This is a genomic window from Thermovibrio ruber, assembly GCF_055380895.1.
This window is the reverse complement of sequence record NZ_AP042397.1, coordinates 915001-1028963: the sequence shown is the minus strand read 5'-3', so window position 1 is coordinate 1028963 and position 113963 is coordinate 915001. Positions and strand designations below refer to the sequence as shown.

Sequence of the window (113963 nt, the reverse complement as noted above, 5' to 3'; positions counted from 1 at the left end):
AGGGAATGAGGGTAAAGAGGCTCGTTCTCTGCTTCCTGAACGAGTATTTGGAGGAGTACCCGAAAGCTGAGGAGGTTTTCTTTCCAAAAAGAGATGAAGATTTCTGGAGATGGGTTAAAGGAGTTCTTAAAGAGATTGAGAAGTGTAAAGAGACTAATCACTGGCCTCCTGCTGAGAACCCCGATAGGAAAACCTGTCTGGTCTGCGATTTCAGGTTCTGTTGTCCAAAAGGTAGGGATATAATTCAGGCCACTTAAAGACTGGAGTGGCCGGATGAAGTTCTTCCTTCCCTACTGGGAAGACTGGGTTCATAAAGACTTTAATTCCGTTAGAGACACATACTCTGGAGGGTATGAAAACTCCCTCTTTGCCCACGAGATTTTCAAGCCGCCCCCCTACGATGGAATTCTCTTGAGCCTTGGAATGTTTGAGTTTAAGTTGAGACTCTTAAAGGTTAACGGAAGGCCGACGATAAGGGGAATCGGGAACGTTAAGGAATACTTGAGACTTAAAACTTTAAATCTTCCGGTTATGGGAGACTGCGGAGCCTTTACCTACGTAAACGAAAAAAGTCCTCTCCTTACTGTTGACGATGCCGTGAGACTCTACTTTTTTCTGGGTTTTGACTACGGAATCTCAGTTGATCACATCTGCTCCGACGTCATCCTCGTTGAAAATGGGAAGGAGGCACTCTTCTCCTACAGGGAGAAATCTGAAAGTAAAGGAAAGTTAAAACTTTTCCTCTCTGAAGAGGAACTTGAGGAGAGGAGGAGGCTAAGTTTAGAGAACGCAGAGGAGTTTTTAAAAAAAGCAAGAGGGTTTCACCCCGTTGGAGCAGCCCAAGGGTACTCCGTTGAGACCTACGTTGAAAGCGTTGGAGAGCTCCTTAATATGGGCTACGACTTTATTGCATTGGGAGGTTTGGTTCCGAGGAAGACTTCGTTTATAGCCGAGCTCCTGACGGCTTTAAGAGATAAAGGGTTAATAGGAAAAGCGAGGTTTCACCTTTTAGGAGTCTTGAGGAAGGAGCTCCTTCCGTTAATGAGGGAGCTCTCAGTTTACAGTTTTGACAGCGCCTCTTACCTGAGGAAGGCCTGGCTGAAGGCAAAGGGGAACTACCTTGGAGTTGACGGAAAGTGGTATTCGTCAATCAGGGTTCCAGACTGCAGGAACACGAGGCTTAAAAACAGGGCAAGAGAACTTCCTTCAAATGTTGAAGAGTTAGAAAAACGGATTTTAATAGGTTTGAGGGAATACGACAGAGGAGACTTAAAAGACTACGGGGAGCTCCTTGAAGATATTATCTCCTACGACAGCCTCTTTTTGAGGAACGAGTTTAATGAGGAGGTTTACAGGGAGCTCTACAGGGAGCTCTTAGAGAGCAAAATCTGGAAAAGGTGCAGCTGTCCCGTCTGTAAAGGTTTGGGAATAGACGTTGTTATCTTCAGAGGAGCGAACAGGAACAGGAGGAGAGGGTTCCATAATACCTACGTTTTCTACAGGGAGCTCTGCTCTCTAAACTCCAACTCCTAATATAGACTGTAGGAGCTTCCCAAACAGGAAGGATAGGCCAGCTGCAGAAAAACCTGCTCCAACCATCTCTGCGGCCTTTCTCTTTACGTTGATTCCAGAGAAAAGGGCTATAAATCCTCCAACAACTCCCAAAACCGTTCCGGCAAGGAGGAGGCTAACAGGGAGAGAAATTAAAGATGATGGTAGTAAGAAGTAGGGTAGAACAGGGAACGAGGCGCCAAAGAGGTATGCAGCTCCGGTAAAAAAGGCAGAGCGTATCTCACTTTCCTCTTCTCCTGACGTGATAACTTTTACTAAGTTTTTAGGCTCTTCCGTTTTAGAGAGCCTTTCTGCAACCGTCTCAGGAACTCTTTTCTCTACTAACTCTTCCTTTATTATCTCCATTGCCCTGTCTGGGGCTACCTCCGTCAGGATTTCAAGCTCTTCTTTGAGAGTTCTGTTAACCTCCTTCTGGGATTTAACTGAGACGAAAGCTCCTATTGCCATGGAGAGAGCTCCTGCCACTCCAACGACAAGACCTGAAACTCCTACTAAGAACGGCTTATCAGGGTAGATGGCAGAGAGGCCTGTCGTTGTTCCCAGTATCTCAACGAGGCCGTCGTTCATTCCAAGGACGAAGTCCCTTACGTTTGACAGCCCAAACTCCTTTGCTTCTTTTGAGAAGAAGGTTTCGTGTTCTATCTCGTCAAGAATGACCTTTTTGAGCAAGTTCCTCTCCTCTGGGTTCAGGTTTCCCTCTTTCAGGAAGGAGAAGTACTCCTTAACCGTTTTAGACTCCCCCATCTCAAGGAGGGAGACAAGGAGAGCAGGGTTTATAAAACAGGAGAGGAACGCAATCAGTTTCTTCTTCCCGTGGAGCTCCCTGACCTGTGGCGGGTTTACTCCGTGTCTTTTCAGGATATTTTCCCAGAACTGGCTGTGGAACTTCTCTATTTCGGCTATCTCTTTGAGTTTTTGGCGGAGCTCCCCTCTGCAGTTTTTTGATAGCTCACTGTAGAGAAGGTAGTCTTCCATCTCCCCAATGTAGAAAGAGACTACCTTTTCAACCTTCACTCCTTTCTCCTAACAACCTCTTCAACCTCTTTCTTGCCTGTCAGGTCGTCTTCTGGATTCTGAGAGAGCAAAACCAAAAACTCCTTGTTCCCCTTTGGTCCCCTCGGTTTAGAGAGGGTAAGTTTTTCAGGATAGAGGCCTATTGAGCGAGCAAAGTTTAGAACCTTATTTATAGCCTTCTTGTGGAGCTCTGGATCCCTTATTACGCCCTTTCCTCTGTCAACCTCCCTCTTTGTTAGTTCAAACTGGGGCTTTATAAGGGCTACTATCTTTGCTTCAGGCTTTAAAAGCTGCTTTACGACAGGTAGTATTTTCTCAAGTGATATAAACGAAACGTCAATAACTATCAGGTCAACCTTCTCAGGAACCTCTTTTGGGCTTAAATACCTTGCGTTAAAACCCTCTATTGAGATAACTCTCTCGTCGTTTCTCAGTTTCCAGTCAAGCTGTCCTTTTCCGACGTCTACTGCATAGACCTTTTTAGCTCCGTGCTGGAGGAGGCAGTCTGTGAACCCTCCAGTTGAGGCTCCAACGTCTAAGCAGGTAAATCCTTCAACGTTAAACCCGAACTCGTCTATTGCGGTCTTTAGTTTCAGCCCTCCCCGTGAAACGTAGGGGATGTCCTCTCCCTTAACCTCTATCTTTGAGTCTGGGGAGACGGGAGCTCCCGCCTTGTCAACAACTCTCCCGTCTACCAAGACCTTTCCCGCCATTATGAGAGCTTTTGCCCTATCCCTGCTCTTTACCATTCCTCTTTCGACTAAGAGCTTGTCAAGCCTCTCTTTCTTTGCCATTACCTGATTAACCTCATTATGTCGTTGTAGAAGACTACGGCCATAAGGAGACCTATCAGTGCAAGTCCGACCTGCTGGAACCTCTCCCTGAACTGAGGAGAGACTGGCCTTCTCCTGAGGAGCTCTATCAGGAACAGAACTATCAGTCCTCCGTCTAAAACCGGTAGGGGCAGGAGGTTAAAGTATCCCAGTTGGAGGCTTATGAATCCCATAAAGTAGATGAAGTTTGAGATTCCCGCCTCTGCAGCCTTCCCTGCAACTTCTGCTATTAAAATTGGGCCACCTAAACTCTTTAAAGAGGCTTGACCTGTAATCAGTTTATAGAGGAATGTAAAAAACAGAACAGTCTGGGCCTTAAACTCCTCAATACCTTTTTTTACGGCTTCCGGGAACGGATATTTGACGAAAACCAGATTAACTTTCGGAACGATTCCTATCGTATACCTTCCAACCTTTTCGTTGAACTGAGGTTTTACGGTTACCTTAAGCCTTTTTCCGTTTCTGAGGATTACAATCTCCACAGGCTTCCCGTTACTCTTACCTATCAGCTCAACTACCTGCTCCCAGCGGTTAATCTCCTTTCCGTTTATCTTGAGGATAACGTCTCCTGGTTTAAGCCCTGCCTTCTCTGCCGGTGAGTTTTTAATTACTTTTCCGATTGTCGGGTTTATTGCAGGAATTATGGGAAGTGTTCCTACTCCGTTCTTCTCGTCAACTCCGGTTTTAACCTTTACAGTTTCAAGCTTTCCTTTTCTTTCAACCTGAAGTGTGATTTCCTTACCTGGGTTTAGTGCCACTATCTCGTTGAGCTCTTTCCAGTTCTCTACTCTCTTTCCGTTTGCCTCAACGATAACGTCTCCGGGCTTAAGGGGAGAGTTTTCAGACAGGACGAATCCAACTTTTGCAGCCTCAACTTGGTAGGAGGGAACATACCTTCCGATTGAGTAAGAAGCCGCAAAGAAAATAACGGCTAAAAGTAGGTTCATGAGTGGGCCTGCAAGGGCTATTACTATTCTCTGCCACGGAGGCTTTGCGTAAAACTCGTCCGGAGACTTAACTGGCTTGTCCGGGTCTTCCCCTGCCATCTTAACGTATCCGCCAAGGGGAATAAGGCTTACGGCAAACTCGGTTCCGCAGCACTTAAACTTAAAGAGCTTTGGGCCGAATCCTATTGAGAAGGTTTCAACTCTGACGCCGAAAAGCCTTGCCGCCAAGAAGTGGCCAAACTCATGGACGAATATCAGGATTCCGAGGGCTATTACGAAATAAAAGAGCGTGTGCATTTAACCTCCGAACCGGTTTTCTGGAAATTTATTGCTTCAGTCAACAAGTTGAAAAGCCAACTGTTTTAGGGCTTCGTCTTCGGGCAGCTTTCCGGTCTTTATAGAGAACTCTGCCTCGTTTAGCGTTTTTAAGAGTTTAAGGGCCCTCTTTACTCCGATTTTCTTTCCGTAGAGCTGGAGTTTCCTTAAACTCTGAAGGGGAAGTCTAACATTCTGCCCCGTTGCCACCTTTATTAACTGTCTCAGCTGGGACTGGAGAAGTCCTATCAGCTGTAGGGGTTCTGTTCCTTCTGAGAGGAGGACTTCAACTTTACGGAGAAACTCTTTTCTCTTACCGTCTAAAAGGGTGTAGATGAGTTCAAAGGGGTCAACCTTTGGGGTGCTTGAGATGAGGAGCTCCACTGCCTCGTCAGTTAGCTCCTTCGGATAACAGAGCAGTTTGTCGGTTTCGTTCTTAAGCTCCCAGAGGTCTCCTGTGACTTTCTCAGCAATTAGGTTTATCACCTCAGGTTTAACGTCTCCTCTCTGTGAGAGTTTCTTCTTTATTAAGTTCAGCTTTGCCTTTACGGGGTATACTTCTGAAACGATAACAACGTCTGAGAGTTCTGTCACTTTTGAGAAGAGCTCCCCTTTTAGGGTTCTGTAGTCAAGCTCTTTAAATGCTGCAACAATAAAGGAATCAAGGCTTTTGATTTTCTTTAAGAATTTCTCTCTGTCGGACTTCTTTCTAAGGGCTTTTGGGAGCTCCTCTCCGTAGACGACTACCGGAACTGCCGACCGGCCGAAGAGGGAGCTCCCGCTAAACGAGTAGAACTCCTCTAAAGAATCTGGATAGAACTTCTCAACGCTCCGGAGATCTGCGACTTTCTTGATGAACTGGTCTGTTAGATAACTCTCCTCTCCGTGGATGAGGATTCTCTTCCAAGGGACTCCTTTTTTCAGCTCCTTTAGGGCTTCCTGAACCTTAAGAGTTTTCATTTTTGACCTTTACAAGTTTTATAGACTTTGGAATCGTTGGGCAGGCATGGATGCACCTTCCGCACCCTTTACAGTGCTCAGAGTGGAACTCAGGATAGTTAAAGTCAATCAAAGTGATGGCCTTGTCCATCTGTGGGCAGCTCCAGTAACAGCTCTGACAGAAAACGTCCTGGAATGCTACACACCTATCTTTGTCAAGCTTCGCAACATATCTGAACTTTTCAAGGTTTTCTTTAGAGAGAGCTCCACTCCTACAGGCCTCTATACAGGCGTAGCACTGCTCACAGTAGTTGTTCTCAAAGTTCATAAATGGAGTGTCTAAAACGATTGGGTTCATCTCCTTTACAGTATCCAAAACTCCTGTTGGGCAGCTCTTTACGCACTCCCCACATTTATTGCAGAAGGAGAGAAACGTCTCTTCGTCGGCGCTCCCCGGAGGTCTTATAAATGTCTTGTTTGGCTTCGTTACCTCGTATGTAAACTCTGCCGCTGCCTTTACGATTGACTCCCCAATTACCTTAAAAAACCTTCTCCTGCTCACGGTAGAACTCCCTTTTTAATCCTTCTGTAAATTAGGAACGCAGTTAAGAGAAGAGCTCCTCCAATCAGTGAGATTATATTGATGTTCTTGATTACAAATTCCTGAACCTCTTTCCCAAAGAGGTAGATTACAGCCGCCTCTGCAAAGAACCTGCTTCCCCTTCCTATGAGTGAGAAGATAAAGAGCTTCCTCAGTGAAGCAAATAGGACTCCTGAAGTGACTGTAAATAGTTTATAGGGAAGCGGAGTAAAACCTGCAAGGAGGATTATTAGGCTCTCGTAAGACTCGTAGAGCCTGTGGACTTTTGCCACTTTCTCCTTTCCGAAAAACCTCTCGGCTAAAGGTCTTCCTCCAAAGTATCCAACGTAGTAGCCCACAACTCCTCCTAAAGAGGAAAAGAGGGTAGCTACTGCTGCGTAGAGAAAGGACTCTTTTGGGTTTGCCATACAAAGGGTTAAAAGGAGGACGTCTGGAGGGATGGGGAAGAATATCGCCTCAATGAAGGCGTTAAGGGCCAGTGCATAAACTCCGTATTTAAGGGCTAAACCTTTCCAGAAGGCAACAGAGAGAGCTTTCATCTACCACTCGTATTTTTTTAGTTTCTCTAAAGTTTTGTAGTCTGTTAGGTCTAAGTGTATAGGGGTTACAGAAACGTAGCCGTTCTTTACAGCCCAGTAGTCGGTTCCTGGTTCTGCCTCCCAGTTTGGTTCCTCACCACCTATCCAGTAGTAGACCCTTCCCCACGGGTCCCTTCTCTCCTCAACCTTTTCGGAGTATGCCTTCTTTCCCTGCCTCGTTACCTTTACTCCTTTTATTTCGTCTTTTGGAAGGTTTGGAATGTTAACGTTTAGACAGCACCCTTTCGGTATTCCCTGCTCGTAGACCTTTAGGGTTATCCTCTTTGCCCAGTCTGCTGCGTCCTTCCAGTAAAAGTCTTTAAAGGTTACAAGTGAGAAGGCGATTGACGGGATTCCAAGAAGAGCTCCCTCCATGGCAACAGAAACCGTTCCAGAGTATGTTATGTCCTCCCCGAGGTTGGGTCCTCTGTTTATCCCGCCTATAACCATGTCCGGCTTCTGCTTCATTATTGCGTGGATTCCTATGTAGACGCAGCTTGTTGGAGTTCCGTCTACTGCAAACCAGTTCTCGTCAACCTGCTCACACCTTAACGGCCTGTGGAGGGTTAGAGCTCTCCCGACTGCACTCCTTTCCCTGTCTGGAGCAACAACAACTACGTCTGCAAACTCAGTTAAGGCTTCGTAGAGAGCTCTTAAACCTTCAGACCTTATCCCGTCGTCGTTTGAAAGTAGGATCTTTAACCTCTTATCCATTCTTCACTCCCAAGAAAACCCACCTGATTATACCTACAACCTCAACGGCGGCGTAAATGAGGGAGCTGACCATTATTCCGTACTGTTTTGTCAAATAGCCGTAAGTTGCGTAGAGTGCCGAGGCAAAAAGGGCAACGACAAAACCGACTTGGGGGTAGCCCAGCGCCGTAATCAGAAGGGCTAAGACTCCTATTACTGAGGCCGTTATTTCTAAAAACTTCTGAAATTTCGTTCTCTTCAAGTTTCCTCCTGTGTAGTTTGGTTTAAACTATTTTCCCGGGAGGGAGACGTTGCAAAAAGTCAACTTAATAGTTGAGATTCTTAAGGTTCTCTCTGAGAGGGGCGAGAAATTTATAACAACAACCGAGATTTTCAAAGAGCTGGTAGAAAGGAAAAGCAGAGGGCTGAGAGGAAGAGGTTCCAGATAACTCTCTCAGACCTTTTAGAGGGAGGATACGTTGAGAGGAGGTTCTTCAGAACTAAGGGGAAAAGGCCGGACGAGTGGAAGATAAACCTTAAAGCTTTTCCCTACTTTGTTTCATACTCAGAGGAAGAGCTCATTTTTAGCAAAGATCCTTTCATTCTGAAGATTCGCCTTCCTGCCGACTACTACAGAGAGTTGCAGCCGGAACACGGAATCCTCCTCTACCCGACGCAGTTTAACTACAGGCTTTTTTAGTTGCTTATCCTAACTACCGGTTTGTCAGCTGGATTATTCTGGAAGCGCTGAGGAGTATCTCTCCCATTTAACCCAAAATCTGTCTTAAAAGAGGGCATTTATCACCTCGGAAATGACGCTGTTTGAAATAAAGAGACCTTTCTTTTCCAACTTTAGCCTGTTTCCTTTTAATTTTAAGAGTCCCTCTTCAAACATTCCTTTAAGAATTTCAGAGCTTTTGAGAGCTCCGTTAAACCTCTCCTCAAGCCCTGTCTCCTTTAGATCTACTCCTTCTGTGAGCCTTAAGCCCATTATGAGCTTTAACTTCTTGAGTTCCTCTTCAGTAAACTTTTCTTCCTCCTGGATGGGGAGCTCCCCGCTGTTAACTCTCTCTACATACTCCTGTATATTACTTACGTTTTTCCAGTAACTGTTGACGTAGAAAGAGGCCGCAGAAGTCCCAAGCCCCAAGTAGTTTTCAAGTTTCCAGTAGTTTAAGTTGTGCTTGCTTTCAAAACCGGGAATGGAGAAGTTTGATATCTCATACTGTCTAAATCCCCTCTCCTCTAAAAACGAGACGGCTTCTGAGTAGATTTTATAAACTATTTCTTCTTCCGGTAGTTTAAACTTCCCTTCAGAAACTTCCTGAAACAGCTGTGTCTCCTCGTACACGGTTAGTGCGTAGAGTGAAACGTGTTTTACAGGAAACGAGAGGGTAATCTTCAGGTCTTCTAAGAAACTTTCAACCGTTTGACCAGGAACGCCGTATATGAGGTCAACAGATACATTTGAGAAAACGGAACAGACGTTCTCAAGGGATTTCAAGTTCTGTTTTAAACTCTGCCTTCTTCCCAGCGTTTTGAGAGTTTTAGGGGAGAAACTCTGGATGCCCAAGCTAATTCTGTTTACACCTATCTGGTAGAGCTCTATCAGTTTCTCTTTCTCTGCATCTTCCGGGTTAAACTCAACTGTTACTTCAGAGAACTGCCCAACTTTAGAAAGAACAGACTCAAAGAAAGAAGGTTCCATGAGAGAAGGAGTTCCTCCCCCAAAGTAAACCGTCGGAAACTGGGAGAACTCCGGATGAAGAAGGAAGAGCTCATTAAAAACGGCCTTCTTGTATGGAATAACAAACTCTAAAAAGTTCCCGGAGTAAAAGTCACAGTATTTGCACTTTTTCATACAAAAGGGAACGTGAACGTAAAGGGAGTTAAACGGTTTCCTTCTCAAGTTCCTCTATCTTTTCCTGAAGGAGTTCGTCTTTTAAGACTTTCTGAGCTTCTTTGAACCATGAGAGGGCTTTCTCTTTATCTCCCAAAGATTGATATATCTCTCCTAACTTAACTTTCAGCCTTGCTCTGTCTTCTTCCGTATAGTCTTTCCTCTTAAGCTCGTCAAACAGGAAGGTGATGGCCTCTTTTTCTCTATTCTGCTGTTTTAGTATCTCAGCCAAGAGAACAGCTGCTTTGGGTCTGTACTCTGTATTAATAGCTTCTCTCGCTTCTTCTTCGGCTTTCTCAAGGTTCCCTATTCCCATGAGAGCTTCAGCTGCAGAGATAAGTCTCTTTCCATCTCTCTGTTTTCTAAGGGAAAGGACTTCCTCTTTGAGCTTCTTAGGTGGTTCTTCTTTGTTTGCCATGAAATCACTAACAAGTTCGTTAATGTCAAGAACTTGGTCAAGGACTTCAAGTATCTGCTCCGGTTCGGGGAGCTCTTCCTCTTTAGGAGTTTTAACAGAAAGTGAGAGTTCCTCTTCCGGCTTAACTGCTTTCAGGTAGGCAACGAGTTTCTCGTAGAGGTTTTTGTCTATCAGTCGGATTTTGTTCAGATACTCCTGTCCCTCTTCAACTTCTCCCAATTCGTAGTTTATGAGGACAAGTAGCGTATATTTGAGCTTAGGTATGGGAATAGTTGAGGCTACCCTTTTTAGATAGTCTAACTTATCTACTTCTTTAAACTGGGAAACTACAAAGGTTATAAAGTTAAAGTCGTCTTTATGTTCCTCAAGAAGGGTAAGCAAGATGGACTGAACTTTTGGATCGTCCATGTAGGAAATTGTTTCTATTAACTGTTTATCAAGGGCTTCTGTTGACCTGATTCTCCTTGCCTTCAGAAAAGACCTAAGGGCTGCCGAGTAGTTTTTCAGGTTTATATACATGTTTCCTGCGAGGATGAAGTTGACAAGGGCGTTTTCTGTATCTCCCCTTTCAAGAAGAACGTCTCCATACCTTTCGTAGAAAACGGGATGGAAGGTATCCTTGAGGAAGTCTTCAATCATCCCTTTTATAGTTGACGTGTTTGCTCCCGTCTCCTCCATTTTCTGGAAGGCGTCTAAAAGGATGTTAAAGGCGTCGTAGTAGAGCTCCTTCCTCTTAAAGGCGTTTACCAGCATTTTTATAGCTTTTAGGTTTAAGGGGTCTATCCGAAGGGCTTTCTTCAGAACAGGTATTGCAACGTCGTAATACTCCTCTTCCAACTTCCTCTCCGCAAAGGAGAGGAGCGTTGATACGGCTTCGTCTTTCCTTCCCAATTTAACAAGGGCGTCAATGTAGGGGTTTAAAATGGATATCTGGTCTGGATTCTTCTCAAGGAGAGATTTTCCGAGTTTTGCTACTGTCATAAAGTCCTGATTTTTGACGGCTTCTGAGAAGAGTTCGGCATCGCTCTTTTTCCTGAAGAAGTCAAATAAGCCCAACGTTTCCCCCAAAGTTTGGGTGTCAAAGTATTATATTACAGTTAACTTTTATAGGATTGAAAAAATGAAAGTAAACCTGCACCTGAACCCGGAAAGGGCAAGGGAGGTCGGTCTTTTACTTTTAGAAGTTCTTGATAGAGAAGGCATTTTCGGCCACAAGGACCTTCCAGACGACGCTGTAAGGGAGGTGGCAAAAGACCTTGATAGGGAAACACTCCTATTGGTGGTTACCTATACAACGGCCCTTGACTACATGAGGAACGCTGAAGAGCTCTGGCGGAGCTCCATCAACACCCTCAAAGACGATGAAGTAAGCTGGGTTTTTAACCCCCATTCTGTTGTGAAGAGGACAAAGGGAGAACTCCTTAAGGCTTTAGGTAAACACGGCCTTGCAAAGAAGAAGAACCGGGATACCGAGATTTGGTATACCCTTTCCCAAACCCTCTCTAAGAAATACGGAGGGAAAATAACACCACTCTTTGAAGAGTATAGTTATGATGCTTTCTCAATGTTTGAGGACTTTTTGAAGAACAGGAAAGATGAGTTCCCTTCCCTTTCAGGGATGAAGATATTTCCTCACTGGATAAGGAGTTTAAAGGAAAAGGCCCCGATTCCTATTAAAAGGGTAGAGGAGCTCCCAATCCCTGTAGACGTTCACGTGGCGAGGGCTACCTTCACGACAGGCTGTATAACCGGAAAGTATTCTGCCAAGGGGATAACTGAAGCTGTGAAGAAGAAGGTTATTGAGGTCTGGAAGGAGGGTTTAAAGGGAACGGGCATAGCTCCTATAGAGATGTTTAGACCTCTGTGGCTACTCTCAAAACACGGTTGCCACTACAGGAAAAATGGGGAAAGGCCTAAACTGGACCAATGCCCAGTTTCCTCTTACTGCGTTGAAGGAAAAGTTATCGTCACTTCAAAAAAGGTGGAGATAGACACTTGAGACGAGGATTTACTCTTTTGGAGCTCCTTATAGTTCTTGCGGTTCTCTCTATCCTTCTTACCCTTCTCTTTCCCGTTATCGTTAAGTCAAACTTCTGCTCTGAGGAGAGTTTTAAGACGGAGGTCTCAACCCTTTTTTCCTCTTCCTTTGTTCCGGGGGAGTCTATTCAGTTTTGTGTAGACTTTAAAGAGAATAAAATCTCTGTAGGGAGTAAAAGTATCAGTGTTCCTTACAAAATTGATACTCTTGTTCTTCCGGGAAAACTTATCTCTTCAGAAATTACCAGTAAGTTCTGTTTTGACCTTAAAAACTTGACCTACGGAGCTCTCATTGGTGAAAAGGGAGAGCTCCATCCTTCAATCCTCTTTACCTTTCCCTCGGGGGAAGTTCTTTTCTATAATCTCTCAAAGGCCGAGGCGGAAACATTAAAGGATAAGGTGGGAAAGGGGAGGATTGTTGAATGGTTCAGTTATTACTCGTTCTGAATCTCCTTGCTGTTTCTCTGCTCTTTCTCGTGGTGGGAGCTCTTTTCTACTCGCTGAGGAAGGTTGCTCAGAAGGTAGAGGAGTTGGAAGCCGACCAGCTGAAGCTTTCAAATAACTTTAGTGAGCTTAAAACAAAGGTAGTGAATCTTGAAAGTAAGCTTGAGTTTCTTCAGAATCAGGTTAAGATTCTCTTTACAGGACTTAGGAGGAAAGAGTAATGAAAGACTTTATCTCAATGCTTGATGCAGATAGGCTTTTTATAGAAAACATTATTTCCCTTTCCTCTTTTCTAAAGGAAAAGACGAAAAAAGGAGAGCTCTACAGACCGTTGGACGGATTTACAGCAGCTCTCATATTTGAGAAGCCCTCTACGAGGACAAGGGTATCCTTTGAGGTTGGAGTCTACCAGCTTGGAGGCCACGGGGTTTACATGGATACGAGGAGCTCCCAGCTGGGAAGGGGAGAGCCGATAAAGGACACGGCGAGAGTTCTCTCCCGCTACGTTGACCTTATAGTAATAAGAACCTTTGGTCAGGAGAAGGTTGAGGAACTTGCAAGGTACTCAGACGTTCCTGTTATAAATGCCCTAACAGACGAGGAGCACCCATGTCAGGTTTTGGCAGACCTTTTTACAATCTGGGAGTATAAGAGAAAGCTTGAAGGACTTAAGGTTGCATACTTGGGAGACGGAAACAACATGTGTAACTCTTGGCTCATCGGCGCTGCCTATATGGGAATGAAGTTTTACGCTGCAACTCCGAAAGGCTATGAACCCTTGCCTAAATACGTTGAGGCTGCAAAGGAGATAGCGAAGGAAACGGGAGCCGAAATTGTATTAACTAACGATCCGGTAGAGACCGTAAAAGGTGCAGATGTCGTTTACACAGACGTTTGGGCTTCTATGGGACAGGAAGAGGAGGCGGAGGAGAGGAAAAAGATATTCTTACCCTATCAGGTTAACTCAGAGCTCGTAAAACACGCAAAACCAGATTTCCTCTTCATGCACTGTTTACCTGCCCATAGGGGAGAAGAGGTAACAGACGAGATTATTGAGGGAGAGCGTTCTGTTGTTTGGGATCAGGCTGAAAACAGACTTCACACCCAGAAGGCTCTTATTCTCAAGCTTGTGAGGAAAACAACTCCTTAAATTAGGTTAGGCTTTCCTACTTTACTCTTTTTACGAGAGAAGTTTTGTAAACAACCTAACATTTAAAATTTTTAATAAACGGGTGAGGGGGAAATTCCCCCTAACCCATCTCTTTGAGCTGTTTCAGGGTTCCTTCAAGTTTCTTGACTACTTCGGAGAGCTCTGTAAGCTCCTCTTTGTTCTTCTCAACGACCTCTTTTGGAGCTCTCTCAAGGAAGTTCCTGTTTGAGAGTTTCTTCTCTAACTTCTCAACCTCTTTCTGGAGCTTTGCAAGTTTCTTCTTTATCCTTTCTATCTCCTTCTTAACGTCTATAAGCTCCCCAACTTTCACGTAAACTTCAACTCCGGGTAGGAAGAATGAGATACTCTTAGGTGGAGGTTCACTTACCAGGTGGAGCTCCTTAACCCTTGCCATCTGCTTTATGGCGGGAGCTATCTTTCCAATTACTTCAAGGAGCTTGTCGTTCTCAGTTTTAACTCCAACCTCAACCTCTGTTGAAGGTGAAATGTTCAGTTCTGCCTTTACGTTTCTTATTCCCCTAATAATCTCCTTTACAGTTTCTACCAACTCCGCAACTTCTGGAAAGCTGCAGCACTTGGCACTTGGCCAGGGGGAGATAACTATTGACTCGGCGTCCTTGTTTGGAAGTTTTTGGTATATCTCTTCGGTTATAAAGGGCATTATCGGGTGGAGGAGCTTCATTGAATCCCTTAAAACCCTTAAAAGGGTATGGGCTGCTGCTTTCTTTTCTTTATTGCCGCCCCTGTAGAGCCTGTGCTTTGTGAACTCAACATACCAGTCAGCAAGCTCGTTCCAGATGAACTGGTAGATTGCCTTTGCCGCATCGTTAAACCTGTAGGCGGAGAGCTCCCTGTCAACGGTCTCTATAGTTTCAGAGAGTTTTGTAAGGATCCACTCATCTTCTGGAGCGTAGTCTACGGCTCCGTTTTCCTCTATTCCTTCAGTTGCAGTTAGAACGAACCTCGCAACGTTCCAGACCTTGTTTGCAAAGTGTCTGTAGCCTTCAATAATTCTTTCTGAAAGCCTTATATCCCTTCCTTGGGCTGCCAGGGCTGTCAGCGTAAACCTTAGGGTGTCTGCCCCATACTTCTCAACCATCTCAAGGGGGTCAATAACGTTCCCCTTTGTTTTGCTCATCTTCTGGCCTTTCTCGTCCCTTACAAGGGCGTGGACGTAAACGTCTGCAAAAGGCCTTTTTCCCGTAAAGTGGTAGCCCATCATCATCATTCTAGCTACCCAGAAGAAGATGATGTCAAAGCCTGTTACAAGGAGGTCTGTAGGGTAGAAGGCCTTAAGGTCGTCTGTCTCCTCAGGCCAGCCGAAAACTCCAAAAGGCCAGAGTGAGGAGCTGAACCAGGTGTCTAAAACGTCCTCGTCCTGTTTCAGATTCTTGCTGCCGCAGGCTTCACACTTTTCCGGTGTGTCTTCAGAAACGTTTACGTGGCCGCAGTCTAAACAGTACCAGGCGGGAATCCTGTGTCCCCACCAGATCTGCCTTGAAATGCACCAGTCTTTTATGTTGAACATCCAGTCAAAGAAGGTATTCTCCCACTGTTTGGGGATAAACTTGACCTCTCCATTTTTAACGGCTTCTATCGGTTTTTCGGCTAAAGGCTTTGTCTTAACGAACCACTGGTCTGAAAGGTAGGGCTCAACTACCGTTTTACACCTGTAGCAGTGGCCAACTGCATGTGTGTGTGGTTCTTCCTTTTCAAGGAGTTCTTCTTCCTTAAGGAGTGTAACTATTGCCTCCCTTGCCTCAAACCTGTCCATTCCTTTAAATGGAGGAACGGTTATTCTTCCCCAGTCGTCCATTACTTGAATGGCCTCAAGACCGTGTCTCTGACCGACTTCAAAGTCGTTAAAGTCGTGAGCTGGGGTTATCTTAACGGCTCCGGTTCCAAACTCAGGGTCAACGTATTCGTCGGCGATTATCGGAATTTCCCTTCCGACTATTGGAAGGCGCACCTTTTTTCCGATTAAGTGTTTATACCTTTCGTCTTTTGGATTGACGGCTACTGCAACATCTCCTAAGAGGGTTTCTGGTCTTGTCGTTGCAACAACGATGTAGCCCTCTTGGTCAACTAAGGGATACCTGATATACCAGAGCTTTCCCTGTTCCTCTTCGTGTTCAACTTCAAGGTCTGAAAGGGCCGTGTGACACCTAGGGCACCAGTTTATAAGCCTTTTACCTCTGTATATTAAACCTTCCTTGTAGAGGGAAACGAAGGCCCTCCTTACTGCCTTTGAAAAGCCTTCGTCCATTGTGAACCTTTCTCTATCCCAGTCGCAGGAAGTTCCAAGTTTCTTAAGCTGGTTGATTATTCTGTTTCCATATTGCTCTTTCCACTCCCATACTCTCTTTAAAAACTCCTCTCTTCCAACGTCGTGCCTCGTAAGTCCTTCTTTGGCAAGTTCCCTCTCAACTACCCACTGGGTTGCAATTCCTGCGTGGTCTGTTCCAGGAACCCAGCAGACCTCGTAACCCTTCATCCTCTTCCAGCGGCAGATAACGTCCTGAAGTGTTGAGTTAAGAGCGTGCCCAACGTGGAGAACTCCGGTAACGTTTGGAGGTGGTAGAACCACGCTGAACTTCTTTTTCTCTCCGGATAGGGCTTTCTTCTCGTCGGCGTGGAAGTACTTCTTCTCTAACCACTTCCTATACCACTTATCCTCAAAGAGCTGCGGATTGTAAGTAGGTTCCATTTCCATTATTTCCTCCAGCCTTAAGTTTTGAAAATTTTAGTTGAAAAGTATTTTGGTCGGGATAAATTTATATCCTGCCCTGCGCCCGTAGCTCAACTGGATAGAGCGTGGGACTACGGATCCCAAGGTTGCAGGTTCGACTCCTGCCGGGCGCGCCACTTCTAACCGCTTCTGGAGTTCTATGAGCGCAGACCTCCACTTCCTCAGGGAAGCCCTCGCAGAAGCCCAGAAAGCTTTCAGGTTTGGTGAAGTTCCAATTGGAGCTCTTATAGTCAAAGAGGGCAGAGTTATCTCAAGGGCTTTTAACAGGAAGGAGTTCCTCCAAGATCCGACTGCCCACGCGGAGCTCCTGGCCATACGGGAGGCTGCAAGGAAACTCAACTCCTGGAGGCTCAACGGCTGCACCCTCTACTCTACGGTGGAACCCTGCGTTATGTGTTGCGGTGCTATAATTCAGTCAAGGATAAGTAGGGTCGTTTACGCCGTTCCAGATCCGAAGTTCGGAGGGGTTGAGAGCCTCTACTCCATACTCTCAGACGAGAGGAACAACCACAGGCCGGCTGTGGAAAAGGTGGAACTCCCCGAGGCTGCAGAGTTATTAAAGACGTTCTTTAGAAAATTGAGAACTTAACATATTCGGAGAGGTGCCGGAGCCTGGCTTAACGGGCCCGACTCGAAATCGGGTGTGTGGGTAGCCCCCGCACCGCGGGTTCAAATCCCGCCCTCTCCGCCATTAACCTCAATTGAAGGAGTGTTTATGCAAGAGGAAAAGAGGAAAGTTTTAGAGGACGCCCTAAAGAGGATAAGGAAAGAGTTCGGCGAAGGCTCTGTAATGTTTTTAGGTGAAAAGCCTGTTGAGAAAGTTCCTGCAATTTCAACTGGTTCCATTGCCATAGACAGGATTACCGGAATAGGCGGTATTCCCCGTGGAAGAATAACCGAAATCTACGGCCCTGAATCTTCGGGAAAAACGACCCTTGCACTCCACGTTATCTCAAACGCCCAGAAAGAGGGTGGAGTTGCCGCCTTCATAGACGCAGAACACGCTTTAGACCCAACTTACGCTAAAAAGTTGGGAATAGATCTTGAGGAGCTCTTAGTCTCTCAGCCAGACAGCGGTGAACAGGCGTTAGAGATAGCTGAAACTTTAGTGAGAAGTGGAGCTGTAGACGTCGTCGTTGTTGATTCCGTGGCAGCACTGACTCCCGAAGCTGAGATTCAGGGAGACATGGGAGACTCCCACGTTGGGCTCCAGGCAAGGCTCATGTCTCAAGCCCTTAGGAAACTGACAGCTGCAGTCAGTAAGAGTAACTGCGCTCTCATATTCATTAACCAGGTGAGGGAAAAGATTGGAATGATGGGCTACGGAGGCCCTCAGGAGACAACGACAGGGGGGAGAGCCCTCAAGTTCTACTCCTCAATGAGAATAGAAATAAGGAACGTCGGTCAGATTAAGGGAAAGGGAGACGAGAGGATTGGCCACAAGGCCAAGGTGAAGATTGTTAAGAACAAGCTCGCGCCTCCTTTTAGAGAGGCCATTGTTGAAGTTTACTACGGGGAAGGAATTTCCCGTGAAGCCGACATTTTAAACCTCGGAGAGGAGCTTGGTATAGTTAAGAAGAGCGGTGCTTGGTATTCCTTCGGAGATTTAAGGCTGGGACAGGGTAAGGAGAACGCAAGGCAGTTCCTTAAGGAGAACCCGGAGGTTGTTGCAGAGCTTGAGAAAAAGGTTCTGGAGGCTTTAGGTGGGACTTCAGAGCAGGCTTAAACTGGAACTTAAAGACCTTCTCAAGAAGGCTTTTAATGTTGGTGCTTCAGACGTTCACCTAAGAATAAAAGCTCCTCCCATATTTAGAATTGCTGGAAAGCTCGTTAAAACTGACCTTCCACCTTTAGAGCACACGGACATTCTTGAGTATGTGAAACAGATTCTGCCCCTAGAAAAGAGAAAACAGATTCCGTATATAAAGGACATTGATCTTGCTTACTCTCTTCCCGGTGTGTGCCGTTTTAGGGTTAACATCTTCCGCCAGAGGGGAACCTTTGCGATAGTTATGAGGGCAATTCCCGTAAGGGTTCCTAAAATAGAGGAACTTAACCTTCCTCCTATACTGAAAAAGATAGCCCTCTACCAGAGGGGACTGGTTCTCGTTACCGGAACAACTGGTTCCGGTAAATCTACAACTTTGGCAGCAATGCTTGAAGAGTTAAACGAGAGGGATTCAAGAGTAGTTATAACAATAGAGGATCCGATTGAATACCTCCACAGAGATAAAAAGTGTCTCTTCTATCAGAGGGAGATAGGTGATGACGCAGAAAACTTCTTTACAGCCCTTAGAGCTGCTCTTCGTGAAGACCCAGACGTTATCTTAGTAGGAGAGATGAGGGACGTTGAAACCGTAAGGACAGCCCTTGACGCTGCCGAAACGGGTCACATGGTTTATTCAACCCTCCATACCCTTGATGCCAAAGAGACCATAAATAGGGTTATTTCTTTCTTCCCTCTACACGAGCAGCAAGCCATAAGGTTCCAGCTTGCTTCCGTCTTGAAGGCTACGGTATCTCAGCGGCTTTTACCTACTGCAGACGGTAAAGGTAGAGTTCCAGCTGTAGAGGTGATGATAGTTACAGAGGCCATTAAAGAGAGGATTATGAACCCAGAGCTTACTGATGAGATACCTGAGTTTATAGAAAGAGGAAAGGAGGTTTACGGCTCACAGACCTTTGACCAGTCACTTTACGATCTGTGGTGGAAGGGACTTATCACTAAAGAGGATGCTCTTAAATACGCAACCCGCCCCGACGACTTGCGGCTGAAGATGGAGGGATTTATCTCAAGTGGAGAGGAACAATTTTAAAGAAGCTTTTAGCTACTTACTGAGCCTTCTCTCAAAGAGAGACTACTCGTTAAGAGTACTTGAGAGAAAAGTAAAGGATAGATTTCCCGATATACGAGAAAGTGAGATTGAGCTCTTGAAGAGGGAGCTCCTTAAGTCAGGCTACGTAAACGAGTTGGAGTCTGCCCGCCGTTATTTTCTGAATAAACTTGAAAAGGGGTGGGGAAAGAGGAAAATTGCGTACCACTTGTGGAGTTTAGGGTTTTCTGAAGAAGTTATAAGAGAAGTTGAGCTAACGACGCCTTTTGATTACTCCTACATAGAGAGAGAGGTAGCCAAACTCTCGTCAAGGAAAACCAAAGACCAAATCAAGAGATTTCTCCTTCAGAGGGGCTTTTCTTTTTCAGAGGTTAACCGTATTCTGAAAAAGGTAAAATAGCCCAAACTTTTCCAGCTGGAGATACTATGAAGTGGAGCGGAAACGAGATAAGAGAAGCTTTTTTAAAGTTTTTTGAAGACAAAGGGCACGTTCGAGTGAAGAGCTCTCCTCTAATTCCCAAAAACGATCCGACGCTTCTCTTTACAAACGCTGGAATGGTTCAGTTTAAAGACTACTTCTTAGGGAAGGAGAAGCCGCCGTTTAAGAGGGCAACGTCCTGCCAGAAGTGTATGAGAGCTGGCGGTAAACACAACGACCTTGAGAACGTAGGGAAGACGGGAAGACACCACACGTTCTTTGAGATGCTGGGTAACTTCTCCTTCGGAGATTACTTCAAGAAAAAGGCGATTCAGTTTGCCTGGGAGCTCGTTACGGAAGTTTTCAAGCTTCCCGTTGAGAGGCTCTACGTATCCGTTTACGAAAAGGACGACGAAGCTTTTGAGATATGGAACAAGGTTATAGGCATTTCTGAAGAGAAGATCTACCGGCTCGGAGAGAAGGACAACTTCTGGGCAATGGGGGATACGGGTCCCTGCGGTCCGTGTAGTGAGATCTACTACGACCGGGGAGAGGAGTTTGCCTGCGGGGAAAACTGCGGAATAGGAACCTGCGACTGTGACAGATACTTAGAGATCTGGAACCTGGTCTTTATGCAGTATGAGAGGGACGAGCAGGGGAACCTTCACCCCCTTGCAAAGCCCTCAATAGACACGGGAATGGGTCTTGAGAGGATAGCTTCAGTTCTCCAAAACGTCCCTTCAAACTACGAAACAGACCTTCTCTTTCCCTTGGTTAAGTGGGCTTCAGAGGTTTCGGGAGTTCCTTACGGAAAGGTCGAAAAGAGCTCTACCTCAATGAGAGTAATTGCAGACCACTTAAGGGCTATGACTTTCCTCATTTCAGACGGAGTTCTCCCTTCAAACGAGGGAAGGGGTTACGTTTTAAGGAGAATTATAAGGAGGGCTTCAAGGCACGGAAGGCTCTTAGGGATAGACAGGCCTTTCCTCTTTGAAGGCACAGACGTTGTTGTTGAGATAATGAGGGATGCCTATCCGGAACTTGAGCTTAACAGAGATCTCGTTAAACGGGTTGTTAATAGGGAAGAGGAGCGTTTTGCTAGAACGGTTGAGAAGGGGCTTTTCATACTTCAGGAATTGATAGAGAAGCTGAAGGAAGAAGGGAAAGATACGATTCCTGGAGAGGAAGCCTTTAAGCTCTACGACACTTTTGGGTTTCCTTTAGACCTCATACTTGAAGTTGCAAACGATGAGAACGTGAAGGTTGACGTTAAGAGGTTTGAGGAGCTCCTTGAGGAGCAAAAAGAGAGGGCAAGGAAGAGCTGGAAAGGTGGCGTTCAGAAGGTTGTTTCCCCTGAACTTCAGGAGCTCTCTGAAAAGTTCCCGACGCTCTTTACAGGTTACGAGCACTTGGAGGAATACGCAAAGGTTGTCGGAATTTTGAAAGGGGAGAAGTTGGTTGACTCCTTGAAAGAGGTAGAGGAAGGAATTGTAGTTCTTGACAGAACTCCCTTTTACCCTGAAAAAGGCGGTCAGGTGGGAGATACGGGAATTTTAGAGGGAAACAGCTGCTACTGTAGAGTTCTTGACACTCAGAACATAACTGAGAACCTGATAGGGCATAAGGTTAGAGTTGTTAAGGGAGAGGTTAAAACTGGCGATTTCGTAAACGCCGTTGTTAACGAGAAGAGGAGAAGGGCAGTAACGAGAGCCCACACAGCTACTCACTTACTCCACAAAGCACTTCGGGAAGTCCTTGGAAACCACGTAAAGCAGGCCGGTTCCTTAGTTATGCCTGACAGACTCAGGTTTGACTTTACCCACTTTGAAGCTCCGACCGACGAGGAGCTCCGCTCCGTTGAGGAGCAGGTCTACAGGTGGATTTTAGACAACTACCCGGTAAAAATTGAGGAGATGCCGTTGGAAGAAGCCCTGAGCAGAGGAGCTATCGCCCTGTTCGGTGAGAAGTATGGAGATACTGTTAGGGTAGTTGACGTAGGGGGAGTGAGCGTAGAGCTCTGCGGAGGAACACACGTAAACAGGAGCGGCGACATAGGCTTTTTCAAGATAGTTTCTGAATCTTCAGTTTCCTCTGGGACTAGGCGTATTGAGGCCGTTGTCGGAGAAGAGGCTGCCAACTACGTAAGAAAGAAGGAAAGCTTGCTTAAAGATTTGAGGAAGGTTCTTCAATCTCCTGAAGAACAGATAGTTCAGAAGGTTGAAAGGCTAAAAGAGGAACTGAAAGAGAAAGAAAGAGAGCTTGAGCGCCTCAAAAAGAAGTTTGCAACTTCACATGTTGACGAGGTTGTGAAGGGAGCTCCCACTATAAACGGCGTTAAAGTGATAACTGTAAAACTTGAAGGTTTTACTGGAAAAGAGCTTGCACAAGTGGCAGATGTAATAAGGAACAAAGCCGGCTCTGCAGCAGTTATGCTTGTAGGCCTTAAAGATGGCAGAGCCTCCCTTCTTATAGCCCTTACAAAAGACCTTACAGATAGGCTAAAGGCGGGAGACCTAATTAGGGAGGTCGCTCCCATTTTAAGGGGTAAAGGCGGCGGCAGACCTGACCTTGCCCAAGGAGGGATAAGAGACATATCAAATCTTGATTCAGCCTACGCAAAGTTTAGGGATTTAGTGAAACGTTCTCTTGAAGGGTAGGGAACTCCCTGCCCTTTTACGCGCTGCACAATATAAGAAATTCCTAACATATTCCTGTTTTTATCAAACTTTGATAGAATGTCGTATAGCAGATTTGTAAACATTTTGTAAATTTCTGGAGGGTAAGCTATGGGAAGAAAGTGGAAGAGGAGTAGCTTCTCCCTGACAACGGGCTTCATAATGTCTGCACTTTTATCGTCTCAAGGACTTGCTCAACACCCGTCTGTCCAGCTCATTGACATCTACGGAAACGTTGAAAAAAAGGTGATTGATGATCCAAACCACTACAGAGAAGATTTTGACACTTCAACAACTCCAGACACAATTACTGTAAAGGATAAGGATGGTAACAGTGTAACTCTCTACAAAGGAACTCCGATAAGCTTTGAGAAGTCCTGTGGTCAGTGTCACGAGAATATCATTACGGATATTAGAGCTTCTCACCACGGAGCTGTCGGCCTTCACGATATGGGGTGGATGGACAATAGGGAGACCTACGGAGACGATACAGGGGCTAAAGATTTCGTTACTAACGTTGTCCTAAAAATGAGATACTTCCGTAGTAAGTCCCACTACGGAGGATGGTGACCACCTTCATACCGCCAGTTGGCGGCTAAAAAACCCCTCCAAGACCCGGCAGTTCCAGACGGAGCAGTTGACGGAATTAACCCTGCAGATCCTACTGCTTATAAGGGCTTCAACTTTGACATGGGAACTCCGACTCACAACATCACTTGTAACTCCTGTCACGCAGGAGGAGGTGCTGCCCAGTTCGGAAGAGAGAACAAACCGCTTGATGAAGTTCTGAAAGAGAGGCTTGGAGAAGACCTGTTCAACGAGCTTAAAACGAAAGATTGGTTTATTAGAGACGAAGCTATCCTTTCTCAAATAAACTCTGTAATTCCATTTGACGGAGACCTTTTCGGCTACTCAGACTACGAAGTAGGGGCAGGCTATACAGGAAAGCCCGGGCTTTTCAACTTTGCCCGCTCCGGAGTAAACGATACAGACTGTTTTATGTGTCATGCCAAGGCTGATGCCGATTCAAAGATAAAGACATCTATAAACGGTTACGTTCAAGAACCTTTAATGCCTGCCAACCCAAGGGTTATGGTCTTTAAAGGAGTTTCAGATGACGGAGAAACAATTGTTTTATCGTTGGGAGTTCCTCCAAAGGTTGGTGAAGAGGTAGAAGTTGGGAAAGATGAAAATGGAAATCCTGTCTACAAAACAGTTAAAGAGGTTGATTCAGCCTACTACAACTCCGTTCCACTTTCGGTTCTTAAAGCCCTCTACGGTCTTTCAGATGACCAGATTAACGCTATAAAGAACAACGATGGAGCTTGGTCAAAGTTCTTCATCTACCCTAACAATGCAAACGGTGCTACAAGGGAAGTTGCAAGGGTTGCCTACTTTGAACATCCCGCATCTACCAAAGATAAAGACGGCGGGGATGTTTACGTAAACGGTGGTGATGCAACCTTCCACGACGACACTGGAGAGGTTGTTTACAGAACTTTTGCAGGGTTCTTCTTCAAATACATCTCAACGGCCTCTTTGATGGGAGTTGATACAAACCATAACGGCGTTCCACTTGCATACGTCCGTTTTGTAAAAGAGGATGGCGTTTGGAAGCCTGAAGTTTACTACGATAAGGATGAATTTAACGATAAAGGAGAAGTTGACCTTCCAGTTCTTGAAAATAGAATAGGAGATAAAAATACACCGTCAGATCAGGTTCCTCCAGAGAGTTATAACTATTCTGTTCCTAAGGAACTTGGAGATGCAGACCATCCCTATCCAAACATGACGCAACCGGCTGAAGGAGATAGTGCCAACAGAGATTGGGGATACGTCTGTTCCTACTGTCACATGGCTATTCCATACAAAGATGGTAAGCTCCCCGATGGTAGCGAAACCTACGCTTGGGTTACAAGGAAGGGAACTTTAGGACTTGGAGCGGAAATTGTTAAGAGGGGAGACGTCTTTTCTTACGATATCCACAGAGGAAGTGATAGTGGTAAGAATCTTGAGCCAACAGAGCTTCAGCAAACCCTTCAAAATCAAGGTTTTGATGCTGCTTACAAGAAAATGGTAAATGCAAAGTCCGTTCTCTCAATAGACAACGATATTCCGATAGGTTACGACGCCCACTTTGATAGTCAGAAGGGAAATATGACCTGTCTCTCATGCCACGGTGAAGGGACGCTTTCACCTGATGAGAAGCAGTATCACCCTATTCACCATAACTTCCTGAAAGGAAACGACTGGGGCGGTCACTGGGATCAATCGTTGGACTACAATCCTTCACTTAAAACCTGTTTAGACTGCCACTTTGGAGGTTCAAGACAGCTTGCAACTGATGTTCACAAGAATTACTTCGGAACTGAAGGAAATGCTGCCGTTCATATGGATAAAGTTGCCTGTGAAGTTTGCCACATTCCGTTTAAGACCCACTGGACTTTTAGGACTTTCTACGATGTTGTCGGTTACTCTTACAACTTTGACAACAGGATTTTAGGGTACGACCTTGCAAATGGAACTGTCCAAAAGCTTCCAGAGCAGATGTTTACTCCAGGGTTTGGTCCCTTCATGCCGATTGCAGGGTATGGAGCTCCCCAACCCTTCTGTATAGTTAGAACTGATAACGGAAAAGATACTCTCGTTCCCATTTATCAGGCAGACTTTGATCCAAGGCAGGCTGCGCTGAGGCTTGAGAATAAAAACTTTGGAATATGGAACGTTCCAAATATTTCATTCCCTTGGGCTTGGGCACCTGTAATCATAAATAACGGATTTAGACCTGATACCCCTGGCGCTCAGAAGTTCATGTATAGAATTGCTGATCCGCTGACACTTGTAACATGGTATGACAAATCAACAGGTAAAGTTCTCTACACCCGTGAGATAGCTGCTGCACTTGACGGAGCAGTTAAATCCGACTACGCCGGTAAGAATGTCCCTGCATACTTCATACACGATGATGGAAAAGCTAAAAAGATTTGTGTTAAGACTATAAAGGGCGACTGGATCTGTGATGACAACGGAGACTACCTGCCTGAAATAGATACGAACGGCGAATACGAGGCAATGAGGAACGCACTCATTGACGTTCTTAAGAAGGAAGGTGTCAAAAATCCCGATCCTGTCTTCTACATCTGGACGGCTCCGTTTAGTATAGACCACGGAGTTCTTCCAAAAGAGTACGCCCTCGGTGCAGGAAAAACAGTTAACGGTGAAGAGTTAACCTGTAATGCTTGCCACGACGCAAAGACCGGAAGGCTTCCTGAAGCAAATATGGCTGATATAGAAGGTAGCAGTGCCCTTAAGTCTCTGATAAAGAGAGACAAGAACGGCCACATAAAATTCTTCGGTCTTGGAAGGGAAATAATAACTGTTCCTTCAGCTATTCCACCTGAAGCCTATAAGAACGCTGTAAAAGTCTTCTTTAACTCTCCTGAAGATGAGAACGGCAACCCGGTTTATGGAACTATGGAAATTAAAATTGCCGGTCAGGAAAAGGATATTAAGGTAATGTATACAACGGCCGGAGATATCTTAGTTAACGCTCTTACAAACGGAGTGGATGTTGACAGGCACCTTGTTCCGATTCCTGTTGAGAGCTCCGGCATTGACGGAATCGTTTTCGCCCTTCCAGAGAAAGAGTCTAAATGGAAGATGAGAGTTGAAGGAATTGAGGCTGAAGTTGAAACAGAAGCCCTTGAGAACGATGAGGTTCCAAGAAGGGCTATCGTTGTCAGGATGAGAAACGAGCTTCCGGAGCTTCTCGGATTTGAGCACCTTGCAGAAGAGATAATGTCTGCAGGAACTGTCAACCTTGCTCCAGTCTTTACTCCAATTATTCCCTCTGAATACATAACGAAGATGGAGTTCAATCTTGCAGAACTAAAGGTTGCAGACCCTGCTGATCTCTACATTAACTATGCAAAGATTCACAAAGTTAGGATTTCAAAGGGAAGCGATGTTCATTACGAGGTTGATAAGGAATACTTTAAACCTGAGTCAATCTCTGTAAAAGACGCCATTTTGAAGGGTTGGGCATCTTACGACCCTGCAGAGGGAGTTCTTACCGTCAACACTGCCGCTATGTCTGAGGAAGTTCCAGGTAAAGGTGAACTTGCCTTCTCAATTATGAGGAAGGTGGGAACGGAGGTTCTTGTTCCGTCTGAAATTAAGATTGTTAAGGAAACGTCAAATGAGGTAATAGTTGAGGTTACCCTTGCAGGGAAGAAAGAAGAGGCAACTGTTAAGTCAAACGATGCTGTAATTTCCGAAATTCTTGAATCACACCAGCTTCTAAAACGTGCTGCAGAGTATAACCTGAAAAAAGCAGTTTTAGGTGTAGAGCTCATAAGTGATAAAGATTCATTTACCGTTGAGTTTGACCTTGATGGGCTTGTAGATCCTAAGAAAGCCGTTGCCTTCGTAGAAGTTAACGGCAAGTCCGAGAGATGTAAACCGGAGGTTAAGGGTAATTTACTTGTTGTTAGCTATCCGTGCTCTAGAACGGGAGCAGATACGGGAGCTGAAACTCCAGTAACGATTGTTATAGGAGAAACTAAATCTACACCGACGGTTAACTCCGGAACAGTTTCTGGAGGCGGTGGAGGAGGTGGCTGTTCAGTAGCTCCTTCAACACCTGCCGGAAGCGGGCTGTTCAACCTTGGTGTTCTCCTCTCTGGTCTTTTAGGTCTCTTTGGATTCAGAAGGAAGAAGCACTAAATCTTTTCCCCTTTAGCTCCGATCCTGAATTCGCGGGTCGGGGCTTTTTCATATACTTTTAGAAAACTTTTGGAGGAACGTATGAAAAGAGTTCTTCTTTTAGCTTTTCTGTTTTTCCTTTCTGCCTGCGGTTCTAACACGTCTGTTTCAGAGGGTAACTCCGACTCAGCTTCTAAAACAGAAACTCTTCAACCTGAAAAGAAGAAGGTCTGCTCTCCTGATACTGTTCTTGCAGAAGGTAAAGGTTTGAAAGTGACTCTTTCAGACTATAAGTACGTTGAGGGGCTTTTGAGCCAGAAATCAAAGGCCTTTTTCTCTGCTCACCCTGAGGAGCTCCTCAAGAGGATGGTAAACAGAAGGCTCGTGGTTGAATACGTTCAGGATTCCGGCCTTGGGAAAAGATATGGGTTAGACAAAGAGATAGAGGATTTTAAGAAAGACTACCTTTCCCGCCTTTTCATTTCAAAGGAGGCAGAAAAGAGGGTTAAACCCGTTACCGATGAGGAAATAGTAAAGCGGTTTAAAGAGCTCTTTCCAAAAAAAGACCCTTCAAAGATGAGTAAGGGAGATAAGGAGTTTATAAGGAATGAGCTTAAAGTTAAGCACTACGATGAGGCCGTTAAGTCGGTATATAGTGAGGTTGAAAAGAAACTTAAGTTTACGAGGAAAGGAGACGTTTTAAGTGTTAGCTGTTGCGGTATAGAACTCTCCCGGAAACTTAATAAAGGCGAAAATGAAGAGTTTGTAAAGAACCGTTTGAAAGAGGAGTTCTTTAAAGAGTATTTCTACAGAAAAGCCCTTGAAGCCGGCCTTGACAGAGATCCCCAGTTTAACAGAATGCTGACTGAGTATTTTGCAAACAAGGTAATTGAGGTTTTCAGGAAAGAGCTTGAAAAGGGAATAACAGTTTCTTCCCAAGAGGTTAAAGACTTTTACCATAAGAACAAGGATAAGTTTTACATGCCCGATAGAGTTAAGGCCGTCGTAATTCTTGTTGACAGCAAGAAAAAGGCAAGGGAAGTTGAGAAACTCCTGAAAGAGGGTAAACCCTACCAAGAAGTTGCAAGGCGTTTCGGAAACTTTACCGTAAGGCCGAAGATCTACTTTAAAGACGCCAACGACCCTGTAGGAACTCTCCTGTTTGTAGAAGAAAAGCCCAAGAAAGGAGAGACTCTTGTTGCCCAGTTTGGGGATAAAACCTACGCAACCATCTACGTCCTTGACTACATCCCCGGAGGGGTTCTTCCCTTTAAGAAGGTTGAAAAGTATGCCAGTTTGGTTCTGAAAGAGAAAAAGCTAAAGGAGAGGGAAGAGAAGAAACTTAAAGAACTCTGGAAGGAGTATGGCGTTAAGCTTGAGAACTTAGACTGTATTAAAGGAAGCCCTTAAAGTTTAGCCAGAAAGGAGCTCCCTTTTCATCTCCTCCCAGCTTCCCTGAGGCTGGGGGAGTTTTTCCTTAAAGAAGTGTTCATACCTTCTTACAACTTTTTCCCAAGTTGGAAGGCTTGTTTGTGCTCCCTCTGCCTCAATTGTGAAAGAGGCTACAGTTGATGCTATCCTTCCTGCCGTTTCAACGTTGTAGCCTTTTAGTAGTGCAACTAAAAATCCTGCCCTGTGGGAGTCTCCTGCTCCCGTTGGGTCAACCAGCTTTGCCGGTTTAACTGCTGGAATTCTGTAAGTTCTGCACTTGTAGATGATTATTGAACCTTGAGCCCCTAAGGAGACGCAGATAAGTTTTGGCCCCTTTAGTTCCTTCAAACTTTTAAGCCTTAAGAACTCTTTGAGCCTTTTGGCCTCGTGGTTGTTCATAAAGAGCATGTGGACGAAAGGAAGAAGCCTTACGACCCTGTAAGGGTAGGAGAAGGTTTCCTGGCCCGGGTCAAAACTGACAACGCTCTTAACCTTTCCCCTTCTTAACAGGTAGTAGTAGAACTCAAAGTGTCCAGTTGAGAAGTGGCATATCTCATACTCTTTTGATAGTTCTTCAGCCTTTTCTATGTTCTGGAAGAGGAGCTCCCTTACGCCTTTTTTGTTTTCGTAGTAGAGAAGTATCTGGTCGTCGCTGTTTTCCTTACTGATTATAAAGCTTCTGGGCATTAAGAAGTTTGCAGGTATTACTCCTTCTAAAGAGACCTTTTCCTTTATCAGGTGTTTTCTGTAGTTCATCCTATCAAAGTCACTTCCGGAAACGGCAAACAGACCACTTTTCGCTCCTAACCTTGCCGCTGTAACTGCTACGTTTGCCCCTGCTCCTCCGTAGGTGTATCTGAATTTCTTTGCTTGAACCGTTTCGTTTACCGATGGAAACTTTTTTACAACCAAAACGTTGTCTATTACTACGCTTCCAAAGGCTAAAATATCTCTCATGATGCCTCCCTTCCCCTATTTTAACTTTTTGGAGGAGAGGCTAAAAGTGAATTAAGCTTCTCTGCTACCGAGTGGAGTTTCCTTCCCAAACCTACCTTTTCAACAAAAACCGCTCCAGCCCTCGTCTTCTTCCTCAGAGCATTTCCTACTTCTTCAGAAGTAAAGAGGTCTTCTAAAACCGTAAGTTTCCCCTTTCTTTTTAGTCTCTCTTTTGTTTTCGGGCTTAGGTCGACGGTCAGAATGAGCGTTCCCTCTTTTTCTGGTGGGAGCTCCTTTATGCTGTCCTGCCCGACAACAGTTACTCCCGTTTTGTGTGAGAGCGACAAAAGGTGAAGGAAGTATTCTTTAAGTGCCTCTACTGTTTGGCTGTAAACTTCCTCAGGATTTACTTTCCCCTTAAACTGTTTTTTAACAAGCTGTTTTATGCATTTAAACTTCGGGCAGACGTTAAAGCCCCGGCCGGGAGCTTTTCTTGCAACATCTAAAACCGGCCGACCTTCAAACGCTACGAACCTTAAAAACTTGTCTGTCTCGTCCTTTTTCCTACAGCCTGCGCAAGCCCTCACTCCTCTTCCATCTCCTCTTCAAGCTCTTCCAGCTTCTTAAAGTCACTCTCCTTAATAATGTCTATTCCTACGACCTGACCGGCCTGTGCGGCAAGCTTTGAGGCGAGCCTTGCGTTAACCCCGTGCTTTCCTATTGCCAGTGAGAGCTGGTCGTCCGGAACTACAACCTCAACCCTTAAGTCTCCGTTTTCGTCCTCGTAGCTCTCTGCGTGGATTACCTTTGCAGGTGAAAGTGCCTCTGCTACGAGTTTTGCAACGTCGTCGTGCCACCTGATTATCTCTATCTTCTCCCCGGAGAGCTCCCTTGATATGGGAAGTATTCTGCTTCCCTTAACGCCTATACAGGCTCCTACAGGGTCTACGTAGTCAACCTTAGAATCAACGGCTACTTTTGCCCTAACTCCCGGCTCCCTTGCAACTGCCTTTATCTCAACTAAGCCTTCTGCTACTTCGGGTATTTCAATTTCCATAAGCCTTTTAAGAAACTTGGGGTGAGTCCTTGAGAGGATTACGTAGGGCGGCGGGTAGTCCTCAATTCTGCTGGGTTTTTTCCTGTTATACCTTTTGTAGTCAAAGACAACGTCGTATATGTATGCCCTTACCCTGTCTCCGACTTTGTAGCGCTCTTTTTGGATCTGCTCCTCTTTCGGAAGGATTCCGACGACCCTTCCAAGGTCAACGACGATGTCTCCGTTCCTCCTTATCTCCTTGACCGTTCCTGAGATAACGTCTCCAACTTTATCCTTAAAGTAATCGTAGAGAGCTCTCCTCTCGGCTTCGGTTATCTTGTCGTGAATTACCTGTGCAGCAGCCTTTGCAGCTATCCTTCCGAGTTCTTCCGTCTTTATCTCAATTAAAACCTTGTCTCCCGGCTTAACTTCTTCTCCAAAGAGCTCCCTTGCCTCCTCTAAAGAGATCTCGTGGTCTGGGTCTTTAACTTCTTCAACAACGACCTTTTCCTGGTATATGCCAAAGTCCTTTCCGTCCTCGTCAATCTTTACTACGAGGTTTCCCCTGTAGCCGGCCTTTTTTGCGGCATTGATTATTCCAACCTTAACTGCCTCTATTACGTCTTCTTTTGAGATCCCCTTCTCCTTGCATAGGAGTTCTATTGTCTTTCCAAGGCTTTCCATTAATCTCCTCCATATTTACTTGTTGAACAGAGAGTCAATATCTACCCTTGCACTCTTTATGTTTTCGTAGGGTATTTCCACCTCTGCGTTCCTTGAAACGTCGTGAATTGTAACTCCGGTATCTGAGGTTGAAATTACCTCTCCTTTGAAGTTCCTCTGGTTGTCCATAGGTTGATGGGTTTTAATCTTTATAACTACCCCTTTTTGCCTCTCAAAGTCCTTTCTGTTCTTTAAAGGTCTGTCAAGACCGGGAGAGGAGACCTCAAGGTTGTAGGGGTGGTGGATTAGGTCTTCAACGTCTAAAAGAGTTCCTATCCTTTCGCTTATCCACTGGCAGTCGGAAATTGTTATGCCCCCTTCCGGCCTGTCTGCGTATATCCTCAAAACCCAGCCGACGGGTTCCCTTACGAATTCAACGTCAACTAACTCAAAGCCACCTTCCTCTAAAATAGGCTGTAAGAGTTCTTTAACTCTATCTACAATCTCTTTCTCTTTTTTATCCATCTCTAACCCCAAATGCGGTTAAATAAAAAGGAGCGGTTCCGAAGAACCGCTCTAACCAAGAAGTATGAGTGCGATGAACACAGACAGCTTCTAACCGCCGAGATTAAATTTAGTGCACAGTAAGGACAGTAGCAAATGGAGGGTTATTTATAGAACTTCATCGCCTTTTGGGCTTCCCTTTCAAGCTCCCGTCTTTTTATTGCCTCTCTTTTGTCATACTTCTTTTTGCCTTTAACTAGGGCTATATCAACTTTTACCTTTCCCCGGTCGTTGAAATACATCCTCAGTGGAACAATGGTTAACCCTTTCTCCTGAACCTTTCCCATAAGCCTTTTAATTTCCCTCTTGTGGAGAAGGAGCCTTCTCTTCCTCGTAGGCTCGTGGTTAAAGAGGTTTCCGTGGGTGTAGGGAGCTATGTAAGCGTTAAACAGGAACGCCTCGCCGTTCTCTATTCTAACGAACGAGTCTCTAAGGTTTGCCTTCCCTTCCCTTAAAGACTTCACCTCTGTTCCTTTCAGCTCAATCCCGGCTTCGTATTTCTCAAGTATCTCGTAGTCGTAATAGGCCTTTTTGTTCTTTATTTCTGGTGTGTTTCTTCCAGCCATCTCAGTATGACTCTCCTCTTTTCTCTGTCTATTCCGTCAACCGTGAATTTATACCTGTGCTTGTATTTAAGCTTTACCCCTTTAGGTAGAGTTTCGGCAGGAACAAAGCCGGCAACGTCGTGGGGGAGGTAAACCCAAATGCCTTTCTTGTCCTCCTTTACGACTTCTCCCTCTACCTCAGTTCCCGGTTTGTAAAGCTCCTCAATCCTCTCCCAAGGGTCTGGGTTTACATCTTTCAGTGAGAGAACTAACCTTTCTTTGTCTTTCTCTATTTTTTTGATTTTTACCTTTATTCTGTCTCCAATTTTTGCAACGTCAAAAGGAGTTTTTAATCCTGACCAAGAGATATCGCTCTTGTGAACAAGTCCGTCAACGCCGTCAACGTCAACGAAGATTCCGAAGTCAACTATATTTTTCACGGTTCCCTCAACAATGTCCCCCTCTTTTAGCCTTTTAAGGGTCTCTTTTCTCTTTTTTGCCCTCTCTTCCTCAAGGAGCTTCCTCCTTGATATGACGATACTCCTCCTCTTCCTGTCAATAGATAGGACTTTTGCCTCTATTTCTCTGTCAAGCCAGTCGTCTGGCTTTGTTACAGGCATTATGTCAACCTGAGACATCGGAAGGAATACGGTAATTCCCTCTTCAAGCTGGACTTTGTAGCCGCCCCTTACCCTCTGTCTTATTCTTCCCCTAACGATTCCTTTCTTCTCTATTTCGTCTGCCGTTTTTTCCCATTCTTTTATTGACCTTGCACAGTTTACAGACAGAAGGGCATATCCCTCTTCCGTTTCTGGCTCAACGATGCATACGTCTATTTTTTCCCCAACCTTTGGTTTGTAGCCCAACTCCTTAAGAGGAACCACCCCCTCAGACTTCCAGCCGAAGTCTACAAAAACGTCCCTGTCTGTTACCTTTACTACCGTTCCCGTAATAACTTCTTGGTTAAGCTTTTTAAAGCTTTCCTCCAACAGTTTCGCAAACTCCCCTTCCACTCTTATCTCCCCCTTGGCCGATCTCTTGAAGCCTTTGAAGTATCTCCTCTATGACCCACTGTGGTGTAGAGGCTCCGGCCGTTATGCCTACGCTCTTAACCCCTTCAAACCACCTTTCGTCAATTTCGTCTTTTGACTCTATGTGAAAGCTCTTTGGGTTGACACTTTTTGATATCTGGTAAAGTTTTGTCGTGTTAGAGCTGTTTTTACCTCCTACCACCAGCATAACATCAACTGTTCTTGCAAGCTCTTTTGCCTCTTTTTGCCTTATGGAAGTTGCGCTGCATATAGTATTGTATACTTTGAGCTCTTTTACTTTAAGTGACAGTATCGCTATTGCTTCCTTGAAAAAGTTGAGGTTTAACGTTGTCTGGCAAACAACACCAAGTTTTGCCATTTTGGGTAATTTCTCTAACTCCTCAAGAGTGTTAATAATCATCGGATTTTTTACGTGGCCAGCAATTCCTATAACTTCCGGATGTGCAGGATTTCCTAAAATCAGAACTGGGTAACCTTCCTCTTGGAGTTTTAATGCCTTCTCGTGAACGTCCTTTACGAAGGGACAGGTTGCATCTACTATGTTGGCTCCTTTCCTTTTAAGGAACTCTATAACCTGAGGGGCGACTCCGTGGGAGCGTATTACTACCGTGTCTCCCCTGCCGATGTCTTCCATGTCCTCTATGAAGGCCATTCCGAGGCCTTTAAGCCGTTCTATCTCTCTTTTGTTGTGGATAAGCTCTCCTAAGCAGAGAGCTCTTCCCTTTCCCTTCTCAACGGCATCAACGGCCATATTTACGGCTCTCTTAACTCCCCAGCAGAAACCTGCACTCTTGGCTACCTTAATTTCCATCTTTGAGCTCCTTTATCCTTTCCATTATCAGGTCTGCAGCCTTCTGGTAGTTTTCCTTCCTATCCTCTAAATCTAATCGGAAAGGCTTTCCAAATGCAATTTTTACCTTTGGAATCCCGTTAATCAGTCTCTCTTTTCCGATTAGGGCTTCGCTTCCCTCTATAAGGCAGGGAACTATTGGGGCTTTTGACTTTAAAGCAACCATTCCAGCTCCCCACTTTGGCCTTACGAACTTTCCGGTGGGAGCTCTCTGTCCCTCTGGAAATATACAGACCAGCTCTCCATTCTCTAAAACTTCTAAGGCTGTTTTAAGGGCTGTTAGGTCTGCCCTTCCCCTCTTTACGGGAAATGCGTTTCCCCAGTGCTTTATTAGACTTCCCAAAACGGGGGTTGTGAAGAGCTCCGACTTTGCCATAAAAAAAACAGGCCTTTTGTAAACGGCGTAGGCAACTAAAGGCGGATCTAAGTAGCTCCTGTGGTTTGCCATTAGAAGAACTTTTCCTGTATCCGGTACGTTTTCCCTTCCCTTTACTTCAAGTCTGCAGAGAGCTCCGATTAACCTTGCTACAGTTTTAAGCCAGATCCAGTACGCCTTTTTTCTCTTTACCCAAGGATAATTTCTTGTTAAAGATTTCATAAAACTATTTTATCAAATAGAAAAAAGCCCCAACGGGGCTTTGGGCGGGGAGGTGCCCGAAGAGAAAGGACAACTAAAACGTATATGCAAGCTGAATAGACGCTATACCTTTGTGGTCTGAACCGTTAAATGCGTCGTTGTCATTGCTCTTTACATAGGAGTACTCAGCTCTGACTACTGTATGGTCTGATAGTTTGTAGGTTGGAGTCACAGTAACAGAGTAGGTTGATTTATCGTTAAAACCATAAATTTCAGAATTGTCCTTATCTTTTACATATTCAACTCTTAGAGGAAGAGAAAATTTATCAAACTCAGGAATTACATAAAAAGCAATTCCATAACCTTTCTTGCTACTATCTTCATCAAGCCACTGGTAATCAGCATTAACTGCAAACTTAACGTTTCTGTACTTGTAACCTAAAGTAAAGTCCACAAGGTTTTTATAATTTCCGTAGTCAAAGTAAGTAAAAGTATAGTTAACATCTCCGATACTTCCTATGCTACCAACTGCAAAAGCATGGTTTTTGTTGTCTCCGTTTAGTTCATCACCTCTATCGTACTCTCCGTAAATTTGTATGTCATCCGTAACGCTATAAGTAACTCTAGCGCCCTTATAGATAAAGGGTTGTGAATTCCAGACAAGACCGTAAGTTATGTTTAGGTTTAGATAAGTAGCGGCAAGCTCATAACCTACGTTTGTAGGGAGAACTCCCGCATCAATTTCAAGACCCTTTACTGGAGTGGCAGAGACGTATCCCCAGAGAATTCCGTATTCGTCCCCAATTATTGCTGCATTGTTATTATTCACACTTCCAATTACAGTTGGTTCAACAATTGAACCAATAGCAATATCAAACCCACCGGAATCATCTCCACCTGACAGATCAATCACAGCATCTGTAAGCTTTATATCGTTCGTTGAGCTGCCATCATCTTCTGCCTTTGATTCGTTAAATCCAGTATTAGAGATACCTCCAGAGAGTTTGATGTCTGGAATATCAACCTTTACTTCTGCTGCACCTGCTTCAGCAGCAGCCATTAGTAGAGCAGTTGTTACAATAGTTAGTACGCGTCTAACCATGATTCACCTCCTTTTGGTTTTAAAGGGGGCAGAAAGCCCCCTCATTTTTATTTTGTTGTTTTAAAGGTTAAAGCCTTTTTCTCCATGTATTGCAGAATCAAGCCCTTCAACTTCATATTCTTCAGAGACTCTTGCCCCTCCTGTAAGTATTGAGGAAACAAAGTAAACAACAGCAGTCATAATTCCAGAGTAAATAATCGTCACTGCTACTGCTTTAAGCTGAATCCAGAGCTGAGGTAGGTTCCCTTCAAGAACTCCTGGAGTCCCTCCTATTGCTTTGACTGCGAAAATACCTGTAGCTATAGCTCCCCAGATACCGCAGAGGCCGTGGACACCGAAAGCATCAAGGGAATCGTCGTATCCAAGTTTTTTCTTAAGGACAAAGACCCCAAACCAACCTAAGATTCCCGCAACAAGACCGATAATAATTGCTCCCGTTACATCAACAAACCCTGCAGCAGGAGTAATAGCAACGAGTCCTGCAACAACACCAGAAGCGGCACCAAGGAGTGTAGGTTTCCTTAATATTATCCACTCTGTAACTATCCATGAAATTGCAGCTATTGATGCAGCTACGTTCGTAACTAAGAATGCAGATGCAGCAACTCCATCTGCAGCAAGTTCAGAGCCTGCGTTAAATCCAAACCATCCGAACCATAGCAGTGCTGCACCAAGAACTGTCAGGACAACAGAAGACGGAAAGAAAGCTATCTTCCCATAACCTTTTCTTTTTCCGAGTAGTAGTGCCATAACAAGACCTGCTATACCTGCGTTAATGTGGACAACCGTTCCACCAGCAAAGTCCAGAGCTCCATCATTTCCGAGGAATCCTCCTCCCCAAACCCAGTGAGCAACAGGTGCATAGACAACTGTTACCCAGAGAATTGTAAAAATAAGCCAGGTTGAGAACTTTAATCTTTCAATGATAGAACCACTTGCAAGGGCTACAGTAATTGCGGCAAACGTCCCTTGAAATGCGGCAAAGAGGAACTCCGGAATGGTTCCACTTAAAGTTTCAACACCAATTCCTTTCAAAAAGATCTTGTCAAGACCGCCAATAAAACCGCCAATATCTGGCCCAAAGGCAAGTGTATATCCCCACAGTACCCACGCAACAGATGCTACACAGTAGGCAAGAAAGCTCATTCCTATGGTGTTCAAAATGTTCTTACTTCTTGTCATCCCACCGTAAAAGAGTGCAAGACCAGCAGGAGTCATGAGCATAACAAGGGCGGTGGCAACTAACATCCAAGCCGTATCCCCGCTGTTAAGGGTTGGCTTCTCTCCTGCCAGTGCAGACAGGGGCGCTAACGTTGTTATTAGGGCTCCTAATAACCTTTTCATACTGAAAACCTCCTTTAAGTTTTTACAGAGCCTTCTCTCCCCTCTCTCCCGTTCTTATTCTTACGGCCTCCTCAACGGGAGAGACGAAAACCTTTCCGTCACCTATCTTTCCAGTCCTTGCAGTGTTAACAATTGTCTCAAGAACCTTCTCAACTAAAGAGTCCGGAATGACAACCTCAACCTTTACCTTTGGGATAAAGTCAACAACGTATTCCGCTCCTCGGTAGAGCTCCGTATGTCCTTTCTGCCTTCCGAAACCTTTAACCTCACAGATTGTCATTCCGGAGATTCCTATCTCCGCAAGGGCTTCTTTCACTTCATCAAGCTTAAACGGTTTGATAATTGCCTCTACCTTCTTCACGTTCTCCTCCTGAAAACTTTTATTGATAGATGAAGCAATAGTTGTGCCAAATTGAAAAAGCCCAAGTTTTGCTTTAATTTTCAACTGAAACCGCACCTGATTTGTTAATAAACTTTTGAATTTGCACAAATTTTGTGCAGGAGCGTGCCGTGGAGAAGGAGATATACCACCCGCCTGTTCTCTTAAGCGAGGCGATTGACTACCTCAACGCCAAAAAAGGGGGGACTTTCGTTGACGCAACCCTGGGAGGCGGCGGCCACACAGAGGCCATTTTAAAGGCAAACCCGAGGAACAGAGTAATTGCCATAGATAGAGACGAGGAGGCTATAGAGAGAGCTCTTAAGAGGCTTGAACCTTTTGAAGAGAGACTTGCCGTTTACCACGGAAACTTTTCACAGATAGATAAGGTTTTAGAGTCTGAAGGAGTTGAAGAAATTGACGGAGTTCTCTTTGACCTCGGAGTTTCACACTTTCACCTGAGGGGTGAGAGGGGGTTTACCGTCTGGCATGAGCAGCCTTTAGACATGAGAATGGATAGAAGCCAGAAGTTAACTGCGAGAGATGTTGTAAACAAGCTACCTGAGAGGAAATTGGCAGAGATAATTTTCAAGTATGGAGAGGAGAGGTTTGCGAGGAAGATTGCAAGGGAGATAGTGAAGAGGAGGAAAGTTAAGCCCATAGAGACGACCACTGAGCTTGTAAAGATTGTTGAGGATGTAATTCCAAAAAAGCTGTGGGCTGGAAGAAAGAAACACCCTGCAATAAAGACCTTTCAGGCGATAAGGATTTACGTTAACAGGGAGTTTGAGGAGATAGAGGGAGCTCTCCCGAAGGCCGCCTACCTTCTAAAACCTGGCGGCAGGCTCGTTGTAATAACTTTCCACTCTCTGGAGGATAGGCTCGTTAAAAACATCTTTAAAAACCTTGAGGAGGAAGGTTTCAAGATAGTAACAAAAAAGCCCATTGAGCCTTCAGAAGAAGAGGTTAAGGAGAACCCAGCCGCAAGAAGCGCAAAGATGAGGGTTTTAGAGAGGATTTAGAGCTCCTCTATTTTCGCTCCTTCTCTGTCAACGTCTAAAACGAGGTAGCGGGATTCTATGCCGAGGGCGTCAAAGACGTTGCACATCGCCTTTCCAATCTCGTCAAAGTTCTTATCTGCAAGAGCTCCGATACAGCTACCTGCCCCAGAGAGGTAAACGGCGTAAGCTCCCGCCTTGTAACCCTCTGACAGGATTTCCCAGAAGGAGGGAATTAGGTCGCAGCGGTAGGGCTGGTGTATTCTGTCCTTAACAGCCTCTTTCAGGAGGCCGTAGTCTCTTTTTTGGAGAGCTCCCAGAAGAAGGGCAACTCTCTGAATGTTGAATATAACGTCCTCTCTGCTGTATTTATCTGGAAGGACTGAACGGGACTCTTCCGTTGAGAGGAAGAGCTCCGGAACGACTATTACAACTTTTATGTCCTCCGGCCAGTCAAGCTTTACGTAGGTAAGGTCTCCGTTTGTTGCAGCAACTACGAATCCCCCGGTGTATGCAGGGAGAACGTTATCCGGGTGAGGCTCAAACTTAAAGGCTATGTCTATAACCTCTGGAAGAGAGAGCTCCTTTCCAGAAATTCTCTCGGCAGCGAGTATTCCCCCTACTATTGCGGTGGCGGAGCTCCCTAAGCCTCTTCCTAAGGGAATTCTGTTTACGAGCTTTACTTTTATAGGCTGGTTTAGCCCCAAATACTCCATGGAACTCCTGTAAGCCCTGAGAAAAAGGTTATTTTCGTCCTTTGGGAGCTCCTCTTTTCCCTCTCCATCTATCTCAACTTCGTACCTGTCTGAAGGTTCAACGTAGAACTTGTTGTAGAGGGTTAAGGCGAGGCCTAAGGCGTCAAATCCTGGCCCTAAGTTGCTGGTTGAGGCGGGAACGGAGACCTTAAACTTCATCTTCTACCTCTTTTTCTTTAGTCGGCTCAATTTTATCAGTTTCTCCTCTCATCCACTTAAGCCAGTTTTCAAGCCTTTTCTCAAAGCCTATCCCTTTCGGTCTGTAGTACTTCCTTTTTTCCTTCAAGTATTCCTGTTTTATGTAGTTCCTCTCGTAGTTGTGGGGATACCTGTAACCCCTGTTCCTCTTTCCGGCTTTCAGGTGTAAAGGAACTTTAGGCTGAAAGCCTTCCTCTACGTCTTTTTGGGCGTCTTTTAGAGCTCTATAAACGGCGTTTGACTTTAGAGACGTTGAGAGGTAGATAACTGCATGGGCAAGGTTTATCGCTGCTTCAGGCATTCCTACGTTTAAAACGGCGTTGAGGGCAGCGTTTGCTATTAGTAGAGCTTCTGGGTTGGCGTTCCCTACGTCTTCAGATGCAAATATGACTAAACGCCTTGCTATGAACTTGGGATCCTCTCCTGCCTCTAAAAGCCTAACAGCGTAGTGGAGGGCTGCGTCTGGGTCGCTTCCCCTCATAGACTTTATCAGAGCTGAGATAAGGTCAAACCGCTGGTTTTCGTCCATTAAAAGAACTGATTCTCCTACAGTTTCTTTTGCAAGTTCAATGGATGGTTCTTTTCCGTTTGAAAGTATGTAAAGTTCCTCTAAGTAGTTTAGAAATCTCCTTCCATCTCCGGCAGAAGCGGATATTAAAAGATTTAGAACTTCCTCAGGGACTTTAAAACCGGGAAGTCCGTTTTTCCGTTCTGTTACCGTTCTGTAGAGTTTTAGTAGGTCTTTCCTCTCTAAGGGTTTAAACCGGTAAATCTTTACCCTTGAACGGAGAGCCGGAGTGAGGCTAAAGTAGGGGTTCTCTGTAGTCGCCCCAATAAGGATTACGTTTCCCTCTTCTGTATCCGGTAAGAGTGCGTCCTGCTGGGCTTTGTTGAACCTGTGAATCTCGTCAATGAACAGTATTGTTTTCCTACCTAACTTTCTGTTTTCCCTTCCTTTTTCAAGGATTTTCCTAACGTCTGAAACGGTAGACGTAACGGCGTTGAGCTCGTAAAAGTCTGCCTTCAGTTTTTCCTTTATCAGGTGGGCAAGTGCAGTTTTACCGGTTCCCGGAGGACCTACAAAGATAGAGGAGAGAATTTTTCCTCTCTCAATTAACCTCCTTAAAGGTTTCCCCTCTCCGACTACCTGTTCTTGGCCGACAAATTCAGAAAAGTCTTTTGGTTTTAACCTTGCAGAGAGGGGGTTCTTTCCCTCAAAGAGCTCCAACTACTACCTCTCTTCTCCTGTCAGGGCAACCAGTAGGTTAAACAGCGACCAGAAGAGGTTGATTATGTCTAAAAAGAGGGCAATGGCAATTTCAACTGGATTCCCTTTTTCGTTTACGAGCCGTGATGTGTCGTAAAGAATGAAGCCTGAGAAGACGAGAACGCCCATTCCTGACACAACAACGTTGAGCATACTGTTGTGCCAGAAGAGCCCTACAAGAGCCATAACGACAATCAGAACAAGGCCTGTGAATAGGAAACCTCCAAGAAATCCAAAGTCTTTCTTCGTAATCAGAACAAAGAGGCTGAGAGCTCCCGTAACAACTCCTGTTATAAGGGCGGTCTCTTTAAAAATTTCAAGAAGGAAAGCAGACTGAAAAATTACCGCTACCGCAGGGGCATCAAAGAACCCTACTGTAAAGGTGAACAGGGTAAAAAAGAGATAACCTAAAACGTTCCTTTGAAAGAGTAGAGCTAAGAACATTGTTCCAACTGTTGCTACAAGTGAGAGGAGTAAGTATCCCCACTTTCCAAAGTGTGCAAATACGGGTAGAAACTGAAGGCCAACTCCGGTTCCCAAAACCATTGTTATAAAACCAAATGTTAAAAGGAGGTAAGTCTTCCCAAGGAGGGAAACTCTACTCTCCTCAGGATAAGTTATTACAGCAGTTCTTCTCTCCATCACTTCTCCTTTTCAATGAATAGGAAATGCCTCTTAAAATTAACCCCTTTCGGTTTAAGTTCAATTTCTCTTACCCTGTAGCCGGGTATCTCTCTGCCAAAAGGTTCTTTCCCCCTGTAGATGCAGAGGAGAGCTCCCCTCTCAAGAAGGTGCTCGGTTATCTCAACGGCAGTTTTCGGGTCTTCAACTGCCCTCATTAAGAGGAGATCAAACTCTCCATCAACTTCTTCAACTCTTGAGCAGATTACAGAGGCGTTAATTAGTTTTAACTGCCTCTTTACCTCCTCTAAAAAGACGCACCTTTTTTTCCGTGTTTCAACGAGGGTAAAGTTTGAATCCTTCATAACAACTGCCAGAGGAACTCCGGGAAAACCTGCCCCGGAACCGACGTCGCAGAAACTCTTTCCGTGGGGGGAAACTCCAACTTTCTTAAAGGCAATTAAACCTAAGAGGGAGTCAAAAAAGTGTTTCTCTTCAATCTCTCTGTCTGTTAGTAGAGACGTTAGGTTTATCCGCTTTCCCCACTTCTTGAGGAGCTCCCTGTAAACGGCTAACTTCTCAAGGGCTTCTTCTGTTATTTCAATTCCGTTGAGTCGGCAGAGCTCCTTGAGCCTCTCCATTAGGCCCTCTCCTTTGAGAGCTCTCCCCTCTTCCACTTCTCTATGTAAACGGCAAGGATCGGAATTGACGCTGGTCTTATTCCCTCAAGCCTTGCCGCCTGTCCCAAAGTTAACGGCTTCATCTCTTTTAGCTTCTGCCTCTCCTCAACGGATATTGGGACTAAGTCATAGTTAAAGTCTTTCGGTATCTTTATGTTTTCAAGCTTTCTAAACCGTTCAACCTCTTCAAGCTGCCTCTTTATGTATCCCTCGTATTTAACCTCTATCTCAACCTCTTCAAGTATCTCCTGAAGAAGTTTTCTATCGTCAACAGAAAGGTCAAGGGGAATCAGTGGTAGGATATTCTCTAACTTTACTTCTGGCCTTTTAAGGAGCTCGTAAACGCTCTTACTTTCCTTAATAGGTGTTGAGCCCTCCTTTTCAAGGACCGGGTTAACGGCTTCAGGTTTTAACTTCACCTCTTTGAGTTTTTCTGTGAAAACCTTTACGGTCTCATACTTTTTCTTAATCCTTTCATACTGTTCCCTTGTCAGGAGGCCGAACCTGTAGCCGTACTTTGCAAGCCTGTAGTCGGCGTTGTCGTACCTTAAAAGGAGCCTGTACTCAGCCCTTGAGGTAAAGAGCCTGTAAGGTTCTCTGACTCCTCTGTTTACGAGGTCGTCTATCATAACCCCTATGTAGGCCTCGTCCCTTCCCAAAACGAACCTTTCGTCTTTCCCAAGAGCATAGAGGGCTGCGTTTATACCCGCAACTATACCCTGTCCTGCAGCCTCTTCATAGCCTGTTGTTCCGTTTATTTGACCGGCATTGAAAAGTCCCTTTATCGTTTTCGTCTCAAGGGTTGGGTAGAGGTGCCTCGGGTCTATAAAGTCGTACTCTATTGCGTAGGCAGGTCTGATTATCTCTGCGTTCTCAAGGCCGGGTATTGACCTTATTATTGCAACCTGAACGTCGTAGGGGAGACTCGTAGATGTTCCGTTGGGGTAGAACTCAACGGTATCCCTTCCTTCAGGCTCTACGAATACGTGGTGCCTCTCCCTTTCCGGGAACTTTACTATTTTGTCCTCAATTGAGGGACAGTAGCGGACTCCGACTCCGCTTATGAGTTTACACTCTCCATACATCGGGGAGCGGTGGAGGTTTTCCCTTATTATCCGGTGGGTTTCGGGAGTTGTATAGGTGAGCCAGCAGGGTATCTGCTCAATCTCTTTAGGTTCCGTCCAGTAGGAGAAGAACGGTGGAGGTTCGTCTCCGTCCTGTCTCTCCATTTTAGAAAAGTCTATAGTTCTGCCGTCTATCCTCGTCGGAGTTCCTGTTTTGAGCCTTGCCACTCGGAAGCCGTGCCTTTCGTAGAAGGAGGAGAGCTTGTTTGCCGCCGGCTCCCACATCCTTCCACCTTCAAACTCCTGAAACCCTATGAAGATTCTTCCCCTTAAGAAAGTTCCTGCGGTAACTACAACGGCCTTTGCTCCGTATCTGGCTCCAAGGTGAGTTACAACCCCCTTAACTTTTCCGTCTTCAACGATTATGTCGTCAACTATCTGCTGGATAACCTCAAGGTTGTCGGTATTTTCAATGACCTGCCTCATCCTCTTCCTGTATGCCTCTTTATCGGCCTGTGCCCGGGGAGCTCTGACGGCAGGCCCTTTTTTCCTGTTGAGTATCCTGAACTGAATTCCTGTCTCGTCTATGTTCTTGGCCATTTCTCCACCTAAGGCGTCTATCTCACGGACTACCGTTCCCTTTGCTACGCCTCCGATGGCGGGGTTGCAGGACATCTCGGCTATCCTGTCAACGTTTACCGTAAAGAGTGCCGTTTTACACCCCATCCTTGCAGCGGCAAGGGCAGCTTCGCACCCTGCGTGTCCTGCACCGACAACTATTACATCGAAGACTTCGTCCCACATAGACTCTCCACTAATAGTAGAGTTTTACTTTCGTTCCCCTTGTAGCCTTTAAAAGTTTAGAGGCGTTTGACATGTAGGCGACTATCTGGACGTGGTTTTCTGGGTTAAGTGAGATGAAGAGTTCTCCCCTCTTTACCCCTTTAAAGCTCTCCTGAACCTTCTCTACCTTTACTCCGTTAATTTCTGCAGTCTTGGGTAACCCTTTTTCTCCCGTTGCGTTCAGTATAAGGTTTCCAAAGTAGTCAACGTCAAGGACTATTGCCTCGTAAACGTTTCCTCCCAACGGCTGAAGAGCAGGGAGCTTAAATCGTTTAAGCTGTTTCAAATCCATCTCCTCCCCAAGGTGCGACGCCGTTTGAAGGCGGGAGAGTTCTGCAGCTATTGGCGTAAGCTGGTCTCTACTCCTAAAGTTCCCTGCCCGTCTCTTATTTACGAAGTAGTGTTCCGCCGTAATTCTGTGGACGGCTTCCGGTGGCTCTTCCTCAAACATTAGACTTCCGATTCCGTTGTTTGGACAGACTAAAAAGTAATTTTCCGTTGTAACGATGATGGGCTCTGCAGAAGGGTCAGGGTCTACAAGGCAGAGGAAGATTGTTCCCGTAGGAAAATACCTGAAAGACCACTTGAGTTTGAGAGCTCCGTCAACAACGTCAAAGGGCTTGACAAAGTGGGTTACGTCTATGACTTTTGCCTCGGGGGCTACGTCGTAGATTATTCCGTGAACGGTTCCTACGTAGTGGTCTTTAAGGCCAAAGTCTGAGATTATCGCTATTGCGCTGTTCATCTTTTCTCCCTATCGGTTTTTTCTGTAAGCTCTCTCAATTTTAATTCAATCTTGCTCCTTAAAGCTTCTTCACTTTTGAAGGCTCTTGGTTCTATCGGTTCTCCTAAAACAACTCTGCACTTAGAAAGAGGAAGGGGAACTAAAAACCTGTCCCACGAGTTGAGCTGAAACTTCCAGTCTGCCGAGAAGGTTAAGGGGTAGACGGGAGCTCCCGTCTTCATAGCAAGTTTTGCAACTCCTGGCTTCACAACTTCCCTTGGTCCCCTTGGGCCGTCGGGAGTTATCGCTACCGTGTAGCCCTTTTCAATTAACTTAACCATCTCTTTAAAAGCTCTCTCTCCCCCCTTTCCCTTTCCTGCTGAGCCCCTTACGGTTTTAAACCCCATCCTCTCTACTATTTGGGCTATCAGCTCACCGTCCCTGTGTCTGCTTATGAGAATGGCCACTCTTTCTGCATACTCTTTTAAAACGAAGGGCAGAAGAAACATCCTCCCGTGCCAGAAGGCAACAATTGAAGGAAACTGAGGTTGTGAAAGGAATTTAACCTCCACCCTTAATGTTTTGACCCACAGAGAGCTTAGAGCGTAGATTATTTTAGGTTTACTTAACCTCAAACTTCACCTTCAACCTTACTTTTTTCTCCTTTACACCTTTGGGAAACGGGCCAAAGGACTTTACAGAATATATTGCTGAAATGGCCGAACGGTTGAAGGTAATGTCAGGAGAGAGTTTTTCTACCATTAGTTCATCAATAGTTCCGTCTTTTTTCAGAGTTATCACAACTACGGCTTTCCTCTTTTTGGGGGCATTAGAGTAGTAGGGGATTTTCCAGTTTTTCATTATCGTGTCCCTAACTTTTATTAGGTAGGGAACCAGTTTTGACATTGAAACAGATGGAAGTCCTTTCCCTTTTCTGTTGGGAAGGTCAACGGAGAGCTCTATACTTCCCTGGTCGTTTGCCGTTTTAAAGTCTCTCGTCAGTTTTGACGGAGACCGGCCGGCGTTCAGGTTTGTGCTTTTTTCCCCTATTCCCTTTTCCTTCGGTTTTTTTATTTGACTTCCGCCTCCGCCCCTTTTCGGAGTTGACCGGCTTCCGCCAGTGATGGAGTTTTCTGTTTTTGGAGCTCCACTCTTTAGCTTTCCCTTAACCGGTTTAATCCCTACTAAGTTTGATTCAACCTGTGTATCAAAGGATATGGGAACCACGTTTACCACTTCGTAAGTTTTCCCCGAAAGGACGCTGTTTACGGAAATGATAACCAAAACTGCAACGTGGGTGGAGAGTGAAATGAGAAGAGAGATGATGTCTAACTTTTTTGAGTTTCCCAACTCCTGAACCTTCTTTTTTTATGGAGCGGGCGACGGGACTTGAACCCGCGACCCTCAGCTTGGGAAGCTGATGCTCTACCACCTGAGCTACGCCCGCCCTTTCAGGATATAAATAATAGTCAACCTACACCGCTCCTTCAATACCTCTGTGGGTAGTTCTGATAAACGGTGAAACGAGCCTTCTTTTCCTGTAGTAGAGGAACTCCAAGCTGAAAGAGACGAGGAAAATGAGGAGAGTTGCTACAAAAGTTGTTTTACTGTGCTTAAACTGGAATATAACGATCTGAAAGGCGACAAAAGTTATAACTATAAGATTAAAGAAAATTAATCCTCTCTTTCCTCCTACCTTCTTCCATAGCTTTAAGTGTGAGAGTATTACTCCTATGTAGAGGGCTGTTGTAACGACGCTTATCATTGAAGCAACTGACGTAACGTTAAAGAAAAGGGTAAAAACGAGGCCGAGTCCACAGGTCAGGTAAAGTCCCAAGTGCTCTCCCATCCACCTCTTCTCAACTAAACTCCCGGGAGAGGGAATGTAACCGTCCTTCATTAAAGCATAGGAGGCATTTGCCCCGGTATAGATGGTTGCGTTGAGGGCAGAAGAGATGCTGACTAGGGCTCCTACAGATAGGAGCAGAAAACCCAGCTTGCCTAAAGCAGGTTCTGCCGCAAATGCAAGAGCGTTTTCTGCATACTTTGCAATTTCTGATGTAGGAAGAGCTCCAAGGGCAGCAACAGAAACTCCCACGTAAACCGCCATAACGACGGAAATACTAAGGTAAATAGCCCTTGGAACGTTTTTACAGGGGTTCTCTATGTTCTCGCTAATGTTGGTTATGAGGCCAAATCCCATGTAGGAGAGGAAAAATATAACTGAGGCGTTGAGAATCCCCTTAAAATACTCAGGAGAAGGTTCTGGCTTTAAATACTCTATGTGGATAACCGACAGTCCAGCTGCTATGAAGGTTAAAAGAATTAAGAGTTTAGTAAGAACTATCCAGAACTCAAGTCTTCCAACGACTTGAGAGCCTCCAAAAAAGCTAATTGCTCCAAAGAAGGCGATGACTAGAACTTCCACAACAGTGTGGAAAACTCTGTAGTCTAAGTGGATAAGTGGTAGAAAGTAACCTGCAAAGCTGATGGCAAAGAGGGCAATTGAGATAACGTAGGTGAACCACATGAGAATGGAGAGAGCTCCAACTAAAGGTGAGTGCCCGAATGCTCTCTGAATAAAGGCTACAGGGCCTGCATTAGATATAAACTTCTTTCCAAGGTGGGCGTAAGAGTAAGCTACCATAAGTGCATAAATTCCGCTTAATAAAAAAGCAAAGGGAAGCCCGTTTCCAGCAATCTTCACCCCGTATCCAAATATGGAGAAGATGCTTGCCCCAATCATCGTTCCTATTGCCATTGCAGAGGCTTGAAGGAGGTTGAGTTTTTTCTCTTTTTCCATTTTTCTATGCCTCAAGTTAAAATTCTCAAAACTCAATAACTGAGGTAACCTTGAAGGGGAAGTTTTTACTATTAGTTATTTTATCCTCTCTTTTCTTAACAGCCCCAATTAGGGCAGAAGAAGAGAAGCCGATTGAAGCTTGGATATCCTATAAACAGGTTGGTAACAAGGTAGTTGAAGTGGTAAAGGTAAAAACCAATACTGGAAAGGTTTATGAGTTCTACCCCGGTCTTTCTCCTCAGAGTATTCCTAAGCCGAAGGGCAGTTTATTTGGGAACGTTTCAAAAAAATTAACTTTAATATCACTGGGATTTCTTTTGGGATCTCTTTTAGGAATGGGAGTTCTCTGGTTTAGATACGAGAAAATAAGGAAAGGTTAGAAGAGAAAGGAAGGCCTATCTGGCCTTCCTAAGTAGGGTTTCTTTCCTCTTAATCTCGGCTTCTAAGGAACTCTTTGTTTCAACCTCTTCTTCGCTTAGAGAGGATAGCCTTTTCTTGAGCTCAGAAATTTCCCTCTCAACAGATTCAACGTTTACCTCACCCGGCTCGTAAATTTCCTGAGCCCCAATCCTAACTGCATCTGGTTCTATTTGGACAAAACCATTGTAAACGAGTTTCTTGATTTCGTTTCTGTTAACGTCTCTGCAGATTACAAAGCCAGCTCCTATGGAGTAAAACTCAGGCTGGTGTCCGGGGAGAACGCCGATATCCCCGTCGTCTGTTTCAACGTATACCTCTTTCGCCTCAGCCTCGTAGTGTTTACCGGTTGCCGAGGCCAGCTGAAACTTCATCTCTGTTGGCAGTCCTTTTTTGGCAGCCATCTATCTTCTCCCCTATTTGCTCTGGGCTTCCTTCATAAGCTTTTCGCCTTTCTCTATAGCCTCATCAATGGTTCCAACCATGTAGAAGGCCTGCTCAGGTAGGTGATCAAGCTCTCCGTTAACTATCATCTCAAATCCGCGGATTGTTTCTTCAACAGTTACATATCTACCGGGCATTCCTGTAAAGACCTCTGCAACGTGGAAGGGCTGAGTAAGGAAGAGCTGAATTCTCCTTGCCCTGTGGACAACAAGTTTGTCTTCCTCTGAGAGCTCTTCCATACCGAGAATAGCGATGATCTCAAGGAGTTCCTTATATCTCTGAAGGTATCTCTGAACCTCCCTTGCTACCCTGTAGTGCCTTTCACCTACGATATGTGGGTCAAGCATACGTGATGTAGACTCAAGTGGGTCAACGGCTGGGTAGATACCCTGCTCTGCCAGTGCCCTTGAGAGAACTGTCGTTGCGTCAAGGTGGGCAAAAAGAGTAAACGGAGCCGGGTCTGTAAAGTCGTCGGCCGGAACGTAGATAGCCTGAACAGACGTAATTGAACCTTTGTTTGTTGATGTAATACGCTCCTGGATAGCACCTACTTCAGTTGCAAGTGTTGGCTGGTAACCAACCTCAGAGGGAATCCTACCGAGGAGGGCTGAAACCTCAGAACCTGCCTGGATAAAACGGAACATGTTGTCAACGAAGAACATCATATCACGGCCTTCAACGTCACGGAAATATTCGGCCATAGTAACGCCCGTCATTGCAACGCGCCACCTGTTTCCAGGAGGTTCGTTCATCTGACCGTAAACTAAAACTGTATTCTCAAGAACTCCAGACTCCTGCATCTCAAGCCACAGGTCTGTTCCTTCCCTTGTTCTCTCTCCAACCCCTGCGAAGACGGAGAAACCTCCGTGTTTCATAGCAACGTTGTGTATGAGCTCCATAAGGAGAACCGTCTTACCAACTCCAGCACCACCGAAAAGGCCCGTCTTACCACCTTTCGCGTAAGGCTCAAGGAGGTCAATTACCTTAATTCCCGTCTCAAATATCTCTGCAACTGTCTTCTGCTCTGTAAGTGGTGGAGCAGGCCTGTGGATCGGCCAGTATTCTTCAGCCTCAACGGGCCCTTTGTTGTCAATAGGCTTTCCTACAACGTTGAAGATCCTTCCCCTTGTTGCGTGGCCAACGGGAACTTTCAGGTAGTCTCCGGTATCTATAACCTCCATTCCCCTCTTAAGCCCTTCGGTGGCTCCGAAGGCAACGCAGCGAACCCTGTTCTCTCCAAGGTGCTGGTGAACCTCAAGCATAAGGTCACCAGTTTCAATTTTTCCATCCCAGGTAATCTGCTTAACGTTTGGAACCCTTAAGGCGTGGTAGATCTCAGGAAGCTTTCCGTCTGGGAACTCAACGTCTATAACCGGACCAACAATTTGAACAATTTTTCCTTTATGCTCTGCCATACCTATCCTCCCTATTTCATTGCTTCAATAGCAGTTGTAATCTCAATTAGCTCTTTTGTAATAGCAGCCTGTCTTGCTTTGTTGAAGGAGATGGTGAGTTTTCTAATCATGTCTTCAGCGTTCTTCGTAGCGTTGTCCATAGCCGTCATACGGGCTGCGTGTTCACTTGTTTCGGACTCCTTAAGAGCCCTTAAAACAACTGCAGAAGTGTAAGACTTAATAGCTTCCTCTATAACCTTCTCGTCTGGGCCGACTGTATACTCGGCAACAGGAGTTTCCTCTTCAGATTCAACGGCAAGGGGCATTATCCTTTCAAAAACAACCTCTTGTTTGAGGGCGTTGTAGAACTTGTTGTAGACAACGTAAACTTCGTCAAAGTATTCAGACATGTATCCTAAGAAGAGGTCAGCAGAGATCTCTTTAGCAAGCGGAAGGCCTATTCTCCTGAAGATGTCTTTAAAAGTCTTCCTTACGTGGAGGTCGGAATACTTGGTAAAGAACTGGCTAGCTTTATTTCCAACGGTTGTAAGACTTACCTCAATTCCCTGTGACTGCTTCTCTTTGGCAAACCTGTTAACGCGCCTTATGATGTTTGCGTTAAATGCGCCGCAGAGTCCTTTGTCTGAAGAGATAACTACTAACTCTATTCTCTTAACAGGCCTTACCTTGAAGATTGGGTGTATTGTCGGGTTTCCTCTTCTGTAGAGTCCTGCTGCTATCTCTTTCATAACTTCGGCGTAAGGCCTTACGTTGAAGAGGTCTTCCTGAGCCTTACGGAGTTTTGCAGCGGAAACCGCCTTCATAGCGGCGGTTATCCGCTTTGTTCCTTTAAGGCTCTTTATCTTAGCTTTAATTTCCCTCATTCCAGGCATTTTCTACCTCGCTATTAGGCTGTAAACGTTGCCTTGAACTCCTTAATGGCCTCGTGGAGCTTCTTGGTGAGCTCATCGTCAAGCTGTTTCTTCTCAAGGATTTCCTTGAGTATCTCTGGATATTTTGCGTCCATAAAGGCGTAGAGCTCCCACTCAAACTTGTTAACGGCCTCAACGGGGATGTCGTCTAAGTATCCGTTGATCGCTGCGAAAAAGGCAACTATCTGCTTCTCAACGGGAATCGGCTTGTGAGGAGGCTGCTTGAGGAGCTCCATCATACGCCTACCCCTCTCAAGCTGAGCCCTCGTAGCAGGGTCAAGGTCTGATGCGAACTGGGCAAAGGCCTCAAGTTCACGGTAACGGGCAAGCTCAAGTCTGAGCTTTCCTGCAACCTGCTTCATAGCCTTTATCTGAGCAGCACCACCAACCCTTGAAACGGAAAGACCAACGTTGATAGCAGGTCTTTGACCCTTGTAGAAGAGGTCGGTTTCAAGGAATATCTGACCGTCCGTAATGGAGATAACGTTCGTTGGAATGTAAGCAGAAATGTCACCAGCCTTCGTTTCAACGATTGGAAGGGCTGTAAGTGAACCTGCTCCAAGCTCGTCGTTGAGCTTAGCAGCCCTTTCAAGGAGCCTTGAGTGGAGGTAGAAGACGTCTCCAGGGTAAGCTTCCCTTCCAGGTGGACGCCTTAAGAGAAGCGACATTTCACGGTAGGCAACAGCCTGTTTTGAGAGGTCGTCGTAGATTATAAGTGCAGCCCTTCCAGTATCCCTGAAGTACTCTGCAACTGTACAGGCTGCGTAAGGAGCGAGGTATTGGAGTGAAGCTGGGTCTGACGCGGTAGCGGAGATGACGATCGTGTACTCCATAGCTCCAAGCTCTTTGAGGAGCTGAATCGTCTGGGCTACTGTTGAACGCTTCTGTCCAACTGCACAGTAAACGCAGATAACCTCTTCTCTCTTCTGGTTGAGGATGGTATCTATGGCAATGGTAGTCTTACCTGTCTGCCTGTCTCCAATGATAAGCTCCCTCTGTCCCCTTCCGATTGGGATGAGGGCATCAATTGCCTTAATTCCCGTTTGGAGTGGTTCGTGAACCGGTTTTCTCGTTACGATACCTGGAGCAATACGCTCAACAGCCCTTCTCTCTACGTACTCAATATCACCTTTTCCGTCTATCGGGTTTCCAAGTGGGTCTAAAACCCTTCCAATGAGCCCCTCTCCAACGGGCATGTCAAGTATTCTTCCGGTTCTTTTAGCCTTACCGCCTTCAACGATTCCCTTTCCTTCACCAAGGAGAACGACACCTACGTTGTCCTCCTCAAGGTTGAAGGCAACTCCTTCAGTTCCATCTTCAAACTCTACAACTTCACCGTACTCAACGTTTTCAAGTCCGTAAACTCTTGCTACTCCGTCTCCTACTTTGATAACGATTCCTGTTTCATCAAGGTTTACAGAGGCTTCAAACTCCTCAATCTGTTTTCTTATCAGTTCTGAAATTTCCTCTGCTCTGATCTGCATCTCTGCACCTCGCTATCGGTTTTTTTATCTTAATCGGCTATAGTTTTCTTAAGGTTTTCAAGCTGCGTCTTTATTGAGGCATCAAGAACTTTGTCAGCAACCCTTACTATAAAGCCGCCGATTATGGAGGGATCAAGTTTTACCGTGATTTCAGCCTTCTTGCCGAAAAGCTCTTCAATCTTTGACTTTATCTTCTCTACGACCTCTTCATCAAGCTCTGTTGCGCTTGTGATCTCTGCCCTTACTAACCCTAACCTGTCGTAGGCGAACTTTTCAAACTCCTCTGCAAACTCCCTTATAAGTCCGAGCCTGTTCTTCTGGGCCATTAAGAGGAGGACTTTTTGGAGTTCTGGCGAAACCGCAACTTTCTCTAAAACTTTTTTGAGGAGCTCCTCTTTCTTCTCGTTTGAGATTATGGGGCTTTTGAAGAACTTGATGGTTTTCTCGTCAAAGAACGAAAGGAGGGTCTTTATCTCTTTGAGAACTTTCTCAAGCTTTTCGTCGGTAAGAATTTCTGATAGGGCTTTAGCGTATCTTCTTGCGATTCTGACTTCCAGTCTCAACTTGATCCCTCCTAAAGCTTTTCAAGGCTGGATTCGATAAGCTTTTTGTTGACTTCCGGTGTTATGGAACCTTTAAGCTTTGCTTCGGCTATCTCTACAGCTTTCTCTGCTGCAAACTTCTTGAGCTCTTCTTTTGCTTTGTAGAGCTCCTTCTCTATCTCTTCATCTGCCATTTTTACTATCCTTGCAGCAGTTTCCTTTGCCTCGGCTATTATCTGTTCTTTTTCCCTCTCAGCAACCTCTTTTGAGTAGGAGAGAATCCTTTCGGCTTCTGCCTTTACCTCTTCCGATTTCTTCTCGGCCTCTTTGAGGAGCTTGAGGGCTTCCTCCTTTTCCTTTTTAGCTCTTTCAAACTTGTCCACTACAGATTCAATACCGTCTGACAGAAAGCGAGAAACGGGTTTTTTAAGTAACCAGTAAAGAAGGGCGAACAGAATAATAACGTTGACTGTTTTCCAGAATAGAAGATGTCCTCCGTGTTCCATATTTCCCCCTTAAGCAACTTTTCCAAGTATTTTCTTGACTATCTCTTCAGCTAACTTCTCAGCTTCGGCTTCAAGCTTAGACTTCTCGGTTTCAAACATCTGCCATATCTCTTCTTTCGCCCTTTCAACCTTTACAGAGGCCTCTTCCTGAGCTTGAGATACTATCCTTTCCCTTTCCTCTCTAGCCTCTTTCACGGCAGCGTCAATAACTTTCTTTGCCTCTTCTTTTGCCTTTGCCAGAATCTCGTCAACTTCTTTTAGTAGCTGTTCAGCTTTTACCTTAAGGGCTTCTGCTTCACTGTATATACCGTTAAGCTCCCTCTCCCTTTCTTCCATAAGTTTAAGTAGGGGCTGAAAAAGGAACTTGTTGATGAGAACCATAAAGATGAGGAAGTTTACTGCCTGAACTAAAAGAGTCCAGTCTATAGCTACGATACTTCCTTCCATCACCTATCTCCTTCCCTCAGGATTTCCCCTCCTCCAAGGAGCAGGTCGTTGCTGTAGAAGGCACAGACCTGCCCCGGGGCAGGGGCGTCAACTTTCGCCGCTAATTTTACACGATATATACCGTTTTTTAAATACTCTACACTTCTAACAGGTGTAGGTTTTGCCCTGTAACGTACCTGAACTTGAACCGGGATTTTACACCACTCTTTCGGTTCAACGTGCCAGTTTGTTCTCCAGACGAGTATTTCGTCTCTTAAGACGCTTTCCTTTGGCCCTACTATGACTGTGTTTTCTTCCGGTTTTATCTCTACTACGTAAAGAGGGTGTTTGTAAGAAATTCCCAGTCCCCTTCTCTGCCCAACCGTATATCTGAAGTAGCCCCTGTGTTTCCCAACAACTGTTCCATCTTCCAACTTAAAAAGGCCGGTTTTCGGTTTTATAAACTTTTCAACGAAGGAAACGTAATCAGACTCTATGAAACAGATGTCCTGGCTTTCTCCTGAGTAGGGAAAGCCTAACTCTTTTGCCCGTTTTACTACTTCTTTCTTTGTAAACTCTCCCAACGGAAGGAGGAGGTGGTTGATAATTTCCCTCTCAACCAGCGCTAAAAAGTAGGACTGTTCCTTTCCTCTATCTATTCCTCTGTATATAAGTTTTCTTTTGAACTGCTCCGATTGGAGAGCCCTCGCGTAGTGGCCGGTGGCAATGAAGTCGGCGCGGAGCTCCTCTTTTAACTTATACAGGTATTTAAGCTTAATCTCTCTGTTGCAGAAGGTACACGGGTTGGGGGTTAAGCCCTTTTTGTAGTAAGAGATAAAGTAGTCTATAACCTTTTTTTTAAACTCTTGAGATAGGTCAATAAGTATCGGTTTAAGGTTAAGGAGCTCCCCACTCTTCTTTACTTTTTCCGTATTAGCATTTGGAAGGAGCTTGAAGTAAACTGGAATAACCTCAAACCCATTTTCTTTCAGCAGGTAGGCTGTAAAGAAACTATCTACTCCCCCGCTGAAACCTACAAGGACTCGTTTCAAAGTTCCTCTCCACCGATTTTTGGAATTCTATCAGACAAAAAAGAAGGGGCGCCCAAGGCGCCCCCTTAAGACTTATGGGGAGGAGGGAGGGGGATAGGGGGTGTCTGCTATTAATAATAGTTCTCATTTTCAGATTGTCAACCTTTCTGCTTCTTACAGAAGCTTTCATTTAATATAGGTTGTTTTCCATCCGTTGCACCCATTGAGCCGGAAAATATACTTAACACCAGAAAAACTTAAAGCTGGAGAGTTAAATGGTTGTCGTTAAGTTTAAGTATCCGGATACTGAGAAGACTGGGCTTGCCTCTGCCGAAACCGGAGGGTTCAGTTACGGCCAGGAGGTTGTTGTTAAAACAGATAGAGGGGAAGAGCTCGTAAAGGTTTTAAAGAGTTACGAGGTTGAGTCTGAAGTTTTAAAGAAGTTCGGAACGGAGCCTGAGGAGCTCTACACCTTCTTAAGGGTTGCTACGGAAGAGGACAGAAAACGGTTTTTAGACAACCTTCTCTTTTCACAGGAGGCCCTTGAAGTCTGTAAGAGAAAGGTTTTAAAGCACGGCCTTGAAATGAAGCTCGTTAAGGCCTACACAACCCTCAACAGGGAGAGGATCGTTTTCTATTTTACCGCCAAAAGTAGAGTTGACTTCAGACAGCTTGTTAGAGACCTGGCTTCCCACTTTAAGACGAGAATAGAGCTCCGCCAGATAGGTGTCCGTGACGAGGTGAAGATGTTAGGGGCGGTTGGGATGTGTGGAAACGTTTGCTGTTGTAAGTCTTTCCTTGAGTGTTTTCACTCGATATCCCTGAACATGGCAAAGATTCAAGGGCTCCCCCCTAACCCTGCGAAGCTTTCTGGAACGTGTGGAAGGCTTTTATGCTGCCTTAAGTATGAGGAAGCCAACTACTTTATAAGGGAGTTCCTTCCCGAAGTGGGCTCTTTTGTTGACACCCCTGAAGGAAGAGGGAAGGTAGTTGACGTCAACATTCCCCTTGAGACTCTGACGGTGGAGATAGAAGAGAAGGGAAGGGTCTCCTTCCCCATTCGTACTTTCGTTACGGAGGAGCAGTGGAACCAATACATAGATAAACTGAAAGAGAAGGTTGATGACAGGTTCAGGTGCTTTACCAAAGCGGGAGTGATCGGCGATGAGAGTAGTTAAGGAACTCCAAAGCCCGTTAAACAGGCTCTTTATATTTGAAACTGAAGACGGCTACAGGGTTGAGTCGGTGTTTTACAAGGGAGAGAGGCTCTGTGTTTCCTCTCAGGTAGGCTGCCCCGTAAGGTGTCTCTTCTGCGCTTCAGGTAAGAACGGCTTAAAGAGGAGTTTAACTGCAGAGGAGATTTTTAAACAGTATGAGCTTTTGAAAGGGGAGCTCCCAATAAAAGGCGTTGCAGTTGCCGGAATAGGCGAGCCCTCTGCTAACGCTGACGAGGTTGTTAAGGCAATTGAAATGTTTAAACGGGAAGGGTTAAAGGTAACCGTTAGCACTACCGGTTATCCCCTTGAAGGGTTTAGGAAACTGATAAGAGCCCCCCACGACGGTTTAACGGTTTCGGTCCACGCCGTATCTGAAGAGAAGAGAAAACGGATTTTCGGAGTTTCTGTTCCCCTTGAAGCGGTCTTTAGAGAGCTTGAGGAGTACTTTAAAGAGATTTCCTCTTCACGGAAAAAGAAGTTCCAGATAGGCTACCTAATGGTAAAAGGACTTAACAACTCTGAACAGGACTTGAGAGCCCTCGGAGAGCTTGCAAAGGAATACACGATGACGGTTATGCTTATGGCATACAATCCTGTTCCAGGAGTTAACCTGAAGGGTTTAACGGATGAGGAGTATGAAAAAGCGTTTCTTAAACTGAGGAAGATGGGAGTTAGGGTAACCTTAAGCAACAGGTTCAGGAGAGATCCTTTGGGGGGCTGTGGAACTCTGACTATAGCACGGGAGGTTTGAGATGAGGAGAGCTCTCTTAATCCTTATCCCGGCTCTAACTTTTGGCTGTATCCACAAACAGAGCTCTCTTACGGAAACGGAAAAGGAAAAAGCGGTAGAGATTGGAAACACGGCAGTTATGAAGCTCATGAAAGAGCTCAAAACCAACCTCGGAATGGCCTTAAAGGAGGGAGGATTCCCTAAGGCCATTGATTTCTGCGGGGATAAAGCTCAGAAGTTTACTCAAAAAGTAAACAAAGAGCTTGTTGTAGTGAAGGTAAAAAGGGTATCAGACCGCTATAGAAATCCTGCCGATAGGCCAGACTCACTTGACCTTAAGGTTATCAACTATTTCAAGGAAAAGCTAAAGGAGAACAAGCTTCCTCCCTACTACCTGACAGTTGCTAAAGAAAAGGGAGAAAAATTGGTTATCTACTACAAGCCGATAAGGGTTGCTCCTTTCTGTCTCAACTGCCACGGGGACCCAAGGAGTATGAACCCAGAAGTTTTAAGGGTTCTGAAAGAGAAGTATCCAAACGACAGAGCTCTCGGCTACAAGCCCGGAGACTTGAGGGGGGTCTTTAAGGTTATAATCCCTGAAAGAGAGCTGAAGGAGGGTTAGATGTTCGTTAAGGAAGGGGAGCTCCCCGGAATCGGAAAGAAGTATTCAATGAAGACAGAGAGTGGAGACACGATAGTTGTCGTAATCCACTATACGGGAAAGAGGGAGATTTACTACTTTGAGGACGATTCTGAGGAGCCTACGGCTGTAATTGAGCTTACAGACGAGGAGGCAAGGACTTTAGGGACGATACTGGTCGGAGCTCTCTTCCAGCCGACCTCAGACGAGGAAAAAATAGGCTTCCTTATGAAGCACTTAGCCTTTGAGTGGGTTAAAGTTCCAGAAAACTCTTTCTTAGTCGGTAAAACCATCAAAGAGTTAGACATCAGGAAAAACTTTGGAGTCATCATCGTTGCAGTGGTAAGGGACGAAAACGTTGTAGTCTCTCCATCCCCGCTGTTCAGAATAGAGGCAGGGGATATCCTCGTAGTTGTAGGGACGCTTGAGAACGTTAAGAAGTTTGTTAAAGCAGTGGAGGGAGAGTCTAAATAATGGAGCACTTTTCCTTTTTCCTCTCAGTATTTTTGGGAACCCTTCTCTTCTCCTACCTCGTTGCCCACGTTTTAAGGTTTCCCGTAATTCCCATCTACATCCTCTCAGGAGTTATCCTCTCCCTCTTCCTCCACTCAGATGACGCCTACATCTTTGAAGTCCTTGGGGTTGTTCTTCTTCTCTTCTACATAGGCCTTGAGTTTTCCCTTGCCGAGATGGAGAAAAACCTAAAGAACATACTCTCTGTAGGGTTAGTTGACCTGGTACTGAACCTGTTCTCTGCCTTCTTTTTACTAAAGTTCTTAGGATTTGACGGAATAACTGCCTTCACTCTGGCGGTTGCTCTCTACCCGAGTTCTTCTGCCATTGTCTCCAAGCTCCTTATAGACCTTAAGAAGCTTGCAAACCCTGAGGTTGAGCCAGTTCTTGCAATTTTGGTGTTTGAGGACATAGCTGCGGCAACTCTTTTAGCCGTTTTGGTAGGCCTTTCGGGGGGAAGTCCAGACCCTGTGGGAGTTCTGAAGGTTGTCGTGAAAATTTCCCTTTTTATCTTCTTAGCAGTTCTCTTCGTTAAGAACTTTAACAGAGTAATAGACCTTGCATTTCACAGAGTAGGAACCTCAACCGAGTTTACAGTCCTTTTAGTTGGAACTGTTCTGTTCCTACTGGTTGAGGTCTCTATGGGGTTTGGCCTCTCTGAGGCAATTGGGGCTTTTGCGGCGGGAACGCTGTTTGCTGAGAGTTCCCATAAGGAGCAGGTAGAGTCTGCAGTTATTCCCTACAGGGACTTGTTCGGAGCTCTCTTCTTCCTAACCTTCGGACTCTCAACAGATTTATCCTCCTTTTCTATTTCTCTCCTTTTCCCTCTAACTGCCGTTCTTCTCTTTACCTTTCTTACTAAAATTCTTACAGGCGTTGTTGCTGCAAAGCTCTACGGACTTTCTCTGAAGAGGGGGCTTTCCGCCGGCTTTATGCTCCTTCCAAGGGGTGAGTTCTCAATACTGGTTGCGGCAACGAACCCTGCAACAGTTCCATTAACAGCTCTCTACGTTCTTTCCTCTTCTATTTTGGGTTCTTTAGCAGTTAAAGAGTCTGGAAGGATACTGAACCTGTTCTTCAAGAAGAAAGGAAAGAAGAAGAGCCGACTTACCCGCTCCCAGCTGCTGGGGGATTAAAAAAGCTCAAGCAGAAAAAAGGTTTTGCAGTTATTGGATAAATTTTCAGAAGATTTTAAACTTAACCTAACGCTTGAACAAACGGCTATTTTGAACACTCCACTGGTTCTGGCAAAGGGAAAATTAGGTATATTTACTTTAAGGTTTTACGGAGGAAAAGGTTTTTCTATTTAAGAAACCTGCGAAGGAGAAGGGGTAGAGTTAATAAATTCTGCTGAGAAGCTGATGAAAACCTTTAACGTTCAGGACTGAAAATGCTGTTTATCACCTTTGAAGGAATTGAAGGCTGCGGGAAGACCACTCAGGCAAAGCTTCTCTGTGAGGCGCTGATAGACAGAGGGTTCTCCGTTGTATTTACGAGGGAACCCGGAGGAACTCCGGCTGCTGAGGAGCTCCGCACCTTCCTTTTAAAACCTCGGGATGAGAAGTTCCCACCCTTTGCAGAGCTCTCCATCTACGAGGCTGCAAGGGCTTTTCATGTTGAGAACCTGATAAGGCCTTCGCTCCGAGAAGGGGCTGTCGTTATCTGCGACAGGTTTGCAGACTCAACGGTTGCCTATCAGGGTTACGGTAGAGGAATAGACATTTCCCTCATTGAGAGGCTAAACGTTGAGGCTACGGGAGGTTTAAAGCCAGACCTTACAGTTCTAATTGACCTTCCCGTTGAAGTTGCCTTTGATAGGATTTCAGACAGGCTTAAGGATAGGATGGAGTCTGAAAGTTTTGATTTCCACAGGAAAGTTCGTGAAGGTTTTCTGGAGCTCTCCAAAAAAGAGCCGGAGAGGTTTTTGGTTCTTGACGGAACGGGAAGCGTTGAGGAGCTCCGCGAGAAAATTCTCTCTGAAGTTCTGAGGAGGATAAGTGCTCTTTAACGGTATTGTCGGTCACTCAAGGCAGATTAACCTGCTGAGGCGCTTGGTTGAATCGGGAACATTTCCTCAGAGCTCTCTATTTGTAGGCCCAGAAGGGGTGGGGAAGAAAACGGTTGCACGGGAGCTCTTTACACATCTGTGTAAGGGGGAGTTCAACTTAAGAGAAGTTGGAACTGAAAAGCCCGTTACAGTTGAAGAGGTTAGAGAGACGTCATCCTGGCTTTTTACAAAACCTACGTCTGGCACAGGAAAGGCGGTTATCATAGACAGGGCAGACGAGATGAGAGGAGAGGCCGCAAACGCCCTCCTTAAGACCTTAGAAGAGCCGCCGGCCTATGCTTACATCTGTTTGATAGGTAAAAGTGAGGAGTCTGTTCTGCCAACGATACGCTCCCGGTGTAGGGTTTTCCGGTTTGGCCCTCTAACGGACTCAAGCGTTGCCTACATACTTGAAAAGATGGGCTTTAAGGCCGACAAAAAGGTTATTAAACTTGCCCACGGGAGCGTAGGGAAAGCTCTCAGGCTACTTGAAACTTCTGTTGTTGACTTTGTAAATGAGTTTAGGTCTCTCGTTAAAGGAAGTGACAGGCTGAAGAGAGTTGTTCCTTTTTCAGAGAAGTTTGGAAACTTAAGTCGGGAAGAGGCTCTACTCTTTTTTGACTCTTTAGAGGTTCTCGTTTTTGAAACGGGAGGAGCTTATAGGTGGGAGGAGCTCATAAACAGAGCCCGCTACTACCTAAAGTTCTACGGAAAGCCACAGTCTGTTATGGAGTGGTTTCTGACCTCTGCCTTTGGTCTTTAACGTAAGGGTAGATTTTTGTCAGAAAACTGATTGAAAACGTCCTGTTAGAACAGCCGGTTTCCTTAAAGAGCTGGTTCAAGTAATACTTTATCGTCTGTTCTGCCAATCCCATCGCTTTTCCTATCTCTTTGTTAGTTTTTCCCTTCATCAGCAGGTCAAAAACTTTCTTATCTTTTTCCGTTAACTGCGATATGTGAGGCGTCTCCGCTCTCCTTGAGTTAGGTCAGAGAATCTCTTTCTGATATCCCACCACAGACCCGGGGAAGAGCTCTTCAACAAATTCAACGCTCTTTTCAAGGGTTGCGTCAACTACCTTACTGCTCGTTCCGACGGTTACAACGGCTATCCTGCTCCTCTGCCACTTGTCCTGCTCTCCGACTTCACTTACGGAGACGTTAAACTTTCCCTTAAGCCTCTCAACGACCCTCTTAACAACTGATCTCTTCTCCTTTAGTGAATGGGCGTGTGGAATCTGGAGCTCAATTTCCAAATACCCGATAACAGAGGCCATTTAACCCTCCTTAAGGAGCTCGTTCCACTCTTTCCTTATGGAATCCCTGATTTCCATATAGTCTTTTCCTTCATTGTAGGCCTTCTCTATGGCCGGTCTGAAGACTTTCTCGTAAAACTCCTTTCCCATTCTGTTAACAATTTTTTCGTCAAACTCCTCTGGAGTTGCAAGTTTCCTCCACCACTTTTCCTCCGTTTTTCCCTCTAAGTAGGCTCTCGTAGCTCCCCTGTATTTGAGACGGTGGCCGTAGAATTTCCTTGCTGCAACTACTTTGGCCACTGCAAGGCCGTAAGCTTTCGCTTCATCTTCAGGGAAACCGAACTCTTTAACCGCCTTTATCCTGTTCCACTCGGCAAAAACGTCAAATCGCTTTATTGGGGCTTGCGGCTTTAGGACCTCTACCTTTGGTGCTTTCTCTCTAATTTTCTCAGCCATCTCTCCCTCCTAAATTTTCCTATACTTAAAACTAAAGATTGGAGGAAACTGTGGAAGTAAGGCATAAACTCTGGAGGTGCACCGTTTGTGGTTACATATACAGCGTTGACGAAGGCGACCCGGACAGTAACATTCCTCCCGGAACACCGTTTGAGGCTCTTCCGGACGACTGGGTCTGCCCAATCTGTGGAGCTTCAAAGGACAAGTTTGAGCCTGTAGATGAATGAGAGCTTTAGTTGTTCGGTTTTCATCTTTAGGTGACGTAATCCTTACAACCTCTGTTCTCCCTGCCCTTAAGAAAGCGGGGTTTGAGGTTCACTTTTTAACATTTAAACCCTTCGGCGAAGTTTTAAGGGGTCAGCCCTTCGTTGACAAGGTAATTGAAGTAGAGAGGAGCTCCCTCAAAAGTCTCTCCGGAATAAAGAGGTTGGCAGAGGAGCTCTCCGACTACGACGTCGGCTTTGACCTCCACGACGTCTTGAGAACGAAGGTCCTGAGAAGAATTCTCCCTTTTAAGTTCTACACCTACCCTAAGAGAGCTCTCCTAAGGCGTTTAATGGTTATTTTCAAGCCATTCAAAGCAAAGTGGTTATACGTTCCGGAACTTTACGCTGAAGCTCTAAAGGAGGCGGGAGTTGAGGTCAGAAACCCGAGGCCTTACCTTGAGTTAAGGAAGGAAACGCTTGAAAGAGTTTCACCTTTGGTTCCTAAAAACGCCGTGGTCGTTGCTCCCGGTGCCAGGTGGGAGAAAAAACGCTATCCGTTAAATAAGTTCTCAGAGGTTGTGAAAATCCTGAGGAAAAGAGGTTTTAAACCGGTAGTTGTTGGAGGGAAAGAAGAAGAAGAGCTGGGGAAGGTTTTAGAAGGGGAAGGAGCTCTCTCCCTCTGCGGAAAACTCTCTATAACCGATGGTATTGGGGTAATTTCCCTCTCTTTAGGGGTTATCTCAAACGACTCGGCAGTTGTCCACATGGCAAGGGCTGTTAGAAGGCCGGTAGTCTCAATATTTGGTCCAACCCATCCTGCCTTCGGGTTTGCCCCTTACCCAGACGAAGGAGTAGCACTAACGAAAAACCTTCCCTGTTCTCCCTGTTCACTTCACGGGAAAACAAGGTGTAAAGAACAGAAGTGCTTTGAAATTGAGCCAGATTTAGTTGTTGATTCCCTTCTCTCTCTGATAGAATCCCGCTGATATGAAACTAAGAAAGCTTTTAGCTGAATTTGTCTTAATATTTGCCGTCAGCTGGCTGATTGAGTTTGCCTACATGGGTATAAAGGGGGTATTTGAGGGAACAACCCTTTCACTCCTTGAGATTTCCCTCTCATTTGACAACGCCGTTATGAACGCCGTAATCCTCTCCGGCCTGTCGCAGGTCTGGAGGAGGCGTTTCCTCACCTGGGGAATGGTCATTGCAGTTTTTGGAATGAGGTTTCTCTTTCCAGTTCTAATAGTCGTTCTCACCTCCGGGCTTTCGGTTGAAAAGGTTCTGGAGCTTGCATTTAAAGAGCCGGAAGTCTACGCCCACTACCTTGAATCTGCAGAGCCTTTAATCCTGGCCTTCGGCGGTTCTTTCCTCCTGATGGTTTTCGTCAACTGGCTCTTTGACGCAGGAAGGGAGCTCCACTGGATAAAACTATTTGAGAACTTTGCCTCAAAAATTGCAAAGCTTGGAGAGGTGAAGCTGATAATTGCCCTCTCAGTTATCTTTTTGGTTGGCTACTTCAAGAAAGAGCCGAACATTCTCCTATCTATGATTTTAGGAGTACTTTCCTTTGAGGTCGTTCACTTCGTTAAGAGCTCCATAGAGTATTTCAAGGAAAGGCAAGGTATAGAGAGTGGAATAGGTACATTTATCTACTTAGAGCTCTTAGACGCTTCCTGCTCTTTAGACGGAACTGTTGGAGCTTTTGCAATCAGCCAGAACTTGATAATCATTACCGTAGGTCTTTCAGTGGGAGCTTTTATCCTCCGCTCCCTAACGCTGTATTTTGTTGAGTCTGGAAAGCTCAGTGAGCTTCCCTACTTGGAGCACGGCGCTCACTGGGGAATTGGAGCTCTGGGTATAATGATGCTCCTGGAGCTCTTCTTCCAAATTCCTGAACTCGTTATAAGCGCTTTAGCCTTGGTTTTTATCCTCTCTTCCCTATACTCTTCTTTAAAAAGAACGAAACCTCTTCTCATTAAGTGAGCTTCTCAATTAGGGAGAGAGCTCCGTTTATTCCGTCAACGGCAGAGCTCGTTATACCTCCTGCGTAGCCCGCTCCTTCTCCAACCGGGTAGAGGTTTTCGGCAGAAACAGAAGTAAAGTCTTGGTTCCTTAAAATCCTTACTGGAGACGACGTCCTCGTCTCAACTCCCACTAGGGTTGCGTTTGACGGAACGAAGAAAGAGACCTTCTCATACCAGTAGAGGAAAGCCTCCTTTATTGGAACGGCTATTTCAGGTGGCAGGAGCCTGTCTAAACGGGCGCTCCTTATCTCCGGTATGTAACCTCCTTCTATAAGATCTGATGAGGTTTCTCCGTTTATGAAGTCCCAAACAGTTTGGGCAGGCATAGAGTAGTTGCTTCCTCCGACAACGAAGGCTGCCCTCTCCAAGGCCCTCTGAAACTCAATTGCCTTAAACGGGTCGTTCTCAAAGTCTTCAGGGAAGAGCTGAACAACTACTGCACTGTTGGCGTATCCGCTGTCCCTTGCGTGGTTGCTCATTCCGTTGGTTACAGCTGTGTGCTTTTCAGAGGAAGCGCAGATTACGTAACCTCCCGGGCACATACAGAAGGTGTATACGTTTCTCTCTTTCCCCTTGTATGTAAACAGATACTCCGCCGGAGGCAGTTTCGGGTTTTTAAACCACTTTCTTCCGTATTGAATCCTGTTTATTGTCTTCTGTCTGTGGATAACCCTTAATCCAACGGCAAAGGGCTTTCCGGAGAGCTCTATACCAGCTCTCTTCAACATCTCAAAAGTATCCCTTGCACTGTTTCCGGGAGAGAGGAAGTAGAAGTCAAACTCCTCTGAGTAGTTTCTTTTCTCCTTAAGGTCTTTAAAAGTGGCGGAAACTATTCTGTTTCCGTCTTTCCGGAGCTCCGTTAAAAGGGTTGAAAACCTAAACTCAACTCCCATTTTCTTAAGTATTTCTCTAAAGTTTCCAATAACTTCCCTTAGCCTGTCAGTTCCAACGTGGGGCTTGCTCTTGTAGAGGATTTCAGACGGAGCTCCACACTCAACCAGAGTTTTAAAAACAAAGTATTTCTTCTTGTCCTTAACCCTCGTAGTGAGCTTTCCGTCTGAAAAGGTTCCTGCTCCTCCCTCTCCAAACTGAACGTTTGAGTTCTCGTTGAGTTTCCTCTCCTTCCAGAAAAGAGAAACGTCCTTTACCCTCTCTTCAATGGGCTTTCCTCTCTCTACAATGGTAACCTCAAGCCCTGCTTGTGAGAGAACGTAGGCCGAGAAAAGTCCCCCAGGACCCGTTCCAACCACTAAAACCCGCTTTTTACTCTTTACCCTTGGAATATGAACTTCCGGAACGGGCCTGTGTTCCCTTGCAGTTCCCCTTTCTATTAGTTCTTTGGCCTTTTCGTCGGGGAGCTCTGCCAAAATCCTGTAGACGAATATTGGCTTTTTCCTTGCGTCTATTGATTCCCTTAGAATTTCGTAGTTCTCAATCCCTAACCTCTTAACCTCTTCCTCTAAAGAGCTCTCTAAAGGAACCTTCACGTCTATCTCAACTCTCATCGGGGAGCTCCATCCTCATTTTCTTTAAGAACTTGTAAAACTCCTCTGGAAATTGTGGTTTTCCCTTCTCGTGGTCAAGCTTTTCGTTCTCTGAAAGTTCTTCAATTTCTATGTAAACCACTTCGGGAAATCCCTTTACTCCTATCCGTTTTTCTACTCTGTCTTTCCTGTAAATCAGAGAGTCCCTCTTTAAGACACCTCCCTTTTCAAGGATGTCTCCTACAAACTTCTCTGCGTTATCAATGTCCCTCTGCTTGACCCTTCCCGAAAGGTAAAAAATGAGAGATACTTTTACGGGATTTTCAATAGGGAAATTTGAAATACCGTAGGAGAGCTTCTGAACGTGGAGCTGCCAAAGGGCTTCCTTCTGAGACTTAAGGACCTCCGGGTTGTTAATTATAAAAGGTTTCATTTCTCCGTTAACCCGCCTGTGGGATATTTTTTTGTAGTTGGCCTTGCTGGGAATTTTCCCGATAAAAAAGAACTTATACTTTGGCACTTTAAGCTCCTATTAAACTTTTTACTGGTATAGGGTTGAGATGGACTACAGAGAGCCGCTAAAGAAGTTTATAACAATTTTAACCGTTCTTCTTCTGTTAGTTCTCTTTTCAACCGTTGGTATTCACCTTATAGAAGGTTGGTCTTGGTTAGACTCTTTGTGGCATACAATAATAACTATCTCAACAGTAGGTTATGAAGAAGTTCACCCACTCTCTACTGCAGGGAAAATCTTTACAATGGTTGTTATCGTTTTTACTTTTGCCATTTTTGCTTACGGGGCTTCAACAGTTGCTGCTATGATTTTTGAGGGGGAGCTCCAGAAAATCTTAACGGTAAAGAGGATGGAAAAGATGATTTCAAAGCTCAAAAACCACACAATAGTGTGCGGTCTGGGAAGGACGGGTCAGGCGGCGATAAAGGAGCTCTACAAGGAGAAAATTCCCTTTGTCGTTATTGAAAAAGACGAATCAAAAATAGAGGAGGCAAAGGAACACTATCCCAACCTTATCTACATCCACGGAGATGCCACCCAAGACGAGACCCTATTAAAGGCCGGTGTTAAGTCTGCCTCAAACCTCATAGTTGCAACCGCTGACGATGCCGATAACTTGTTTATTACCCTCTCTGCAAAGAACCTAAACCCAAAAATCAGAATAGTTACAAGGGCAAACAGCGAAGAGAACGTAATAAAGCTTAAAAGGGCAGGTGCAACTGAGGTAATCCTTCCAAATGTTATAGGTGGTCTCAGAATGGCCTCTTTGGCTATAAGACCAAGCGTTGTAAGTTTCTTAGACATCGTTACACACCACGGAGAGATTGACTTAAGGCTTGAAGAGGTAAAGGTTCCGAAAGGTTCTCCCTTTCATGGAAAGCTCTTAAAAGATCTTGACATTCCGAAAAAGACAGGAGTCATAGTTATCGGAATAAGGCGTGAAGACGGTTCGTTTATACTTAACCCTACGTCAACAACGATGGTTTTAGAGGGAGATTCTTTAATTATTATTGGAACCAAAGAACAGGCTGAGAAGCTTAAAAAGCTGGTTTCAGGAGAGGATGATAATTAAGTGGTGCGGGAGGCGGGATTTGAACCCGCACGCCCGTAAGGGCACCGCCCCCTCAAGACGGCGCGTCTGCCGATTCCGCCACTCCCGCTTAAGTGACGTTGAGAAATATAGGCAACCGTTAAACGGGTGTCAAGGTTTAAAGCCTCTCTTCTAAAATAAAAAAGGGGGCCGCAGCCCCCTTAATTGTTTTTAGATTAGCCGACCTTAGAACTTGAGATCAGCCTGAACCCAGATGTGGTCTTCAGCGTCGTCTTTGCCACCGAGGTATGTTTTACCGAAGTCGCTATCTGGGTCAAAGTGATCCCAACCAACGCTTAAGCAGAGGTTCTTGCTGTACTTATACTTAGCTTCAAGGTCTGTTTCCCAACCGATATCATCAGAAGTTGATCCACTGTATCCTGCAGGTTTAACACCTTGTCCAACTGCATAATCTTCTGCTGTTTTGAAGTAATGAACATCAAGTCCAAGAGCTACTTTATCGAGCGGCTTGGTGTGAAGCTTGAAGTAAAGGTCTTCAACGCCAGGAGAACGTTGTGTAATTTCGTTTACAAGTCCTGTTCCGTTAAAGAGGTATACGTTGTTTAACCAGAGAACGTCAGAGTGGCCTAACCACTTGTGGGCTGTTGGGAGAACGGACCAGAACGCATCGTAATCGCCTTTGTCATCTTTATCTCCAGAGTAGTAGTCATATCCTACAAATACACTTGGAGCCCAAGAAACTTGGTCAAAGTCAGCACCTGCACCTACACTGAAGAAGTAACCGCTAAAGTCGTGGTTCTTCTTACCATCTGGAGATTGAGCAGGATTGATGAAGTCAGCATTTCCGCTTTGGAAAGCACCTTCTAAGTTAAGCTTAATTTTTGCAAAGTCAGTATCAAATGTAGGAGTTACACGTCCGTAAATTGTATTAATGTTGAGGTCAATTCCATCTGTAACACCAAGAAGTTTAGCGAAGTTGGTTGTTGGGTTAACATAGATATCTGTTAACTCGTAAGTTCCGCCAATCCCAAATGGCTTGAAGTTACCCTGCCATGTAGCTACGTAGAGATCAATATCATAATCTTTGTCTCCTTGGCTGAGCCATGGACCTGCACCTGTTGCTTCATCGAGAAGTTTACCGTAGAAGAATCCAGCAAGTCCGTAGTCCCCGGCTACGTAACCTACTAAAATACCGTCAAGAGATCTTCCAGCTTGAGACCAGTCAACAGTACCTACGAGCCTCTCGTTACCGAGGTTAACTTCTTGACGACCAATTTTAACGATTACGTTGTTGATTCCAAATGGGTTTGCAAGAAGCATGTAGGCTTCATGCATATTAAATACTTCGTTTCTACCTGTATCAAGTTCAAGGCCTTGTCCGTTTTCACCCCAAACACCTACGGCTTGAGGAACAAATACTGCTGTTACGCCGTCAGAGAGCTCAGCCTTGATTTTAAGCCTTGCTCTGTAAGTTCCACCTACTTCCCTTCCTGTTCCGCTTCCAGCTTCGTTGGCATACCACTCAAGCCTTTCTCTTAACTGACCGCCGATAGTCACTTTTGTGCTGCCCATGTCCATGTCGGCAGCTTTAACTGTAGCAGCAGGAGCAATTAACGCTGCTGCAAGACCCATTAAGGTCACTGCTTTCAGTGCTTTCCTCATCTGGGACCTCCCCATTAAAGTTTTTCTAAATTGGTTGTTTCAAACATCTTCAGCTCAAAATTTATCATTACCCATTGTAGCATGTCAAGGTTTCTCTTTGGGACATAAGCCCTTTTTGTTGCAAACTTGCAAACGACGTTAAATCCTACTCATTCTTAAATTTTAATTTTATCACACGTTTGGGGTTACTCTTCCCTTGCAATCCTTATTTTATAAGTCTATATTTCTCACCACACACAGGTTGCCCACGTGGCTCAGGAGGTTAGAGCGCACCCTTGGTAAGGGTGAGGTCGGCGGTTCAACTCCGCCCGTGGGCACCATCTATTATCGTTTCTCCACTTGAATTTTTCCCCTCCTATGTTAAATTTCCTGCCTGAAGTTTTCTGACTTTACCCTTAAATAATGTTTTATTGGAGGAATAACCATGGCGAAGCAAAAGTTTGAAAGGACGAAGCCCCACAAGAACGTGGGAACAATTGGTCACGTAGACCACGGAAAAACAACCCTTACAGCAGCAATTACCCACTGCCTTTCACTCCAAGGAAAGGCACAAGAAGTATCCTACGACCAAATTGACAAAGCCCCAGAAGAGAGGGAAAGGGGAATCACAATCGCAACAGCCCACGTAGAGTACGAATCAGACAAGTACCACTACGCCCACGTAGACTGTCCCGGTCACGCAGACTACATCAAAAACATGATTACCGGTGCAGCCCAGATGGACGGAGCAATCCTCGTAGTATCAGCAGCAGACGGTCCAATGCCCCAAACGAGAGAACACGTTCTCCTTGCAAGACAGGTAAACGTTCCATACATCGTAGTATTCCTCAACAAAGTAGACATGGTAGACGACGAAGAACTACTTGAGCTTGTTGAGCTTGAAGTAAGGGAACTTCTCTCAGAGTACGGCTACCCGGGAGACGAAGTACCAGTAATCAGAGGTTCAGCGTTAAAAGCCCTTGAGTGCACATCAGCAGACTGCCCAGACTGTCAGCCTATCTATGAACTGGTAAACGCCCTTGATGAATACATACCTGAGCCTGTAAGAGAAGTAGACAAGCCATTCCTCATGCCAATAGAGGACGTCTTCTCAATCTCTGGACGTGGAACAGTCGTAACGGGAAGAGTAGAGAGGGGTAAGCTTACAGTAGGAGAAGAAGTAGAGATAGTTGGTTTAAAGGAAGAGCCTATAAAGACAGTAGCGACAGGAATAGAGATGTTCAGGAAAGTGCTTGACGAGGCACTTCCTGGAGACAACATTGGAGTACTGCTCCGTGGAGTAGGTAAAGACGAAGTAGAGAGGGGAATGGTAGTAGCAAAGCCTGGTTCCATCAAACCTCACAAGAAGTTCAAGGCAGAAGTTTACATTCTCTCAAAGGAAGAAGGAGGAAGGCACACGCCGTTCTTCAACGGATATCAGCCCCAGTTCTACTTCAGGACGACAGACGTAACGGGAAAGGTTAAGCTGCCTGAAGGCGTAGAGATGGTAATGCCTGGGGATAACGTAACGTTTGAGGTAGAGCTACTTAAGCCTGTAGCTATAGAAGAAGGGTTAAGGTTTGCGATCCGTGAAGGTGGAAGGACGGTAGGAGCTGGCGTAGTTACGGAAATTCTTGACTAATTTTAGGGGGCTTCCCCCCTTTAAATTCTGCTGTTAAGGAGTTGAGAAATGGCAAAGAAGGGACCCCGTGAGATAATACAGCTTGCCTGTACAGAGTGTAAGCGTAGGAACTACTCAACTACAAAGAACAAGAGAAATACCCCAGACAGGATTGAGCTTAAGAAGTACTGCCCTTGGTGTAACAAACATACCTTGCACAGGGAAGTGAAGTAGGATATATTTCCTGCTGCAGGTAGGCCAGTAGCCCAATTGGTAGGGCTCCGGACTCCAAATCCGGCGGTTGGGGGTTCGAGTCCCTCCTGGCCTGCCATTTATAATTTTTCCGTTTTTATTAAAATCCCTCCTGCAAACTTAAAATAAAAAGAGGTTTTTATGTCTCCTGTTCAGTTTTTAAAAGAAGTTAAAGAGGAATTGGGTAGAGTAACTTGGCCTACGAGGGAAGAGGTTATTGAAGCTACTGTGGGAATTATCGTTTTCTGCGCTTTTATTGCCGTCTACTTCTGGGTGCTGGATACGATTTTTGCCAAGGGACTTGAGCTGATAATTGTAAAGTAAGGAGAGCTGAAATGGCTGATAAGAAGTGGTATTCCCTTCACGTCCAGTCCGGTTTTGAACACAGGGTTAAGGCTAATATTTTAAAGGCCTTAAGGGAATCAGGAAAGGAAGAAAAGGTTGAGGAGATTTTTATACCTGCCGTTGAAAAAGTTGTTTTTAAGGCTATGGGTAAGGAGAAGGGAGAGCTCCCCCTCCGCGGTGAAGAACCTCGTATCTTTGAAGTTGAAGGAGAAGAAGGTAAGAAGGTCGTTTTTAGAGTTGAAGACGGAAAAGTTTCTGTTGAATCCTGTGAGTGTGAGAAGAAAAAGTGCACCCCGGAACAGATAGAAAAGGTAGGACAGAGGATAAGGTGTCTGGAGAACAGGGTTGAGGCTAAGATAGAGCTCAGAGACAGACTCTACCCTGGATACATCTTCATAAAGGCCGACCTTGATAAAGACCTTCAGAGTCAAATCAGGAGAGTTCCGAGGGTTTTAGGTTTCGTAAGTGCAGGGGGAAGGCCTGTAGAGGTAAGTGAGTCTGAAATCGTTGCAATGAAAGAGAGACTCAAAAGAGGTATTCCCAAGATTAGGAAACTTAAGTTTGATATTGGGGATAAGGTCAAAATTAACGAGGGACCGTTTATCGGGTTTGAAGGAACTATTTCAGAGATTGACCCTGAGCATGAAAAGCTTATAGTTTTGGTGAACATTTTTGACAGGCAAACTCCCGTTGAACTGGAGTTTGACCAGGTAGAGAAAATAAGCTAAGAGGCGGAGGATACAATGGCTAAGAAAGTAGTAGCTGAGGTTAAGCTTCAGCTGCCGGCTGGAGAGGCAACACCTGCACCACCTGTAGGTCCGGCGTTGGGTCAGCACGGCGTAAACATTATGGAGTTTGTAAAGGCTTTCAACGCTGCAACTGCAGATAAGAAAGGCCTTATCATTCCGGTAGTTATCACAATTTACGCTGACCGGTCTTTTGACTTCGTTCTTAAAACTCCACCGGCTTCTGTTCTTATTAAGAAGGCTGCCGGAATTGAGAAGGGGGCTCACCAGCCTAAGAAAGAGTGGGTTGGTCAGATTACAAAGGAGCAGCTCAGACAGATTGCAGAGCAGAAGATGCAGGACTTAAACTGCTACGACATTGAAGCTGCGATGAGGATCATTGCAGGAACGGCTGAGAACATGGGAGTTAAGATCGTAGACTAATTTAGTTTTTGAACTACCACCTTTAAAGGTGGGAGGCATAAAAGCCGAAGGAGGTAAAGATGCCAAAGCACGGAAAGAAGTACATGAATGCCCTTGCCCTTGTTGAGAAGGGCAAACAGTATCCCCTCAAAGAGGCCATCTCTTTGGTTAAGAAGATGGCGGATGTAACAAAGAGGAACTTTGACCAAACCGTTGAGATGGCCGTTCGCCTCGGAGTTGACCCTAAGTATCAAGACCAAATGGTTAGAGGAAGCGTCGTTCTTCCCCACGGTCTTGGTAAGGAGAGGGTAGTTGCGGTTATCGCTCAAGGTGAGAAACTCAACGAGGCAAAGGAAGCAGGAGCCGACTACGTTGGAGGAGACGATCTTATCCAGAAGATCCAGCAGGGATGGTTGGACTTTGACGTTCTCATCGCCACCCCTGACATGATGGGTAAGGTTGGAAGATTAGGTAGGATCTTAGGCCCAAGGGGACTTATGCCTAACCCTAAAACAGGAACGGTTACTTTTGACGTTGCAAAGGCCGTTAAAGAGGCTAAAAGTGGAAAGGTTGACTTTAAGGTTGAGAAAGCCGGTATCGTTCACGCTCCCATAGGAAAGGTTTCCTTTGACGAAGAAAAGCTCTACGAGAACGCCGTAGCTCTTATAAAGGCAATCCTTGCAGCTAAGCCTTCCGGAGCTAAAGGACAGTATGTAAGAAGTGTTGCTGTTGCTGCTACGATGGATCCCGGCGTTAAAGTTGACGTGTTTGACGCAGTTAACGCGGCTCAATCTGCAGAGTAGATGTTGACAAGAGAGAATTTCTGAATAGAATTACCGCTGCCAACAGGCAACCGGTTGAAGAGGGTAGGTGCATAGCTTAAATGCCTGAAAAGGCAGCCTACTGAGACCGGCGAGGAGCTGTTTACCCCGCCAAACTATGCCCTCCCTCTTCACAATGCCAAACCTATCAGGAGGTAACTCCGTTGAAAACGAGAAAACTGAAAGAACAGATAGCAAAGGAGTTAAAGGAGAAGTTTGAAAAGGCTCCTTTAGTTATCCTTACAAACTTTGAAGGAATGACAGTTGCAGAGTCGAATGCCCTGAGAAGGAAGCTCAGGGAGGCAGGAGCAGAGTACAAAGTAGTTAAGAACACCCTTATGCGCTACGCCTATCCAGGAACTCCCATTGAGCAGATCAAAGAAGCTTTCGTAGGCCCAACGGGAATAGTTTTTGCCTACGAGGATATAGTAGCTGCTGCCAAGGTTCTTAAGGAATTTATTGAAGAGAAAGATTCTAAGCTAAAGTTCAAGGCTGCCGTTGTAGAGGGTAAGGTTGCCGACTTTAACATGATTAAGCAACTGGCAGAGCTCCCGAGCAGGGAGGAGCTCCTCGGACAGCTTGCCTTTACCCTCAAGTACCCCGTTAATGCCGTCGCTTGGTCTCTTGAGAACCTATTTATAAAACTCGTTACAGTTCTTGAGAACGTTAAGGCTGAAAAAGAAGGCGCAGCTTAAAAACTAAAACTGGAATACTTAAAAGGAGGAGCAAAATGGCTGAAATCACAAAAGAGCAGATCATTGAGGCTATCAAGAACATGACAGTTCTTGAGCTTGTAGACCTCATCAACGCTATCAAGGAAGAGTTCGGTGTTTCTGACATGCCTGTTGTAGCTGCTGCAGGACCTGTTGCTGCCGGCGGTGCTGCTGGAGCTGCTGAAGAGGAGAAGACTGAATTTGACGTTATCCTCAAGTCCCCAGGTGCTAAGAAAATCAACGTTATCAAGGTTGTTAGGGAAATCACGGGACTTGGTCTTAAGGAAGCTAAGGAGTTAGTTGACAACGCTCCTAAACCTGTAAAAGAGGGAATTTCTAAGGAAGAGGCTGAAGAGATCAAGAAGAAGCTTGAGGAAGCTGGGGCTGAAGTAGAAATCAAGTAACCAGTTGAATCTCATTTTAGTTGAGACTATAATTTATCGGCTGGGAGACTGCCTACAGGGGTAGTCTCCCTTCTGTCATTTAAACCCAAAAACTCTTTGAGGTAGAGGAGACTATGGGAAAAGTTCAGAAAGTAACCCCCTCTGTAAAGAAAGAAAAAATAACAAGTCTTCCAAGGAAAAGTTTTTCAAAAAGGGAGGAAAAATACCCAGTTCCGGATTTACTTCAGTTTCCTTTTGAATCCTACGAAAGGTTCCTTCAGCTAAATAAGGCTCCTCATGAAAGGGAAAACGTAGGTCTTGAATCTGCATTTAGACAAGCTTTTCCCATTGTTGATGAGGCTACAGGCGTAGAGATTCACTATAAAGGATACGAAATAGGAGACTGGTACTGTAAATGTGGAAAGTTCCAGGGGCTTGGCGGTAAAGGAGTAGTATGTCCAAAGTGTGGAATGGAAGTTGTTTTCCGTCCAAAGTACACTCCTGACGAGTGTAAGGAGAGGGGAATAGACTACAGCGCTCCATTAAGGGTTCTCTTTGAGCTCCACGTGTGGCAGAAGGATCCTAAAACGGGCGAGAAGATTGCCCCGATTATCAAAGAGAACAAGATGTACTTTGGTGAAATTCCCCTTATGACCGATAGGGCAACCTTTATCATAAATGGAACTGAAAAAGTTGTCGTAAGTCAGCTACACCGTTCACCGGGTCTTTTCTTTAAGAACGAAGTTTCTAAAACGACTCAGGTTGCCCGTATTATTGACATTGCAAGCATAATCCCTGCAATGGGTTCTTGGCTTGAGTTTGAAATTCCCTACAACGATATCCTTTATGCAAAGATAGATAGAAAAAGAAGATTTATTGGAACTTACCTCTTAAGGGCATTTGGACTTAGAACTGACGAAGAGATAATTAACGTCTTCTACGGAGACGTTATTGAAACGTTAAAGGTTGAAAATGGGGAAATAATTGATGTTGAAACTGGAGAGGTTAAGAGTGGAGATGAGCTAAACGACTACTACTTAGTTACGGACGTTGTTGACCCTGAAACGGGAGAGGTTGTTCAGGAGGCTTACGAGGAGCTCTCCACCAGCTCAAGGAAGCTTCCGGAGGGAGCAGGGTTTAAGGCTATTAACAGGAAGAAGACCCCTTACGGTGCCGTAATTGTTAACACCCTGAGGAAAGAGAAGAGGGACAGGGTAAGGGAAAAGATAGAAGACCCTCTTATCGCTGCATACGTTGAGATATTCAGGAAAGTTCGCCCAGGTGATACTGCGACCGTTGAAGGAGCAAGGAAGCTCTTTGAATCCATGTTCTTTAGCACCAAAAACTACGACCTTTCAAGGGTTGGTAGGGCAAAAGTTAACGAGAAAATATACCCAAAAGAGAAGCTTGAAAAACTCACAAAAGACGACCTTAAGAACATTGAATGGCTTCCGCCTTTAAGGGTAAGGGAAGACATATCCAATGAAGAGGGAGACATTGTAGTTCCAAAGGGAACTCTCATCACTCCTGAAGTTGCTCTAAAGCTTGCAGCTGCTAAGGTTGAGGAAATTCCCGTTGAGCCGGACTACGACGACGCCGGAAGACTCCTACACAAGGCAGATGTTGTTGGAGCAGTTAAGGCTCTTATGGAGGTTCACGCGGAGCTCCGTCCCTACGACGACATAGACCACCTCGGAAACAGAAGGGTTAGGGGCGTAGGAGAGCTTGCCGAAATAGCCTTTAAGTCCGGTCTATTCAAGCTTGAGAAGGCAGTTAAGGAGAAGTTAGCAGTTGCAGATATAGATTCTGTAATGCCTCAAGATCTCATTAACCCGAGAACTGCCCTTAACCCACTGAGGGAGTTCTTCACTCTTACCTCACTCTGCCAGTTTATGGATCAAACCAACCCACTTGCAGAGACAACCCACAAGAGAAGACTCTCAGCTTTAGGTCCCGGTGGACTTACGAGGGAGAGGGCTGGGTTTGAAGTTCGTGACGTTCACCCGTCCCACTACGGCCGTATCTGCCCAATTGAAACCCCTGAAGGACAGAACATCGGTCTTATAAACTCACTAACTACTTACGGAAGGATAAACTGGCTTGGTTTCCTTGAAACTCCTTACAGAATGGTAGTTAACGGAAGGGTTACAGACGAGATCGTTTACATGACTGCAGAGGAAGAGGAGAACTACGTAATTGCCCAGGCGAACGCTCCGGTAGACGAGAACGGCTACATCACAGCCGACACCGTAATGGCACGCCACAAGGCGGAGTTTAAACTCGTTAAGAGAGAAGAAGTCCAGTTTATGGACGTTTCACCTAAACAGGTCTTCTCAGTATCCGCTTCACTTATTCCTTTCCTTGAGCACGACGACGCCAACAGGGCCCTCATGGGTTCAAACATGCAACGTCAGGCCGTTCCACTCATTAAGACAGAGGCTCCTTTAGTTGGAACGGGAATGGAGAAGGAGGTTGCCCTTTACAGCCGTTCTGCAGTTGTTGCAAAACGTTCTGGAGTTGTTGAGAGTGTAACTGCCGACAAGATAATCATTAAGGTTGACCCGGAAGAGCTTGAAGAGGGCGGACTTTCTGTAGATACGGGATTTGACGTTTACAACCTGAAGAAGTTTCAGAAGTCAAACCAGAAGACCTGCATTAACCAGAGGCCGATAGTTAAGAAAGGGCAGAGAGTTAAGAGAGGACAGATAATTGCAGATGGTCCTTCAATGGAAAACGGAGAGCTTGCACTTGGTAAGAACGTTCTTGTTGCTTTTATGCCCTGGAGAGGTTACAACTTTGAGGACGCTATCTTAGTTAGCGAAAGGCTCCTCAAAGACGACGTTTACACTTCAATTCACATTCAAGAGTTTGAGTGTGAAGCGGTTGAGACGAAGCTCGGTAGAGAGGAGATAACGAGGGACATTCCCAACGTTTCAGAAGCCGCCCTTAGGAACCTTGACGAGTCCGGAATCGTAAGGATTGGAACCTACGTTAAGCCCGGGGACATCCTCGTCGGAAAGGTTACTCCTAAGGGAGAGCAGGTTCTAACCCCTGAAGAGAAACTTCTCCAGGCGATATTCGGAGAAAAAGCAAAGGGAGTTAAGGATACATCTTTAAGGGTTCCCCACGGAGTTGAGGGAGTTGTAATTGACGTTAAGATCCTCTCAAGGAAGGGTGAGGCCAAAGACCCGAGGACTCAGCTCATTGAGGCTGAGGAGAAGGCAAAACTGGAGAGAGAGAAGCAGGAGGAGATAAACCTTATTAAGAAAGACAGGGACAGGAAGGCTGCCGAGCTTATCCTCGGCAAGAAGGTAAGGGAAGACGTTTACGACGCTTCCGGAAACCTCATCATCTCTGCAGGCGAGGAGATTACAGAGGATAAAGTTGACGCTCTCGTCTTCTTTGCCCTCAGGAAGCCTTCAATAATTGACGATGAAGAAGTCGCTCAGGAGCTTAAGAGGATAAGGCTTCAAGCAGTTGACAAGATTACTCTTGTTGAGAACATCTACGAAGAAAAGAAAGCCGCCATTGAGATGGGCCACGACCTTCCTGCCGGTGTAAACAAAAAAGTGAAGGTTTACATAGCTACCAAGCGTAAGCTCACAATCGGTGATAAGATGTCCGGTCGCCACGGTAACAAGGGTGTTATCTCTCAGATAAGGCCTGTTGAAGACATGCCATTCTTGGAGGACGGAACGCCTATTGATATTGTCCTCAACCCACTTGGTGTTCCATCCCGTATGAACGTCGGTCAGATCTTAGAGGTTCACCTTGGGCTTGCTGCGAAAGCCCTCGGTAAGAAGATTGAGGAGCTCCTAAAGGTTGGCCTTGAGAAGGTGAGAGAGGAGCTTAAGGCCATCTACAAAGACGAAAGGATGAACAAGCTCATAGACTCCCTCTCAGACGATGAGCTTAGGGAAGTTGCCAAGAAAATAGCTAAAGAGGGAGTTAGGTTTGAGTCTCCGATATTCAACGGAGCTAAAGAGGAAGAGATTAAGGAGCTCCTCCGCCGCGCCGGCCTTCCGGAAACCGGCCAGCTTACAGTTTACGACGGCTTAACTGGTGAGCCTTTTGACCAGGACGTTACAGTCGGTTACATGTACATGCTCAAGCTCATCCACCTTGCAGACGACAAGATCCACGCCCGTTCAACAGGTCCTTACTCCCTCATCACTCAGCAGCCTCTTGGCGGTAAAGCCCAGTTTGGTGGCCAGAGGTTCGGTGAGATGGAAGTATGGGCACTTGAGGCCTACGGTGCTGCATACACGCTCCAAGAGATGCTCACAGTTAAGTCCGACGACGTTGAAGGTCGTTCAAGGGTTTACGAGGCCATCGTTAAAGGTAAATACTCCTTTGAACCAAGCCTTCCAGAATCCTTCAACGTTCTGGTTCGTGAGCTTAAGGCACTTGCACTTGACGTTAAGTTCATAAAAGAGCTTGAGGAAGAAGAGGGAGAAACTCAAGCTTAACTAAACGGGGCTTTTTGCCCCTTTTCTTTAAACCCTTTAGGAGGAGTCTGTAGTGAGCAAGAAAGAGATTATCTTCTCTGAAGAGCCTAAAACCTTTGACTTTGATGCCGTTGAGATTGGACTTGCGTCTCCGGAGCAGATTAGAGCGTGGTCTTACGGAGAGGTTAAGCTTCCGGAGACTCTTAACTATAGAACTCTTAAACCGGAAAGGGACGGTCTTTTCTGTGCAAGGATATTTGGTCCTATCAGGGACTGGGAGTGCCTCTGTGGGAAGTATAGGGGTTCAAAGTATGCAGGTGTTGTCTGTGATAGGTGTGGAGTTGAAGTTACCCTATCTAAAGAGAGAAGGAGACGCTTTGGACACATAGAGCTTGCAGCTCCCTGTACCCACATCTGGTACGTGAAGTCTGTTCCAAGTAAGATTGGAGCTCTCTTGGGGCTCTCCGTCCGTGAGGTTGAGAGGGTCGTTTACTTTGAGAGCTACATCGTTTTAGACCCGGGAGAGCTGAGCGAAATTGAAAAGGAAGAAGAAAAAGGGAAACCTGTTCTTAAACAGTTCCAGCTTTTAACTGAAGAGGAATACAGAGAGTTAGTTGAGGAGTATGGAGAAGACGCTTTTAGAGTAGGTATCGGTGCCGAAGGTATTAGGGAGGCCTTGAAGCTCATAGACCTTGAGGAGCTTGCAGAGGATTTAAGAGAAGAGATCAGGATGTATTCCGGAGAGATCTCCTCAATCAATGCCGATCTTCAGAAGAAACTACCTAACGTATTCAAAGCGGCTGTAGATACCCTCTCTTACTATACAGGCCTTTCAGAAGATACGATTATCGGTATCGTTAAGAACGTTTTGGTTGTGGTTACTGATCCTGGGGACTCCGGGCTTGAAAAGGGTCAGATAATTGAATACTCACAGTACAAAGAGCTTAAAGATAAGGTTAACCTTGAAGTTGAGAAGGGCGGAAAAGCCCTTGAGTGGTATGTTGAGTTCTTAGTTGAGCAGGGCAAGATTCAGAGTAAAGAGCTTGTTAAAGAGGAGATAAGAAGGGCTACAAGGAAGGATACGACAGAGGCTAAGCTTAAGAAGTTAGTTAGAAGGCTCAAGATAGTTGAGGGATTCCTCAACTCAAACAACAGACCTGAGTGGATGGTTCTTGAAGTTCTTCCTGTTCTTCCGCCGGAACTCCGTCCGCTGGTTCCACTTGAGGGTGGAAGGTTTGCAACTTCAGACCTCAACGACCTCTACAGGAGAGTAATAAACAGGAACAACAGGCTGAAAAGACTCATAGAGTTGGATGCCCCGGACATTATCATCAGAAACGAGATGAGAATGCTCCAGGAGGCCGTTGATACTCTGATAGACAACGGCCGCCGCGGAAGGCCTGTTAAGTCTTCTAAAGGTCATCCCCTTAAGTCCCTCTCTGACGTTTTAAGGGGTAAGCAGGGTAGGTTTAGGCAGAACCTTCTTGGAAAGAGGGTTGACTACTCCGGCCGTGCCGTTATCGTTGTCGGTCCTGAACTCAAGATGCACCAGTGTGGACTGCCCAAAATAATGGCACTTGAGCTCTTTAAGCCGTTTATTTACAGGAGGCTTGAGGAGAAGGGCTACGCCAACACGATGAAGCAGGCCAAGAAGATGGTTGAAAGGCAGGAGCCAGAGGTCTGGGAATGCCTTGAAGAGGTAATTAAGGAACACCCTGTCCTCTTAAACAGAGCTCCAACACTCCACAGGGTTTCCATTCAGGCCTTTGAACCGGTTTTGGTTGAAGGTAAGGCGATACAGCTCCACCCTCTCGTCTGTCCTGCATTCAACGCAGACTTTGACGGTGACCAGATGGCAGTTCACGTTCCACTCTCATTAGAGGCTCAGCTTGAGGCTTATACACTTATGCTCTCAACCCAGAACATCCTTTCACCTGCCCACGGAAAGCCCCTTGCAGTTCCATCCCAGGATATGGTTTTAGGTCTCTTCTACATGACGCTTGAGAAGGAAGGGGCTAAGGGAGAAGGAAAGGTCTTCTCATCTATAGATGAGGTTCTAAAGGCCCTTGACCTTAGAGAGGTTGACCTCCATGCCCGTATTAAAGTGAAGCTTCCTCCAAACAAGACAGAAAGCGGAAGAGAAGAGATAGTAGAGACGACGGTAGGAAGGGTTAAGTTCAATACTCTCCTTCCTGAGAACTACCCGTTCGTCAACAAAGTAATGACGAAGAAAGCAGTTGCAGCTTTAATCTCAGACGTTCATAAGAGGCTTGGAAACGAAGTTACCGTAGACATGTTAGACAGGCTAAAAGAGGCTGGTTTCGTTCAGGCTACACTCGGCGGTCTTTCTATTGGAATTGACGACCTCCACATACCTCCTACGAAAAAAGAACTCATAGAGAAGGCCAAGAGAGAAGTTGCCGAGATAGAGGAAGGTTACAGAAAGGGTCTTCTTTCAAAGGATGAACGCTACAACAAGATCGTAGACATCTGGACGAGGGTTACAGAGCAGCTCACAAGGGACATGATGGAATACATGGAGAACCACGACCTCAACGCTCGAGGAAGGATTCCAAATAACGGTAAGTTCAACCCGGTATTCATGATGCTCCAGTCTGGAGCCCGTGGTAACGTTACACAGATCCGTCAGCTTGCCGGTATGAGGGGTCTTATGGCTAAGCCTTCCGGTGAAATTATTGAGACCCCGATTATCTCTAACTTCCGTGAAGGGCTTACAGTTCTTGAGTACTTCATTTCCACCCACGGTGCAAGGAAAGGTCTTGCAGATACGGCTCTTAAAACTGCAGATGCAGGTTACCTTACTCGTAGGCTTGCAGACGTTGCTCAAGACCTCATCATTATGATGGAGGACTGCGGCTGCGAGGACGGAATAGAGGTTTCTGCTCTCATAGAGGCCGGAGAGGTGGTAATTCCACTCTCTAAGAGGATTGCCGGTAGAGTTGCAGCTGAGGACGTTATAGACCCTGTAACTGGAGAGGTTTTAGTAAGGAAGAGTGAAGAAATTTCCGACGAGATTGCTCAGAGGATTGAAGATCTGGGAATAGAGAAGGTTAAGATCCGTTCCGTCTTAACCTGTAAAGCTCCCTTTGGCGTCTGTGCTAAGTGCTACGGTAGGGACCTTGCAAGGCAGAGATCTGTTCAGCTTGGAGAGGCCATCGGTATCATTGCCGCCCAGTCCATTGGAGAGCCGGGAACACAGCTTACGATGAGAACGTTCCACATCGGTGGTATTGCTATGCGGGGTGCCGAGGCCTCTGAGTATAGGGCTAAGCACGATGGAGTTGTAAGGATATTTGACGTCAACACGATTACGGACGATGAGGGAAGGGTTATCGTAATCAACAGGGCAGGAAAGATTGCCGTAGTTGACGAGGAGAGCGGAAAACACCTTGAGCGCTATGATATTCCGTACGCTGCTGTTCTTAGGGTTAAAGATGGAGACAAGGTTCAGAAAGGGCAGATCCTTGCAGAGTGGGATCCCCACGCTATTCCGATTCTTGCCCTCAGAGGCGGAACTGTAAAGTATAAAGACATTATTCCAGGTGTAACGGTTTCTGAAACTGAGCCGGTTATACTTGAGTATAGGACGCTTCCGTACGAGCCTACGATAGAGCTCCTTGACAACGAAGGGAACGTTGTTGACTTTTACCCGCTTCCCGTTGGTGCTCGTATAATGGTTGAAGAGGGGCAAAAAGTTAAGGTTGGAGACCAGCTTGCAAGGCTTCCCAGGAGAATTGGAGGAACAAAGGATATTACAGGTGGTCTGCCGAGAGTTGCCGAGCTCTTTGAGGCGAGGAGGCCAAAGGATACGGCAATACTTGCAGAGATAAGCGGAAAGGTTTACGTGGAGACCGAGAAGAACAAGATACTCATTACCATCGTTGACCCGGAAACTGGTGTTAAGAGGGAGTATGAAGTTCCAAAAGGTAAATACATCTACGTAAGAACCGGTGACTTTGTTAGGGCTGGAGAGCCTCTTACAGATGGACAGCTTAACCCACACGACATTCTCAATATCTTAGGTGAGAGGGCGGTTGCAAGGTTCCTCCTTGACGAGATCCAGTCTGTTTACCGTGCACAGGGCGTTGACATCAATGACAAGCATTTTGAGGTAATCATCAGGAAAATGCTCTCTAAGGTTAGGATTGAAGACTCCGGAGACTCCAACTATCTTGTTGAGGAGATTGTTGACAGGCACGAGTTTGAGAGAGTAAGGGAACAGCTCTTTAAGGAAGGTAAGAAACCACCTAAGGCTAAGCCTGTTCTTACAGGTATCACAAAGGCTGCCCTCTCAACAGACTCTTTCATCTCTGCAGCCTCCTTCCAGGAGACCACAAGGGTTCTCTCTGAGGCTGCAATCGCAGGTAAGAGAGACTACTTGAGGGGACTTAAGGAGAACGTGATCATCGGTAGGTTAATTCCTGCTGGAACGGGAAGGAAAGAGTACAGGAAGGTAACCTGGGACTACTGTGAAAAGACAGGAGAAGCTCAAGAGTAGTAAACTTAAATACTAACAACCTTAAGCCCCGCCCCGAGCGGGGCTTTTTTTTTGATACTATTAGCCGAGAATAGGGAAGGAGGTAGAAAATGAAGGTTGAGCGTTCAAGAGCTCTCTTTGAGGAGGCAAAGAAGTACATACCGGGAGGAGTAAACAGTCCCGTTAGGGCTTTCAAGTCCGTCGGAGACGTTCCCAGGTTTATAGCAAAAGCAAAAGGTTCCCACATTTGGGATGTTGATGGAAATGAGTATATAGACTACGTCTGCTCTTGGGGGCCTATGATTTTAGGTCACGCCCACCCGTCTGTCGTTGAGGGTATAAAGGAACAGGCAGAGAAGGGAACCAGTTACGGAGCTCCCACCGAGTTAGAGGTAGAGTTAGCAAAAATGATCTTTGAGCTTGTTCCTTCCGTTGAGAAGGTGAGGATGGTCAACTCTGGAACAGAGGCTACGATGTCTGCAATAAGGCTTGCAAGGGGGTATACGGGAAGGAACAAGGTCATAAAGTTTGAAGGAGGTTACCACGGCCACGTTGATGCCCTTTTGGTTAAGGCTGGCTCCGGACTTACAACCTTTGGGGTTCCCACAAGCCCCGGAATTCCCGAAGACTTTGCAAAACATACGATTACCGTTCCCTTCAACAACATTGATGCCCTTAAAAAAGTGGTTGACGAAGTTGGAGACGACGTTGCCGCCGTTATTATGGAACCGGTTATGGCAAACGCCGGACTGATAATTCCTGAGCCTGGCTTCCTTGAGAAGGTCAGGGAGCTCACGGCAGAGAGAGGAATAGTTCTGATATTTGACGAAGTTATAACAGGCTTCAGACTCTCCTTAGGTGGAGCTCAGGAGTACTTTGGAGTTACTCCAGACCTTTCCTGCTTTGGGAAGATAATTGGAGGAGGCCTTCCGGTTGGGGCATTTGGAGGGAAGGCAGAGATAATGGACTACCTTGCCCCTGAAGGACCCGTTTACCAAGCAGGAACCCTATCCGGGAACCCCCTTGCAATGGTTGCAGGGATTAGGACGTTGAGGGAGCTCCAAAAGCCTGGCGTCTACGAAGAGCTAAGGAAGAAGACAGAGAAGCTCTCAGAAGGCCTTAAAGAGGCTGCAAAGTCTGCCGGAATTTACGAGAAACTCTGCTTCAAGCAAATAGAGAGTATCTCCATCGTCTACTTTACTCCCGTTGATGTTAAGAACTACAAGGACGCCCTTACCTCAAACACAGAAGCCTACGCAAAGTTCTTCAGGAAGATGTTAGAGCAGGGAGTCTATTTGGCTCCGTCCCAGTTTGAGGTTGCCTTTATGTCAACCGCCCACACAGACGAGGACATTAAGAAAACAGTAAGAGCCGCAGAGGTTGCTTTTAGAGAAGTAAAGGAAATTCTTTGACGATGAATTGGAACAGAGCCTTTTACGAGTTCGGTAAACAGCTGTTAGGTTTAGGAGTTGCAGGTTGCTTTTATTCAGCCTTTTGTTCACGAGGAGCTGAATGTTTCCAAAGCAGGAATGACCTTTTTAGCTGTAGCGCTTTTTTAGCCTTTATGTCATGTAGGGAGAGAAGTGGGAAAGCTTAAAGACTATATAGAGAGAACGTCTTACATGATGGTGGGGGTGCAGTTCGCCCTCGCCATCTTTATCGGTTTAGCCATAGGCTACTGGCTTGATAAGAAGTTCCATACCTTCCCATGGTTGACAATCTTTTGGTTCTTCATAGGTTTGGCTGCCGGTTTTAAAAACGTTTACAGGGAGCTGAAGAAGATATCCCGATGAGAGAGTTTGAAAGTTTTGTTAGGACGTTTGTTTTGGTGGAACTCCTCTGTTTTGTCACAGGTCTTCTTGCATCTTTACTCCTGAAAGGACTCTCCCTTTTTACCTTCTCTTTCTTCATCGGCTATCTCACTATGGCTTTTGATTACTACTTACTTGTAAAGTTCTCCAAACGCCTTCCTCAGCAAGTCCTTGCAGGTTACCTTCCAAAGCCCGGATTCTTCTGGCGATACCTCTCTATTCTTCTTATCCTTGTTGGTTTAAGTCTGTTTACTCGTTTAGACTTCTTTGCTATAATTTCGGCGGTCACGCTGAGCCAATTAGGGCTGTTTATCTCCGTTGTAGTTCACCGTAAGGAGTGGAGGAAATGGAAGGAAGCGTAATCAAGATTGTGGGAATTCCCGACCACGTTACAATGACTTGGCTTGAGATGGCCGTTGTCCTTACTTTTGCCTACATTCTTGGGAAGAACCTGAATAGGTTCCCCGATAGAGTGCAGTATATCTTTGAAGCCCTTACTTCCTTCATCGTCTATACCCTTGAAGATGCGATGGGAAGCTACGGAAGGAAATTCTTTCCCCTTATTGCAGGGCTTGCCGTATTCATCCTCGTCGGCAACCTGATGGGTCTTATCCCCGGACTTGCTCAGCCGACGGCAAACCTTAACACTACCCTTGCCCTTGCAATCATCTCATTCCTCGTCTACAACTACGAAGGTATTAAGAAACACGGTTTCATTAACTACATTAAACACTTTGCAGGGCCGATTCCCTGGATGGCTCCTTTAATGTTCCCCATTGAGGTTGTTTCTCACCTTTCAAGGATTCTCTCTCTCTCCTTCCGTCTGTTCGGTAACATGTTCGGCGACGAGATGGTAGTTGTAGTTCTCCTTATGCTCATACCTTTCTTAGTTCCTGTAGCAGGTGAGTTTATCGTCTTTGCAAACAGCTTTCTTCAGACCTTTATCTTCTGTATATTAACGGTTGTTTACATTGCTACGGCAATTGAGGAGCACGAGGAAGAACACGTAGGTTATTAATAGAAACAGGAAGGGAGGTATCTGATGAAAAAGAGTTATCTCAAGAGCATCCTCTTTACGCTCTTCCTCATGGTTGTAGGAGCTCTCCCGGCTCTTGCAGGTGAGGGAGGAGCTGAGTCTGGTAAGGCTCTTATCCTCGGCCTTTCAGCAATCGGAGCAGGCCTTGCCATCGGACCTGCTGCCGGTGGTGCCGGTGCCGGACAGGGTCAGGCCGTAAGAGGTGCTTGTGAAGGAATGGCAAGGAACCCACAGATGGCCGGTAAGCTCACTACAACAATGTTTATCGGTCTTGCTATTATTGAAGCACTTGCCATTTACGGTCTTGTCATTGCTCTAATTCTCCTCTACGCTAACCCACTTGCTGGCTAATTCCTTGGTTGGGAAGTGAGGCTGCCCCCGCACCTGCGGGGGCTTTTTATTTTAGTGGTCTCTGTGCCAGAAAACCCTTGCCAACTTTTCTCCTTCGTTATACTTGACCTTAAAATCTCCCTTGTAAGCCTTGTTAACTGCCTCTCCGATGTGGCGGGCAAGGTGTTCGCTTGTTGTTGCTATCTCCGTTTTCCCGTCCTCTTTTTCCTCTATCCAGAGGATTCTCTGAAGAGGCCTTTGTGACATAACCTCGTCTACTACGTTCTTTATCCTGTTAAGGATTTCTTCCCTGTGCTCTTCAAAGAACTTTCCGCTTAGATAGACAAACCCTCCAGGGTACCTGTCCCTCTTCCTCCTACAGGCAGGGCAAAGTGACCTGTTTGCGTTTTCTGGGATAGGTTCAGGAAGCTGCTCAGGCCACTGCCAACGGCCGTCTTTAAATACGGCTCTACACTCTTCACAGACTGTCGGTTCCAGATACTTTCTCTTTTCGTAGTAGGGGTTATCGCTCTCCCACGTGTACTCTTTCCTGCCGGCCGGAACGTACCTGTTTCCCATTCTACCCTCCTCACGTTTTTTTGTTTCCTAATCCTAAATTAGTCCCGATCAGTAGATAATTTCCAGAGGTAGGGAACGGGAGAGGAGTTTTATACAGCCTTCCCTTCTGGACTTTATGAGATCTGGAGGCTCTGAGAGGTGCAGGTCTCTAAGGGGAACAGACGTTGGGAGTTTGAACTTTTCAGTCAAGTTTTCTTCTGTTTTAAAGAATGGCGAAGCTACGGTTGAACGGGATTTTCTTCCTACTGCTACTCCCTCTTTTACTCCGAAGCCGGCCATGTGGAGAGCTCTCCGCACCGCCGTTGACGTTGAGTAGGTGGCAAGGATTCCCGTCTCTTTGGTCATTTTTCTTATCTCTTTGAAGAACTCGTAAGTCCAGAGCTCCGGGTTCACTTTTGGAGAGAAAGGGTCTTGGAAAACTGCATCTGCAAAGTTTTCATACTTACAGGAGAACTTTTTCAGGAAATCCCGCCCCTCAGTTATGTAGACCTTCAGCTGAATTTGTGGCGTTTCTGTTGAGAGGACTAAAACGTCTTTTTCGCAGTTTCTGTTTTTGAGAGCTCCTCTTAAAACCCACTTCCACCTGTTAAACTCTTTCCAGTCAAGTTTGAGAGACTTCTCAATTACCGAGATATCAAACTCAAATGAGACAATCTTCAGGTGGGCTTTCGGGTTTTCAGAGAGGGCTTCGTTTATGAACGCAACTGTGTTATATCCTAGTCCGAAGCAGATGTCTAAAAGGTTAACCTTTCCTTCTTTAGCCTTTTCTCTTATTCGGCAGGGTTTACAAAACTTCTCAACGGCCTCGGTAAAGGCTCCGGCAGTTACAGAATGGTATGGCTCTTTGAACCTTTCGGAAAAGAGCGTCAGAGAGCCGTCTTCGGTCTTTACCTCTTTAACCATTAGAGCTTTTCTTTTACGTCCTTTACCTTCTCTTCTATGTGGAGTTCCTTGTCAACCCTCTCGTCTATCTTGATTGAGGTGACTACCCGGGGAGCTCCCATCTCAAACGGAACTCTGTGCATCCTCTTTTAAACTACCCTCAACAATCGTTCCCATCGCCGTTAGCTGGTATTTAACCCCATCTCTTCTAAAACTTTTACGCACTCGGCAACGAACTCGCTTACACCCGGCTTTCCCGTTCCCATCGGGATAACGACTATCTCCATTACGGCCACTACTCGCCTCCGAAGAGCTCCCTAATTAACCTCTCCCACTGTTCTTGACATTCGTCCCCTTCACACTCGTCCAGCGGAATTACAGAGGCCTTCTCTATGACCTCTTTCTTAACGTAGATGGGAGCGTTGACCCTTACTGCAAGGTTGATTGCGTCACTTGGCCTTGAGTCTACCCTTAGGACTTCTCCGTCGGCTCTTCTAACCTCAATGACGGCAAAGTAGATTCCCTTGTCAAAGTCGTTGATTACCACCCTCTCAACTTCTCCGCCGAAAATTGAAAGGAGCTCCCTTATAAGGTCGTAGGGAAAAGGTCTCGGTGGAACTGCTCCCAGGAGCTCTGTCTCAAGGAGTTCTGCTTCCCAGTTCCCGACCCAGATGGGAACTGCAAACCTCTCTTGCTCGTTTCCTAAGATGATTATCGGCATTCCGGTATACCTGTCCTGGGCAATGCCGATTACAGAGACTTCAACCATGGCTCTCTCCTCTACCCAAAGTTGTAGCTTTATCTAAAATGAGCTCTAAAGACTAAATCCGCCGGGAACGACTTAAAAACCTCCTTAACCTCCAACCTTAACCTCTTCTAAAGCCGGTTTACCCTTTAAGAAGAATGGGGAGCTCCCAGTTATCTCAACCTTTACTATCTTCCCTATTAACTCCTCTTCCCCTTCAACGGCAACAGGTTTGTTGTCTTTAGTTCTTCCGTAGAGCTCCGTTCCTTTAGGGCTGAAACCCTCTATGAGAACTTCTTCAATTTTCCCTACTCTTTCCCTGTTTTTTTCCTCTGCTTGGCGTTTAATAAGGTTTTGGAGTTCCGTGAGGCGCCTGTTTTTTTCCTCCTTGGGAACGTCGTCTTCAAAAGTGGCAGCTTTTGTAAACGGCCTCGGGGAGTATTCAAAGACAAACCCTTGGTCAAAGACGCACTCTTCAACAAGGGAGAGGGTATCCTCAAAGTCCTTCTCCGTCTCTCCGGGAAAGCCGACTATAAAGTCTCCGGAAAGGGCGACCTCTGGAACCAACTCTTTCAGCATCTTGACTTTTTCAATGTACTCCTCTCTGGTGTAGCCCCTGTTCATTCTCTCTAAGATTCTGTTTGAGCCACTCTGAGGCGGAAGGTGAACGTAGGGGCAGACCTTGTCTATGTCCCTGATTGCCCTTGCTATTTTCTCGTTGAAACCTGCCGGATGGGAAGTTGTAAACCTTACCCTCTCTATTCCCGGAACTTCCGAAACCTTATAGAGAAGGTCTGCAAGGTCTGTTCTGCAGTAGGAGTAGAAGTCGACGTTCTGCCCTAAGAGGTGGACTTCCTTTACGCCCCTCTCTGAGAGCCTCTTTACTTCCTCTAAAACCAGCTCCGGCTTAACGCTCCTTTCCCTGCCCCTCGTAAAGGGAACGATACAGTAGGTGCAGAACCTGTTACAGCCCCTCTGAACTGTAACGTAGGCAACGAATGGGTTTTCAGGGGAGCTCTCTATCAGTGGGATTCTCTCTTCCTCGGGAATTTTTGAGTTCAGTATCTCAACTACTCTTCCTTCTCTTTTTACTCTCTCAAGGAGCTGGGGAAGTTTGACGAAGTTAAACGTTCCGAAAACGAGGTCAACGTGGCCGAACCTTAAGATTTGGTCTTTCTCTTTCTGTGGAACGCAGCCTGCAACTGCAACGACGGTTTCAGGTCTCTTCTTCTTGACTCTCTTCAGGTTTCCTATAAAAGAGTAGGCCTTGTTATCCGGCTTTGCCCTAACGGAGCAGGTGTTGACTATGATTATGTCGGCCTCCTCGGGAGATTCAGCTTTTTTGTAGCCCATATCCTCAAGAAGGCCGGCCATCTTCTCAGAGTCGTTAACGTTCATCTGGCAGCCAAAGGTCTTTATGAAGTACCTCTTTTCCATACTTCTCCTTTTAGCAGGTTTAAGGAGAAATATAGTTTTAATCACAGGGGTTAGGTATCGTTACTCCCTTTGGATAGACCAGGATTTCTACCCTTCTGTTGAGAGCTCTCCCCTCAGGGGTGTTGTTTGGAGCTATCGGGTGTTTGGGACCGCAGCCGAACGTGAGGATTCTCGTTGGGTCAACTCCGTTTAAGACGAGCTCGTTCTTAACGGCCTCTGCTCTCTTCTCTGATAGTTTTACGTTGTAGTCAAAATTTCCGGTACTGTCTGTGTAGCCAACTACGAGTATTACAGTGTTTGGGTTCTGGTTGAGGGTTTGGGCGACTCTTTTCAGCATATCCTTAGCTTCAGGTTTTAAATGGTAGCTGTTAAAGTCAAACAGAACAGAATCTTTCATTATCAGTTTAACCTTTTCGGGCTCTTTCACTACAGCTACAGGTTTCTCATTAGAGATTGGTGGCTCTTGGGGTTTTACTTCGGGGTTTGTGTTGTCTATCGGCTGAACGCCAACGTCTTTTGCTAAGGAGCTTGCCTGTTGGTCTAATATGTAGCCTATGGTTCCGCCTATGAGAGCTCCCGCCGCTGCACCTATAAGAATTCTTTTACCCTTGTGGTGTTTAGGGCCAGTTACAGCTCCTGCAACTCCTCCGACGACAGCTCCTATTGCAGCTCCCGTTGCCGTTTTGTTAGGAGTAGTTTGAGCGCCCTGCTGGGTAGTTGCGCATCCTCCTAAGACGAGACTTCCCGTAAGCGTCAATGCTAAAATTTTTCTCATCGTATCCCCCTAAAAACTTTATTACTTTCAATTTAAACCTTACACAGGAGGGAATCTAATGTTTAACGTTAAACAAGTTGCAAAACGTGCAAAAGAGGTGAGCTACAGCCTTATTGATATCTCAACAGAGGTAAAAAACAGAACCCTCTTAAAGGCTGCCCAGCTTATAGAGGAGAAGAGAGAGCTGATTCAGGAAGAAAATAGGAAAGACTTGATTGCCGGAGAGGAAAAAGGGCTATCTAAGGCGATGCTTGATAGACTCCTTCTAAACGAAAAGAGAATTGCTGGAATGGTTCAGGTTCTAAAGGACGTTGCAAACCTCAACGACCCTGTTGGAGAAGTTGTAAAGATGTGGACGAGGCCTAACGGCCTGAAGATTGGGAAGATGAGGGTTCCCCTTGGAGTTGTTGCTATTATCTACGAGTCCCGTCCCAACGTTACGGTTGAGGCCGGTTCACTCTGTATAAAGAGCTCCAACTCAGTTATCCTGAAGGGAGGGTCAGAGGCAATAAACTCAAACAGAGTTTTGGTGAACATACTGAAAGAGGCTGCTGCTTCAGAGGGTTTCCCGGCGGAAGCCATCCAGTTTATAGACACTACAGATAGGTCTGCAGTTAAAGAGCTCCTTCAGCTTGACGAGTATGTAGACGTTGTTATTCCGAGGGGCGGAGAGGGGCTCATAAGGTTCGTTGCAGAAAACGCCAGAATGCCTGTAATTAAGCACTACAAGGGAGTTTGCCACGTTTTCGTTGACGAGTTTGCAGACCTTGAAAAGGCTTGGAACATCTGTTTCAATGCGAAAGTTCAAAGACCCGGAGTTTGCAACGCAATGGAGACGATGTTAGTTCACAGTAAAATTGCCGACGCATTCCTTCCGACAATGATAGAGCTCTTTAAGAAGGCAAAAGTAGAACTCAGAGGAGACGAGAGAACCAGAAGCTACGATCCAGACTACGTAAAGCCTGCAGCGGAAGAGGACTGGTATGCAGAGTATTTAGACCTCATTTTAGCTGTAAAGGTTGTTGACTCTTTAGACGAGGCCATAGACCATATAAATACCTACGGTTCCCACCATAGCGACGCAATTGTTACTGAAAACTACACGAACGCAATGAAGTTCCTGAATAGGGTTGACTCAGCAGCCGTATACGTCAATGCCTCAACCAGGTTCACAGACGGAAATGTCTTTGGCTTAGGTGCAGAGATGGGAATCTCAACCGACAAGGTTCACGTAAGAGGGCCAATGGGACTTGAGGACTTAACAATTCCAAAATACATAATCTTCGGAAACGGTCAGATAAGGGAGTAAGTTGATAAATAAACCTGAGATAGGAACTGTTTTTTTCTGGTTCTTCTTCGTTGTTACTATTGCTTGGACTGTGTTTTTTGTTTTCTTGAAAATTAGGGAGCTCCTCAGGAGAAAAAGGAGTTAAATGTGTTTATCCCCAACCAAAAAGACGGGGCCGAAATCTGTAAGAACTACTTTTACCTGCACCTCGTAGATTTCTGAGAGGAGATCCTCGCTCAGTATCTCCTCTTTCCTGCCTATAAAGTATTTACCGTTGTATCCTATCAGGATAACTTTGTCTACATACTTCCAGACGAAGTTGAGGTCGTGAGTTACCATACAAATACCGAAGCCTTTTTCCTTGTGGAGTCTATCTAAGAGTTCCAAGATTTTACGGGAGCTCCTTAAATCTACTCCCGTTGTCGGCTCGTCTAAAAAGATGTAGTGGGGGTCACTGATGAGAGCTCTCGCTATGAGAACTTTCCTCTGCTGTCCCCCTGAGAGTTTGCTGAAAGGCCTGTCGGCAACGTCTTTGAGGTGGAGCTCCTCCATCCATCGGAGGGCTTTTTCTATTTTCTCCCTTCCTATTTTCTCAAACCTCTTAAGCCTTGGAAATAGGCCTGAAAGAACAACATCTAAGGCCGTTGCAGGAAACGAGTGGGAGTAGTTCTCCATCTGTGGAACGTAGCTCAAAAAACGCCTTTCATCACAGCTGTAGGTGCAGTCTTTCCCGTGTATGAATACTTTTCCTGAAAGTGGTGGAACTATTCCTAATATCGTTTTTATCAATGTGCTCTTCCCGGCTCCGTTTGGACCAACAATAACCCAAAACTCCCCTTCTGACATGTGAACAGAAAGGGAAGATATGAGAGGTTTCCTATAGCCTAAACTTAGCTCTTTTAAAGTAATTCCTTCCATTTAGTTGCTTTTCTTATCTTGTATGAACTTGTCTATAGGCATAAACCCTACGTGGATCTTTCCTTTATTCTCTCCAGGTGGTGCGTAAATGAGTGTAGGAGTTGCCCTTACTCCGTTCTTTACGAGCTTCATTTCTACGTCTTTAAGGGTTTTTATGATCTTCTCCTGATCTGGAGAAATTTCTTTCTGGTTCTTGAGCTTACTTTTGAGTTCCTCTTCATACTTCATAAAGTCACCGTTTCCCATACCGTAGAGCTCCTTAAGAGCTCCTACCGTTCCCTTCTCTCTTGCAATCTTTGTATAGTAGACGAGCCCTTTAAGGGAGTCCTCTCCGTGAACGGCCAAAGGTATCATGTGAATTTCAATGTTATTCTTTTTAGCTATCTCCTCAACTTGGTTAAAGTGACTATAACAGAACGGACAGAAAACGTCCCAAACGATGTAGATCTTTTTCTCGCCTTTTCCTACAATATAAGGAATGTTGGCCTCTGTTAACTCTTTGTCTATCTGTTTTAGGAAAGAGATGTCAACTTTTAAGGGCTTTTCTGCGTTTTTGGGCTTAAGGGGCTTTAGAATAACTTTATCTCCTTTAACGGAATACTTAAATATCTGGAGAGCGATGTAGTTATCTTCCGTGTTGACGAAGATATACCTTTTTAACTCCCTGTGGTTGTTGTTGTCTATAAGGTCAACTTCAAACGTTTTAAATCCCGGAACTTGCACTTCAGAGGTAGGTTTTATGCTTTTAACTTCTACTCCGCGAACAGATAAAGGTTTAAGGAGAGTTCTTATCACCTTTTCCGATTCTTCTGTTTTGTTTTTTTGAGTTGACTGTTTCTGAACTTCAACTTTTTCAAGTTTTGCCTGAGAACACCCTGAAGCCAGCAGCGCTATCAGGAGTGCGGATAGGAGCAATTTCACTGTTGCCTCCCTTTCTTTAATTCAGTTTTTATTTTAGTCTCAAAAAAAAGAAAAGGGGGCGCAGCCCCCCGATTTGTAAGCTTTAATTTAGGTTTAGAGTTCTCCCCTCTTCTGTCTAATCTTGGCTTGAGCTGCGGCGAGCCTTGCTATCGGAACCCTGAAAGGAGAAGGGCTTACGTATTTAACTCCAACTTTTTGGAAGAAGTTGATAGACCTAGGGTCTCCTCCGTGCTCTCCGCAGATTCCTGTCTTCATGTTGGGTCTTACGGAATTACCTTTTTCAATGGCAAGCTTTATGAGCCTTCCGACTCCGTTCTCGTCTATGTGCATAAACGGATCACCTTTTAGGATTCCCTCGTCAATGTACTTTCCGATAAACTTTCCGGCGTCGTCCCTTGAAAGGCCGAAGGTCATCTGTGTAAGGTCGTTTGTTCCGAAGGAGAAGTACTGGGCGTAGCGGGCAAGCTGGTCGGCTATGAGAGCTGCTCTTGGAACTTCAACCATAGTTCCAACTTGGTATTCGACCTCTGTTCCTTGCTCTAAGAAGACCTTAGCTGCAACGTCGTCTATAAGCTCTTTCAGTTTCATAAGCTCCCTGTCGTCTGCAATCAATGGGAGCATTATCTCAGGGAGAACGTTAATTCCGTTCTTCTTACAGATGCAGGCAGCCTCAAGGATTGCCCTAACCTGCATTCTGTATATCTCGGGGTAGGCAATTCCGAGCCTTGAACCCCTTAAACCTAACATCGGGTTTACTTCGTGGAGCTCCTCAGCCCTCTTCTTCAGTTCCTCAACCGGAAGTCCCATCTCCTTGGCAGTCCTCTCAAACTCCTCTTCTGTTCTCGGCAGGAACTCGTGGAGAGGCGGGTCAAGGAGCCTTTTGTTAACGGGAAGGCCGTTCATAACCTCAAAAATGGCGATGAAGTCTTCCCTCTGCATCGGGAGGAGTTTTGAGAGAGCTCTCTCCCTCTCCTCTTCAGTCTTTGCGAGAATCATTTCCCTAACTACAGGAATTCTGTCTTCCTTGAAGAACATGTGTTCAGTTCTACACAGACCTATACCTTCGGCTCCAAACTCCCTTCCCTGTTTTGCGTCCTCTGGGGTGTCGGCGTTGACTCTTACCTGAAGGTCTCTGATCTCGTCTGCCCACTTCATAAGCTCTTCAAACTCTCCGGAGATCTGGGCAGGGATTGTTTTAAGCTCTCCGTGGAAAACTTCTCCCGTTGATCCGTCTATCGTTATAACGTCTCCCTTTTTAACGACGACGTCTCCGACTCTGAACTCTTCTTTGTCATAGTCAACGTGGATAGACTCTGCTCCAACGATACAGGTTTTACCCATTCCCCTTGCAACGACTGCAGCGTGGGAGGTCATTCCACCCCTTGCGGTAAGAATCCCTTCTGCTGCGTGCATTCCGTGGATGTCCTCAGGAGACGTCTCGTGGCGAACTAAAATGACCTTTTCTCCCTTCTCGGCCATCTCAACGGCCTCGTCGGCATTAAAGACAACCTTACCGCTAACTGCTCCCGGAGCTGCTGGAAGACCTTTTGCTATAAGCCTTCCCTCTGCTATTGCTTTTTTCCTATCTTCCTCGTCAAGCATCGGGTGGAGGAGCTGGTTTATGAGCGTAGGGTCAACCCTTAAAATGGCTTCTTCTTTTGTAATCAACCCTTCCTTAACCATGTCGACGGCAATTTTTACTGCAGCCCTTGCAGTTCTCTTTCCAGCCCTTGTCTGGAGCATCCAAAGTCTTCCGTTCTCTATTGTAAACTCAATGTCCTGCATATCCCTGTAGTGCTTCTCAAGGATGTCCCTTACTTCAAGGAGCTGCTTATAGACCTCTGGAAACTCTTCCTCTAACGAGATCTGGTTTTCACTTGTCTTCTGAGCTTTTGTTAGTGGTTGGGGAGTTCTAATTCCTGCAACTACGTCCTCGCCTTGGGCGTTCTTCAGGTACTCTCCGTAGAAGATGTTTTCTCCCGTTGACGGGTTTCTCGTGAAGGCAACTCCCGTTCCGGATGTATCTCCCATGTTTCCAAAGACCATTGCAACGATGTTTACGGCCGTTCCGTAGTCTTCAGGTATCTTGTTGATTTCACGGTACTTAATAGCCCTGGGGTTGTTCCAGGAGTCAAAGACGGCCTTAATTGCCATCTTGAGCTGTTCGTATGGGTCTTGGGGAAATTCTCTTCCGGTTTCCTTCTTAACGAGCTCTTTGTATCGTTTAACTATGTCTTTCAGGTCTTCAGCTGTTAGATCAACGTCCTGCTTCGCTCCTACTTCTTTTTTCTTCTCTTCAAGGATTTTTTCAAACTTATCGTGGGGAATTCCCATTACGACGTTTCCGAACATCTGGATAAAGCGGCGGTAGGAGTCCCAAGCGAACCTTTCGTTTCCAGTAGATTCTGCAAGCCCCTGAACGGTTTCGTCGTTAAGGCCGAGGTTTAGAATTGTGTCCATCATTCCCGGCATTGAAACTGGAGCTCCAGACCTAACGGAAACGAGGAGAGGATTTTTCCTGTCTCCAAACTTCTTACCCATCTCCTTTTCAACTTTCTGGAGCCCTTCAAGAACCTGTTCCCACATCCCCTCTGGGAACTTCTGTCCCTCCTCAAAATACTCTCTGCACACTTCTGTTGTTATTGTGATTCCCGGTGGAACGGGAAGTCCTAAGTTGGTCATCTCGGCAAGGTTTGCCCCTTTACCACCTAAAAGCATTTTCATTTCGGCACTTCCTTCGGCCTTTCCACCGCCGAAGTAGTAGACCATTTTTTTAGGCATTTCCGCGCCCCCTTAAAATACGAGTTTTGAAAAGTCTACAAGTTTAAGAAGTTGGTCTGCTATAGCTTTAAGGAGACTAAGTCTCCTGTTTCTCACCTTCTCGTCCTTATCCATAACCATAACGTTGTCAAAAAAGCTGTCTACTGCCGGTTTTAACTCCTTAACTTTGAGGAGTGCCCCCTTGTAGTTTTTCTCTTTAAGGAGCTCCTCAATCTCTTCCTTTACCCTCTGGAACGTTTCCCAGAGTTTCTTTTCATATTCCCCTTCAGGTTCAAAGGAGGAGGGAACAAAACCTTCTGGGATTATGTTAACAACTCTCCTCATTGTGGAGAGAACAGCCTCAAACTCGGGGTTCTGTCTCAGCTTCTCTATGGCCCTTACCCTTAGAAGGGAGTCGTAAGGGTCGTCTGAAACCGAAAGGACAGCGTCTACTGAATCGGGAGAGAATCCCTTCTCTCTCAGGTGGTTCTTGAGCCTTTCCTTAACGAACTCAACAGTTTCAGAAACGGTATTTGGAGAGAGTTTGACTCCCTGCTCCCTGTAGAGTGATGAAGCTTTCTCTACGATGGGAGTAAGGTTAACAGAAATTCTTCTTTCAATAAGGGTATAAATCAGTCCTAAAGCGTTTCTTCTGAGGGCAAACGGGTCTGCAGAACCAGTTGGCTTTAGTCCAACTCCTATGAAACCTGTAAGGTTGTCAACTTTTTCTGAAAGAGAGAGGGAAATTCCCGTTTCAGTTTCAGCAATTCTGTCTCCTGAAAACCTCGGCAGGTAATGTTCCTCTATCGCAACTGCTACCTCTTCGTCTTCTCCGTCTAAGATGGCGTAGTATTTACCCATCGTTCCTTGGAGCTCCGGAAACTCGTTAACCATTTCGGTTAGAAGGTCTGCCTTACACAGGTGTGCAGCCCTTTTAGCCTTTTCCTCTTTCTTAAATCCGAGAGTTTTGGAAACAAAGGGAGCTAAAACTTCCAACCTTTTTGTTTTTTCAAGCATTGTTCCTAATTTATCGTGGAAGACGATTCCGGAAAGGTCTTTAACCCTATCTTCTAAAGGTTTTTTTCTATCTTCCTTAAAGAAGAAGTGGGCATCTGAGAGCCTTGCCCTCAAAACCTTCTCATAGCCGAGCCTAACGGTGAGGTCGTCAACCGGTTTTATGTTTGAAACGCCGATGAAGTAGTTTTTCGGTTTCCCGTCTTTATCAACAACTGAGAAGAACTTCTGGTGGTCTTTCATAACGACGACGGGGACTTCTTTGGGGAGCTCCAAAAACTCCTCTTCAAAAGAGCCCAAAATCGGGTATGGAAACTCAACTAAGTTTGTTACCTCTTCAAGGAGCTCTTCGTCCTCAATGAGCTCCCCTCCTACTTTCTCTGCTAAGTCCTTTGCTCTATCAAGAATTATTGCCTTCCTCTTCTCTATGTCTGCAACTACAAACCTCTCCTCAAGCTGGGAGATAAATTCTGAAGGCTCCTCAACGACGAAAGGCTCAGGTGAGAGAAACCTGTGGCCAAAAGAAATATTGGAGCTCCTTATTCCGTCTATCTCAAACTCAATTTGTTCTTTCCCGTAAACGGCAGTTATCCACCTGATAGGTCTTGCAAACCTTACCTTTTTAACTCCCCACCTCATACTCTTCTTAAACGGAATTGAGGTGATAAGTTCGGGGAGTATCTCTTTTAGAACGTCTGCAGCTTTCCTTCCCTTAACGGTTCTTCTTACGGCGACGTACTTTCCCTTCCTTCTTGGAGGGTTTTCAACGACCGTTAACTGAGATACATCAACCCCCTTTGACCTTGCAAAGCCAACGGCTGCCTTAGTGGGTTTCCCATTTTCGTCGAAGGCAGCCCTTTCAGAGGGGCCGACTATTAACTCTTCTCTGTCCGGCTGAACCTCCGGAACATCGTAAACGATGACGATGAGCCTTCTCGGAGTTCCGAAGGTTTCAAGTGACGTGAAAGAGAGGTAATTCTCGTTAAGTTTTTCAGAGATTTTGTCTTTCAGGTAGGAAAGTGCCGGCTCTACAAAGGAGGCCGGGAGCTCCTCGCATCCTATTTCAAGGAGAAGGTTTTGTGCCTTCACTTTTACCCTCTTTTAGCTCTAAGTACTTTTTTGCGCACATTCCTGCAAGTCTTCTAACCCTTCCAATAAACGAAGCCCTTTCAGCAACGGAGATGGCGCCCCTTGCGTCTAAAAGGTTAAAAACGTGGGAACACTTGAGGCAGTAGTCGTAAGCTGGAAGGGCTAAATCTTCCTTGACGAGCCTTTGAGACTCTTTTTCAAACATGTTAAACAGTTTAAAGAGCATTTCAGTATCGGCCTTCTCAAAGTTGTAGATAGACCACTGATACTCGTTCTCCCTATAGAGGTCGCCATACTTAACGCCCTTTGTCCACTCTATGTCGTAAACGCTGTCAACCCCTTGTATATACATAGCGATACGCTCAAGGCCGTAAGTAATCTCAACGGAAACCGGTTCTAAAGTGATTCCCCCAGCCTGCTGGAAGTATGTAAACTGGGTTATCTCCATTCCATCTAACCATACTTCCCAGCCAAGTCCCCATGCTCCAAGGGTCGGAGATTCCCAGTCGTCTTCAACGAACCTAACGTCGTGCTCCCTCAGGTTAAATCCGAGGGCTTCAAGGCTGCCTAAGTAGAGTTCCTGAGAGTTTTCAGGGGAGGGTTTTAGAATAACCTGAAACTGGAAGTAGTGCTGGAGCCTGTTGGGATTTTCACCGTAGCGGCCGTCTGCAGGCCTGCGGCAGGGTTGAACGTAGGCAACTCTCCAGGGATCTTTGTCTAAGACCTTTAGAAAAGTAAACGGGTGCATCGTTCCGGCACCCTGCTCAACGTCGTAAGGGGAAGCTATTATGCATCCCTGTTTTGCCCAGTAGTCTTGAAGGGTAAATATGAGCTCTTGAAAAGTCAACGCTCTCCCCACACGCAGTATTTGTCGCCGTAATTTTATTTAGTTGTTAATACGTCGTCAAATTCAGGAAACTCTCCAATCCAAAACCTCTTTAAAACGGGAAATGACCGATTTCATCGTCAACGGAAAGGTCAAGAGGAATGAAACCCCTTAAGATTTAGTTTCTGACTGAGTGTTATTATATTCTCAGTTTAAAACGAATTGGGAGAGACAATGAACTCAGCAGTGGTCATATTCTCAGGAGGACTTGACTCAACAACAGCCCTCTATTGGGCAAAGAAGCAGTTTGACGAGGTTTACGCCATTACCTTTTACTACGGCCAGAGGCACTCTATAGAAGTGGAGATGGCAAAGATAACTGCTAAGAACGCAGGCGTAAAAGAGCATGTTCTCTTTGAAGTTGATCTCTCTAAGTTTGGAGCTTCTGCACTGACGGATAAAAACTTGGAAGTTCCTGAAACCCACTCTGTTGAGGAGGTGAAGGAGAGGGGAATTCCCATAACCTACGTTCCCTTTAGAAACGGCGTTTTTATCTCAATAGCTGCAGCTTTTGCTGAAAGCAGGGGAACTACCAATTTGGTTGGAGGATGGAACGCTGTTGACTACAGCGGCTATCCAGACTGCCGTCCTGAGTTCCTGTCAGCTATGGAAGAGGCCCTAAACAGGGGAACTAAGTTTGGAGCAGAGGGAAAGAGGTGGAAGATACACGCACCGCTGATAAACCTAACCAAGGGAGAGATTATCAAACTCGGTCTTTCTTTAGGAGCTGATTACTCCTACTCAATCTCCTGCTACAGGGGAGAGGAAGTTCCCTGTATGAGGTGTGACAGCTGTATCTTGAGGGCTAAAGGGTGGGCAGAAGTTGGAGAGGAGGACCACTTAATAAGGAGACTGAAAGAGGAGGGAAAGATTCTTGAGTAAGAAGTTCAAGCTGACTCAAACCGTAAGGGCTTCCGGCTGAGGGGCAAAGCTGAGCCCGGTCGGGCTTTCGGAGGTTTTGAGTAAGGTTTCTTTTTCAAAAGACGCAAACGTTTTAGTTGGAATAGAGACTGCAGAAGATGCGGGAGTTTACAAGTTAACCGATGAGATAGCTTTGATTCAGACGGCGGACTTTATCACTCCCGTTGTTGACGATCCCTTTGTTTACGGTCAGGTTGCCGTTGCTAACGCCCTCTCAGACATCTACGCAATGGGAGGAAAGCCAGTAACGGCCATCAACTTGGTTATGTTTGACACCTGTAAAGTTCCCATGGACTACTTAACTGAAATTCTTAAAGGGGGAGCAGAGAAGCTCAAAGAGGCCGGAGTTTCGCTGGTAGGAGGTCACACGGTTGACGACCTTGAGACCAAGTTCGGCCTCTCAGTTACGGGGTTAATTCACCCTGAAAAGGTTGTTCGGAACTCTACGGCAAAGCCGGGAGACGTTCTTGTCTACACAAAACCGTTGGGAATAGGGGTTTTGACTACTGCAATAAAGGCCGATATGGCAAAGGAAGAAGAGATAGAAGCAGTTTCGGAAGTTATGGTTCACCTTAACAAGGATTCCTCTGAGGCTATGGTTAAAGTCGGAGTAAGTGCCTGTACAGATGTTACGGGATTTGGATTTTTGGGGCACCTCTACGAGATGGTGAAGTTCAGCGGAGTGGCGGCTGAAGTTGATTCTAAAGCGTTTGAACTCTTACCTGGAGCAAAAGAGTATGCGTCTATGGGACTTCTTCCTGCTGCCACTTACGACAACGTTGACTATGTAGGAAAGGCCGTCACTTTCTCTGAAAGCGTTGACGAAGACCTGAAGATGCTCCTCTTTGACCCTCAGACTTCAGGGGGGCTTTTAATTTCTGTTCCGGAAGAGAAGTTGGAGGAACTCCTTGAAGAACTCCAAGAAAGGGGAGAGATGTGGGTTCAGGTTGTTGGTAAGATAAAAGAGGGAAGCGGAATAAAGGTTTTCTGAGGAGACGGAGTTGAAGAAAAAAGTTGCAGTTATAAGCCTTGGCTGTCCTAAAAACTTAGTTGATACAGAGCTTATGGTAGGTTTACTGAAGGCTACGGGAGACGTTGAGTTTACAAACAGTTTAGAGGACGCAGACGTAATTTTGGTAAACACCTGCGGTTTTATCCAGCCGGCAAAAGAGGAGTCTATTGACGAAATACTGAACGCTATAGAGGAGAAGAAGAGCTCCCCCGAGAAAAAGGTCGTAGTTGCCGGCTGCCTCTACCAGAGGTATAAGGAGGAGTTAAGGAGGGAGCTCCCGGAAGTTGACGCCTTCATCGGAGTAAATGAGCTACTTGACAGCGTTGAGAGGATACTCAACAGGAAGGTAGCAGTTCATAAGCCCTACCTTTTGAGAGAGATTCTTACGCCGAAACACATTGCCTACCTTAAAATTGCAGAAGGGTGTTCAAACGGCTGCACCTACTGTGCGATTCCGATAATAAGGGGAGCTCTAAAGAGTAGGCCGATTAAAGAGGTAGTTGAAGAGGCAAAGAGATTAGCAGACCTCGGAGTAAGGGAGCTCTACGTAATAGCCCAAGACACTACAGCCTATTTAACGGATAGAGGAGAGGAGAACGGGCTCCTTAAACTCCTACCTGAGCTTGAGAGGATTGAAGGGATTAAATGGATAAGGCTTATGTATACCTACCCTTCCCACATTTCAGATTCACTCATTGACTACATTGCCTCATCTGAAAAGGTTGTTAAGTACTTGGACGTTCCGTTCCAGCACATAAACGACAAAGTCCTTGCCTCTATGGGAAGGAAGTACTCAAGGAAGTTTGCAGAGACCTTGATTGAAAAGCTCAGAAGGAGAATTCCCGGCATTGCAATCAGAACGACCTTTATAGTCGGTTTCCCGACAGAGGGGGAGGCGGAGTTTGAGGAGCTCCACTCATTTATAAAAGAGGCTGAGCTTGACTGGGTAGGCTTTTTCAAATACTACAGGGAAGACGGAACAGCAGCCTACAGGCTCGGCGACCTTCCGGAGGAGTTAAAGGAGTCCCGCCTCTCACTCCTTGAAGAGGCGCAGTTCTGGATTTACGAGAAGAAGCACAAAGAACTGATAGGAAGGGAATTTGAGCTAATCGTTAATTCTGCTTCCTCCGATATGCCCGGTTTCGTAGAGGCAAGGAGCTACAGGAACGCCTACGAGATTGACGGAATTGTCTACCTGAAGGGAAACTTCAAACCGGGAGAGTTCGTAAGGGCAAAGGTTACAGATCTTGCAAGTAACGTTGACCTGATAGCGGAGCCTATTAAATGAAGAAAGAAGCTTTTGACTTTATAGACGGAATGCTTGAAAGACCTCAGACTTTGACGTAGCAATAGAGTTGAGAGATAAAGTTCCACTCTCCACCATCTACAGAATACGGGAAGAGCTTGAAGAACTGCCTACGCTTAAGAGTTTTGATATTGTTGACCTGAAGAGAAGCAGTAGAGAGTTTTCTGAATCTGTAAGAGAGACCGGAGTTATCCTATGACGCAGCTATCCAGAGGTTTGAGTTTACATTTAAGCTTTCCTGGAAGACGGTTAAAAGGTTTTGCCGAATTTTTAAACGCCGGTGAGTGTAACTCCGGAGCCTACAGGTTAAGCTGGATAGACGAGGAGAGGTAGCTCAGCCTTTTAGAGGCGAGAAACTTAACCTCTCACACTTACAACGAGGAAATAGCTTGGGAAGTTTACGAAACAGTTAAGATTAACTACGGCGTTTTTGAGAAACTTATACTTTCTCTTAAGGCAGAGTTAGGGAAGTTGAAGAGAGGAGAAGGTTAGATGGAGAAATTCAAGGTAGTTAAGACCTATGAGGAGATAAACGAGAAGATAAGGAAGGGTGAGGCTGTAGTAGTTACGGCCGAGGAAATGATTGAGATAGTTGAGGAGTTGGGAGTAGTAAAGGCTGCAGAGGAAGTTGACGTAGTCACTACCGGAACTTTCGGTGCCATGTGCTCTTCCGGAGCCTTCCTAAACGTTGGTCATACCAAGCCAAGGATGAAGATGGAAGAGATTTATCTCAACGGGGTTCCGGCCTACGGAGGAATTGCCGCAGTTGACCTCTACATAGGAGCAACTGCCCTTCCGGAGAACGACCCAAGGAACGAGGTCTACCCTGGAAAGTTTGAGTACGGAGGAGCCCACGTTATAGAGGAGCTCATAGCCGGAGAGGACATAGAGCTTGAGGCCTACGCCTACGGGACAGACTGCTACCCCCGAAGGGAGATAAAGAAGCTTATAAACATAAAGACCATAAACGACGCAATTCTATGTAGCCCCCGAAACGCCTACCAGAACTACAACGTTGCTGTAAACAAGTCTTCAAGAACTATCTACACCTACATGGGAACTCTAAAACCGAACTTCGGAAACGCAACCTACTCAGGAGCTGGCCAGCTCTCTCCCCTAATGAACGACCCGTTCTTTGAGAGCATAGGGATAGGGACAAGGATTTTCTTAGGGGGAGGAATAGGCTACGTTGCCTTCCACGGAACTCAGCACTCCCCATTTGGAGTTAAGAGGAGTAAGAAAGGGCAGCCTATGGAAGGTGCCGGAACGTTGATGGTAGTTGGTGACATGAAACAGATGTCAACGGACTTTATAAAGGCTGCATCTATTTTGGGCTACGGCGTTTCAATGTTTGTAGGGATAGGAATTCCAATACCGATACTCAACGAAAGGATTGCCTACTACACCTCTGTAAGGGACGACGAGATATTCGCCCCCGTCATAGACTACTCAGTTGACTACCCTTCCGGAAACGCAAAGCCAATTAAGTACGTAAGCTACGGGGAGCTCCGCCGTGGCTTCATAGAGATAAACGGCAAGAAAGTTCCGACCTCTCCCGTCTCCTCATACTACAAAGCCCGTGAAATTGCTGAGATACTGAAAGAATGGATAAAGAGCGGTAAGTTTGAAATCAGTAAACCTGCAGAAACTCTTCCAGCTCCGAAACCGAATGTAAAGATTGAATACGACGAGAGAAAGTAACTATGAGCTGACGATGACCCGAGATATGGGATTTGTCAATAAAGATTACGCAGTCTTCAAAGACTTCACTTTAAGTTCTTAGTTATTTGGAGGCGGCGGGCGGAATCGAACCGCCGAATAAGGGATTTGCAGTCCCCTGCCTTACCACTTGGCTACGCCGCCTCTATGGAGCGGGCGACGGGACTTGAACCCGCGACCCCAACCTTGGCAAGGTTGTGCTCTACCAACTGAGCTACGCCCGCCCTGTGGTGCGGGAGGTGGGAGTCGAACCCACACGCCACGAGGGCACTGGATCCTAAGTCCAGCGCGTCTGCCAGTTCCGCCACTCCCGCTTGGCGGATTGTGGGGTGGGAGACGGGACTTGAACCCGCGACCGCCGGGGCCACAACCCGGCGCTCCACCAACTGAGCTACTCCCACCACAATAAATAAATGGCTGGGGCGGCAGGATTCGAACCTGCGAATGGCGGATCCAAAGTCCGCTGCCTTACCGCTTGGCTACGCCCCAGCTCTACACTGCGGACAGAAATTTATACCACCAGCCTGTCTTTTTCAAGGGGGTGGTGTCAAAGCTTTCGTTCTCTTCAACGATGGCAAAGACGGAAGAGCCGCTTCCGCTCATTAAAGGGTGAAGTCCAATTTCTTTTAGGATTTCCTTTACTTCCTTGGCCTGTTTAACGCACTTGGCTTCGCTTAGCTCAAGGTCGTTGTTCATGTTCTCTTTAACTTCTTTGAGCCTGTGGGATATAAGAGGAGAAATTATCAGTTTCTCGGCGTCTTCAGGTGTAATGTTCCTCTCTATCCTCGGAAGCTTTTGGTAGACCTCTGCAGTTGAGCAGGAAAAGTTTGGGTAAACTAAGAGGAGCTTGAAGCTTGCAGGGTTGTAGTGTTTGAGCTTTTCTCCTCTTCCGTAGGAGATGGCCAGACCGCCTTTTATGAAAAAGGGAACGTCGCTTCCTATTTGGGCTGATATCTGGTGGAGCTCCCCCTCACTTAAGGGGTTCCCGTATAGGGTATTAAGCCCTTTAAGGGTCGCTGCTGCATTGGAGCTCCCCCCTCCAAGCCCTGCTCCAACCGGAATGGCTTTTCTGAGGGTTACCTTAACTTTCGGCTTTATCCCTGTTACCTCTTTAAAGAGCTCCTTTGCTTTAACTATCAGGTTGCTCTTTCCTAAAGGGAGGGGTTGATTCCCTTCAATTTCAAGTTCAAACCGGTCTGACGGGAGGAACGTAAGGGTATCAAACAAATTTATAGTGTGCATAACGGTTACTATTTCATGGTAACCGTCAGGTCTTTTCCCTTTAACCCAGAGTGATAAATTAACCTTTGCAGGCGATGGAACTATTAACTTCATTTTAAGCCACCCGGTTAAGGAGTTTTGATGGCAGACCTTATTTTCTACCTTCACAAAGTATACCCTGAAAATGGGGTAGATGATCTGACTTTAAAGGGATTTGTTTACGTTTTAAGGCTTATAAAAACCAGGTTTAAGGTAGTTCCACTTGAAGCTTTGTTTGAAGAGAAAGGAAGTAAACCGAGGGCAGCAATAACCTTTGATGATGGTTACGCCGATAATTTCATATATGCCTATCCTGTCCTTAAAAAGATGGGAATTCCCGCACACCTCTTTATAACTGTAGATAGAGTAGGTTCCGGTATTGTTAGGAAAAACCTATCAGACTACTGGAACGGTACCGTTTCGTTCAGAGAACTCCAAAAACCTCTTTCAATGTTTGAATCCCACGTAGCTTACTTGAAGGGAGACAGGCAGGATTACTTAACATGGGAGGAGCTCTCTCTTATGAAAGATGTCTTCACCTTCGGTTCCCACGGGCTGAGACACCTAAGAGAAGCTGTATCTTTTGAGATCGTTGACTTCTTTGACGGCAGGAATTTCCACTGGGAGTATCTCCTGTTTGGTGAGCCTGAAGTGGGAACTCCAAGGTTTAAGACCAGGAGCTCCCTATCATCCCTTCTCTTTAATGTGAATTCAGAGGTTGTTAAATTTTGCAGGTCTTTCCCAAAGAAAGGGAACTGGAAAGAACGTTTAAGGGAAGAGCTGAGTAGGAATTTTAAGACCTTAGGGGAATTTGAAACAGAAGATGAGGCGAGGATTAGGATAGAACGGGAGTTTATACTTTCCAAAGAACAGATTGAAAAGAAGTTAGGAGTAAAAGTTAATACGTTTTCTTGGCCTTTTGGCCATTTCTCCAATTTTTCAAAGGAGATTGCTAAGAAACACTTTAAATACGTATTCACAACAAAGAGAGGAGTTATTAAAGAGGATTTTAAACCTTATCGTCTTCCCAGAGTTCCTTTAGGAAGGGACATTTTTACAGCTTTCGGTCGGGTTTTTGTTTTTTCAACTCCTCTTTATAGGTTTTATAATCGGTTTAAAAAGGAGAAAACCCTTTGAGTTTAAGTGTAGGAGTTCTCACTTTTAACTCGGAAAAACATATAAAACAGGTTCTTGAAAGCGTAGAAGGTATTGCAAACCAGATTGTTGTTCTTGATTCGGGTTCGGAGGACAGAACCTTAGATATAGTTAAAGGGTTCGGGACGGAAGTTCATTTTAGACCTTTTGATAACTTCGTTAATCAGAAGAATTACCTGTTAAGCCTCTGTAGATGTGACTGGGTTCTGTTTTTAGACGACGATGAGGTTGTATCGGAAGAGCTCTCCAAGAGCATTAAAGAGGCCATTTCTAAAAACTCAGAGTTTTCAGGCTACAGATTCAACAGACTTACAAACTACCTTGGCAGGTGGATACGCCACGCCTGGAATCCCGACTACCAGCTGAGGCTTGCACGAAGGAAAAAGTGCCGCTGGGTTGGAGATATGGTTCACGAGAGATTAGAAGTAAACGGAAAGGTAGGAACTTTGAGGGGGGAGCTCCTTCACTACTCCTACGAGTCTGTTTCACAGCACCTTAGAAAGATTGACCTCTACTCAACACTTTACGCTGAAGGGGTTTATGAAAAGGGTAAGCGCTTTTCCCTCTTTAAACTTCTAACCTCTCCTGCCGGTTCGTTTTTCAGACGCTACGTTTTAAAAAGAGGCTTTTTAGACGGTTTTGAGGGTTTTGTTTTGAGCGTTATGGCCTCTTACTACTCTTTCCTTAAGTACTTGAAGCTTTGGGAGATTGAAAGGGGTGAGAGCTCTCGTCGTTTTAGATGAGCGGTGGAACAGTGCACTGACCGACTTGGGAATAAAGGTTGCAAGAGCTCTATCTGAGGCGTGTTCTGTTTCGGTTGCTGCCATTCCCGGTTTTCCTGCCTATAGAGCTGCAGAAGAGATAGGCTTTAACGTTCTTCCGATAGAAGACCCCAGAAGAGGGCTTCCTTTTAAGGCTTTCTTTTCGTTTAAAAGGGCGGTTGAGTCTGTAAGGCCGAAGGTTGTTTTTACGATAAGGGGAGACGAGATGCTCTTCGGAGCTCTCCTGAAAAAACGCTACGGTTACAGGCTTTTCCGTCTCCACGGCCAGGCAAAAGGAGTTCGGGAGAGTTTCTTAAACAGGGAACTCCACCGCCGCTTCGTAGACGGAGTGATTGTCTCTTCAGTGAAACTCTTAAACAGCGTTATCTCTTCGCTTCCGAAGATAATCATCCCGGGAATGGTTGATACTGAAGTCTTTAAATACTCGGAAGAGGGAAGGAGAGCCTTTAGAGAAAAGCTGAAAGTGGGAAAGAGAAAACTAATCGGAGTTGTAGGCAGGTTGGATCCCGTTAAGGGGCACAGAGTTTTTATTAGAGCTCTCTCAAAGCTTAAGAGGAACGACTACTTAGCTGTAGTCGTAGGAGAGGAGAAGAACGAGAAGCTATCTGAACTGAAAGAGCTTGCCGTTAAACTTGGAGTTTCAGAGAAAATTGTTTTCATTCCAGAGAGGTTAAGTTCCATTTCACACTTTATGTCTGCCTGTGACTTAGCAGTAGTCCCGTCGGTAGGCTCGGAGGTTATCGCGAGAGCTCCCTTAGAGTTTATGGCCTGTAGAACGGCGGTGGTTTCAACGAACGTTGGAGCTCTCCCTGAGATAGTTCTCCCTCCTTACGGAATTACAGTCCCACCTAATGAAGATGCCCTATCAAGGGCTGTGGACGAGTTCCTATCAAAAGACCTAAAGAAATTGGGTAAGATTTCACAAGAGGTGGCAGATGAAAAGTTCTCTTTTAAGGCTCTCTCTCCTGTTGTTAGGGGGTTTATTTGCGGCAGGTTGTAGAACGGCTACCGGTGACTACACAATAACCTACCCGGCGGGGCTTCTCTCAAACCACCCAAAGGCCTACTGGGACTGTTACGTAAAGGTTATAGGTAAGCTCACCTACAAAAGGCCTCAAGACCTGTTTCCCCCCTACCCGGGAGATCCTTTGGTCTGCGACTCTTCCGGGTGCATATACGTCCACTACGACTACGGAGATTTGTCTAAACTGATAGGTAAGAAAGTTAAAGTGGTTGGTTATGTTCGGGTTACAACTTTTAACTTCCCCTACATAGACGCCGTTAAAGTGGAGCCGGTTTATAATTCTCCCGGCGAAGGGAGGTAGTTGTGCCTAAGCTCTTTGAATTCTTTGTTATCTCTTTAGCCGTTCTTTCAGCTCTTCTTCTTCTCCTTATGGCCGTTGGCTCTACCGTGAGGAAGAGGTAAGGTGTTCGTTGAAGTAGCCCTTGACCTTCCTTTAGACCAGACCTTTACCTACAGAGTAACGGGCTACGAGAGTTTTCCACCTGAAGTAGGGAAAAGGGTAATCGTTCCCTTTGGAAGAGGGGACAGGTTAAGAACGGGAATTATTCTATCCATAAGAAAAGAGCTGCCGCTTTCATACGAAATTAAAGACGTTTTTGACGTTCCAGACCCCTACCCCCTTTTTACTGAAGAAACTTTGAAGGTCTGTCGGTTCGTTTCAGACTACTACTGCTCCTCTTTTGGCGAAGCCCTTTTCAGGTTTTTGCCGGAGGGTTTTGTCGTTGAAGAGAACGTAAAGCTTAAGGTTAACAGGAATTTCTCTGGAAAGCTCTCTCCAAACGAGGAGAAGGTTTTCTCACTGCTTCTCTCTTCCTCTTCCGGAGCTCTCTCCCTCTCAACCATTAGAAAAAGGCTTTCAGTATCGGGTTTTTACGACTGCGTAAAACGACTTGTAAATAAAGGGGCTGTAGAGCTCCTTGAAGAGATAAAGAAAGACGCCGTTAAACGGGTTTCCTACCTAAGGTTTATTTCGGACAACTACTCAGGAAAGGGGAAATCTGTAAAAGAACTCCTTTCATACCTTAAAGAAAAGGGAATAGCGCCTCTTTCTGAAATACGTAAAGACTTTTCCGAATACGCCGTAAAAAGAGTATGTGAGTTAGGCCTAGCCGAACTTGTTTATGAGAGGGAAATAGGGGAAGTTCGTCAGCAAGATCTTAAGGATAAGAGAAAAGTAAAGCTTACAGGTGATCAGGAAAGAGTCCTTTCGGAGATTTTAAACCCTGGAGTTCACCTTCTCTACGGGGTTACTGGTTCTGGAAAAATGGAAGTTTACCTTCAGGCGGCAAAGAGAGTAGTTGAGTCTGGAAAGAGGGTAATAATCTTGGTTCCGGAACTCCTCCTTACTCCAGAGCTCCGGGCAAGGGTTGAGGCATACTTCGGAGAAGTTGGCCTCTTCCACGGAAAGTTAACAAGGAGAGAAAAGGTCTCTATGTGGCTTTCTGCCCTTCAGGGACGCTACAGAGTATTTGTAGGGACAAGACCTGCCGTTCTGCTTCCCGTTAAAGACTTGGGGTTAATAGTTGTAGATGAAGAGCAGGACCCGTCATACAAGGAGCAGCAAAAACCCTACTACAACGCCAGAGACGTTGCTGTTTACAGGGCAGAAAGCTTAGGAATTCCGGCCGTTCTCGTCTCTGCCACTCCCTCTGTTGAATCCTATAAAAAGGCAAAAGAGGGAACTTACACGCTAAACCGTCTAAACAGTCGGGTAACTGGCCTTCCCCTTCCAAAAGTAGAAATTCTTGACCTTAAAACTGAACCCCGGAAAGGAATTTTCACCGAGAAGCTCCTTAAAACCCTTGAGAAAGTCGTTGAAAGGGGGAATCAGGCACTCCTCTACATTAGCCGGAGGGGTTACTACTCTCAGGGTTTTTGCCCAAAGTGCGGTTATGTTGCCGAGTGCAAATACTGCAAAGTTCCGCTGACATATTACAGGTCAAGAGACCTGTTTGTATGTCACATCTGCGGGAGGCGTTATAGACCAATCTTCAGATGTCCTAAGTGTGGAAGTTATTTGGAGTTTAAAGGTTATGGAACAGAGAGGGTAGAGAAGGAGTTGAAAGACCTCTACCCAGATTGGAGTATTGTCCGTTTAGACCTTGACACTGTAAAAGATCCCTTTAGAGGAGCCACTCTTATAAAAGAGATAAAGGAAGGAAAGTATAGCGTAATCGTTGGAACAAACGTAGCGGTTAAAGGCCACAACTTTCCCCGTCTAACTTTTGTCGGTGTTCTTATTGCAGACCAGCTGGGGGGAGCTCCCGACTTTAAAGCTTCAGAGAGGTCTTTCCATTCAATAGTTCATGCGGTTGGAAGGGCAGGAAGGTTTCAGCCCGGTTCAGCCATCGTTCAAGCCTACGATACAGAGAAACCTTCGGTAAAGTGTGCGGTTAACTACAGGTTTGATGAATTTTACGAGGGGGAGCTCCTCTCAAGAGAACTCTTCGGCTATCCCCCCTACTCTGTCGGTGTTCTCCTTGAGTTCCAGGTTGAGAAACAGAAAAAGCTCCAGAAACTTAGGGAAGCTTACCAGAAACTTTCACTAAGGCTCTCGGAATACTTCAGTTTTCCTAAACTTAACCCAGCTCCTATTCCGAAGCGGAACGGGAGATACAGGTATATTGCCTTCTTAACCACTAAAGAGGAGAGAATTTTTAAGAAATTAAAGTTGTTAAAAGAGGAAACAGAACTCCTTTTTCAACCCCTATCAATCAGGTATAAAATAGACGTAGACCCTGTTAGAATCCTTTAACTTTAGGAGGGGAAAATGAAGAGAATACTTCTCGTTCCTGCGATTTTAGTAGCCTCAGCCTGTGCTCCTGCCACCCAACAGGAGGTAAAAACAACCCCTACCCTTCAAGAACAGCAAGTAAAAACAGACCTTTTAGAGGAAAACGTTCCCGTGTACCCTGGTTTTCACCTAATTCCGGATAAGAGCTTCATTTACGAGTCTGGGAATATAAAGGTCGGAAGGTTGGCTTTTAGGGGGGGAGCTCCCGTTAAAGATGTCGTATCCTACTACAAGGCAACGTTGCCAGAAAAAGGCTGGGAGCCCCTTACAATAACAGTCTACGGTAAAAGCGCAGAGCTTACCTTTACAACCCCAGATAAAGTTCTCCAAATACAGGTTAACAGAGGTTTCAGCGAAACTTATCTCACAATTCAGGTAGGCCCCAAAGGGGAGTTGACAAACCAACAGTAGTTCCTATTTTTATTACTCGCCTTAAGCGGGCGTAGCTCAGTTGGTAGAGCACAACCTTGCCAAGGTTGGGGTCGCGGGTTCAAGTCCCGTCGCCCGCTCCATAAAGTTGAATAGGTTTCAAACGACGAACCTCAAACTTGAGGTTCCTCTCCATGAGCCCTTGACAGGGCATCTGATGAGTCATAAATTAGTACTTTGCGTTCTTTGAAAGAAAGTTGAATAAGCCTCTCAAAGCTTTAACTCCTGTAGAGTAGTAGTTTCTCGACTACAGGGGTTGACAGCAGAGAGGGAGAGGCATAAATTAAACTCTTGCTGCGAAAGGCGGTCTTTGAGAAAAGCCGAATAAGTACCCTCTCACTCCCACTTATCAGTTGAAATCGTTAAAACCTTGAACGTTGGCAAGTTTTAACTTGAGTCTCTCCTGAGGGGTTGACAAGGAAGAGAGGGTGGAATAAATTTAAACATCGCCGCCAAGGAGCGGAATCCAAAGCGGTCTTTGACAGGAGAATAAGGGACACGCACCCTGCGGAGAGGAGAAGCCCGACAGGGCTTGTAATTGAGGTGTTCCGCAGGTTTTTGTAGCCTTGCGAAACTGAGCCAGAAATAGCTTTGTGATATTTTGCTGGAGAGTTTGATCCTGGCTCAGCGCGAACGCTGTCGGCGTGCCTAACACATGCAAGTCGTGGGGCAGCAGGCCGGAACCTTTTGGTTCTGGTGCTGGCGACCGGCGAACGGGTGAGTAACGCGTGAGCAACCTACCCCGAGGAGGGGGATAACCCGGGGAAACCCGGGCTAATACCCCATAAGCGCACGGCCTGCATGGGCTGTGTGAAAAGGGTGGCCTCTGGGCTTTGCCTAAGCTGCCGCCTCGGGATGGGCTCGCGTCCCATCAGGTAGTTGGTGGGGTAACGGCCTACCAAGCCTACGACGGGTAGCCGGCCTGAGAGGGTGGTCGGCCACACCGGGACTGAGACACGGCCCGGACTCCTACGGGAGGCAGCAGTGGGGAATCTTGGGCAATGGGCGCAAGCCTGACCCAGCGACGCCGAGTGGAGGAAGAAGCCCTTCGGGGTGTAAACTCCTGTCGCCGGGGACGAGGCGGGGATGGGTTAAGAGCCCATCCCTGTGACGGTACCCGGAGAGGAAGGGACGGCTAACTACGTGCCAGCAGCCGCGGTAATACGTAGGTCCCGAGCGTTGCGCGAAATTACTGGGCGTAAAGAGCGCGTAGGCGGGCCAGTAAGTCAGAGGTGAAAGCCCCCGGCTCAACCGGGGAATTGCCTCTGATACTGCTGGTCTAGGGTCCGGAAGACGCTGGCGGAATTCCCGGTGTAGCGGTGAAATGCGTAGATATCGGGAGGAACACCGGTGGCGAAGGCGGCCAGCGAGGACGGAACCGACGCTGAGGCGCGAAAGCGTGGGGAGCGAACCGGATTAGATACCCGGGTAGTCCACGCTGTAAACGATGGGTGCTGGGCGTTGGCCACGAGAGTGGTCAGTGCCGAAGCTAACGCGTTAAGCACCCCGCCTGGGGAGTACGGCCGCAAGGCTGAAACTCAAAGGAATAGACGGGGGCCCGCACAAGCGGTGGAGCATGTGGTTTAATTCAATGCTACGCGAAGAACCTTACCAGGGCTTGACATGCCGGGGGTAGCCCTGGCGAAAGTCAGGGTTGAGGCCCCTTTGGGGGCCCACCCGGCACAGGTGGTACATGGCCGTCGTCAGCTCGTGCCGTGAGGTGTTGGGTTAAGTCCCGCAACGAGCGCAACCCCTGCCCTTAGTTGCCAGCGGGTAAAGCCGGGCACACTAAGGGGACTGCCGGCGATAAGCCGGAGGAAGGGGGGGATGACGTCAGGTCAGTATGCCCCTTACGCCCTGGGCTACACACGTGCTACAATGGCCGGGACAGAGGGAAGCGAAGCCGCGAGGCGGAGCGAAACTCAGAAACCCGGTCCCAGTTCGGATTGCAGGCTGCAACTCGCCTGCATGAAGCTGGAATCGCTAGTAACGGCCGGTCAGCTACACGGCCGTGAATACGTTCCCGGGCCTTGTACTCACCGCCCGTCACACCCCGGAAGCTAGTTCTACCAGAAGTCCCCGGGCTAACCCACGGAAGTGGGAGGCAGGGGCCGAAGGTAGGGCTGGTGACTGGGGTGAAGTCGTAACAAGGTAGCCGTAGGAGAACCTGCGGCTGGATCACCTCCTTTTATGGAGAAAGGGGTGGGCAGGTTCCTGCCCCTGAAGAATTGCAGGGTGCGTGTCCCTTATCGTCCTGTCAAGGACGATCGGTCTTTGACAGCAGAATAAGGGAACCAGTACTGAGGCGGTAATAGGCCGAGGTGCTAAGGGCACACGGTGGATGCCTTGGCGCCAGCAGGCGAAGAAGGGCGTGGTAAGCTGCGAAAAGCCCCGGCGAGGCGCAAACAGCTGAAGACCCGGGGATGCCCGAATGGGGAAACCCGGCGGGGAGAAAGCCCGTCATCCCGCTCTGCGGGAGGCGATACCCTCCGAACTGAAACATCTCAGTAGGGGGAGGAAAGGAAATCAACCGAGACTCCCTGAGTAGCGGCGAGCGAAAGGGGACCAGCCCAAACCGGATGGGTGGAAAAGCGGGCAGGCGTTGCCCATCCGGGGTAGCGGGACGTACCTGGAA

General features: G+C 46.0%; 111 protein-coding genes, 12 tRNA genes, 2 rRNA genes and 1 pseudogene (2 of these 126 only partly in view). 62 read left to right on the top strand and 64 right to left on the bottom strand.

Annotated elements, in window-relative coordinates:
* A protein-coding gene (locus ACZ424_RS05495) for a UvrD-helicase domain-containing protein (RefSeq protein WP_464903978.1) crosses the window boundary here: on the top strand, window positions 1-257 show its end. The gene continues 2494 nt to the left of window position 1, outside the view; 257 of the gene's 2751 nt are visible here — the last part of the coding sequence; its start codon lies beyond the left edge, outside the window; its stop codon occupies window positions 255-257.
* 16 nt (window positions 258-273) lie between these two features.
* Window positions 274-1533 carry a tRNA-guanine transglycosylase DpdA gene (dpdA, locus tag ACZ424_RS05490; RefSeq protein WP_464903977.1) on the top strand — a complete coding sequence of 420 codons (1260 nt, stop codon included), beginning with the start codon at window positions 274-276 and terminating at the stop codon, window positions 1531-1533.
* Here dpdA and ACZ424_RS05485 read toward each other — a convergent pair.
* The 8 genes from ACZ424_RS05485 to ACZ424_RS05450 are packed head-to-tail and all read right to left on the bottom strand — an operon-like array spanning window position 1516 to window position 7754.
* Window positions 1516-2586 (bottom strand): VIT1/CCC1 transporter family protein, encoded by a 1071-nt coding sequence (locus ACZ424_RS05485; protein WP_464903976.1) that lies wholly within the window; start codon window positions 2584-2586, stop codon window positions 1516-1518. The genes dpdA and ACZ424_RS05485 overlap by 18 nt on opposite strands.
* On the bottom strand, window positions 2583-3380 hold the full coding sequence (locus tag ACZ424_RS05480) for a TlyA family RNA methyltransferase (RefSeq protein WP_464903975.1): 798 nt from the start codon (window positions 3378-3380) through the stop codon (window positions 2583-2585). The genes ACZ424_RS05485 and ACZ424_RS05480 overlap by 4 nt, the downstream gene beginning before the upstream one ends.
* Complete coding sequence (rseP, locus tag ACZ424_RS05475; RefSeq protein ID WP_464903974.1) at window positions 3380-4663, bottom strand: RIP metalloprotease RseP; 1284 nt, start codon at window positions 4661-4663, stop codon at window positions 3380-3382. The genes ACZ424_RS05480 and rseP overlap by 1 nt, the downstream gene beginning before the upstream one ends.
* 36 nt (window positions 4664-4699) lie before the next feature.
* Window positions 4700-5641, bottom strand: coding sequence for a DNA polymerase III subunit delta (gene holA / locus ACZ424_RS05470; RefSeq protein WP_464903973.1), 942 nt, complete (start codon window positions 5639-5641; stop codon window positions 4700-4702).
* Window positions 5628-6182 (bottom strand): 4Fe-4S dicluster domain-containing protein, encoded by a 555-nt coding sequence (locus ACZ424_RS05465; protein ID WP_464903972.1) that lies wholly within the window; start codon window positions 6180-6182, stop codon window positions 5628-5630. The genes holA and ACZ424_RS05465 overlap by 14 nt, the downstream gene beginning before the upstream one ends.
* Window positions 6179-6760 (bottom strand): YqaA family protein, encoded by a 582-nt coding sequence (locus tag ACZ424_RS05460; RefSeq protein WP_464903971.1) that lies wholly within the window; start codon window positions 6758-6760, stop codon window positions 6179-6181. The genes ACZ424_RS05465 and ACZ424_RS05460 overlap by 4 nt, the downstream gene beginning before the upstream one ends.
* Window positions 6761-7513, bottom strand: coding sequence for a 5'/3'-nucleotidase SurE (surE, locus tag ACZ424_RS05455; RefSeq protein WP_464903970.1), 753 nt, complete (start codon window positions 7511-7513; stop codon window positions 6761-6763).
* Entirely contained in the window at window positions 7506-7754 is a 249-nt protein-coding gene (locus ACZ424_RS05450; protein WP_464903969.1) for a nicotinamide mononucleotide transporter, read from the bottom strand. Before ACZ424_RS05450 ends, surE begins: the two co-directional genes overlap by 8 nt.
* A gap of 49 nt (window positions 7755-7803) precedes the next feature.
* Between ACZ424_RS05450 and ACZ424_RS05445 the strand changes: the two genes are divergently transcribed.
* Entirely contained in the window at window positions 7804-7941 is a 138-nt protein-coding gene (locus tag ACZ424_RS05445; protein ID WP_464903968.1) for a hypothetical protein, read from the top strand.
* 335 nt (window positions 7942-8276) lie between these two features.
* Here ACZ424_RS05445 and hemW read toward each other — a convergent pair whose 3' ends face one another.
* Both hemW and ACZ424_RS05435 read right to left on the bottom strand, forming a co-directional pair.
* Window positions 8277-9401 carry a radical SAM family heme chaperone HemW gene (gene hemW, locus ACZ424_RS05440; protein WP_464903967.1) on the bottom strand — a complete coding sequence of 375 codons (1125 nt, stop codon included), beginning with the start codon at window positions 9399-9401 and terminating at the stop codon, window positions 8277-8279.
* The gene (locus tag ACZ424_RS05435) at window positions 9382-10866 is read right to left on the bottom strand and encodes a tetratricopeptide repeat protein (RefSeq protein WP_464903966.1); all 1485 of its coding nucleotides are present in this window, start codon (window positions 10864-10866) and stop codon (window positions 9382-9384) included. The genes hemW and ACZ424_RS05435 overlap by 20 nt, the downstream gene beginning before the upstream one ends.
* 64 nt (window positions 10867-10930) lie before the next feature.
* Here ACZ424_RS05435 and ACZ424_RS05430 point away from each other — a divergent pair, with 64 nt between their 5' ends.
* Genes ACZ424_RS05430 through argF form a run of 4 tightly spaced genes read left to right on the top strand, consistent with a single transcriptional unit; the run spans window position 10931 to window position 13441 of the window.
* Window positions 10931-11809, top strand: a complete 879-nt coding sequence (locus ACZ424_RS05430; RefSeq protein ID WP_464903965.1) for an N-glycosylase/DNA lyase — start codon at window positions 10931-10933, stop codon at window positions 11807-11809.
* Window positions 11806-12294, top strand: a complete 489-nt coding sequence (locus ACZ424_RS05425; RefSeq protein ID WP_464903964.1) for a type II secretion system protein — start codon at window positions 11806-11808, stop codon at window positions 12292-12294. Before ACZ424_RS05430 ends, ACZ424_RS05425 begins: the two co-directional genes overlap by 4 nt.
* Window positions 12270-12512 carry a hypothetical protein gene (locus tag ACZ424_RS05420; RefSeq protein ID WP_464903963.1) on the top strand — a complete coding sequence of 81 codons (243 nt, stop codon included), beginning with the start codon at window positions 12270-12272 and terminating at the stop codon, window positions 12510-12512. Before ACZ424_RS05425 ends, ACZ424_RS05420 begins: the two co-directional genes overlap by 25 nt.
* Window positions 12512-13441, top strand: coding sequence for an ornithine carbamoyltransferase (gene argF, locus ACZ424_RS05415; RefSeq protein ID WP_464903962.1), 930 nt, complete (start codon window positions 12512-12514; stop codon window positions 13439-13441). Before ACZ424_RS05420 ends, argF begins: the two co-directional genes overlap by 1 nt.
* A 100-nt stretch (window positions 13442-13541) precedes the next feature.
* Here the strand turns inward: argF and ACZ424_RS05410 are convergent, their stop codons facing one another.
* On the bottom strand, window positions 13542-16175 hold the full coding sequence (locus ACZ424_RS05410) for a valine--tRNA ligase (protein WP_464903961.1): 2634 nt from the start codon (window positions 16173-16175) through the stop codon (window positions 13542-13544).
* 75 nt (window positions 16176-16250) lie between these two features.
* Between ACZ424_RS05410 and ACZ424_RS05405 the strand changes: the two genes are divergently transcribed.
* From ACZ424_RS05405 to ACZ424_RS05360, 10 genes are all read left to right on the top strand, one after another.
* Window positions 16251-16327: transfer RNA gene (locus ACZ424_RS05405), tRNA-Arg, on the top strand.
* A gap of 23 nt (window positions 16328-16350) precedes the next feature.
* Window positions 16351-16800, top strand: a complete 450-nt coding sequence (locus ACZ424_RS05400; protein ID WP_464903960.1) for a nucleoside deaminase — start codon at window positions 16351-16353, stop codon at window positions 16798-16800.
* 7 nt (window positions 16801-16807) lie between these two features.
* Window positions 16808-16902, top strand: a tRNA-Ser gene (locus ACZ424_RS05395).
* A gap of 24 nt (window positions 16903-16926) precedes the next feature.
* The gene (gene recA / locus ACZ424_RS05390; protein ID WP_464903959.1) at window positions 16927-17937 is read left to right on the top strand and encodes a recombinase RecA; all 1011 of its coding nucleotides are present in this window, start codon (window positions 16927-16929) and stop codon (window positions 17935-17937) included.
* A complete protein-coding gene (locus tag ACZ424_RS05385; protein ID WP_464903958.1) occupies window positions 17915-19027 on the top strand; it encodes a type IV pilus twitching motility protein PilT in 1113 nt (370 codons plus the stop codon). The genes recA and ACZ424_RS05385 overlap by 23 nt, the downstream gene beginning before the upstream one ends.
* The gene (locus ACZ424_RS05380; protein ID WP_464903957.1) at window positions 19008-19445 is read left to right on the top strand and encodes a regulatory protein RecX; all 438 of its coding nucleotides are present in this window, start codon (window positions 19008-19010) and stop codon (window positions 19443-19445) included. Before ACZ424_RS05385 ends, ACZ424_RS05380 begins: the two co-directional genes overlap by 20 nt.
* A 26-nt stretch (window positions 19446-19471) precedes the next feature.
* Window positions 19472-22120, top strand: a complete 2649-nt coding sequence (alaS, locus tag ACZ424_RS05375; protein WP_464903956.1) for an alanine--tRNA ligase — start codon at window positions 19472-19474, stop codon at window positions 22118-22120.
* A gap of 129 nt (window positions 22121-22249) precedes the next feature.
* Window positions 22250-22708 (top strand): hypothetical protein, encoded by a 459-nt coding sequence (locus tag ACZ424_RS05370; RefSeq protein ID WP_464903955.1) that lies wholly within the window; start codon window positions 22250-22252, stop codon window positions 22706-22708.
* Window positions 22709-22726: 18 nt separating this feature from the next.
* Window positions 22727-26863: a hypothetical protein gene (locus ACZ424_RS05365; RefSeq protein WP_464903954.1), complete on the top strand. Its 4137-nt coding sequence runs from the start codon at window positions 22727-22729 to the stop codon at window positions 26861-26863.
* A gap of 81 nt (window positions 26864-26944) precedes the next feature.
* Window positions 26945-28252: a peptidylprolyl isomerase gene (locus ACZ424_RS05360; protein WP_464903953.1), complete on the top strand. Its 1308-nt coding sequence runs from the start codon at window positions 26945-26947 to the stop codon at window positions 28250-28252.
* 3 nt (window positions 28253-28255) lie between these two features.
* On the opposite strand, the gene ACZ424_RS05355 is transcribed toward ACZ424_RS05360, so the two are convergent.
* The 11 genes from ACZ424_RS05355 to ACZ424_RS05305 form a co-directional block, all read right to left on the bottom strand.
* Complete coding sequence (locus ACZ424_RS05355; protein WP_464903952.1) at window positions 28256-29230, bottom strand: carbohydrate kinase family protein; 975 nt, start codon at window positions 29228-29230, stop codon at window positions 28256-28258.
* A gap of 20 nt (window positions 29231-29250) precedes the next feature.
* The gene (locus ACZ424_RS05350) at window positions 29251-29796 is read right to left on the bottom strand and encodes a YlxR family protein (protein WP_464903951.1); all 546 of its coding nucleotides are present in this window, start codon (window positions 29794-29796) and stop codon (window positions 29251-29253) included.
* Window positions 29793-30929, bottom strand: coding sequence for a transcription termination factor NusA (gene nusA / locus ACZ424_RS05345; RefSeq protein WP_464903950.1), 1137 nt, complete (start codon window positions 30927-30929; stop codon window positions 29793-29795). The genes ACZ424_RS05350 and nusA overlap by 4 nt, the downstream gene beginning before the upstream one ends.
* Window positions 30930-30944: 15 nt before the next feature.
* Complete coding sequence (locus ACZ424_RS05340; RefSeq protein ID WP_464903949.1) at window positions 30945-31433, bottom strand: ribosome maturation factor RimP; 489 nt, start codon at window positions 31431-31433, stop codon at window positions 30945-30947.
* Window positions 31434-31576: 143 nt separating this feature from the next.
* Entirely contained in the window at window positions 31577-32038 is a 462-nt protein-coding gene (gene smpB, locus ACZ424_RS05335; RefSeq protein ID WP_464903948.1) for an SsrA-binding protein SmpB, read from the bottom strand.
* Window positions 32011-33030 (bottom strand): 30S ribosomal protein S1, encoded by a 1020-nt coding sequence (locus ACZ424_RS05330; protein WP_464903947.1) that lies wholly within the window; start codon window positions 33028-33030, stop codon window positions 32011-32013. Before ACZ424_RS05330 ends, smpB begins: the two co-directional genes overlap by 28 nt.
* On the bottom strand, window positions 32990-33880 hold the full coding sequence (gene ispH, locus ACZ424_RS05325; protein ID WP_464903946.1) for a 4-hydroxy-3-methylbut-2-enyl diphosphate reductase: 891 nt from the start codon (window positions 33878-33880) through the stop codon (window positions 32990-32992). Before ispH ends, ACZ424_RS05330 begins: the two co-directional genes overlap by 41 nt.
* Complete coding sequence (locus tag ACZ424_RS05320; protein ID WP_464903945.1) at window positions 33870-34517, bottom strand: lysophospholipid acyltransferase family protein; 648 nt, start codon at window positions 34515-34517, stop codon at window positions 33870-33872. The genes ispH and ACZ424_RS05320 overlap by 11 nt, the downstream gene beginning before the upstream one ends.
* 73 nt (window positions 34518-34590) lie before the next feature.
* Window positions 34591-35598: an outer membrane beta-barrel protein gene (locus ACZ424_RS05315; RefSeq protein ID WP_464903944.1), complete on the bottom strand. Its 1008-nt coding sequence runs from the start codon at window positions 35596-35598 to the stop codon at window positions 34591-34593.
* A 60-nt stretch (window positions 35599-35658) separates the two neighbouring features.
* Entirely contained in the window at window positions 35659-36942 is a 1284-nt protein-coding gene (locus tag ACZ424_RS05310) for an ammonium transporter (protein WP_464903943.1), read from the bottom strand.
* A 22-nt stretch (window positions 36943-36964) separates the two neighbouring features.
* Window positions 36965-37303 carry a P-II family nitrogen regulator gene (locus tag ACZ424_RS05305; protein ID WP_464903942.1) on the bottom strand — a complete coding sequence of 113 codons (339 nt, stop codon included), beginning with the start codon at window positions 37301-37303 and terminating at the stop codon, window positions 36965-36967.
* Between the two features lie 149 nt (window positions 37304-37452).
* Here ACZ424_RS05305 and rsmH point away from each other — a divergent pair, with 149 nt between their 5' ends.
* On the top strand, window positions 37453-38343 hold the full coding sequence (gene rsmH, locus ACZ424_RS05300) for a 16S rRNA (cytosine(1402)-N(4))-methyltransferase RsmH (RefSeq protein WP_464903941.1): 891 nt from the start codon (window positions 37453-37455) through the stop codon (window positions 38341-38343).
* On the opposite strand, the gene thrB is transcribed toward rsmH, so the two are convergent.
* The 10 genes from thrB to ACZ424_RS05250 form a co-directional block, all read right to left on the bottom strand.
* Window positions 38340-39233 carry a homoserine kinase gene (thrB, locus tag ACZ424_RS05295; RefSeq protein WP_464903940.1) on the bottom strand — a complete coding sequence of 298 codons (894 nt, stop codon included), beginning with the start codon at window positions 39231-39233 and terminating at the stop codon, window positions 38340-38342. The two genes, rsmH and thrB, sit on opposite strands and share 4 nt — an antisense overlap.
* The gene (locus ACZ424_RS05290; RefSeq protein WP_464903939.1) at window positions 39223-40500 is read right to left on the bottom strand and encodes a replication-associated recombination protein A; all 1278 of its coding nucleotides are present in this window, start codon (window positions 40498-40500) and stop codon (window positions 39223-39225) included. The genes thrB and ACZ424_RS05290 overlap by 11 nt, the downstream gene beginning before the upstream one ends.
* Before the next feature lie 3 nt (window positions 40501-40503).
* The gene (locus tag ACZ424_RS05285) at window positions 40504-41181 is read right to left on the bottom strand and encodes a Bax inhibitor-1/YccA family protein (RefSeq protein WP_464903938.1); all 678 of its coding nucleotides are present in this window, start codon (window positions 41179-41181) and stop codon (window positions 40504-40506) included.
* The gene (gene rsmG / locus ACZ424_RS05280) at window positions 41181-41801 is read right to left on the bottom strand and encodes a 16S rRNA (guanine(527)-N(7))-methyltransferase RsmG (RefSeq protein ID WP_464903937.1); all 621 of its coding nucleotides are present in this window, start codon (window positions 41799-41801) and stop codon (window positions 41181-41183) included. The genes ACZ424_RS05285 and rsmG overlap by 1 nt, the downstream gene beginning before the upstream one ends.
* The gene (gene mnmG / locus ACZ424_RS05275) at window positions 41801-43708 is read right to left on the bottom strand and encodes a tRNA uridine-5-carboxymethylaminomethyl(34) synthesis enzyme MnmG (RefSeq protein ID WP_464903936.1); all 1908 of its coding nucleotides are present in this window, start codon (window positions 43706-43708) and stop codon (window positions 41801-41803) included. Before mnmG ends, rsmG begins: the two co-directional genes overlap by 1 nt.
* Window positions 43709-43718: 10 nt before the next feature.
* Window positions 43719-44492: an SAM hydrolase/SAM-dependent halogenase family protein gene (locus tag ACZ424_RS05270; protein WP_464903935.1), complete on the bottom strand. Its 774-nt coding sequence runs from the start codon at window positions 44490-44492 to the stop codon at window positions 43719-43721.
* On the bottom strand, window positions 44489-45106 hold the full coding sequence (locus ACZ424_RS05265; RefSeq protein WP_464903934.1) for a lysophospholipid acyltransferase family protein: 618 nt from the start codon (window positions 45104-45106) through the stop codon (window positions 44489-44491). Before ACZ424_RS05265 ends, ACZ424_RS05270 begins: the two co-directional genes overlap by 4 nt.
* Window positions 45093-45821, bottom strand: a complete 729-nt coding sequence (locus ACZ424_RS05260) for a TonB family protein (RefSeq protein WP_464903933.1) — start codon at window positions 45819-45821, stop codon at window positions 45093-45095. Before ACZ424_RS05260 ends, ACZ424_RS05265 begins: the two co-directional genes overlap by 14 nt.
* A gap of 21 nt (window positions 45822-45842) precedes the next feature.
* Window positions 45843-45918 (bottom strand) — tRNA-Gly (locus ACZ424_RS05255).
* 27 nt (window positions 45919-45945) lie between these two features.
* Window positions 45946-47274 (bottom strand): APC family permease, encoded by a 1329-nt coding sequence (locus tag ACZ424_RS05250; RefSeq protein ID WP_464903932.1) that lies wholly within the window; start codon window positions 47272-47274, stop codon window positions 45946-45948.
* Window positions 47275-47324: 50 nt separating this feature from the next.
* On the opposite strand from ACZ424_RS05250, the gene ACZ424_RS05245 reads away from it, so the two are divergent.
* The gene (locus tag ACZ424_RS05245) at window positions 47325-47654 is read left to right on the top strand and encodes a hypothetical protein (protein ID WP_464903931.1); all 330 of its coding nucleotides are present in this window, start codon (window positions 47325-47327) and stop codon (window positions 47652-47654) included.
* A gap of 15 nt (window positions 47655-47669) precedes the next feature.
* On the opposite strand, the gene atpC is transcribed toward ACZ424_RS05245, so the two are convergent.
* The 8 genes from atpC to mnmA are packed head-to-tail and all read right to left on the bottom strand — an operon-like array spanning window position 47670 to window position 54471.
* A complete protein-coding gene (gene atpC / locus ACZ424_RS05240; protein ID WP_464903930.1) occupies window positions 47670-48095 on the bottom strand; it encodes an ATP synthase F1 subunit epsilon in 426 nt (141 codons plus the stop codon).
* 12 nt (window positions 48096-48107) lie between these two features.
* Window positions 48108-49550, bottom strand: coding sequence for a F0F1 ATP synthase subunit beta (atpD, locus tag ACZ424_RS05235; protein WP_464903929.1), 1443 nt, complete (start codon window positions 49548-49550; stop codon window positions 48108-48110).
* Between the two features lie 11 nt (window positions 49551-49561).
* Window positions 49562-50422, bottom strand: a complete 861-nt coding sequence (gene atpG / locus ACZ424_RS05230) for an ATP synthase F1 subunit gamma (RefSeq protein WP_464903928.1) — start codon at window positions 50420-50422, stop codon at window positions 49562-49564.
* A gap of 14 nt (window positions 50423-50436) precedes the next feature.
* On the bottom strand, window positions 50437-51945 hold the full coding sequence (gene atpA, locus ACZ424_RS05225; RefSeq protein WP_464903927.1) for a F0F1 ATP synthase subunit alpha: 1509 nt from the start codon (window positions 51943-51945) through the stop codon (window positions 50437-50439).
* A gap of 29 nt (window positions 51946-51974) precedes the next feature.
* Window positions 51975-52508: an ATP synthase F1 subunit delta gene (atpH, locus tag ACZ424_RS05220; protein WP_464903926.1), complete on the bottom strand. Its 534-nt coding sequence runs from the start codon at window positions 52506-52508 to the stop codon at window positions 51975-51977.
* 11 nt (window positions 52509-52519) lie between these two features.
* Window positions 52520-52993 (bottom strand): F0F1 ATP synthase subunit B family protein, encoded by a 474-nt coding sequence (locus ACZ424_RS05215; protein WP_464903925.1) that lies wholly within the window; start codon window positions 52991-52993, stop codon window positions 52520-52522.
* Window positions 52994-53002: 9 nt separating this feature from the next.
* Window positions 53003-53440: a F0F1 ATP synthase subunit B gene (gene atpF / locus ACZ424_RS05210; protein ID WP_464903924.1), complete on the bottom strand. Its 438-nt coding sequence runs from the start codon at window positions 53438-53440 to the stop codon at window positions 53003-53005.
* Window positions 53440-54471, bottom strand: a complete 1032-nt coding sequence (mnmA, locus tag ACZ424_RS05205) for a tRNA 2-thiouridine(34) synthase MnmA (protein ID WP_464903923.1) — start codon at window positions 54469-54471, stop codon at window positions 53440-53442. Before mnmA ends, atpF begins: the two co-directional genes overlap by 1 nt.
* Window positions 54472-54725: 254 nt before the next feature.
* On the opposite strand from mnmA, the gene ACZ424_RS05200 reads away from it, so the two are divergent.
* From ACZ424_RS05200 to ACZ424_RS05170, 7 genes are all read left to right on the top strand, one after another.
* Complete coding sequence (locus ACZ424_RS05200; protein WP_464903922.1) at window positions 54726-55628, top strand: PSP1 domain-containing protein; 903 nt, start codon at window positions 54726-54728, stop codon at window positions 55626-55628.
* Window positions 55615-56418 carry a radical SAM protein gene (locus ACZ424_RS05195; RefSeq protein ID WP_464903921.1) on the top strand — a complete coding sequence of 268 codons (804 nt, stop codon included), beginning with the start codon at window positions 55615-55617 and terminating at the stop codon, window positions 56416-56418. Before ACZ424_RS05200 ends, ACZ424_RS05195 begins: the two co-directional genes overlap by 14 nt.
* 1 nt (window position 56419) lies before the next feature.
* Window positions 56420-57019, top strand: coding sequence for a Tll0287-like domain-containing protein (locus ACZ424_RS05190; protein ID WP_464903920.1), 600 nt, complete (start codon window positions 56420-56422; stop codon window positions 57017-57019).
* Entirely contained in the window at window positions 57020-57511 is a 492-nt protein-coding gene (locus ACZ424_RS05185) for a cation:proton antiporter regulatory subunit (protein WP_464903919.1), read from the top strand.
* Entirely contained in the window at window positions 57511-58686 is a 1176-nt protein-coding gene (locus ACZ424_RS05180; protein ID WP_464903918.1) for a cation:proton antiporter, read from the top strand. The genes ACZ424_RS05185 and ACZ424_RS05180 overlap by 1 nt, the downstream gene beginning before the upstream one ends.
* A 254-nt stretch (window positions 58687-58940) precedes the next feature.
* Window positions 58941-59558: a dTMP kinase gene (gene tmk, locus ACZ424_RS05175; RefSeq protein WP_464903917.1), complete on the top strand. Its 618-nt coding sequence runs from the start codon at window positions 58941-58943 to the stop codon at window positions 59556-59558.
* Entirely contained in the window at window positions 59548-60360 is an 813-nt protein-coding gene (locus ACZ424_RS05170; protein WP_464903916.1) for an AAA family ATPase, read from the top strand. Before tmk ends, ACZ424_RS05170 begins: the two co-directional genes overlap by 11 nt.
* On the opposite strand, the gene ACZ424_RS05165 is transcribed toward ACZ424_RS05170, so the two are convergent.
* The 3 genes from ACZ424_RS05165 to ACZ424_RS05155 form a co-directional block, all read right to left on the bottom strand.
* Window positions 60323-60508 (bottom strand): helix-turn-helix domain-containing protein, encoded by a 186-nt coding sequence (locus ACZ424_RS05165; RefSeq protein WP_464903915.1) that lies wholly within the window; start codon window positions 60506-60508, stop codon window positions 60323-60325. The genes ACZ424_RS05170 and ACZ424_RS05165 overlap by 38 nt on opposite strands.
* 75 nt (window positions 60509-60583) lie before the next feature.
* On the bottom strand, window positions 60584-60871 hold the full coding sequence (locus ACZ424_RS05160) for a DUF503 domain-containing protein (RefSeq protein WP_464903914.1): 288 nt from the start codon (window positions 60869-60871) through the stop codon (window positions 60584-60586).
* A complete protein-coding gene (locus tag ACZ424_RS05155) occupies window positions 60872-61306 on the bottom strand; it encodes a hypothetical protein (RefSeq protein WP_464903913.1) in 435 nt (144 codons plus the stop codon).
* A 50-nt stretch (window positions 61307-61356) separates the two neighbouring features.
* Between ACZ424_RS05155 and rd the strand changes: the two genes are divergently transcribed.
* Genes rd through ACZ424_RS05140 form a run of 3 tightly spaced genes read left to right on the top strand, consistent with a single transcriptional unit; the run spans window position 61357 to window position 63495 of the window.
* Entirely contained in the window at window positions 61357-61533 is a 177-nt protein-coding gene (rd, locus tag ACZ424_RS05150) for a rubredoxin (protein ID WP_464903912.1), read from the top strand.
* The gene (locus tag ACZ424_RS05145; RefSeq protein ID WP_464903911.1) at window positions 61530-62498 is read left to right on the top strand and encodes a glycosyltransferase family 9 protein; all 969 of its coding nucleotides are present in this window, start codon (window positions 61530-61532) and stop codon (window positions 62496-62498) included. The genes rd and ACZ424_RS05145 overlap by 4 nt, the downstream gene beginning before the upstream one ends.
* A gap of 1 nt (window position 62499) precedes the next feature.
* Window positions 62500-63495, top strand: coding sequence for a DUF475 domain-containing protein (locus ACZ424_RS05140; RefSeq protein WP_464903910.1), 996 nt, complete (start codon window positions 62500-62502; stop codon window positions 63493-63495).
* On the opposite strand, the gene ACZ424_RS05135 is transcribed toward ACZ424_RS05140, so the two are convergent.
* Both ACZ424_RS05135 and ACZ424_RS05130 read right to left on the bottom strand, forming a co-directional pair.
* The gene (locus tag ACZ424_RS05135) at window positions 63488-65041 is read right to left on the bottom strand and encodes an NAD(P)/FAD-dependent oxidoreductase (protein ID WP_464903909.1); all 1554 of its coding nucleotides are present in this window, start codon (window positions 65039-65041) and stop codon (window positions 63488-63490) included. The two genes, ACZ424_RS05140 and ACZ424_RS05135, sit on opposite strands and share 8 nt — an antisense overlap.
* The gene (locus tag ACZ424_RS05130) at window positions 65031-65540 is read right to left on the bottom strand and encodes a RusA family crossover junction endodeoxyribonuclease (RefSeq protein WP_464903908.1); all 510 of its coding nucleotides are present in this window, start codon (window positions 65538-65540) and stop codon (window positions 65031-65033) included. The genes ACZ424_RS05135 and ACZ424_RS05130 overlap by 11 nt, the downstream gene beginning before the upstream one ends.
* 40 nt (window positions 65541-65580) lie before the next feature.
* Between ACZ424_RS05130 and ACZ424_RS05125 the strand changes: the two genes are divergently transcribed.
* Window positions 65581-66606 (top strand): potassium channel family protein, encoded by a 1026-nt coding sequence (locus ACZ424_RS05125; protein ID WP_464903907.1) that lies wholly within the window; start codon window positions 65581-65583, stop codon window positions 66604-66606.
* Window position 66607: 1 nt separating this feature from the next.
* Here the strand turns inward: ACZ424_RS05125 and ACZ424_RS05120 are convergent.
* A tRNA-Leu gene (locus ACZ424_RS05120) sits at window positions 66608-66694 on the bottom strand.
* 116 nt (window positions 66695-66810) lie between these two features.
* Window positions 66811-68247, bottom strand: coding sequence for an alginate export family protein (locus tag ACZ424_RS05115; protein ID WP_464903906.1), 1437 nt, complete (start codon window positions 68245-68247; stop codon window positions 66811-66813).
* Between the two features lie 243 nt (window positions 68248-68490).
* On the opposite strand from ACZ424_RS05115, the gene ACZ424_RS05110 reads away from it, so the two are divergent.
* From ACZ424_RS05110 to atpE, 17 genes are all read left to right on the top strand, one after another.
* A tRNA-Thr gene (locus tag ACZ424_RS05110) sits at window positions 68491-68567 on the top strand.
* 104 nt (window positions 68568-68671) lie between these two features.
* On the top strand, window positions 68672-69868 hold the full coding sequence (tuf, locus tag ACZ424_RS05105) for an elongation factor Tu (protein ID WP_464903788.1): 1197 nt from the start codon (window positions 68672-68674) through the stop codon (window positions 69866-69868).
* Window positions 69869-69916: 48 nt separating this feature from the next.
* A complete protein-coding gene (rpmG, locus tag ACZ424_RS05100; RefSeq protein ID WP_464903905.1) occupies window positions 69917-70081 on the top strand; it encodes a 50S ribosomal protein L33 in 165 nt (54 codons plus the stop codon).
* 21 nt (window positions 70082-70102) lie between these two features.
* Window positions 70103-70178, top strand: a tRNA-Trp gene (locus ACZ424_RS05095).
* A 62-nt stretch (window positions 70179-70240) separates the two neighbouring features.
* The gene (secE, locus tag ACZ424_RS05090; RefSeq protein ID WP_464903904.1) at window positions 70241-70423 is read left to right on the top strand and encodes a preprotein translocase subunit SecE; all 183 of its coding nucleotides are present in this window, start codon (window positions 70241-70243) and stop codon (window positions 70421-70423) included.
* 11 nt (window positions 70424-70434) lie between these two features.
* Window positions 70435-71172: a transcription termination/antitermination protein NusG gene (gene nusG / locus ACZ424_RS05085; protein WP_464903903.1), complete on the top strand. Its 738-nt coding sequence runs from the start codon at window positions 70435-70437 to the stop codon at window positions 71170-71172.
* 15 nt (window positions 71173-71187) lie between these two features.
* A complete protein-coding gene (gene rplK / locus ACZ424_RS05080) occupies window positions 71188-71613 on the top strand; it encodes a 50S ribosomal protein L11 (protein ID WP_142934061.1) in 426 nt (141 codons plus the stop codon).
* A 59-nt stretch (window positions 71614-71672) separates the two neighbouring features.
* Complete coding sequence (gene rplA / locus ACZ424_RS05075) at window positions 71673-72395, top strand: 50S ribosomal protein L1 (protein WP_464903902.1); 723 nt, start codon at window positions 71673-71675, stop codon at window positions 72393-72395.
* A gap of 182 nt (window positions 72396-72577) precedes the next feature.
* A complete protein-coding gene (gene rplJ, locus ACZ424_RS05070; protein ID WP_464903901.1) occupies window positions 72578-73108 on the top strand; it encodes a 50S ribosomal protein L10 in 531 nt (176 codons plus the stop codon).
* Window positions 73109-73152: 44 nt separating this feature from the next.
* The gene (gene rplL / locus ACZ424_RS05065; RefSeq protein WP_464905215.1) at window positions 73153-73530 is read left to right on the top strand and encodes a 50S ribosomal protein L7/L12; all 378 of its coding nucleotides are present in this window, start codon (window positions 73153-73155) and stop codon (window positions 73528-73530) included.
* Window positions 73531-73643: 113 nt separating this feature from the next.
* On the top strand, window positions 73644-77978 hold the full coding sequence (gene rpoB / locus ACZ424_RS05060; protein ID WP_464903900.1) for a DNA-directed RNA polymerase subunit beta: 4335 nt from the start codon (window positions 73644-73646) through the stop codon (window positions 77976-77978).
* A gap of 52 nt (window positions 77979-78030) precedes the next feature.
* Complete coding sequence (gene rpoC / locus ACZ424_RS05055) at window positions 78031-82476, top strand: DNA-directed RNA polymerase subunit beta' (protein WP_464903899.1); 4446 nt, start codon at window positions 78031-78033, stop codon at window positions 82474-82476.
* Window positions 82477-82565: 89 nt separating this feature from the next.
* On the top strand, window positions 82566-83867 hold the full coding sequence (hemL, locus tag ACZ424_RS05050) for a glutamate-1-semialdehyde 2,1-aminomutase (protein WP_464903898.1): 1302 nt from the start codon (window positions 82566-82568) through the stop codon (window positions 83865-83867).
* Between the two features lie 171 nt (window positions 83868-84038).
* On the top strand, window positions 84039-84248 hold the full coding sequence (locus ACZ424_RS05045; protein ID WP_464903897.1) for an AtpZ/AtpI family protein: 210 nt from the start codon (window positions 84039-84041) through the stop codon (window positions 84246-84248).
* A complete protein-coding gene (locus tag ACZ424_RS05040; protein ID WP_464903896.1) occupies window positions 84245-84628 on the top strand; it encodes a hypothetical protein in 384 nt (127 codons plus the stop codon). The genes ACZ424_RS05045 and ACZ424_RS05040 overlap by 4 nt, the downstream gene beginning before the upstream one ends.
* On the top strand, window positions 84613-85284 hold the full coding sequence (gene atpB / locus ACZ424_RS05035; protein ID WP_464903895.1) for a F0F1 ATP synthase subunit A: 672 nt from the start codon (window positions 84613-84615) through the stop codon (window positions 85282-85284). Before ACZ424_RS05040 ends, atpB begins: the two co-directional genes overlap by 16 nt.
* 24 nt (window positions 85285-85308) lie before the next feature.
* Window positions 85309-85653 (top strand): ATP synthase F0 subunit C, encoded by a 345-nt coding sequence (gene atpE / locus ACZ424_RS05030; protein WP_142934125.1) that lies wholly within the window; start codon window positions 85309-85311, stop codon window positions 85651-85653.
* A gap of 51 nt (window positions 85654-85704) precedes the next feature.
* On the opposite strand, the gene ACZ424_RS05025 is transcribed toward atpE, so the two are convergent.
* From ACZ424_RS05025 to ACZ424_RS05000, 6 genes and pseudogenes are all read right to left on the bottom strand, one after another.
* A complete protein-coding gene (locus tag ACZ424_RS05025; protein WP_464903894.1) occupies window positions 85705-86211 on the bottom strand; it encodes a BCAM0308 family protein in 507 nt (168 codons plus the stop codon).
* A 48-nt stretch (window positions 86212-86259) separates the two neighbouring features.
* Complete coding sequence (locus ACZ424_RS05020; RefSeq protein ID WP_464903893.1) at window positions 86260-87114, bottom strand: tRNA (5-methylaminomethyl-2-thiouridine)(34)-methyltransferase MnmD; 855 nt, start codon at window positions 87112-87114, stop codon at window positions 86260-86262.
* A pseudogene (locus tag ACZ424_RS05015) lies at window positions 87114-87359 on the bottom strand (thiamine-binding protein). Before ACZ424_RS05015 ends, ACZ424_RS05020 begins: the two are co-directional and overlap by 1 nt.
* Before the next feature lie 29 nt (window positions 87360-87388).
* Window positions 87389-87862 carry a bifunctional nuclease family protein gene (locus ACZ424_RS05010; RefSeq protein WP_464903892.1) on the bottom strand — a complete coding sequence of 158 codons (474 nt, stop codon included), beginning with the start codon at window positions 87860-87862 and terminating at the stop codon, window positions 87389-87391.
* An 84-nt stretch (window positions 87863-87946) separates the two neighbouring features.
* Complete coding sequence (gene miaB, locus ACZ424_RS05005; RefSeq protein WP_464903891.1) at window positions 87947-89275, bottom strand: tRNA (N6-isopentenyl adenosine(37)-C2)-methylthiotransferase MiaB; 1329 nt, start codon at window positions 89273-89275, stop codon at window positions 87947-87949.
* A gap of 37 nt (window positions 89276-89312) precedes the next feature.
* Entirely contained in the window at window positions 89313-90050 is a 738-nt protein-coding gene (locus ACZ424_RS05000; RefSeq protein ID WP_464903890.1) for a YiaD family glycine zipper/OmpA-like lipoprotein, read from the bottom strand.
* Window positions 90051-90108: 58 nt separating this feature from the next.
* Between ACZ424_RS05000 and ACZ424_RS04995 the strand changes: the two genes are divergently transcribed.
* A complete protein-coding gene (locus ACZ424_RS04995) occupies window positions 90109-91359 on the top strand; it encodes a glutamate-5-semialdehyde dehydrogenase (RefSeq protein ID WP_464903889.1) in 1251 nt (416 codons plus the stop codon).
* Window positions 91360-91479: 120 nt separating this feature from the next.
* Here the strand turns inward: ACZ424_RS04995 and ACZ424_RS04990 are convergent, their stop codons facing one another.
* From ACZ424_RS04990 to ACZ424_RS04970, 5 genes are all read right to left on the bottom strand, one after another.
* Window positions 91480-92256 (bottom strand): metal ABC transporter ATP-binding protein, encoded by a 777-nt coding sequence (locus ACZ424_RS04990; protein ID WP_464903888.1) that lies wholly within the window; start codon window positions 92254-92256, stop codon window positions 91480-91482.
* On the bottom strand, window positions 92257-93177 hold the full coding sequence (locus tag ACZ424_RS04985; protein ID WP_464903887.1) for a DsbA family protein: 921 nt from the start codon (window positions 93175-93177) through the stop codon (window positions 92257-92259).
* 93 nt (window positions 93178-93270) lie between these two features.
* On the bottom strand, window positions 93271-95958 hold the full coding sequence (gene ppdK / locus ACZ424_RS04980) for a pyruvate, phosphate dikinase (protein WP_464903886.1): 2688 nt from the start codon (window positions 95956-95958) through the stop codon (window positions 93271-93273).
* A gap of 12 nt (window positions 95959-95970) precedes the next feature.
* Window positions 95971-98040, bottom strand: coding sequence for a glycine--tRNA ligase subunit beta (gene glyS / locus ACZ424_RS04975; protein ID WP_464903885.1), 2070 nt, complete (start codon window positions 98038-98040; stop codon window positions 95971-95973).
* Window positions 98015-98887, bottom strand: a complete 873-nt coding sequence (locus tag ACZ424_RS04970; protein ID WP_464903884.1) for a glycine--tRNA ligase subunit alpha — start codon at window positions 98885-98887, stop codon at window positions 98015-98017. The genes glyS and ACZ424_RS04970 overlap by 26 nt, the downstream gene beginning before the upstream one ends.
* Before the next feature lie 213 nt (window positions 98888-99100).
* Between ACZ424_RS04970 and queC the strand changes: the two genes are divergently transcribed.
* The 5 genes from queC to ACZ424_RS04945 all read left to right on the top strand — a co-directional run bounded on the left by queC (window position 99101) and on the right by ACZ424_RS04945 (window position 103866).
* Window positions 99101-99808: a 7-cyano-7-deazaguanine synthase QueC gene (gene queC / locus ACZ424_RS04965; protein ID WP_464903883.1), complete on the top strand. Its 708-nt coding sequence runs from the start codon at window positions 99101-99103 to the stop codon at window positions 99806-99808.
* On the top strand, window positions 99801-100838 hold the full coding sequence (gene selD, locus ACZ424_RS04960; RefSeq protein WP_464903882.1) for a selenide, water dikinase SelD: 1038 nt from the start codon (window positions 99801-99803) through the stop codon (window positions 100836-100838). Before queC ends, selD begins: the two co-directional genes overlap by 8 nt.
* Window positions 100839-100848: 10 nt before the next feature.
* A complete protein-coding gene (gene rimO, locus ACZ424_RS04955) occupies window positions 100849-102147 on the top strand; it encodes a 30S ribosomal protein S12 methylthiotransferase RimO (RefSeq protein ID WP_464903881.1) in 1299 nt (432 codons plus the stop codon).
* Between the two features lie 67 nt (window positions 102148-102214).
* A complete protein-coding gene (locus ACZ424_RS04950) occupies window positions 102215-102364 on the top strand; it encodes a nucleotidyltransferase domain-containing protein (RefSeq protein ID WP_464903880.1) in 150 nt (49 codons plus the stop codon).
* A gap of 293 nt (window positions 102365-102657) precedes the next feature.
* Window positions 102658-103866 (top strand): homocysteine biosynthesis protein, encoded by a 1209-nt coding sequence (locus ACZ424_RS04945; protein WP_464903879.1) that lies wholly within the window; start codon window positions 102658-102660, stop codon window positions 103864-103866.
* Window positions 103867-103953: 87 nt separating this feature from the next.
* Here the strand turns inward: ACZ424_RS04945 and ACZ424_RS04940 are convergent.
* The 6 genes from ACZ424_RS04940 to ispE all read right to left on the bottom strand — a co-directional run bounded on the left by ACZ424_RS04940 (window position 103954) and on the right by ispE (window position 105219).
* Window positions 103954-104028 (bottom strand) — tRNA-Cys (locus tag ACZ424_RS04940).
* A 4-nt stretch (window positions 104029-104032) separates the two neighbouring features.
* Window positions 104033-104108, bottom strand: a tRNA-Gly gene (locus tag ACZ424_RS04935).
* Between the two features lie 4 nt (window positions 104109-104112).
* A tRNA-Leu gene (locus ACZ424_RS04930) sits at window positions 104113-104198 on the bottom strand.
* Between the two features lie 11 nt (window positions 104199-104209).
* Window positions 104210-104285 (bottom strand) — tRNA-His (locus tag ACZ424_RS04925).
* A 13-nt stretch (window positions 104286-104298) separates the two neighbouring features.
* Window positions 104299-104373, bottom strand: a tRNA-Gln gene (locus tag ACZ424_RS04920).
* 3 nt (window positions 104374-104376) lie between these two features.
* Window positions 104377-105219 carry a 4-(cytidine 5'-diphospho)-2-C-methyl-D-erythritol kinase gene (gene ispE / locus ACZ424_RS04915; RefSeq protein WP_464903878.1) on the bottom strand — a complete coding sequence of 281 codons (843 nt, stop codon included), beginning with the start codon at window positions 105217-105219 and terminating at the stop codon, window positions 104377-104379.
* A 27-nt stretch (window positions 105220-105246) separates the two neighbouring features.
* On the opposite strand from ispE, the gene ACZ424_RS04910 reads away from it, so the two are divergent.
* The 9 genes from ACZ424_RS04910 to ACZ424_RS04870 form a co-directional block, all read left to right on the top strand.
* On the top strand, window positions 105247-106281 hold the full coding sequence (locus tag ACZ424_RS04910) for a polysaccharide deacetylase family protein (protein WP_464903877.1): 1035 nt from the start codon (window positions 105247-105249) through the stop codon (window positions 106279-106281).
* Entirely contained in the window at window positions 106278-107042 is a 765-nt protein-coding gene (locus ACZ424_RS04905) for a glycosyltransferase family 2 protein (protein WP_464903876.1), read from the top strand. The genes ACZ424_RS04910 and ACZ424_RS04905 overlap by 4 nt, the downstream gene beginning before the upstream one ends.
* Window positions 107017-108081 (top strand): glycosyltransferase family 4 protein, encoded by a 1065-nt coding sequence (locus tag ACZ424_RS04900; protein ID WP_464905214.1) that lies wholly within the window; start codon window positions 107017-107019, stop codon window positions 108079-108081. The genes ACZ424_RS04905 and ACZ424_RS04900 overlap by 26 nt, the downstream gene beginning before the upstream one ends.
* Window positions 108017-108406 carry a hypothetical protein gene (locus ACZ424_RS04895; RefSeq protein WP_464903875.1) on the top strand — a complete coding sequence of 130 codons (390 nt, stop codon included), beginning with the start codon at window positions 108017-108019 and terminating at the stop codon, window positions 108404-108406. The genes ACZ424_RS04900 and ACZ424_RS04895 overlap by 65 nt, the downstream gene beginning before the upstream one ends.
* A gap of 102 nt (window positions 108407-108508) precedes the next feature.
* Window positions 108509-110860, top strand: a complete 2352-nt coding sequence (priA, locus tag ACZ424_RS04890; RefSeq protein WP_464903874.1) for a replication restart helicase PriA — start codon at window positions 108509-108511, stop codon at window positions 110858-110860.
* Window positions 110861-110875: 15 nt separating this feature from the next.
* The gene (locus ACZ424_RS04885) at window positions 110876-111310 is read left to right on the top strand and encodes a hypothetical protein (RefSeq protein ID WP_464903873.1); all 435 of its coding nucleotides are present in this window, start codon (window positions 110876-110878) and stop codon (window positions 111308-111310) included.
* Between the two features lie 25 nt (window positions 111311-111335).
* Window positions 111336-111411: transfer RNA gene (locus ACZ424_RS04880), tRNA-Gly, on the top strand.
* Between the two features lie 518 nt (window positions 111412-111929).
* A 16S ribosomal RNA gene (locus ACZ424_RS04875) occupies window positions 111930-113517 on the top strand.
* A gap of 125 nt (window positions 113518-113642) precedes the next feature.
* A 23S ribosomal RNA gene (locus ACZ424_RS04870) occupies window positions 113643-113963 on the top strand; it runs 2650 nt beyond the window's last position.
* Together the 16S and 23S rRNA genes form the textbook arrangement of a ribosomal RNA operon.

Coding starts and splice junctions, on each gene's coding strand:
- ACZ424_RS05320 (WP_464903945.1), bottom strand. CDS start 34,517: ATGAAATCTTTAACAAGAAATTATCCTTGGGTAAAGAGAAAAAAGGCG.
- ACZ424_RS05360 (WP_464903953.1), top strand. CDS start 26,945: ATGAAAAGAGTTCTTCTTTTAGCTTTTCTGTTTTTCCTTTCTGCCTGC.
- rsmG (WP_464903937.1), bottom strand. CDS start 41,801: ATGGAGAGGCTCAAGGAGCTCTGCCGACTCAACGGAATTGAAATAACA.
- holA (WP_464903973.1), bottom strand. CDS start 5,641: ATGAAAACTCTTAAGGTTCAGGAAGCCCTAAAGGAGCTGAAAAAAGGA.
- mnmG (WP_464903936.1), bottom strand. CDS start 43,708: ATGTGGGACGAAGTCTTCGATGTAATAGTTGTCGGTGCAGGACACGCA.
- ACZ424_RS05410 (WP_464903961.1), bottom strand. CDS start 16,175: ATGGAAATGGAACCTACTTACAATCCGCAGCTCTTTGAGGATAAGTGG.
- tmk (WP_464903917.1), top strand. CDS start 58,941: ATGCTGTTTATCACCTTTGAAGGAATTGAAGGCTGCGGGAAGACCACT.
- ACZ424_RS05315 (WP_464903944.1), bottom strand. CDS start 35,598: ATGGTTAGACGCGTACTAACTATTGTAACAACTGCTCTACTAATGGCT.
- ispE (WP_464903878.1), bottom strand. CDS start 105,219: ATGAAGTTAATAGTTCCATCGCCTGCAAAGGTTAATTTATCACTCTGG.
- hemL (WP_464903898.1), top strand. CDS start 82,566: ATGAAGGTTGAGCGTTCAAGAGCTCTCTTTGAGGAGGCAAAGAAGTAC.
- ACZ424_RS05340 (WP_464903949.1), bottom strand. CDS start 31,433: ATGGATAAAAAAGAGAAAGAGATTGTAGATAGAGTTAAAGAACTCTTA.
- ACZ424_RS05145 (WP_464903911.1), top strand. CDS start 61,530: ATGAGAGCTTTAGTTGTTCGGTTTTCATCTTTAGGTGACGTAATCCTT.
- ACZ424_RS05285 (WP_464903938.1), bottom strand. CDS start 41,181: ATGGAGAGAAGAACTGCTGTAATAACTTATCCTGAGGAGAGTAGAGTT.
- rplK (WP_142934061.1), top strand. CDS start 71,188: ATGGCTAAGAAAGTAGTAGCTGAGGTTAAGCTTCAGCTGCCGGCTGGA.
- atpA (WP_464903927.1), bottom strand. CDS start 51,945: ATGCAGATCAGAGCAGAGGAAATTTCAGAACTGATAAGAAAACAGATT.
- atpC (WP_464903930.1), bottom strand. CDS start 48,095: ATGGCTGCCAAAAAAGGACTGCCAACAGAGATGAAGTTTCAGCTGGCC.
- recA (WP_464903959.1), top strand. CDS start 16,927: ATGCAAGAGGAAAAGAGGAAAGTTTTAGAGGACGCCCTAAAGAGGATA.
- ACZ424_RS05215 (WP_464903925.1), bottom strand. CDS start 52,993: ATGGAACACGGAGGACATCTTCTATTCTGGAAAACAGTCAACGTTATT.
- ACZ424_RS05180 (WP_464903918.1), top strand. CDS start 57,511: ATGGAGCACTTTTCCTTTTTCCTCTCAGTATTTTTGGGAACCCTTCTC.
- ACZ424_RS05025 (WP_464903894.1), bottom strand. CDS start 86,211: ATGGGAAACAGGTACGTTCCGGCCGGCAGGAAAGAGTACACGTGGGAG.
- ACZ424_RS05140 (WP_464903910.1), top strand. CDS start 62,500: ATGAAACTAAGAAAGCTTTTAGCTGAATTTGTCTTAATATTTGCCGTC.
- ACZ424_RS05430 (WP_464903965.1), top strand. CDS start 10,931: ATGAAAGTAAACCTGCACCTGAACCCGGAAAGGGCAAGGGAGGTCGGT.
- ACZ424_RS05115 (WP_464903906.1), bottom strand. CDS start 68,247: ATGAGGAAAGCACTGAAAGCAGTGACCTTAATGGGTCTTGCAGCAGCG.
- tuf (WP_464903788.1), top strand. CDS start 68,672: ATGGCGAAGCAAAAGTTTGAAAGGACGAAGCCCCACAAGAACGTGGGA.
- ACZ424_RS05000 (WP_464903890.1), bottom strand. CDS start 90,050: ATGAGAAAAATTTTAGCATTGACGCTTACGGGAAGTCTCGTCTTAGGA.
- ACZ424_RS04885 (WP_464903873.1), top strand. CDS start 110,876: ATGAAGAGAATACTTCTCGTTCCTGCGATTTTAGTAGCCTCAGCCTGT.
- atpF (WP_464903924.1), bottom strand. CDS start 53,440: ATGGAAGGAAGTATCGTAGCTATAGACTGGACTCTTTTAGTTCAGGCA.
- ACZ424_RS05020 (WP_464903893.1), bottom strand. CDS start 87,114: ATGGTTAAAGAGGTAAAGACCGAAGACGGCTCTCTGACGCTCTTTTCC.
- ACZ424_RS05480 (WP_464903975.1), bottom strand. CDS start 3,380: ATGGCAAAGAAAGAGAGGCTTGACAAGCTCTTAGTCGAAAGAGGAATG.
- rplA (WP_464903902.1), top strand. CDS start 71,673: ATGCCAAAGCACGGAAAGAAGTACATGAATGCCCTTGCCCTTGTTGAG.
- rseP (WP_464903974.1), bottom strand. CDS start 4,663: ATGCACACGCTCTTTTATTTCGTAATAGCCCTCGGAATCCTGATATTC.
- ACZ424_RS05250 (WP_464903932.1), bottom strand. CDS start 47,274: ATGGAAAAAGAGAAAAAACTCAACCTCCTTCAAGCCTCTGCAATGGCA.
- secE (WP_464903904.1), top strand. CDS start 70,241: ATGTCTCCTGTTCAGTTTTTAAAAGAAGTTAAAGAGGAATTGGGTAGA.
- rpmG (WP_464903905.1), top strand. CDS start 69,917: ATGGCAAAGAAGGGACCCCGTGAGATAATACAGCTTGCCTGTACAGAG.
- ACZ424_RS05310 (WP_464903943.1), bottom strand. CDS start 36,942: ATGAAAAGGTTATTAGGAGCCCTAATAACAACGTTAGCGCCCCTGTCT.
- surE (WP_464903970.1), bottom strand. CDS start 7,513: ATGGATAAGAGGTTAAAGATCCTACTTTCAAACGACGACGGGATAAGG.
- ACZ424_RS05400 (WP_464903960.1), top strand. CDS start 16,351: ATGAGCGCAGACCTCCACTTCCTCAGGGAAGCCCTCGCAGAAGCCCAG.
- ACZ424_RS05200 (WP_464903922.1), top strand. CDS start 54,726: ATGGTTGTCGTTAAGTTTAAGTATCCGGATACTGAGAAGACTGGGCTT.
- ACZ424_RS05165 (WP_464903915.1), bottom strand. CDS start 60,508: ATGAAGGGAAAAACTAACAAAGAGATAGGAAAAGCGATGGGATTGGCA.
- ispH (WP_464903946.1), bottom strand. CDS start 33,880: ATGGAAATTAAGGTAGCCAAGAGTGCAGGTTTCTGCTGGGGAGTTAAG.
- atpG (WP_464903928.1), bottom strand. CDS start 50,422: ATGCCTGGAATGAGGGAAATTAAAGCTAAGATAAAGAGCCTTAAAGGA.
- ACZ424_RS04945 (WP_464903879.1), top strand. CDS start 102,658: ATGGAGAAATTCAAGGTAGTTAAGACCTATGAGGAGATAAACGAGAAG.
- ACZ424_RS05420 (WP_464903963.1), top strand. CDS start 12,270: ATGGTTCAGTTATTACTCGTTCTGAATCTCCTTGCTGTTTCTCTGCTC.
- thrB (WP_464903940.1), bottom strand. CDS start 39,233: ATGAAGTTTAAGGTCTCCGTTCCCGCCTCAACCAGCAACTTAGGGCCA.
- ACZ424_RS04910 (WP_464903877.1), top strand. CDS start 105,247: ATGGCAGACCTTATTTTCTACCTTCACAAAGTATACCCTGAAAATGGG.
- smpB (WP_464903948.1), bottom strand. CDS start 32,038: ATGGCTGGAAGAAACACACCAGAAATAAAGAACAAAAAGGCCTATTAC.
- ACZ424_RS04895 (WP_464903875.1), top strand. CDS start 108,017: ATGAAAAGTTCTCTTTTAAGGCTCTCTCTCCTGTTGTTAGGGGGTTTA.
- rpoB (WP_464903900.1), top strand. CDS start 73,644: ATGGGAAAAGTTCAGAAAGTAACCCCCTCTGTAAAGAAAGAAAAAATA.
- ACZ424_RS05185 (WP_464903919.1), top strand. CDS start 57,020: ATGTTCGTTAAGGAAGGGGAGCTCCCCGGAATCGGAAAGAAGTATTCA.
- alaS (WP_464903956.1), top strand. CDS start 19,472: ATGAAGTGGAGCGGAAACGAGATAAGAGAAGCTTTTTTAAAGTTTTTT.
- dpdA (WP_464903977.1), top strand. CDS start 274: ATGAAGTTCTTCCTTCCCTACTGGGAAGACTGGGTTCATAAAGACTTT.
- queC (WP_464903883.1), top strand. CDS start 99,101: ATGAACTCAGCAGTGGTCATATTCTCAGGAGGACTTGACTCAACAACA.
- miaB (WP_464903891.1), bottom strand. CDS start 89,275: ATGGAAAAGAGGTACTTCATAAAGACCTTTGGCTGCCAGATGAACGTT.
- ACZ424_RS05195 (WP_464903921.1), top strand. CDS start 55,615: ATGAGAGTAGTTAAGGAACTCCAAAGCCCGTTAAACAGGCTCTTTATA.
- ACZ424_RS05355 (WP_464903952.1), bottom strand. CDS start 29,230: ATGAGAGATATTTTAGCCTTTGGAAGCGTAGTAATAGACAACGTTTTG.
- atpE (WP_142934125.1), top strand. CDS start 85,309: ATGAAAAAGAGTTATCTCAAGAGCATCCTCTTTACGCTCTTCCTCATG.
- atpD (WP_464903929.1), bottom strand. CDS start 49,550: ATGGCAGAGCATAAAGGAAAAATTGTTCAAATTGTTGGTCCGGTTATA.
- ACZ424_RS05125 (WP_464903907.1), top strand. CDS start 65,581: ATGGACTACAGAGAGCCGCTAAAGAAGTTTATAACAATTTTAACCGTT.
- ACZ424_RS05370 (WP_464903955.1), top strand. CDS start 22,250: ATGGGAAGAAAGTGGAAGAGGAGTAGCTTCTCCCTGACAACGGGCTTC.
- nusG (WP_464903903.1), top strand. CDS start 70,435: ATGGCTGATAAGAAGTGGTATTCCCTTCACGTCCAGTCCGGTTTTGAA.
- ACZ424_RS05155 (WP_464903913.1), bottom strand. CDS start 61,306: ATGGCTGAGAAAATTAGAGAGAAAGCACCAAAGGTAGAGGTCCTAAAG.
- ACZ424_RS05160 (WP_464903914.1), bottom strand. CDS start 60,871: ATGGCCTCTGTTATCGGGTATTTGGAAATTGAGCTCCAGATTCCACAC.
- ACZ424_RS05040 (WP_464903896.1), top strand. CDS start 84,245: ATGAGAGAGTTTGAAAGTTTTGTTAGGACGTTTGTTTTGGTGGAACTC.
- ppdK (WP_464903886.1), bottom strand. CDS start 95,958: ATGCCTAAAAAAATGGTCTACTACTTCGGCGGTGGAAAGGCCGAAGGA.
- argF (WP_464903962.1), top strand. CDS start 12,512: ATGAAAGACTTTATCTCAATGCTTGATGCAGATAGGCTTTTTATAGAA.
- ACZ424_RS05460 (WP_464903971.1), bottom strand. CDS start 6,760: ATGAAAGCTCTCTCTGTTGCCTTCTGGAAAGGTTTAGCCCTTAAATAC.
- ACZ424_RS04990 (WP_464903888.1), bottom strand. CDS start 92,256: ATGGAAGGAATTACTTTAAAAGAGCTAAGTTTAGGCTATAGGAAACCT.
- atpB (WP_464903895.1), top strand. CDS start 84,613: ATGGAAGGAAGCGTAATCAAGATTGTGGGAATTCCCGACCACGTTACA.
- ACZ424_RS05010 (WP_464903892.1), bottom strand. CDS start 87,862: ATGGTTGAAGTCTCTGTAATCGGCATTGCCCAGGACAGGTATACCGGA.
- ACZ424_RS04995 (WP_464903889.1), top strand. CDS start 90,109: ATGTTTAACGTTAAACAAGTTGCAAAACGTGCAAAAGAGGTGAGCTAC.
- ACZ424_RS05135 (WP_464903909.1), bottom strand. CDS start 65,041: ATGAGAGTTGAGATAGACGTGAAGGTTCCTTTAGAGAGCTCTTTAGAG.
- ACZ424_RS05270 (WP_464903935.1), bottom strand. CDS start 44,492: ATGAACAGCGCAATAGCGATAATCTCAGACTTTGGCCTTAAAGACCAC.
- ACZ424_RS05190 (WP_464903920.1), top strand. CDS start 56,420: ATGAGGAGAGCTCTCTTAATCCTTATCCCGGCTCTAACTTTTGGCTGT.
- nusA (WP_464903950.1), bottom strand. CDS start 30,929: ATGGAAAGCCTTGGAAAGACAATAGAACTCCTATGCAAGGAGAAGGGG.